This window comes from Streptomyces sp. NPDC053542 (genome assembly GCF_044544685.1).
In the GTDB taxonomy this organism is placed as follows: domain Bacteria; phylum Actinomycetota; class Actinomycetes; order Streptomycetales; family Streptomycetaceae; genus Streptomyces.
Genome location: NZ_JBITXL010000006.1, coordinates 343050 through 454048, shown reverse-complemented (window position 1 = coordinate 454048; position 110999 = coordinate 343050). Strand labels below are relative to the sequence as shown.

The window sequence follows — 110999 nt, the reverse complement described above, 5'->3', positions numbered from 1 at the left end:
GACGAGGAAGGACAGGCCGCCGAGGAGCACGCCGTACGCGATCTTGTGCGAGGCGTGCGGCTGGCGCCGGCCGAGCTTGACCCAGACCGCCGCGACGACCGGCGCGAGCAGTACCTCGGCGCCGCCGAGCACGGAGCCGTACCAGGTCGAGGGGAACTCCCAGCCGAGGATCTCGGTGTCCGCATGGCCCGCGGCCAGCAGCGTCATCGTCGAGTACGACTGGAAGAGGACGAAGTTGAAGACCACCGAGGCGGCGAAGAGCACGAGGTAGGGGCGGAGCCGGCCGCGTTCCTCGGAGCCGACGCGAGGGCTGCGGAACATCACCGCGAAGTAGGCGACGGGGGCGATCACCGAGATCACCGTCAGCACGTCCACGGTGCGGTCCATGGTCAGCCACCCGGCCAGTGCCAGGGCCGTGGCGACGGCGGCGACCAGTACGCAGCCGCCGGCTATCAGCCAGGTCGCGCGGCGCATCGCGGCCCGCGGCAGGGCGAATTCGGCGCTGTGCTTGCGGCCCGCGAGGCCCTTGCGACCCGCGATGTACTGGATCAGGCCCAGCGTCATGCCGAGCGCGGCGGCCGAGAAGCCCCAGTGCCAGCCCTGCTTCTGGCCCAGCCAGCCGATGATCAGCGGGGCGAGGAAGGCACCGGTGTTGATGCCCATGTAGTACAGCGCGAAGCCCGCGTCCCGGCGCTCGTCCTCGGTCGCGTAGAGCTTGCCGACCATGGTCGAGACGTTCGGCTTCAGCAGGCCCGTGCCGGCGATGATCAGGCCCAGGCCCACCCAGGTCATGGCCGCGGTGGGCACCGCCATGGAGTAGTGGCCGCAGGCGATCAGGACGCCGCCCCACAGGACCGCGCGGTAGGAGCCCAGCATCCGGTCCGCGAGCCAGCCGCCGGCGACCGAGACGAGGTAGACCAGGGTGCCGTAGGCGGCGGTGACGGACGCGGCGGTGTTCTCGGCCATGCCGAGGCCCCCGTGCGCGACCGTGTCGGCGAAGTACAGGACCAGGATGGCCTGCATGCCGAGGAAGGAGAACCGCTCCCAGACCTCCAGGCCCGAGAGGGTCAGCAGCCCTCGCGGGTGACCGAGGAAGGAATGAGCGTCGCGAGGGTGCGGGGGTCCGGACACGGGTGTGACTCCTGGGGGTCGGGTGATTGGCTTGTTTCTGCTGTCCGTTCCTCCGGGTGCAAAACCCGCGACGGTGGGTGATCAAGAACATGCCGGACCCCGGTACGGCGGCGCTCTCCCGGCCGCCGGGTGCGGAAGACGGACGGGCGCTCATGGTGATCGAACTGGGACCGGATACGCTGGCCAATGGTGGAGACAGCGACAGATCGACAATCCGTTTGATCGTCAGCAGACAGGAGTAACCCTCGTGACCGTCGTCGGGCCCTTCGGGCTGAGCGTGCGGGACCAGGCTCTTGAGGCCGATGTCCAGGCCGGGTTGGCGGCTGTCGAGGAGGGCCTGCTGGAGGCCACCAAGAGCGACGTGCCGTTCATCACCGACGCCGCGCAGCATCTCGTCCGCGCGGGCGGCAAGCGTTTCCGGCCGCTGCTGGTGATGCTGGCCGCCCAGTTCGGTGACCCCCACGCGCCGGGCATCGTGCCCTCGGCCGTCGTCGTGGAGCTGACGCACCTGGCGACGCTGTACCACGACGACGTCATGGACGAGGCCGAGGTGCGCCGCGGGGTGGAGAGCGCCAACGCCCGCTGGGGCAACTCGCTGGCCGTCCTGACCGGCGACTTCCTCTTCGCGCGTGCCTCGCACACCCTGGCCGACCTGGGTCCGGAGGCGGTCCGCATCCAGGCCGAGGCGTTCGAACGGCTGGTGACCGGCCAGATCCTGGAGACCGCGGGGCCGCGCGACGGCCGCGACCCGGTCGAGCACTACCTCGACGTCATCGCGGGCAAGACCGGCTCGCTGATCGCCGTCGCCGGCCGCTTCGGCGCGATGATGTCCGGCGCCGACGAGGCCACGGTCGACATCCTCACGCAGTACGGCGAGCGCCTGGGCACGGCCTTCCAGCTCGCCGACGACGTCCTGGACATCGCCAGCGACGCAGGCGAGTCCGGCAAGACGCCCGGCACCGACCTGCGGGAGGGCATCCCGACGCTGCCGGTCCTGCACCTCCGCGCGCTGGCCGGCTCCGACGCCGCCACCGAGGAGGACCGCGCGCTGGCCGCCCTTCTGGACCAGGACCTCACCGACGACGCCCGGCACGCCGAGGCGCTGGCCGGGCTGCGTGCCCACGCCGCGCTGCGGCAGGCCCGCCGCGACACCATCCGGTACGCGGAGGAGGCTCGCGCGACGCTGGCGCCGCTGCCGGAGTGCGCGGCGAAGACCGCGCTCCAGGAGCTGTGCGACGCGGTGGTGCACCGGGCGGGCTGACCGTTCCGGTGTACGGCCCCTGGGCCGGGGTCGGCGTAAGGCCCGGGCCGGGGGGCGGCGTACGGCGGGCTTCGCCCGTGGCAGTACGCGGTGCGCTGCCCCCACGGGCGGTCTCATCCTTCAGCAGTACACCGTCCCAGCCCCCGGGCTGACGCTTCTCGTTGGCGGATTTGGTGGCATTGACACCACCACGCCATGGCGGCGCGGGCCACAATGAGCCCGAGGTGTGGACGAGTGCGTTGCGTTGAGACCGCCGCCTACGACGGAGGTAGAGGCACATGCCACGGAACGAAGCGTCACGGGTCACCGGCGAATGGGACGACGGGGGGAAGCGCACGGCACGCCGCAAGGCCATCCGGTACGGCGTCCCCGTCGCTGTGGCGGGGGTGGCGGCGGCAACGATCGGGCTGGTCCCCGCGTTCGCCGGAGCCGGCGATCCCGATCTGCCGGAGATATCCGCGCAGGACCTGATCGCGAAGGTAGCGGCGTCGGACGTGCAGCAGCTGTCCGGCACGGTACGGACCAGCACCGACCTCGGCCTGCCGGAACTGCCCGGCGGCATGGACGCCGGAGCGCTGGGCTCCGGCCAGGGCAAGGGCGGCGCGTCCGCCGACCCGAAGGACAAGCTCATGGAGCTGGCGTCCGGCACGCACACGCTGCGGGTCGCCGCCGACGGACCCGACCGGCAGCGGGTGTCCGTCATCGACAAGGCCGCCGAGTACAGCCTGGTGCGCGACGGCGCCAAGGTGTGGGGGTACGACAGCGGCAGCAACACCGCCTTCCGCGCCACCGGGCCGGATGCGGACACCGCGAAGAAGGGCGACCAGCGCCGGGCCATGCCGAAGGGCCTGGACGACGTCACCCCGCAGCAGCTCGCCGAGCACGTCCTCGACGCGGCCGGTGACACCACGTCCGTCACCGTCGACGGCACCGCAAAGATCGCCGGGCGGGACGCCTACCAGCTGCTGGTCAAGCCCAAGCAGGCCGGCTCGACGGTCGGTTCGGTACGGATCGCGGTGGACGCGCAGAACGGCGTACCGCTGCGCTTCACGCTGACGCCGAAGAGCGGCGGCGCACCGGCCGTCGAAGCCGGGTTCACCTCCGTCGACTTCGCCAAGCCGGCGGCGAGCACGTTCGCCTTCGACCCGCCCAAGGGCGCGAAGATCATCAACGGCGACGAGGTCCGTACGCAGCACGAGGGCGAGGCAGAAGACCTCCCGGACACGCTGCCCGGCGGGCTGCCGCACGGTCTGAACGAGGCGCGGGCCGGGGACGGGGGCGGCCTGGACGTCATCGGCCACGGCTGGACTGCGATCGCCAAGATCGAGGGTGCCGGCGAGGGCCTGGGCGAGAAGGGGGCCGCGGAGGGCAAGGCGGGCGTCCCCGCCGGTGACGCCGCGAAGTTCCTGGACTCGCTGGGCGAGAAGGCGACCGGCAGCTTCGGCTCCGGCCATGTCTTCAGTACGCGCCTGGTCAACGCCCTGGTGACGGACGACGGCACGGTCTACGTCGGTGCCGTCGACCGGCAGACCCTGATCAAGGCGGCGAACGCGGCGAAGTGACCGCGACGGCGGTACGGCGGTGAGCGGCCGCCGTACCGCCGACCGGCCCGGTAACCGGTCCCGGCACACAGTGGGGGAGTGCATGGCGGCACCGTCGTCGGACGGGGAGGGCGGAGCGGGCCCCTGGCCGGGGCCCGGAGCGGCTCCCGGTGCGCCCGTCATCGAGACGCACGGCCTGACCAAGAGGTACGGGAGCGGCCCGCCGGCCGTCGACGGGCTCGGCCTGTCCGTGCCGCCCGGCAGCATCTTCGGCTTCCTCGGCCCCAACGGCTCGGGCAAGACCACCACGATCCGCATGCTGCTGGGCCTGATCGAGCCGACGGCGGGCGGCGCCCGGCTGCTCGGCGAGCCGATGCCCGGCGCCGCGCGGCGGGTGCTGCCCCGGATCGGCGCGCTCATCGAGGGCCCGGCCCTCTACGGCTTCCTCACCGGGCGGGCCAACCTCCTGCGGTACGACGCCGCCGACCCGACCGCCGACCCCCGCACCCGGGCCGCGCGGGTGGCGGCGGCGCTGGACCGCGTCGGTCTGGCGGCCGCGGCCGGCAAGAAGGCACGCGCGTACTCCCTCGGCATGAAGCAGCGGCTCGGACTGGCCGCCGCCCTGCTCCGCCCGCGCGAGCTGCTGGTCCTGGACGAGCCGACCAACGGCCTGGACCCGCAGGGCATGCGCGAGATCCGCGGCCTGGTGCGCGAGCTGGCCGCCGACGGCACGACCGTCTTCCTCTCCTCGCACCTCCTGGACGAGATCGAACAGGTCTGCACGCACGCCGCCGTGATGTCCCGCGGGCGGCTGATCGCCCAGGGCACGGTGGCGGAGCTCGCGGCCGGCGCCCGCGGCCGGCTGGCCGTCACCACCCCGGACACCGCGGACGCGGTCCGGGTGCTCAAGGAGCACGGCCTGTCCGACCTCGTGGTGGGCGAGGACCGGGTGACGGGGGAGCTGCCGCCGGGGCCGGTCGACGCGGGGCCGGATCCGGCCGACCTGAACGCCGCGCTCGTCGCGGCCGGCGTACGCGTCCGCGCCTTCGGGGCCGAACGCGCCTCGCTGGAGGACGTCTTCGTGGCACTGACGGGGGAGGGCTTCGATGTCGCGGGCTGAGACGGTGGCCGGGGCGGCCGGGGCGGCCGATGCGGTGGTCTCCCGGGGGCCGAGTCCGCTGTGGTCGCTGGGGCTGCTGCGCAACGAGATCGGCATGACGTTCCGGCGCCGCCGTACTCTCGTCCTGCTCGCCGTGCTGGCCCTGGTACCGGTACTGGTCGGGATCGCCGTCCGCGTCCAGACCGGGGACGGCGGGGGCCGCGGCGGCCCGGCCTTCCTCTCACTGATCACGAACAACGGGCTCTTCCTGGTCTTCACCTCCCTCGCGGCCACCCTGCCGGTGTTCCTGCCGATGGCGCTCGGGGTGGTCGCCGGGGACGCGATCGCGGGCGAGGCGGGCACCGGAACGCTGCGGTACCTGCTCGTCGCCCCGGCCGGGCGGACCCGGCTGCTGCTCGTCAAGTACGCGAGCACGCTGGTGTTCTGCCTGGTGGCGACCCTGGTCGTGGCGGCGTCCGCGCTGGCCGCCGGCGCGCTGCTGTTCGGGCTGGGCGAGGTCACGCTGCTGTCGGGGACGACCGTGCCGCTCGCCGAGGGGCTGCTGCGGGCGCTCGCCGTCGCGGGCGTGGTCGCCCTCTCGCTGACCGGCGTGGCCGCGCTGGGGCTGTTCGTCTCCACGCTCACCGGAAGCGGGATCGCGGCCATGGCGATGACCGTGGGCGTGGTGATCACCGTCCAGATCCTGAACGCCCTGCCGCAACTGCACGCCGTCCAGCCGTACCTCTTCCCGCACTACTGGCTGAGCTTCGCCGACCTGCTGCGCGACCCGGTCTACTGGGACGACATCCGCCGCAACCTCGGCCTCCAGGCGGTCTACGCGCTGGTCTTCGGCTCGGCGGCCTGGGCCCGGTTCACGACCCGGGACATCACGGCCTGAGCGTCGGGAGCCGTCCGGGCGGCGGCCCGGGACGTCCGCGCCGTGCGCAGCGCGTCCCAGGTCAGGAGGGCGAGCGCCAGCCATACGAGGACGAAGCCCGCCCAGCGCTCGGGCGGCATGGCCTCGTGGAAGACGGTGAGGCCGAGGACGAACTGGAAGGTCGGCGCGAGGTACTGGAGCATGCCGAGCACCGACAGCGGCAGCCGGACGGCGGACGCGCCGAAGGCGATGAGCGGCAGCGCGGTGGCGACGCCGCAGCCCGCGAGCAGCAGCGCCTGCCCCACGCCGTCGCTGAGGAAGCTGGACTCGCCGCGTACTCCGAGGACGACCAGGATGCCCAGCGCGGGCAGGAACTGGATCACCGTCTCCATGCTGAAGCCCTCGATGCCGTCGAGCTTGACGCCCTTCTTGACCAGGCCGTACGTGGCGAAGGACAGGGCGAGGACCAGGGCGATCCAGGGCACCTGGCCGTACGCCACGGCCATCACGAGCACCGCCAGCGTGCCGACGCCCACCGCGGCCCACTGCAGCGGGCGCAGCCGCTCGCGCAGGAAGATCACCCCGAACGCGATGCTGACCAGCGGGTTGATGAAGTAGCCGAGCGACGCCTCCAGCACATGGCCGGCGTTGACCGCCCAGATGTACAGGTACCAGTTGACCGAGATGACGGCGGCCGCCGCGACGACCAGGCCGAGCCGCTTCGGCTGCCGCAGCAGCGGGCGTATCCAGGACCAGCGGCGCAGCACGACCAGGAAGACCAGGGCCACCGGCAGCGACCAGGCCATGCGGCTGGCCAGGATCTCGAGGGGCGAGGCGGCGGACAGCAGCTGCCAGTAGAGGGGGAGGACGCCCCACAGGCCGTACGCCATGAAGCCGTAGGCCAGGCCGGTGCGCTGGTCGGACGGTGACGGCAAGGGGTCCTCCTGGGGCCGGCGGGGACGTGGGGGGGGGAGGCGGCGCGCAGCGGCGAGCTCTCCGAAGGTAACGCCGTCGGCCTCGCGTGTCATGCCCGTATCTCCATACGGTGGTTACATATCCGGAACCGGGCAGGCCGCGGCGGGTGGCGGGTGGCGGGTGGTGGGCGGCGCGGTGGACGGCGCGGCGCGGCGCGCGGGAGCGTGGGGTGGCGGCCGTACACGCGCGACTGCCCGGGACCGTGCCCGCAGGCCGGTCCCGGGCAGCCGGGAGGAAAAGCGGCGGCCGGGGCCGCCCGGTGTGTCAGCCGACGACCGTCCAGGTGTCGTTGCCGGCGAGCAGGGTGGCGAGGTCGCCCTTGCCCTTCTGCTCGATGGCGGTGTCCAGCTGGTCGGACATCAGGGTGTCGTACACCGGCCGGTCCACGCTGCGCAGCACACCGATGGGCGTGTGGTGCAGCGTGTCGGGGTCGGCGAGCCGGGAGAGCGCGAAGGCCGTGGTGGGCGAGGGGTTGTGCGCGTCGTGCACCAGCACGCCGGCGCTCCCCTCCTGCGTGACGTCGATGATCCGCAGATCGCCGGTGGCCGGGTCGCGGACGACGCCCTTGGAGCCGAGACCGTCCTCGGCGGGCGCGCCGAACCGGATCGGCTGCCCGTGCTCCAGGCGGATGACGGCCTCCTGGGCCTTCTCCTTGTCCTTGAGCGCCTCGAACGCGCCGTCGTTGAAGATGTTGCAGTTCTGGTAGATCTCCACCAGCGCCGTGCCCGGGTGCGCCGCGGCCTGCCGCAGCACGCTCGTCAGGTGCTTGCGGTCGGAGTCGACGGTGCGGGCCACGAAGGACGCCTCGGCACCGATCGCCAGCGAGACCGGGTTGAAGGGCGCGTCCAGCGAGCCCATCGGCGTCGACTTGGTGATCTTGCCGACCTCGGAGGTGGGCGAGTACTGGCCCTTGGTCAGCCCGTAGATCCGGTTGTTGAACAGCAGGATCTTGAGGTTGACGTTGCGGCGCAGGGCGTGGATGAGGTGGTTGCCGCCGATGGAGAGCGCGTCGCCGTCACCGGTGACCACCCACACGCTCAGGTCGCGCCGCGAGGAGGCCAGGCCCGTGGCGATGGCCGGGGCGCGGCCGTGGATGGAGTGCATCCCGTAGGTGTTCATGTAGTACGGGAAACGCGAGGAACAGCCGATGCCGGAGACGAAGACGATGTTCTCCTTCGCCAGACCGAGCTCGGGCATGAAGCCCTGCACGGCGGCGAGGACGGCGTAGTCGCCGCAGCCGGGGCACCAGCGCACTTCCTGATCGGACTTGAAGTCCTTCATGGACTGCTTGGCCTCGGCCTTGGGCACCAGGGAAAGCGCCTCGATCTGCGCCGCACCCTCCGCGATCGTCTCAGTCATTGATGGCCTCCTTCGGGCCCTGCTTCATTACCTCTTCGAGGTGGGCGGCGAGCTGCTCTGCCTTGAAGGGCATCCCGCTGACCTGGGTGTGCGACTGGGCGTCCACGAGGAACTTCGCCCGCAGCAGCGTCGCGAGCTGGCCGAGGTTCATCTCGGGGACGACCACCTTGTCGTAACGCCCCAGCACCTCCCCGAGATTCCGCGGGAAGGGGTTGAGGTGGCGCAGATGCGCCTGCGCGATGGTGCCCCCGGCGCGGCGGACCCGGCGCACGGCCGCGGTGATCGGGCCGTAGGTCGAACCCCAGCCGATGACCAGGGTGTCGGCGTCCGCGGTGGGGTCGTCGACCTCCAGGTCCGGCACCTCGATGCCGTCGACCTTCGCCTGCCGGGTGCGCACCATGAAGTCGTGGTTGGCCGGGTCGTAGGAGATGTTGCCCGTGCCGTCCTGCTTCTCGATGCCGCCGATGCGGTGCTCCAGGCCCGGCGTGCCGGGCACCGCCCAGGGGCGGGCCAGGGTCTGCGCATCGCGCTTGTACGGCCAGAAGACCTCGGTGCCGTCGGCCAGCTCATGGTTGGCCGAGGTGGCGAACTGCACGCGCAGGTCCGGCAGTTCGTCGACCTCCGGGATGCGCCAGGGCTCGGAGCCGTTGGCCAGGTAGCCGTCGGAGAGCAGGAAGACCGGGGTGCGGTACGTCAGCGCGATACGGGCCGCGTCCAGCGCCGCGTCGAAGCAGTCCGCCGGGGTCTTCGGCGCGACGATCGGCACCGGCGCCTCGCCGTTGCGCCCGTACATCGCCTGCAGCAGGTCGGCCTGCTCGGTCTTGGTCGGCAGGCCCGTGGAGGGGCCGCCGCGCTGGATGTCCACGATCAGCAGCGGCAGTTCGAGGGAGACCGCCAGGCCGATCGTCTCCGACTTCAGCGCCACACCGGGACCGGAGGTGGTGGTCACCGCGAGCGCGCCGCCGAACGCCGCGCCCAGCGCCGCGCCGATGCCCGCGATCTCGTCCTCCGCCTGGAAGGTCCGCACGCCGAAGTTCTTGTGCTTGGAAAGCTCGTGCAGGATGTCGGAGGCCGGGGTGATCGGGTACGAGCCGAGGTAGAGCGGCAGGTCCGCCTGGCGGCCCGCGGCCACCAGGCCGTAGGACAGCGCCAAATTGCCCGAGATGTTCCGGTACGTACCCGTCGGGAACGCCTTCGTCGCCGGCGCCACCTCGTAGGAGACCGCGAAGTCCTCGGTGGTCTCACCGAAGTTCCAGCCCGCCCGGAAGGCGGCCACATTCGCCTCGGCGATGTCCGGCTTCTTGGCGAACTTCTGCCGCAGGAACGCCTCGGTGGACTCCGTCGGACGGTGGTACATCCACGACAGCAGGCCCAGCGCGAACATGTTCTTGGACCGCTCGGCCTCCTTCCGGGACAGGCCGAAGTCCTTCAGCGCCTCGATCGTCAGCGTCGTCAGCGGCACCGGATGGACGTTGTACGCCTCCAGCGAGCCGTCCTCCAGCGGGCTGGTGGCGTAACCGACCTTCGCCATCGGGCGCTTGGTGAACTCGTCGGTGTTCACGATGATGTCCGCGCCGCGCGGCACGTCCGCGAGGTTGGCCTTCAGCGCCGCCGGGTTCATCGCGACCAGGACGTTGGGCGCGTCACCGGGCGTGAGGATGTCGTGGTCGGCGAAGTGCAGCTGGAAGCTGGACACGCCGGGCAGCGTGCCGGCGGGGGCCCGGATCTCGGCGGGGAAGTTCGGCAGGGTCGACAGGTCGTTGCCGAACGAGGCCGTCTCGGAAGTGAAGCGGTCACCCGTGAGCTGCATACCGTCACCGGAGTCGCCCGCGAACCGGATGATCACCCGGTCCAGCCGGCGGACCTCCTTGACGGCAGCGCCGTTCTCCGTCGCGGGGGTACTGGATCGTTCCCCTGCGAGCGCACCGTCGGTCTTGTCGGCTGGGCTACTGACCTGGCTGGTCACTGCTTCGGACCTCCCTCGGGGCCTGGGGTGTCCCCGCCGTGGGCAGGGAATCCGGGACGCAACGTGCGGACCTGTCGTCCCATGGCCATCGTACGTGGGTAAGGGTCGCCTTCCTTGAGGCGATCACATGCTGGACGTAAACGTGAGACGCCGTGCTCACATGCTGGACGCGCGAGCGAGGTGCCGCTCTGTCGTATTTCGCCATGAATCATCCGCCCCCCGCGGCTTCTTCTGTAGGACGCTCCGTGCTTCAACGCTGGTTCAGCGCTCCGTACTCCGCGCCGGAGTGACGCCCCGCACTGCGTCCTCGGCTGAAAGGGTGTCAGGTGATCAGGAGTTGAGGTAGGTGAGCACCGCAAGCACACGTCGGTGATCCCCGTCACTCGGGGCCAGGCCGAGCTTCAGAAAGATGTTGCTGACGTGCTTCTCCACCGCACCGTCGCTCACCACCAGCTGCCGGGCTATCGCGGAGTTCGTCCGTCCCTCGGCCATCAGTCCCAGTACCTCGCGCTCCCGCGGGGTGAGGCCGGCCAGTACGTCCTGCTTACGGCTGCGGCCCAGCAACTGGGCGACGACCTCCGGGTCGAGCGCCGTCCCGCCTTCCGCGACCCGCACCACCGCGTCGACGAACTCACGGACTTCGGCTACCCGGTCCTTGAGCAGATAGCCGACGCCCCGGCTCGAACCGGCCAGCAGCTCCGTCGCGTATTCCTCCTCGACGTACTGCGACAGCACCAGTACGCCCAGGTCGGGGTGGTCCCGGCGCAACCGCACCGCGGCGCGCACCCCCTCGTCCGTGTGCGTCGGCGGCATGCGGACGTCCGCGACGACCACATCCGGCAACGCCCCCTCCTCGGCCAGCTCCCCGATGGCCTTGATCAGCGCCTCCGCGTCGCCCACTCCGGCGACGACTTCATGCCCCCGATCGGTCAGCAGCCGGGTCAGGCCCTCTCTCAGCAGCACTGAATCCTCGGCGATGACCACCCGCACGCTGTTCTCCACGATCTTCGGCTCCCCCACCCGTTCTCGGTTCGACGCTCTTCAGCATCCCAGGATTCGGACGCGCGCGTCGGATCACCGTGCGGGTTGTGGATAACTCGGAATGGCCGATTGCGAACGGCCGCGGGAGCGCCGCGCGGACCTGCGGGGTCTCCGCGCGGTAGGCGCGCTACGACGATCGGCGGAGATGCCCGCGACATCGCCCCCGGCCGCCTCCGCGACGCCGCCTCCGGCCGCCTCCGCGGCGCCCCGCTCGCCGTCTCCGCCGCGGTCTGTCCGCCGTCTCCGCCGCGGTCTGTCCGCCGCCTCCGCCGCGTCGCGCCGGCCGGCCCTCAGCGTGCCCCGCCGGCGCGACGCGGCGGCCGTCAGTCGCGCCAGGGCAGTTCCGCCGTGATCGCCGTCGGGCCGCCCGCCGGGGAGTCGATGACCAGCAGTCCGTCCACCGCGTCCAGCCGCTCGGCCAGGCCGGCCAGTCCGCTGCCGGGCCCGGTGTGCGCGCCGCCCCGGCCGTTGTCGGAGACCAGCACCATCAGCCGGTCCCCGGACCGCCACACATCCACCGACGCGCTGCTCGCGCCCGCGTGCTCGGAGACGTTCCGCAGCAGCTCGGAGACCGTGAAGTACGCGATGCCCTCGATCGCGGCGGCGGGCCGCGCCGCCAGGTCCACGCTGACCCGCACCGGCACCGTGCAGCGCGCGGCGAGCGCGGAGAGCGCCGGGTCCAGGCCGCGGTCGGTGAGGATTGCCGGGTGGATGCCCCGGGCCAGGTCGCGCAGCTCCTGGAGCGCGATCTTCACCTCGCCGTGCGCCTCGTCCACCATGCGGGCGGCGGCCTCCGGGTCCTCCCGCAGCTTCTCCTTGGCCAGCCCCAGGTCCATGGCGAGCGCGACGAGCCGGGCCTGCGCCCCGTCGTGCAGGTCGCGCTCTATCCGCCGCAGATCGGCGGCCGCGGTCTCGGACACCGCCGTACGGTCCGACTCCAGCTCCGTCACCCGGCCGGCCAGCCGGGACGGGCCCAGCAGCCCGCGCACCAGCAGCCGGTCCACCTGGCCGAGGCCGCGCACGGCCCCGCCCCACACCAGCACGAACAGCAGCCCGACGACGCAGGTCACGGCGATCTCGAAGGGGGTGTCCAAGGAGAAGCTGTGCGTCTCGTCCCCGTACAGCTGGATGCCGTCCTGGCCGAGGTACATCGGGAAGGTCCAGCGCCACAGGGGGTACGTGAGCAGGCCCCAGCCGAGCGACCACAGCGTCACCGAGACGGTGAACGCGAAGACCGCCCACGGGAAGTGCAGCAGGCAGTACAGGAGGTGCCGCCAGGACGCGCCGCTCTTCAGGACCCCGCCGACCCTGCCCATCAGGGTCGGCTTGGCGGCGCCGACCGGTTCGGGGGCGCGCACGTCCAGGCCGAGCAGGCCGCGCGCCCGTACGCGCTCCAGCGCGCCGAGACCGCGGCAGCCGAGGAGACCGGCGGCCAGCACGGGAATGCCGAGGAACGTGATCAGCAGGCCGGCGCCGAGCGACGTCATCGTGACGGCGTACGTGAACATCACGATGGCGATCGGCAGGCCGATCAGCAGGTGGAGGAACTCCCGCCAGGTCCGGCCGGAGAACGGGGCGCGCAGCACGAAGGGGACGCGGCGCGGGCCGGGGTCTTCGGAGGCGCGCGGCGTGGGGGACGGCGAACCGTATGCGGTGTCCATGGCGTCCAGCCTCTCGGCTCCGGGCCGTACCGGACATGGCGCCGGTCGGCGTCTTGGCCTTCGGGTTTTCCCCACCTCTTTCGAGTGACCGCCCCCCGTCGGGCGGCGCGGCCCTTCAGGCTGCGCGCCCGCCTCCGGAGGCAGCGCCCGCTACGGCGCGCTGCGCCACGGCAGCTCGGCCGTGATCTGCGTCGGCCCGCCCGCAGGGGAGTCGAGGACGAACAGCCCGTCGACCGAGCCGAGCCGTTCGGAGAGCCCGGCCAGTCCGCTGCCCGGGGCCGGCCGCGCGCCGCCGCACCCGTCGTCGCGCACCTGTATGAGCAGCCGGTCCTCGGCCCGCCACACGTCCACCGACGCGCTGCGCGCCCGCGCGTGCTTGGAGATGTTCTGCAGCAGCTCGGAGACGGTGAAGTACGCGATGCCCTCGATGGCCGGCGCGGGCCGGCTGCCGAGGTCCGCGGTCACGGTGACCGGCACCGTGCAGCGCGCGGCCAGCGCGGAGAGCGCCGGGCCCAGCCCGCGGTCGGTGAGGATCGCCGGATGGATGCCGCGGGCCAGATCGCGCAGCTCCTGGAGAGCCAGCTTCACCTCACCGTGCGCCTCGTCCACCATCCGCGCCGCCGCGTCCGGGTCCTCCAGCAGCTTCTCCTTGGCCAGCCCCAGCCCCATGGCGAGCGCCACGAGCCGGGCCTGCGCGCCGTCGTGCAGGTCCCGCTCGATGCGCCGCAGGTCGGCCGCCGCGGTGTCCACGACCGCGCCGCGCCCCGACTCCAGCTCGGCGATCCGCCGCTCCAGCTCGTCCGAGGGCGACAGCAGCCCCCGTACCAGCGCGCGGTCCACGTTGGTCAGCCCGCGCGCCACCCAGGGCAGCACCGGCCAGGCCACGAAGAGCGACACGAAGGTGAGCGTGAAGGTGAGGATGCCCCAGGGCAGCCGTACGAAGACGTAGAGCGCGTGCCGCCAGCCGACCGGGTCCTTCAGGCGCGCCCACAGCCAGGGGAAGAAGCCGCGTTCGAGGGCGCGCGGCGGACTGGGCTCGTCGACGCGCACCCCGAGGAGCGCGCGGGCCCTGGCCCGCTCCAGCCGCCCGTACTGCCGGCAGCCCGCCAGGACCAGCGCGAGCAGCGGCAGCCCGATCACCGTGACCGACAGGCCCAGGCTCGCCGCCAGCAAGCTCACCAGCAGCGCGAAGGCCGCCACGGCCAGCGGGAAGTTGCACAGCAGGTGCGTGATCTCGCGCCACGTCCAGGCGCTCAGAGCCGGGCGGGGCGGGGGAGGAACCAGGACGAAACCGTCGTCATGGCCGTCGTGGGCGCGCCTGCCCGGGGCGGAGGTCACCGTCATGAGGGCCAGCTTGCCGGGCCGTGCGGCCCGCGGCCATGGGGTGGATAGGTGGGGCGAAGTGGGGATATCCCCACCTCCCCGCCGGTGGGACTGCTCGGCCCCGCCCCCGCAGGGCCTAGACTCCCGTCCGTACAGATCGTCGAAAAATTTCGGCGAAAGCGGTTGCAGAGGGGTGGCCCTGCGCGTACGGCGCGTACGAGGCGGCCCGCTGCACACGAGCAGTCAGGGAGCGAGGGGCGGACGTGCCGGACGCGACCGTACGCACCATCAGCGCCGCGGACTACTTCCAGGGCTATTCGGCCGTCGGGCTCATCGCCGTGATCGGCGTGCTCTTCGTGGCCGTCGCCTTCGGGTCCGCACGCCTGATGCGGCCAGTGGTGCCCACACCCGAGAAACTGCTCACGTACGAATGCGGCGTGGACCCCGTAGGGGAGGGCTGGGCGCACACCCAGGTCCGCTACTACGTATACGCGTTCCTGTACGTCATCTTCGCCGTCGACTCGATTTTCCTGTTCCCTTGGGCGACGGTCTTCGCCGCACCCGGTTTCGGCGGCATCACGCTGGTGGAGATGTTCATCTTCCTCGGCTTCCTCGCTGTCGGCCTGCTCTACGCATGGAAGAAGGGCGTCCTGGAATGGACGTGACCCCCGCCTCCGCGGCCAACGGAGCCTCGCCGGGCCCCGAGCTCCTGCCCGAGCCGCGCCGCCTCGGCCCGCTGGCCCGCCTCGCCCCCGAACCGATGAAGGTGGTCCTGAACTGGGGCCGCCGCTACAGCCTGTGGGTCTTCAACTTCGGGCTCGCCTGCTGCGCCATCGAGTTCATCGCCGCGTCCATGGCGCGGCACGACTTCATCCGGCTCGGTGTGATCCCCTTCGCGCCCGGCCCGCGCCAGGCCGACCTGATGGTCGTGTCCGGCACGGTCACGGACAAGATGGCGCCCGCGGTGAAGCGGCTCTACGAGCAGATGCCCGAGCCGAAGTACGTGATCTCCTTCGGGGCCTGCTCCAACTGCGGCGGCCCCTACTGGGACTCGTACTCGGTCACGAAGGGCGTCGACCAGATCATCCCGGTGGACGTGTACGTACCGGGCTGCCCGCCGCGCCCAGAAGCGCTGCTGCAGGGCATCCTCAAGCTCCAGGAGAAGATCGCCCAGGAGTCGCTGGCGGAGCGGTACGGCCGCGGCGGCGCGTCCGGCAAGGGCGCGGGCCGGCCGTCGGCCAAGGCGCTGCGGAGCGGGCTGGTGACCCCGCCGGCGCCGCCCGCCGCCGGGACCGGGCAGCCGTCCGCCGAGCAGCCGCCGTCCGAGCAGACCGGGGAGGACACCCGATGACGGCCCAGCCGCCCGAGCCGGGTACGCCCGAGGAGGCGACGCCCGCAACAGAGGCGACGCCCGCAGTGTCTGAAGGCGCGCCCGCGACACCTGACGCGGCGTCCGCAGCACCCGAAGGCAAGCCCGCAGCACCTGACGCGGCGTCCGCAGCATCCGAAGGGGCGGCCGCGGCTCCTGAGACCGCGTCCGAGCCCGCTCCCGAGGCCGAGCCCGCGGCGCCCGTGGGATGGCTGCCGGAGCCGGCCGAGCGGATCTTCGGTGCCGGGGCCACGGCCGAGGAGGCGTACGGCCTGCTCACCGTGGACGTACCGGCCACCGCCTGGACCGACGCGCTGACCGCCGCCCGGGACGTCCTGGGCTGCACGTACTTCGACTGGCTGAGCGCCGTCGACGAGCCCGGCACCGGGTTCCGCATCTGCGCGCACGTCGCCGACGTGGCCCGTACCGGTGACATCCGGCGGCTCCTCGTACGGACCACCGTGCCGCACGAGGCGGCCGCGCTGCCCACGGCCGTCGGCGTGTACGCGGGCGCGGGCTGGCACGAGCGCGAGACGCACGAGATGTTCGGCGTGGACTTCACGGGCCACCCGGGCCTCGAGCCGCTGCTGCTGCCCGAGGGCTTCGAAGGGCACCCGCTGCGCAAGGACTTCGTGCTCGCCGCGCGGGTCGCCAAGGCGTGGCCGGGCGCGAAGGAGCCGGGCGAGTCCGAGCACGGCGGCCCCAAGCGCCGCCAGATGCTGCCGCCGGGCGTCCCCGACCCGAACGAGTGGGGCCCGCTCAAGGGCCAGCTGCCGCCCGTACCGGCTCGTCCGGCGCGCGGGGCCGCCCGGGGCGCCGGTGCGGCGGGGCGCGCTGCCGGGGCCGGGCGTGCGGCCGGAGCGGGCCGTGCGGCCGCGGCAGGCGCGGCGGATTCCGCCGGCGAGCGCCCGGCCCGCCGGACGCGCAGCGTGAGCGCCGGCTCGGCGAGCCAGCAGGCCGCGGCGGCCGCCGAGAAGCCCGAGTCCAAGGGCGTCGAACCGCCGAAGGACACGGAGGCCCCGAAGGCCGCCGAGGCCGCCAAGGAGGCGGCCACGGACCCGGCCGGTACGCCGGGGGCACCGGAGGCCGGTACGCCGGCGTCCGCCCCGCGGACCGCTCCGCGTTCCTCGGACGCGCCGTGGCACCATGCGCGTCCCGCGTTCGAGGAGGACTCCGCCAAGACGGACTCCTCGAAGGCGGAGCCCCCCGAGGCACAACACGCCAAGGAGGGGGCACCCAAGACGGACGCTCCCGAGGACGAGGGCGGTGCTTCTGAGGACGCGCCGACCGACGCACCCGAAGGCAACGCCCGGCCCGAAGGCGCCGAAGGCACCACCCGCACCGACGACGAGACAGGAGGCGGCACCGCATGAGTGACACGCTCGCGATCGTCCTCCGCGTCCTCGCCGTCTTCGTGATCTTCCTGGTCTTCCCGCTGGTCATCGGCCAGACCGAGCACAAGGTCATGGCGCACATGCAGGGCCGCCTCGGCCCGATGTACGCGGGCGGCTTCCACGGCTGGGCGCAGCTGGTCGCCGACGGCGTGAAGTTCGCGCAGAAGGAGGACATCGTCCCGGCGGGCGCCGACCGGCGGATCTTCCAGCTCGCGCCGGCCGTCGCCCTGCTGCCGTACCTGCTCGTCCTGATCGCCATCCCGGTCGGCCCGGGCAACGCGGTCGGGCAGGCGCTCGACGCGGGCGTCTTCTTCGTGCTCGCCGTGATGGGCGTCGGCGTGCTCGGCTCCCTGATGGCGGGCTGGGCCTCGGCGAACAAGTTCTCCCTGCTCGGCGGTCTCCGTACGGCCGCGCAGCTGCTGGCGTACGAGCTGCCGATGCTGCTCGCCGCCGCGTCCGTCGCGATGGCCGCCGGCACGCTCTCGCTGCCCGGCATCCTCGACGCCTTCCACTGGTGGTGGGTGCCGTGGCAGATCGTCGGCGGGCTGGTGTTCTTCACGGCGGGCCTCGCCGAGCTGCAGCGGCCGCCGTTCGACATGCCGGTGGCCGACTCGGAGATCATCTTCGGCGCGTACACCGAGTACACCGGGCTGCGCTTCGCGCTCTTCCTGCTGGCCGAGTACGCCGGCATCGTCGTCCTCTGCGCGCTGACCGCAGTCCTCTTCCTGGGCGGCTGGCACGGCCCCTTCGGCGCCGACGGGCTCGGCTGGCTCTGGATGCTTCTGAAGACCGTCGTACTGGCCTTCGGCGTCATCTGGCTCCGGGTCAGCTACCCGCGGCTGCGCGAGGACCAGCTGCAGAAGCTCGCCTGGACCTGCCTCATCCCGCTCGCTCTCGCCCAGATCGCCCTCACCGGCGTCATCAAGGTGGTGATCTCCTAAATGGGCATCCCCGGATCCGGCCTGGCCAAGGGCCTGGCCGTGACGCTCCGCACGATGACCAAGCGCACGGTCACCGAGCAGTACCCGGACGTCCAGCCCGAGCTGCCGGCCCGCACCCGTGGCGTCATCGGGCTGTTCGAGGAGAACTGCACGGTCTGCATGCTGTGCGCCCGCGAGTGCCCGGACTGGTGCATCTACATCGACTCGCACAAGGAGACGGTGCCGCCGGCCGCCCCCGGTGGCCGCGAGCGCAGCCGTAACGTGCTCGACCGCTTCGCCATCGACTTCTCGCTGTGCATGTACTGCGGCATCTGCATCGAGGTGTGTCCGTTCGACGCCCTCTTCTGGTCGCCGGAGTTCGAGTACGCCGAGACCGACATCCATGAACTGACCCACGAGCGCGACAAGCTGCGCGAGTGGATGTGGACGGTGCCGGAGCCGCCCCCGCTCGACCCGGGCGCGGAGCAGCCCAAGGAGATCGCCGCCGCGCAGAAGGCCGCCGACAAGCTGGCGGCCCAGCAGGCCAAGGAGGCCGAAGAGGCCGCCGCGGCCCGTGCGGCCGAGCAGGCCGGACCGGAACAGCAGAGCCCGCCGAAGGGAGAGGAAGCGTGACGCTCGCCGCCGCAAGCCACGGCTTCCTGACGCCCAGCGGCGTGGAGATCGCGTTCCTCCTCGTCGGCCTGGTCACCCTCGGCGCGGCCGTGGTCACCGTCACCACCAAGCAGCTGGTGCACGCCGCGCTGTGGCTGGTGGTCGCCCTCGGCGGGATCGCCGTGGAGTACCTCCTGCTCACCGCGGAGTTCATCGCCTGGGTGCAGGTGCTCATCTATGTCGGTTCCGTGGTCGTCCTCCTCCTCTTCGGACTGATGCTGACCAAGGCGCCCATCGGCCGCTCGCCGGACGCCGACTCGGGCAACCGCTGGGCCGCGCTCGTGGTCGCCGTGGCCTCCGCCGCGGTCCTCGTCTGGGTCGTCGTCGACGCCTTCCGCGCGTCCTGGATCGACCTCGACGGCGCCGCCCAGGGCTCCACCGAGGTCTCCGGGCGCAGCCTCTTCCAGCACTGGGTGCTGCCCTTCGAGGCGCTGTCCGTCCTCCTGCTGGCCGCGCTGGTCGGCGCGATCGTGCTGTCCCGCAGGAACGGGGAGGGCCCCCAGGAGACCGGCCGCGCCGCGGCCCCCGCACGCCGAGAGGGACAGCGCTGATGCATCTCGCCTACCCCGCCGTCCTCGCCGTCCTCCTCTTCTGCGTCGGCCTCTACGGCGTCCTCGCCCGGCGCAACGCGATCCTGGTCCTGATGTCCGTCGAGCTGATGCTCAACGCCGTCAACCTCAACCTCGTCGCCTTCGACGTCTGGCTGCGCGACACGCTCCACGCCGGCCAGGCGCTCACCCTCTTCACGATCGCCATCGCCGCCGCCGAGATCGGCATCGGCCTCGCGATCGTCCTGCTCGTCTACCGCAACCGCGGCAGCTCCGACGTCGACAAGCTCACCGACCTCGCCGAGCGGCCCGCCGGAGACGGTACGGACGAGCCCGCTCGACCGCAGTCCGACCAGCAGGCGGAGGCCGCCGCGTGACGACCACGACCACCGCCGTCCTCGTCCCCCTCCTGCCGTTCCTCGGCGCGGCCTTCGGCCTCCTCCTCGGCCGCCGCGCACCCGGCTTCGTCCGGCCGCTCGCCGTCCTGCCGACCCTCGCCGCGGCCGTGCTGGCCGTCGTCGTGGCCGCACGGCAGGGCGGGGGAGCGGCGCTGGACGCCGCGACGCAGCTGACCCCGACCGGCTCGGTCCCCATCGAGCTGGCCCTGCACATCGACGGCTTCGCCGCCCTGGTGGCGGTGCTCGTCGGGGTCGTCGCGACCTGCGTGCAGCTCTACTCCACCGGCTATCTGCGCGACGACCCGCGCTACGCCTCGTACGCCGCGCTGGTCTCCCTCTTCACCTCCGCGATGCTGCTCGTCGTCTACTCCGGCGACCTGATGGTGCTGCTGGTCGGCTGGGAGATCATGGGCATCTGCTCGTACTTCCTGGTCGGCCACTACTGGGAGACCGAGGCCGCCCGGTCCGCCTCCCTCAAGGCGTTCCTGGTCACCAAGCTCGGCGACGTCCCCTTCCTGTTCGGTCTCTTCGCGCTCGCCGCGGACGCCGGCACCTTCCGCATCACCGGCGTACTGAACGCCGTCACCAGCGGCGACCTGCACCACCCGACGCTGATCGCGCTGCTCCTGCTCGCCGGTGTGGCGGGCAAGTCCGCGCAGTTCCCGCTGCACACGTGGCTGCCCGACGCGATGGCCGGCCCCACGCCGGTCTCCGCGCTGATCCACGCCGCCACGATGGTCGCGGCCGGTGTCTACTTCATCGCCCGGCTCCTCCCGGTCTTCGCGGCCTCGGCCGCGGCCCTGGTCGTACTCGCCGTCATGGCCGCCGTGACCATGGTCGGCTCGGCGCTCGCGGCGCTCGCCCAGGACGACATCAAGCGCGTCCTGGCGTACTCGACCGTCGGCCAGCTCGGCTACATGACCGGCGCGCTGGCCGTCGGCGACCGCGGCGCGGCCGTCTTCCACCTCCTCTCGCACGGCGCCTTCAAGGCGCTGCTCTTCCTCGGCGCCGGCGTGATCATCCACGCCGCCGGCACCAACTCGCTCGCCGCCATGTCGCGGATGCGCGGCCTGTCCAAGCGCATCCCCGACGCCTTCTGGACGGTGACCGTGGCGCTGCTCGCGCTCGCCGCGATCCCGCCGTTCGCCGGCTTCTTCTCCAAGGAAGCCGTCCTCGGCGCGGCCGAGCACGCCGCCGTCGGCGAGGCCCACCTCGCACTCGGCGGAGCCCACGGCCACCTCGGCTCCGTACCGTCCGCCGCCGGCTGGACCGTACTGATCGCCGGCCTGCTCACCGCCCTCCTCACGGCCGCCTACGCGACCCGCCTGTGGCTGCTCGCCTTCTTCGGCAGCGGCCCCGAGGAGGCCCCCGACCACGGCAAGCAGCCGTTCGCCATGAACGCCGTGCTGTGGGTGCTCTTCCTCCCCACCGCCGCGTTCGGCATCGCCGCGCCCGTCCTCCCGGACTGGTTCGACGGCAACGAACTGACGCCGACCCTGGTCACCTCCGTCCTCGGCACCGGCCTCGCGCTGGCCGGCGCGCTGATCATGTACGGCGCCTGGCGGCACACCACCGCCCTCGCCGCCCGCGCCCCCCTCGGCGCGGTCGCGGTGGACCCGGACGCGGCCCCCGCGGTCTCCGAGGAGGAGGCCATCGCCACGCACGCCGCGGCCTACGGCGACAACGCCGGAGCGCCGGACCCCGCCGACCCGGGCCGGCTCCTCCTCGGCCCGCTGCACGCCCCGGCGACCTGCGGCTTCCACCTCGACGCCGTCTACACCGCGCTCTTCGTCCGGCCCGTACGCGCCGCCGCCCGGCTCGTCCGCTTCCTCGACCGCGAGGTCGTCGACACCTACGTGCACGGCGCCGGTACCGGAGCCCGCTGGCTGGGCTCGGCCGTCCGCCGGGCACAGACCGGCAACGTGCAGACCTACCTCGGCGCGCTGCTCGCGGGCTCACTCGTGCTGGCCGTCGCCGCCGTCCTCGTCGCTACGGGCACGGGAGCCTGAGACCGATGAATCACACCGCCATGCAGATCCTCCTCGCGGGCGTCGTCGTGCTCCCGCTGATCGGCGCGCTCGCCGTGCTGCTCCCGGCGCCGCCGGGCCTGAAGGGCCGCAACCCGGACCAGGCCGTGCTCCGCCACGGCGTGACCGTCACCGGCGTCGTCCTGGCCGCGTCCATCGCGCTCGCGGCCGGCTTCGACCACGCCAAGCCCGCGGAGATGCAGGCTCAGACGGATATCAGCTGGATCCCGGCGCTGGGCATCCGTATCCACCTCGGCATCGACGGCATCTCGCTCCCCCTCCTGGTCCTGACCGCGCTGCTGACCTTCCTCTGCGCGCTCTACAGCTACTTCAAGATGCCTGCGGGCCCGTCCCCCAAGGCATTCGTCGCGCTGATCCTCGTGCTCGAGTCCGGCACCCTCGCCACCTTCGCCGTCCTCGACCTGATGCTCTTCTTCCTCGCCTTCGAGATGGTCCTCATCCCGATGTACTTCCTGATCAACCGCTGGGGCGGCGAGAACAGGCAGTACGCGGCCTGGAAGTTCATCCTCTACACGCTGCTCGGCTCCGTCGTGATGCTGCTCGGCCTCCTCCTCATCGGCCTGAAGTCCGGCACTTTCGACATGGTGGCACTCGCCACTGACAACGGCCCGAAATCCCAGCTCAGCCACACGGTTCAGCTCGTGGCGGTGCTCGCGATCGGCATCGGCCTGGCGGTCAAGGCGCCGATGTGGCCGCTGCACAGCTGGCTGCCCGACGCCCACACCGCGGCCCCCACCGTCGGCTCGGTCCTGCTGGCCGGCGTACTGCTGAAGATGGGCACGTACGGCTTCGTCCGCATCGCGCTGCCGATCGCGCCGGACGGCATGCACACCTTCGCGCCGTACCTCGCCGCCTTCGCCGCGGTCGGGATCGTCTACGGCTCGCTCGCCTGCCTCGCGCTCGCGCGCCGCGGCGCCAAGGGCGACCTCAAGCGCCTGATCGCGTACAGCTCGGTCGGCCACATGGGCTTCGTGCTGCTCGGCATCGCGTCCATGACGCCCACCGGCATCAACGGCGCGCTCTTCGCCAACATCGCCCACGGCCTCATCACCGGCCTGCTCTTCTTCCTGGTCGGCGCGCTCAAGGACCGGTACGGCACCACCGACCTGGACCGGCTCGCGGGCCGGACGGGCGCCGCGCTCTACGGCCGCGCGCCCCGCTTCGGCGGCCTGCTCGCCTTCGGCGCCATCGCCTCGCTGGGCCTGCCCGGCCTGGCCGGCTTCTGGGGCGAGATGCTCGCGATGTTCGGCGCGTTCAAGCCCGCCGACGGCCTCAGCCGCCCCGCCTTCCTGACCTTCATGGCGCTGGCGGGCCTCGGCACGCTGCTGACCGCCGCGTACCTCCTCGTCGTCGTCCGCCGGGTCTGCATGGGCAGCAAGGAGACCGCCGAGCAGGACGCGCTGGCCGCCGGCGCCGGCGAGGGCGCGACCGCCGGGGTCACCCCCGGCCCGGCCGCCGCGACCACCGTTGCCACGGCCCCCACCGCGGTCAAGGAGAAGGCCCCCGCCATCCCCGACATCGCCCCCTACGAGTACGTGGCCTGGACCCCGCTGGCCGCCCTCACCGTCCTCGCCGGTCTCTGGCCCGCGGCCCTGCTGGGCCTCACCGACCCGGCCGTGCAGAACCTCCTCGGAGGCGGTAGCTGATGATGACTGTCCTCGCAGCGAGCGCCGGGAGCGCAGCGGCCGGCGGGACCGCCACGCACGCCGCGGGCGGCGTCACGAACCTGGTCCAGTCCGTGGACTGGCTCGCCATCGCCCCGCCCACGATCGCCGCCGTCTTCGCGCTGATCGTTCTGGTCACGGATCTCTTCGTCTCCGAGCGCCGCAAGCCGCTCCTCGGGTGGCTGAGCGTCCTGGGACTGGTCCTGGCCGGCCTGTCGCTGCTGCCGCTCCTGAAGGGCGACCGCAGCACCTTCTGCCTCACCGCGCACCCCGAGGTGTGCAGCTACGAGGCCGACCACTTCGCGATCGTCATCCAGCTGCTCGTCCTCGGTGGCGCGCTGCTCACCGCCCTGCTGTCGATCAATCCGATCAAGGACCAGAAGCTGCCCGGCGGCGAGTTCTGGTTCCTGCTGCTGTCCTCCGCGGCCGGTGCGGCCCTCCTCCCGGCCTCCCGGGACCTGGCCACCCTCGTGATCGCCCTCGAAGTGGCCTCGCTCCCCGCGTTCGCCCTCGTGGGCATCAAGCGGGACGACCGGCTCTCCTCGGAGGCGGCGCTCAAGTTCTTCCTCTCCTCGGTGGCGGCGACCGCCGTGATGCTGCTCGGCGTCAGCTTCGTCTACGCGAGCACCGGCAGCCTCCATCTCGCCCAGGTCGCCGACGCCCTCACGCACACCGACCCGCGCCTCGACGTGCTGGCCAAGGCGGGTGTCGCGCTCACCCTCGTGGGCTTCGCCTTCAAGACGGCCGCCGCGCCGTTCCACTTCTGGGTGCCCGACACGTATGTGGGCGCGCCGCTCCCGGTGGCCGCGTACCTCTCCGTGGTCGGCAAGGCCGTCGGCTTCTCCGGCCTGATCGTCGTCACCGTCAAGGCGTTCCCCTCGTACAGCGACGTCTGGGGCCCGGTCCTCGCCGTACTGGCCGCGCTCACCATGACGGTCGGCAACGTCGCCGCGCTGCGCCAGCGCCCCGACCGTGCGCACAGCGCCGTACGCCTGCTGGCCTGGTCCTCCGTCGGCCAGGCGGGGTACCTCCTGGTGCCGATCGCGTCCGCCGCGTACGCCGACGACGCCGCACACGCCATCGGATCGACGGTGGCCTACGCCCTCATGTACGCGGCGGTGAACCTCGGGGCCTTCGCGGTGGCCGCCCTCGTGGCCCGCACGCACCCGGGGAACCGCATCGCCGACTACCGGGGCCTGTACGCCGCGCACCCCGTGTACGCGCTCGCCCTCGGCTTCTTCCTGCTGTGCCTGGCCGGCCTGCCGCCGGGCATCATCGGGCTGTTCGCCAAGGTCACGGTCTTCTCCGCGGCGGTGGACGCGGGCCTGGCCTGGCTGGCCGTCGTGATGGCCGTCAACGTCGTGATCGCGCTGTATTACTACCTGCAGTGGACGGCGGTCCTCTTCCGGGCTCCGGAGGGCGCCCCCGAGGGCGCGGCCCGGCCCGCCCGGCCGCGCATCCCGGCCCCGCTCGCCACCGCGGTCGGCCTCACCGCGCTCGCCGGCATCGCGCTCTCCGGCGCCCCGCAGCTCGTGCTGCGCTTCGCCTCGGGCGCGCTGCTCTAGGAGCCCCGGGACAGCCCCACCCGAACGGACGAACGCCCCCCTCCAGGGGCTGAGGGAACCACGCTCCGCCGTCTGGCGTTGACCAGAAACGGAGGGTCCACTGAAAAGTGGACACGTAAGCGCAAAGGGTTCCCCTGCCGCATCACCTGGAGGAGGGCGTACCGTGCACCGCCGGCACAACGGGCTCAGGACCGCAGTTCTCCTCGGGGGGCTGTCGGCGCTCATCATCGTCATCGGCAGCCTGTTCGGCCGTACGGGCCTGATCGTCGCGGTTCTCGTCGCGCTGGGCACCAACGCGTACGCGTACTGGAACAGCGACAAGCTCGCCCTGCGCGCCATGCGGGCGCGCCCCGTCAGCGAGTTCCAGGCGCCCGGGCTCTACCGCATGGTCCGCGAGCTCTCGACGACAGCGCGCCAGCCCATGCCCCGCCTGTACATCTCGCCGACCCAGGCCCCGAACGCCTTCGCCACCGGCCGCAATCCGCGCAACGCCGCGGTCTGCTGCACCGAGGGCATCCTGCAGCTGCTGGACGAGCGCGAGCTGCGCGGCGTGATCGGGCACGAGCTCAGCCATGTCTACAACCGCGACATCCTGATCTCCTCCGTCGCGGGCGCGCTCGCCTCCGTGGTGATGTTCCTGGTGAACTTCGCCTGGCTGATCCCCATCGGCAGATCGGACGACGACGAGGGACCCGGGCTGTTCGGCATGCTGCTGATCATGATCCTCGGGCCGGTCGCCGCGTCCCTCATCCAGCTCGCCGTCAGCCGCTCCCGGGAGTACGAGGCGGACGCCTCCGGCGCCCGGCTCACGGGTGACCCGCTGGCCCTCGCCTCGGCCCTGCGGAAGCTGGAGTACGGCACACAGCAGGCTCCGCTGCCGCCCGAGCCGCGCCTGGAGACGGCGAGCCACATGATGATCGCGAACCCGTTCCGGGCCGGTGAGGGCCTCTCCAGGCTCTTCTCGACCCACCCGCCGATGCGCGAGCGCATCAGCCGCCTGGAGGAACTGGCAGGGTACAAACCGTGAAGACCATCCTGAACATCATCTGGCTCGTGCTGTCCGGCTTCTGGCTGTTCCTTGGCTACGCCCTGGCCGGCGTGATCATGTGCATCCTGATCGTCACGATCCCCTGGGGCATCGCGTCCTTCAGGATCGGTGTGTACGCCCTCTGGCCGTTCGGCTACACCGCGGCCGAGCGGCGCGACGCGGGCGCCGCGTCCTGCCTGGGCAACGGCATCTGGCTGGTGCTCGCGGGCTGGTGGCTGGCGCTCGGGCACATCGTCACGGGCATCGCCCTGTGCGTGACGATCATCGGTATCCCCTTCGGCATCGCGAACTTCAAGCTGATCCCGGTGTCGCTGCTCCCGCTGGGCCGCGAGATCGTCCGTACGGACCAGCCGTTCGCGGCGCGCTGAAACCGCCGGCGCCGAAACCGCCGGCGCCGAAACCGCCGGCGCCGAAACCGCCGGCGCTGATACCGCTCGGTCGGCAGCCGGACGCCGGCCCGGCCGTAGGCACGTACGTACGCCGACGGGGCGGCGCGCCGTGTGCGTGCCGCCCCGTCCGGTGTGTCCGTCGCCCCGTAGGCGCAGCGCCTACCGGTAGTTCACGAACTGCAGGGCGAAGTCCAGGTCCTTGCCCTTCAGGAGCTGCTGGACGGCCTGCAGGTCGTCGCGGCTCTTCGAGGAGACGCGCAGCTCGTCGCCCTGCACCTGCGCCTTGACGCCCTTGGGGCCCTCATCGCGGATGATCTTGGCGACCTTCTTCGCGTTCTCCTGGGAGATGCCCTCCTGGAGCGAGGCGAAGATCTTGTACTCCTTGCCGGATGCCTGCGGCTCGCCGGCGTCCAGCGCCTTGAGCGAGATACCGCGCTTGACCAGCTTGGACTGGAAGATGTCGAGGACGGCCTTCACACGCTCCTCGGCGTTGGCGCGCATCTCGATCTTCTCGCCGGACCAGGCGATCGAGGCGTCGACGCCCTTGAAGTCGTACCGCTGCGAGATCTCCTTGGCGGCCTGGTTGAGGGCGTTGTCGACCTCCTGCCGCTCGACCTTCGAGACGATGTCGAAACTGGAGTCGGCCATGTTGAGTTGGCTCCTCGTACGTAGATCGTCAGGGACGCGGCCCGTCCCGGACCGCCCCGCAAGCCTAGCCACCCGGGCAGCGGCCCCGGCCATGATCGGGGCGCGCGGAACCGAGTGGCGGACCACCCCCCGCCATCGGGTATGGTTTACGTCGTTGCCACGGAGCACCGCCGCAAAGCGGGGCGCCGAGGCGGCAATCCCAGGCGGTGTGCCCGAGCGGCCAAAGGGAGCAGACTGTAAATCTGCCGGCTCAGCCTTCCCAGGTTCGAATCCTGGCGCCGCCACAGGAGAGCGAAAGGCCCCCACGGAAGTGGGGGCCTTTGCGTGTTTGCCGGACGGTTGCCCGCGCGTTCAGCTGCTTGCCGCGTCGCGAACCGCGTCCGCGACCGGTACGTCGCCGCCGATCAGCTCCAGCGTCCGGCCGGCCGTCTTCGGCTCGTCGAGCAGGGCCACCAGTACCGCCGCCACGTCGTCCCGGGTGACGTCGCCCCGGCCGGTCGACTCTTCCAGGCGCACCCGCTCCGTCCCCGGCTCGTTCGTCAGCCGCCCCGGGCGCAGGATCGTCCAGTCCAGGCCCGCCCTGGCCCGTACGTCCGCGTCCGCCGCGCCCTTGGCGCGCAGATAGGCGGCGAAGACCGGGTCCGTGCCCGCCGGCGGCTCGCGGTCCGCTCCCATGGCGGAGATCACCAGGAACCGCCGTACGCCCGCGGCCTCGGCGGCGTCGGCGAAGAGCGTGGCGGCGCCCCGGTCGACGGTCTCCTTGCGTTCGGCGCCGCTGCCGGGGCCCGCGCCCGCGGCGAAGACCGCGGCGTCCGCGCCCTCCAGATGCCGCGCGACCTCCCCGACCGTGGCCGACTCCAGGTCGCACACGACCGGCTCGGCGCCGGCGGCCAGGAGATCCCCGGCCTGCTCGGGCCGCCGGACGATGCCCGCGACCTCGTCCCCGCGCGCGTGGAGCAGCCGCTCCAGCCGCAGCGCGATCTGACCATGTCCTCCTGCGATGACAATGCGCATGATCCCGACCGTACGCCCGCCCGTCGCGGGCCGGGCGCCGAAGCCACGCACACGCCGCCGGGCGAGGGCGTTCCACGCCATCCGGCGCACAGCGCGCACTCGGAGAGGGGGCCGAAAACCAGGCACTTGGAGCGCGGCAGGAGGGCGTCCGAAGCGCCCGCCCCCGGAGCACGCCCACAGCGCCCCGAAGGCCCGCGCCGCGCCCTCAGCGCTGCGACTGCCGCGGCAGCTCCAGCGCCACCGTCGCCTCCGAGTCGCAGTACTCGCGGACCGCGCTCGTACGGGCGACCACCCGCCCCCGGTGGACCACGATCCGGCTGTACGCCAGGGACAGCGCGGCCGCGACGCTGTCGCCGCGCACGGCCAGCAGCTCGGCCGGGAAGCCCGCCTCCACGCGGACCTCCGGGAGGCCCAGCGTCTCCCGTGCCGCCGCGCTCACCGCGTCGTACGCGCCCTCCGGGCTCGCCTCGCCGCGCGCCGCCAGCAGGTAGGCGGCCTCCAGCGGATCGCCCCGGCCGACCGGATTCGCCGCGTCCCGGAGCGCGCCGCTGCCCGCTGTGACGCGTACCCCGGCCGCCCGCAGCAGCCGCACCGGGGCCGGGCCCGTCACCTGCGAGGACGGCCGTTCCAGGCCCGCGCAGTCGCCCTGCGGCAGGCAGACGACCGTGACCCCGGCCGCCGCCAGCTGCTCCGCGGCGCGCGCGGCGACCCGCCACGGCATCCGGGCCAGCCCCGCGCACGGCCCGATGGCCACGCCGGGCCGCAGCCCGCCGGCCATCGCCGCCAGCCGCCCCAGCCGGGCCGGATCGTCCCCGTCGGTGTGCAGATCGACCGCGCAGCCGAACTCGGCGGCCAGTTCCAGGACCGTTTCCGCATAGCCCGCCGGGTCCGGGTCCAGGTCGGGGCAGCCGCCGAGCACCGTGGCGCCCATCTTCACGGCGTCCCGGAGCATCGCCCGCCCGTCCGCGCCCGCCGCGCCGGTCAGCAGCCGCGGCACGGCCACCGCGGTGAGGTCGGCGAGCCCGTGCAGGGTCCGCCGGGCCTGTAGTACGGCCCCCAGGGAGCGCAGACCGGAGACGTCCCCGATCCGTACGTGTGTACGCAGCGCCGTCGCGCCGTGCCCGAGGTGCAGCAGCGCCGACTCCGTAGTGCGGCGCTGCACGTCGTCCGGGTCGTCGGAGGCGGGACCGCCGCAGTCGGCGGTCAGCGCCGTGTCGCAGTGCGCGTGCGGTTCGGCGGGGGCCGGCAGCAGCAGATAGCCGTGCAGGTCGATACGGGGCCCTTGGGTGTCGAGGCTGCCGGCCGTGCCCACCGCCTCGATGTGCCCGCCGCCGAGCCGTACGTCCACCGTCCGGCCGTCGGCCAGCCGGGCGCCGCACAGCACCAGGGAGCCCGCGTCGGGCCGCTCGGCACGGCCCCCGTGCGGCTGCCCCGGCTTCGGCTGCTGCTGACTGCTGTCGGCCATCGCGCTCCTAGGGGGTGCAAGATCACGCAGCGTGGTCCGAGCCTAGGGCGCGGTACGGGCGCCTTCGAGCAGGCGCGGAATAGTCGTACCGGTGTGGTGTACGTGGCAGTTGTGGCGACGGGCCGATACGGATTTCACGTTTGGCTGTCGGCCGTGTAATGTCTTCATCGCTCGCCCCAATAGCTCAGTCGGCAGAGCGTCTCCATGGTAAGGAGAAGGTCTACGGTTCGATTCCGTATTGGGGCTCTGGTGTGTGAGGTACCCGTCTTCGGGCGGGTCCCGCTCGCATCACAGCGGTGTAGCTCAGTCGGTAGAGCAAGCGGCTCATAATCGCTGTGTCACCGGTTCAAGTCCGGTCACCGCTACATACAGTAGCCGATTGTGGGGTCGGTCCTCCGATCGGCTACTATTCATGCGTTAATCCGTCCAACTTGTTCGTCAAGGAGCACTCACGTGGCTGCCACCGACGTCCGCCCGAAGATCACGCTGGCCTGCGTGGAGTGCAAGGAGCGGAACTACATCACCAAGAAGAACCGGCGCAACGACCCGGACCGTCTTGAGATGAAGAAGCACTGCCCCCGTTGCAACTCGCACACCGCGCACCGCGAGACGCGATAACAACAAAGGCACTGCTCAGATAAGCAGTTACTACGAGGCCGCCCCCACATTCGGGGGCGGCCTCGTAGCGTTGGAGCCCGCGTGACACCCCTGGAGGTTGCGAGCCATGGCGCTCGACCAGTCCTTTGTCGGACGGACCTACCCGCCCACCGACCCCTATGAAGTGGGCCGCGAGAAGATCCGGGAATTCGCCGAGGCGATCGGTGACACGAACCCGGCGTACACGGACACCGAAGCCGCCAAGGCGCTCGGTCACCCCGATGTGATCGCCCCGCCGACTTTCGTCTTCGCGATCACCTTCAAGGCCGCGGGGCAGGTGATCCAGGACCCGCAGCTGGGGCTGGACTACAGCCGGGTGGTGCACGGCGACCAGAAGTTCGCCTACAGCCGTCCGGTGCGTGCCGGCGACCGGCTGACCGTGACGTCCACCATCGAGTCGATCAAGTCCCTCGCGGGCAACGACGTCCTGGACATCCGGGGCGAGGTGCACGACGAGGCCGGTGAGCACGTGGTGACCACGGTCACCAAGCTGGTGGCCCGCGCGGCCGACGAGGAGGGCCGATAACGATGACGGCGAAGATCTCTTACGACGACGTCGAGGTCGGCACGGAGCTGCCCGCACAGTCGTTCCCCGTGACACGCGCCACTCTCGTCCAGTACGCGGGCGCCTCCGGCGACTTCAACCCGATCCACTGGAACGAGAAGTTCGCCAAGGAGGTGGGCCTCCCGGACGTCATCGCGCACGGCATGTTCACGATGGCCGAGGCGGCCCGCGTGGTGACGGACTGGACCGGCGACCCGGCGGCGGTGGCCGAGTACGGCGTGCGCTTCACCAAGCCGGTGGTCGTGCCCAACGACGACCAGGGCGCGGTGATCGAGGTGTCCGGGAAGGTCGCGGCGAAGCTGGACGACGACGCGCGGACGGTGCGGGTCGACCTTACGGCCGTGAGTGCCGGGCAGAAGGTGCTGGGAATGTCTCGGGCCGTGGTTCGGCTCGCCTGAGGCCATCTGTGGTGCGGGTGGGTGGTAGCGGCGTCCCCGCCGTGGGGTTCCGCTGTGCCCACCCGTTCCGCCCCAGCGGAACGACTGCCCACAGCGGCGTGGGCGTGCGCCCGTACTCTTGAGGGGTGCAGGAACTTCACGACGCCCCCCTCGCCCCCCTGACCACCTTCCGGCTCGGCGGGAACGCCGCGCGGCTCGTCACGGCCACGACCGACGACGAGGTGATCGCCGCCGTCCGTGCGGCCGACGCGAGCGGTACCCCGCTGCTGATCATCGGCGGCGGCTCCAACCTCGTCATCGGCGACAAGGGCTTCGAGGGCACCGCGCTGCGCCTCGCGACCCGCGGCTTCGACCTGGACGGCACGGAGCTGACGCTGGCCGCCGGCGAGAACTGGTCCGAGGCCGTGGCCCGTACGGTCGAGGCGGGCCTGGCGGGCGTCGAGTGCCTGGCCGGCATCCCCGGTTCCGCGGGTGCCACGCCGATCCAGAACGTGGGCGCGTACGGCCAGGAAGTGTCGGCCACCATCACCGAAGTGATCGCTTTCGATCGCCAGGCGGACGAGACGGTGACGCTGACGAACGCCGAGTGCGACTTCTCGTACCGGCACAGCCGCTTCAAGGAGCACCCCGACCGGTACGTCGTGCTGCGCGTCCGCTTCGCCTTGGAGGACGCGGGCGGGCTGTCGGCGCCCATCAAGTACCCCGAGACGGCCCGCGTGCTCGGCGTCGAGGCCGGGGACCGGGTGCCCGCCGCGACCGCCCGCGAGACGGTGCTCAAGCTGCGCGCCGGCAAGGGCATGGTCCTGGACCCGGAGGACCACGACACCTGGTCGGCGGGGTCCTTTTTCACCAATCCGATCCTCACGGCCGAGGAGTACCGGGAGTTCCTCGACCGGGTGCACGAGCGGCTCGGCGCCGATGTCATGCCGCCCGCGTTCCCCACGGGGGACGGGCGTACGAAGACGTCCGCCGCCTGGGTGATCGACAAGGCCGGCTTCACCAAGGGGTACGGCGACGGTCCGGCCCGCATCTCCACGAAGCACACGCTCGCGCTCACCAACCGGGGCGCGGCGACCACGGAGGATCTGCTCGCGCTGGCCCGTGAGGTGCGCGACGGGGTGCGCGCGGCCTTCGGGGTGACGCTCGTGAACGAGCCCGTGATGGTGGGCGTCGGCCTCTGAGAGCGCCCGGCCGCGACGCGCCGCCCCGGGGGCGGCGCCGCGCGCGCCAGTAGGGCTGCCGCGTGGTCCTGGTAGGCCCGTCGTGCGCGCCAGTAGGCCCGCCGCGCGCCTAGTAGGCCACGCCCACGCCCTGCTTCACCGTTGCCGGGTCGCCGGCCATCGCCAGCATCGCGTGGGCCACGTCGGCGCGGGAGATCGTGCGGCCGCTGCGCGGAGTGCCGCCGACGACCGTGCGGTACGTGCCGGTCATGGGCCCGTCGGTCAGCTTCGGCGGGCGGACGGCGGTCCAGTCCGTCGCGGAGCGGGCCAGCTCGGCCTCCATGGCGGTGAGGTCGGTGTAGATGTCCTTCAGGAGCGTGCCGATCACCGCCCGTATGGCGCGGTCGAGAGCCGGCTCGCCCTCGGGGACGGGGCCGACCGGCGCGGCGCTCACCACCAGGAGCCGCCGCACGTCCGCCGCCTCCAGGGCGCGCAGTACGGGCACGGTCACCCGGGTGGCGGTCCCCGCGTCCTTACGGGAGCGCGCGCCCAGCCCGGAGAAGACCACGTCCCGCCCCGCCACCGCCGGGCGCAGCGCCTCGGGGTCCGCGAGGTCCGCGCGGAACACCTCCAGGCCCGTCCCCGAGACCGTCAGCCGGGCCGGGTCGCGGACCACGGCCGTCACCTCGTGGCCCGCCGCCAGCCCCTGCCTGACGATCTCCTGACCGATGCCGCCGGTCGCCCCGAAGACCGTGAGTTTCAGCGTCATGATGTCCGCACCTCCTGGGGTGGGTAAGTATTCACTCACCCTTAGAGTGAGTGAATGCCCACCCCGAAGTCAACGCCCGCCAGGATCCTCGACGCCGCTCACGGACTGCTGCGCACGACCGGTCTCGCGCGCACCACCACCAAGGAGATCGCGCGCGCCGCCGGCTGCTCCGAGGCGGCGCTCTACAAGCACTTCGCGAACAAGGAAGAGATCTTCGTACGCGTACTGAAGGAGCGGCTGCCCGGCGTCGGCCCGCTCCTGGAGGAGCTCACCGCCGACCCGGGGGAGCGCACCGTCGAGGAGTGCCTGACTGCCGTCGCCCGCCGGGCCATGGACCTCTACGCGCAGACGCTGCCGATCGCCGGCTCGCTCTTCGCCGAGCCCGCGCTGCTGCGGCGGCACCGGGAGGGCCTGGCGGAGCTGGGCACGGGGCCCCACGAACCGCGCGACCAGCTCGCCCGCTACCTGCGCCGGGAGCGCGACCGCGGCCGCATCCGCGCCGACGCCGACCCCGAGGCCGCCGCCGCGCTGCTGCTCGGCGCCTGCTTCCAGCGCGCCTTCTTCACCGCCTTTGCGGAGGGCACGGAGACGGAAGGCACGGAGACGGAAGGTACGGAGGCGGAAGGCGCGGGGACGGACGGCACAGGGACGGATCGCACGGGCGACTTCGCGGCGGAGGTCGCCCGGACGGTCCTCACAGGCATCGGCTGAGGCGCTACAGGGGCCTGTAAGGCCGGCAGCGGTCTTGCAGGGCCGCGCGGGCCCTCAGCCCCGGCCGGTCACGCGCGGGCCCTCAGGCCCCGGCCGGCCACGCGTCGGGCCCTCACTCCGCCAGCCACGCGTCGATGTCCGCCAGCATGCGCCGCTGCTCCTCCAGGGGCGCGCGCGAGCCGCGTACCGACTGCCGGGCCAGCTCGGCCAGTTCGGCGTCCGAGAAGCCGTGGTGCTCGCGCGCGATCTCGTACTGCGCGGCCAGCCGGGCCCCGAAGAGCAGCGGGTCGTCGGCGCCGAGCGCCATCGGCACCCCGGCGTCGAACAGCGCCCGCAGGGGCACGTCCTCGGGCTTCTCGTACACGCCCAGCGCCACGTTCGAGGCCGGGCATACCTCGCACGTCACCCCGGAGTCCGCGAGCCGCTTCACCAAGTACGGGTCCTCCGCCGCCCGTACACCGTGCCCGACCCGGCCCGCGTGCAGGTCGTCCAGGCAGTCCCGGACGCTGGCGGGGCCCGACAGCTCGCCGCCGTGCGGCGCGGCCAGCAGCCCGCCGTCCCGGGCGATCGCGAACGCCCGGTCGAAGTCGCGGGCGAAACCGCGCCGTTCGTCGTTGGAGAGGCCGAAACCCACCACCCCGTGGTCGGCGTAGCGCACGGCGAGCCGGGCCAGCGTGCGGGCGTCCAGGGGGTGTTTCATGCGGTTCGCGGCGACCAGGACGCGCATCCCGAGACCGGTCTCGCGGGAGGCGGTCGCCACCGCGTCGAGGATGATCTCCAGCGCCGGGATCAGCCCGCCCAGCCGGGGCGCGTACGAGGTGGGGTCCACCTGGATCTCCAGCCAGCGGGAGCCGTCCCTGACGTCCTCCTCGGCCGTCTCGCGCACCAGCCGCTGGATGTCCTCGGGCGATCTCAGACAGGACCGCGCGATGTCGTACAGCCGCTGGAATCTGAACCAGCCCCGCTCGTCGGTCGCCCGGAGCTTCGGCGGCTCGCCGCTGCTCAGCGCCTCCGGCAGGTGGACGCCGTACTTCTCGGCGAGCTCCAGCAGGGTCGCTGACCGCATGGACCCGGTGAAGTGCAGATGGAGATGGGCCTTGGGCAGCAGACGGAGATCTCGGACACGCACCATTCCAGGATCTTGCCGCAAGCAACCGCCGATCCGGTAGGCCCAGCCTCGAACGAAGGATTGTGTGAACATGCGAACGGCGGATCCCGGACAACTTCCGGGATCCGCCGTTTCAGCCGCCCCTACTGTGGCGCCTGCACCTCCGAAAATCCGGAGGTATTACTTCGCTTCGGCGAGCAGCCGCTGGATGCGGGACACGCCCTCGATGAGGTCCTCGTCGCCCAGCGCGTACGAAAGGCGCAGGTAGCCAGGGGTGCCGAACGCCTCGCCCGGAACGACCGCGACCTCGGCCTCCTCCAGGATGACCTCGGCCAGCTCGACGCTGGTCCGCGGCGTCCTGCCGCGGATCTCCTTGCCGAGCAGGCCCTTGACCGAGGGGTACGCGTAGAACGCGCCCTCGGGCTCGGGGCAGACGACGCCGTCGATCTCGTTGAGCATCTCGACGATCTTCCGGCGGCGGCGGTCGAAGGCGACCTTCATCTCGTCGACGGCCTTCAGGTCGCCGGAGACGGCCGCGATGGCGGCGGCCTGCGCGACGTTGGAGACGTTCGACGTGGCGTGCGACTGCAGGTTCGTCGCGGCCTTGATGACGTCCTTGGGGGCGATGACCCAGCCCACCCGCCAGCCCGTCATGGCGTACGTCTTGGCCACGCCGTTGACGACGATGCACTTGTCGCGCAGCTCGGGCACCACGACCGGCAGCGAGGAGAACTCGGCGTCGCCGTAGACCAGGTGCTCGTAGATCTCGTCCGTCATGACCCACAGGCCGTGCTCGGCGGCCCAGCGGCCGACCGCCTCGACCTGCTCGCGGCTGTAGACCGCGCCGGTCGGGTTGGACGGCGAGACGAAGAGCACCACCTTGGTGTTCTCCGTACGGGCCGCCTCCAGCTGCTCCACGCTCACGCGGTAACCGGTGGTCTCGTCGGCCACGACCGGGACCGGGACACCGCCCGCGAGCTGGATCGACTCGGGGTAGGTGGTCCAGTACGGGGCCGGGACGATGACCTCGTCGCCCGGGTCGAGGATCGCCGCGAACGCCTCGTAGATGGCCTGCTTGCCACCGTTGGTCACCAGGATGTTGGCGGCCTCGACCTCGTAGCCGGAGTCGCGCAGCGTCTTCGCGGCGATCGCGGACTTGAGCTCGGGCAGGCCGCCGGCCGGGGTGTACCGGTGGAACTTGGGGTTGCGGCAAGCCTCGACGGCGGCCTCGACGATGTAGTCCGGCGTCGGGAAGTCGGGCTCACCGGCGCCGAAGCCGATCACCGGGCGCCCGGCGGCCTTGAGGGCCTTCGCCTTGGCGTCCACGGCCAGCGTGGCGGACTCGGAGATCGCGCCGACGCGGGCCGACACACGACGCTCGGTAGGGGACTGTGCGGGAGGAGTAGCAGCGCTCATACCTGCATCGTCGCAGACCGCCCGGGCACCCGGCACGGCGGTTTGTCCCGGCGGCCCGGGGGGTTTCCGTTCGACGCCCGGCCGCTGAGCACGTACACTCGACCACCGTTGGCTCCCCGACGGGTCGTCGGCGGCCGCGCACACAGTGCACCGGTCGCATGCTGTAGGTTGGGGAAACCACAAAGGGTCGTAGCTCAATTGGTAGAGCACTGGTCTCCAAAACCAGCGGTTGGGGGTTCAAGTCCCTCCGGCCCTGCTACACGCACTTGATTCACCAGGGTGCGTGCACGCGTACGTAAGGCAATGCACCGCCGTGCGGGCTCTACCGGGCGCGGCACGGCCACGACCCGGATTCAGGTGAGGACGAGTGACGGACGCCCTGGGCTCCATCGACATGCCTGAGCGTGGCCGTTCCGATGACGACGCGACCGAGTCCAAGAAGCCCCGCCGTGGCGGAAAGCGCGGCAAGAAGGGCCCCCTCGCGCGGCTCGCACTGTTCTACCGCCAGATCATCGCGGAGCTCCGCAAGGTCGTCTGGCCGACGCGAAATCAGCTTTCGACGTACACCACCGTGGTGATCGTCTTCGTAGTCATCGTCATCGGTCTCGTAACCGTGATTGACTTGGGAATCAAGGAAGTCGTCGATTACGTCTTCGCCTGATCCCGCGATGGGCGCCTGAAGCGGGCGCCCGTTCGCATGTTCAACCCCTTGAAGCCAGGAAGAAGCAGCCACAGTGTCTGACCCGAACCTGAACGAGCCCGCCGAGCCCGTCGCGGCGGCAGCGGCCGACGTCGACGCGGCGGCTACGGCCGAGGTCGAGGGCGACGACACCCCGCAGGAGATCGTCGAGGCGGCCGACGCCACCGACGAGCTCGACGCGGAGGACGCTGCCGCCGGCGAGCCCGCCGAGGAAGCCGCGGTGCGTACCGAGTCCGACGAGGAGGCCGAGGAGGCCGCCGAGGACGAGGAGCCCGTCGACCCGATCGCGGCGCTGCGCGAGGAACTGCGCGGCCTGCCCGGCGAGTGGTACGTCATCCACACCTACGCGGGCTACGAGAAGCGCGTGAAGGCGAACCTGGAGCAGCGCGCCGTCTCGCTCAACGTCGAGGACTTCATCTACCAGGCCGAGGTGCCCGAGGAAGAGATCGTCCAGATCAAGAACGGCGAGCGGAAGAACGTCCGTCAGAACAAGCTCCCGGGCTACGTGCTCGTGCGCATGGACCTGACGAACGAGTCCTGGGGCGTCGTCCGCAACACCCCGGGCGTCACCGGCTTCGTGGGCAACGCCTACGACCCGTACCCGCTCACGCTGGACGAGATCGTCAAGATGCTCGCCCCGGAGGCCGAGGAGAAGGCCGCCAAGGAGGCCGCCGAGGCCGAGGGCAAGCCGGCGCCGCAGCGCAAGGTCGAGGTCCAGGTGCTGGACTTCGAGGTGGGCGACTCGGTCACCGTCACCGACGGCCCGTTCGCCACGCTGCAGGCCACGATCAACGAGATCAACGCCGACTCGAAGAAGGTCAAGGGCCTCGTCGAGATCTTCGGTCGCGAGACCCCGGTCGAGCTGAGCTTCGACCAGATCCAGAAGAACTGACCTCGTCAGGACACCCTGGAACAACCGCTTCCGAGCAGGTCAGGCAGGCCCTCACGGGCCGCCTGACCTGCTCGGTTTTTGGCCGCACCTCTATACCCGTTATCGTTGTGCGGTATGCCTCCATCCGGATGACCGGATGACATGGCGAAACACCTCTCACTAGGACCCGGAGAGAGCATGCCTCCCAAGAAGAAGAAGGTCACGGGGCTCATCAAGCTCCAGATCCAGGCCGGTGCCGCGAACCCGGCTCCGCCGGTCGGCCCCGCGCTGGGTCAGCACGGCGTCAACATCATGGAGTTCTGCAAGGCCTACAACGCCGCGACCGAGTCGCAGCGCGGTTGGGTCATCCCGGTGGAGATCACGGTCTACGAGGACCGCTCCTTCACCTTCATCACGAAGACCCCGCCGGCCTCCAAGATGATCCTGAAGGCCGCAGGCGTGGACAAGGGCTCCGGCGAGCCGCACAAGACCAAGGTCGCCAAGATCACGGCCGACCAGGTGCGCGAGATCGCCACCACCAAGATGCCCGACCTGAACGCCAACGACCTGGACGCCGCGTCGAAGATCATCGCCGGCACCGCCCGTTCCATGGGCATCACGGTCGAGGGCTGATCGAGCCTCGTCGCACCAACGTGGCAGGGCCAGGCGCTGGCCCGGACCACGACTCCACCTGCCAGGCGGCACGAGCCGCATGGCGTAACTGCATTCAGGAGCAGCAGTGAAGCGCAGCAAGACTCTTCGCAACGCGGACGCGAAGATCGACCGGGAGCGTCTGTACGCCCCCCTCGAGGCCGTCCGTCTCGCCAAGGAGACCTCCTCGACCAAGTTCGACGCGACCGTCGAGGTTGCCATGCGTCTGGGCGTCGACCCGCGCAAGGCCGACCAGATGGTCCGTGGCACCGTGAACCTCCCGCACGGCACCGGTAAGACCGCCCGGGTCCTGGTCTTCGCGACCGGCGACCGTGCTGCGGCCGCGGAAGCCGCCGGCGCCGACATCGTCGGCGCGGACGAGCTCATCGACGAGGTCTCCAAGGGCCGCCTGGACTTCGACGCCGTCGTCGCCACCCCGGACCTCATGGGCAAGGTCGGCCGCCTCGGCCGCGTGCTCGGTCCCCGTGGTCTGATGCCGAACCCGAAGACCGGCACCGTCACCCCGGATGTCGCCAAGGCTGTCAACGACATCAAGGGCGGCAAGATCGAGTTCCGCGTGGACAAGCACGCGAACCTCCACTTCATCATCGGCAAGGTGTCCTTCGACGACGCCAAGCTGGTGGAGAACTACGCCGCGGCGCTCGAGGAGATCAACCGCCTCAAGCCGTCCGCCGCCAAGGGCCGGTACATCAAGAAGGCCACCATCACCACCACGATGGGCCCCGGTGTTCCGCTGGACGCCAACCGCACCCGCAACCTCCTCGTCGAGGAGGACCCGGCCGCGGTCTGAGCCTGACGGCTCGCGCGTACGCGTGGGGCCGGGCCTCGCACCTTCCGGTGCGGGGCCCGGCCCTTTTGCGTGCCCCGTACGGCCCTGAACGGCCCGTTCCGGCTCTCCGGGGCCGGGACCGGGTCGGAGGAGCGGCGCGCGGCCGTACGGCCGTCCTGCGGCGATTTGCCTGCGCGCTCCTGGTTCGCGTACCGTATCGGAGAAGCCAAAGACCGCTGGTTGTCTCTGTGCGCCCACCTGGGTGTGCGGTGGCCGAAGGATCCGCTAGCTGCGGACGGCCTGCGCAGGTGATCGAGGAAGTTCTCCCGGAGATGTATGTCTTCGGTCGAGTCCGCCCCGTGCGCCTGCGCCGGGGCGTTTGTTTTGCCCAGCCCCTTCTGCGCGGTCCTCATCACCCGGAAGGAGGCCGAGGCTCATGGCAAGTCCTGACAAGGTCGCAGCTGTCGAGGAGATCACGGACAAGTTCCGTAACTCCAACGCCGCTGTCGTCACCGCGTACACCGGACTTACTGTCGCGCAGATCAAGGATCTGCGTCGTTCGCTCGGTGACAACGCTCAGTACCGTGTGGTGAAGAACACGCTGACCAAGATCGCGGCCCAGGAGGCCGGGATCTCCGTGCTGGACGAGCACCTCGTGGGCTCGACGGCCGTCGCCTTCGTTACCGGTGACCCGGTCGAGGCGGCGAAGGGTCTTCGTGACTTCGCCAAGGAGAACCAGAACCTCGTCATCAAGGGCGGTGTCTTCGAAGGGAAGGCACTCTCCGCTGACGACATCAAGAAGCTTGCGGACCTCGAGTCCCGCGAGGTTCTGCTCGCCAAGCTGGCGGGTGGCATGAAGGCGTCCATGGCCAAGGCCGCGGCGACCTTCCAGGCCCCGCTCACGAAGTTCGCCCGCACCGCGGACGCGCTTCGCAGCAAGGCCGAGCAGGGCGGTGCCGAGTAATTCGGCTCGCACATTGACCGCTGCCTGAGGCAGTGGTCACAGCGGGCCAAACGTACGCCCGCCGACATGTACATCCGGCACCAGCCGATTTAGTGGAAGGACCGCCACCATGGCGAAGCTCAGCCAGGAAGACCTGCTCGCGCAGTTCGAGGAGATGACCCTCATCGAGCTCTCCGAGTTCGTGAAGGCGTTCGAGGAGAAGTTCGACGTCGAGGCTGCCGCCCCGGTCGCCGTTGCCGCCGCCGGCGCCCCGGGTGCCCCGGCCGCCGAGGCCGCTGAGGAGCAGGACGAGTTCGACGTCATCCTCACCGGTGCGGGCGACAAGAAGATCCAGGTCATCAAGGTCGTGCGTGAGCTGACCTCCCTGGGCCTGAAGGAGGCCAAGGACCTCGTGGACGGCACCCCGAAGCCGGTCCTCGAGAAGGTCGCCAAGGACGCCGCTGACAAGGCCAAGGAGGCCCTCGAGGGCGCCGGCGCCTCCGTCGAGGTCAAGTGACCTCTGTCAGTCGCTGACTGAACACCTCCGGGACCCCGGGCTCCGCCCGGTCCCGTGCCTAGGGCGATCACCCATGCGGGTGGTCGCCCTTCGGCGTTCCGAGGCGTTCCGATGTCCTTGCCGGGTTGCCGCGCACTCCCGTGCGAGTATGGTGATCTTCGTTGTCCGGCCGTGCGCCTCGTGACGATCTCCCTGGGGTGGGGGGCCTTGACGAACAGCACGCGGCGCGCAATTCTCGGGACGCGACGTCAGAAGCGATCCGGAGTCCGAGGCATGGATCGCTGACGAAGAGGGCAGTATCGATGTGCGCCCAGGGGCGCACGGCATGCAGCAGGCGCTGAGCGTGAAGAACTACAACGAGGGGTACCCCTGCTAGAGGGAGCCTTCCGGAGGAGAGATTGGGTGCAGAGCCGGTCTCCGAAAACCCGGTCTGGACATCAGTGTGCCGAGTGGCTACACTGACCCTTTGCGCTGCCTGTTAGCTGCTCCCTGCCCGTCACCAGGGGCATACCCACATCTCAGCACTGCGGACGTCACCTCCCTGACCAGGGATTTCTTCCTTTGTGTGCGGACGTGGGACCGGTACGCGCGTAGTGAGTCCGAGCCCTCGGAAGGACCCCCTCTTGGCCGCCTCGCGCAACGCCTCGACTGCCAATACGAACAACGGCGACAGCACCGCCCCGCTGCGCATCTCTTTTGCGAAGATCAAGGAGCCCCTCGGGGTTCCGAACCTCCTTGCGCTGCAGACCGAAAGCTTCGACTGGCTGCTCGGCAACGCCGCATGGAAGGGTCGCGTCGAGGCTGCGCTGGAGTCCGGTCAGGACGTCCCCACCAAGTCCGGTCTGGAGGAGATCTTCGAAGAGATCTCCCCGATCGAGGACTTCTCCGGGTCGATGTCGCTGACGTTCCGCGACCACCGCTTCGAGCCCCCGAAGAACAGCATCGAAGAGTGCAAGGAGCGCGACTTCACGTACGCGGCTCCGCTCTTCGTCACCGCCGAATTCACCAACAACGAGACCGGCGAGATCAAGTCCCAGACGGTCTTCATGGGCGACTTCCCGCTCATGACCAACAAGGGCACCTTCTGCATCAACGGCACCGAGCGTGTCGTCGTCTCGCAGCTGGTCCGCTCGCCGGGCGTCTACTTCGACAGCCAGATCGACAAGACGTCCGACAAGGACATCTTCTCCGCCAAGATCATCCCGTCCCGGGGTGCCTGGCTGGAGATGGAGATCGACAAGCGTGACATGGTCGGTGTCCGCATCGACCGCAAGCGCAAGCAGTCGGTCACCGTGCTGCTCAAGGCCCTCGGTTGGACGACCGAGCAGATCCTCGAGGAGTTCGGCGAGTACGAGTCCATGCGCGCCACCCTGGAGAAGGACCACACCCAGGGCCAGGACGACGCGCTGCTCGACATCTACCGCAAGCTGCGCCCGGGCGAGCCGCCGACGCGCGAGGCCGCGCAGACGCTGCTGGAGAACCTGTACTTCAACCCGAAGCGCTACGACCTCGCCAAGGTCGGCCGCTACAAGGTCAACAAGAAGCTCGGCGGCGACGAGCCGCTGGACGCCGGCGTTCTCACCACCGACGACATCATCGCCACGATCAAGTACCTGGTGAAGCTGCACGCCGGTGAGACCGAGACGATCGGTGAGAACGGCACGGAGATCGTCGTCGAGACCGACGACATCGACCACTTCGGCAACCGCCGCCTGCGCAACGTCGGCGAGCTGATCCAGAACCAGGTCCGTACGGGTCTCGCCCGTATGGAGCGCGTCGTGCGTGAGCGCATGACCACCCAGGACGTCGAGGCGATCACGCCGCAGACCCTGATCAACATCCGGCCGGTCGTCGCCTCCATCAAGGAGTTCTTCGGCACCAGCCAGCTGTCCCAGTTCATGGACCAGACCAACCCGCTGTCGGGTCTGACCCACAAGCGCCGTCTCTCGGCGCTGGGCCCGGGTGGTCTCTCCCGTGAGCGGGCCGGCCTGGACGTCCGTGACGTGCACCCCTCGCACTACGGCCGCATGTGCCCGATCGAGACCCCTGAAGGCCCGAACATTGGTCTGATCGGCTCGCTCGCGTCGTACGGCCGGGTCAACGTCTTCGGCTTCATCGAGACCCCGTACCGCAAGGTCGTCGACGGCCAGGTCACCGAAGAGGTCAAGTACCTCACGGCCGATGAGGAAGACCGCTTCATCATCGCCCAGGCGAACGCGCCGCTGACGGAGGACATGCGCTTCGCCGAGCAGCGTGTCCTGGTCCGCCGGCGTGGCGGCGAGGCGGACCTCGTCACCGTCGACGAGGTGGACTTCATGGACGTCTCGCCGCGCCAGATGGTGTCGGCCGCGACCGCCATGATTCCGTTCCTCGAGCACGACGACGCGAACCGCGCGCTCATGGGCTCGAACATGATGCGCCAGGCCGTACCGCTGATCAAGGCCGAGGCGCCGCTGGTCGGTACCGGCATGGAGTACCGCTGCGCGGTCGACGCCGGCGACGTCATCAAGGCCGAGAAGGACGGTGTGGTCCAGGAGGTCTCCGCGGACTACATCACCGTCGCCAACGACGACGGCACGTACACCACGTACCGCGTCGCCAAGTTCACCCGCTCCAACCAGGGCACCTCCTTCAACCAGAAGGTCGTCGTGGACGAGGGCGCGCGGGTCATCGAGGGCCAGGTCCTCGCCGACGGTCCGTCCACGGACGAAGGCGAGATGGCGCTCGGCAAGAACCTGCTCGTGGCGTTCATGCCGTGGGAGGGTCACAACTACGAGGACGCGATCATCCTGTCGCAGCGCCTCGTGCAGGACGACGTCCTCTCCTCGATCCACATCGAGGAGCACGAGGTCGACGCCCGTGACACCAAGCTGGGCCCCGAGGAGATCACCCGGGACATCCCGAACGTCTCCGAGGAGGTCCTCGCCGACCTCGACGAGCGCGGCATCATCCGCATCGGTGCCGAGGTCGTCGCCGGCGACATCCTGGTCGGCAAGGTCACGCCCAAGGGTGAGACCGAGCTGACCCCGGAGGAGCGCCTGCTCCGCGCGATCTTCGGTGAGAAGGCCCGTGAGGTCCGTGACACCTCGCTGAAGGTGCCGCACGGCGAGACCGGCAAGGTCATCGGCGTCCGCGTCTTCGACCGCGAGGAGGGCGACGAGCTGCCCCCGGGCGTGAACCAGCTGGTTCGCGTGTACGTGGCGCAGAAGCGCAAGATCACCGACGGTGACAAGCTCGCCGGCCGCCACGGCAACAAGGGCGTCATCTCGAAGATCCTGCCGGTCGAGGACATGCCGTTCCTGGAGGACGGCACCCCGGTCGACATCATCCTCAACCCGCTGGGTGTCCCGTCCCGAATGAACCCGGGACAGGTCCTGGAGATCCACCTCGGCTGGCTGGCCAGCCAGGGCTGGAAGGTCGAGGGCAACGAGGAGTGGCAGCAGCGGCTGCAGGCCATCGGCGCCGACGACGTCGCGCCGCGGACCAACGTCGCCACGCCGGTCTTCGACGGTGCGCGCCAGGACGAGCTGCAGGGTCTGTTCAACTCCACGCTGCCGAACCGCGACGGTGACCGGATGGTCAAGGACACCGGCAAGGCCCGGCTGTTCGACGGCCGCTCCGGCGAGCCGTTCCCGGACCCGATCTCGATCGGGTACATGTACATCCTCAAGCTGCACCACCTGGTCGACGACAAGCTCCACGCCCGCTCGACCGGTCCGTACTCGATGATCACTCAGCAGCCGCTGGGTGGTAAGGCCCAGTTCGGTGGCCAGCGCTTCGGTGAGATGGAGGTGTGGGCGCTGGAGGCATACGGCGCCGCGTACGCCCTCCAGGAGCTGCTGACGATCAAGTCCGACGACGTGACCGGCCGCGTGAAGGTCTACGAGGCCATCGTCAAGGGCGAGAACATCCCCGAGCCCGGCATTCCCGAGTCCTTCAAGGTGCTCATCAAGGAAATGCAGTCGCTGTGCCTGAACGTGGAGGTGCTGTCCTCGGACGGCATGTCCATCGAGATGCGCGACACCGACGAGGACGTCTTCCGCGCGGCGGAGGAGCTCGGTATCGACCTGTCCCGGCGCGAGCCGAGCAGCGTCGAAGAGGTCTGACGGGTCTGGCCGGGACCTCCCTGTGAGGTCCCGGCCCCACCCCGGACCCCCTCAGACCATGATTGAGACTCGACCCTGAAAGAGGGATTGACGACAGTGCTCGACGTCAACTTCTTCGACGAGCTGCGGATCGGCCTTGCCACCGCTGACGACATCCGTCAGTGGTCCCACGGCGAGGTCAAGAAGCCGGAGACCATCAACTACCGCACCCTCAAGCCCGAGAAGGACGGCCTCTTCTGCGAGAAGATCTTCGGCCCCACTCGGGACTGGGAGTGCTACTGCGGTAAGTACAAGCGCGTCCGCTTCAAGGGCATCATCTGCGAGCGCTGCGGCGTCGAGGTCACTCGCGCCAAGGTGCGCCGTGAGCGGATGGGCCACATCGAGCTGGCCGCGCCCGTCACGCACATCTGGTACTTCAAGGGCGTTCCGAGCCGGCTGGGCTACCTGCTCGACCTGGCCCCGAAGGACCTCGAGAAGGTCATTTACTTCGCCGCCTACATGATCACGTGGGTGGACGAGGAGCGCCGTACGCGCGACCTGCCCTCGCTGGAGGCGCACGTCTCCGTCGAGCGCCAGCAGATCGAGCAGCGCCGCGACGCGGACCTCGAGGCCCGCGCCAAGAAGCTCGAGACCGACCTGGCCGAGCTGGAGGCCGAGGGTGCCAAGGCCGACGTGCGCCGCAAGGTGCGCGAGGGTGCCGAGCGTGAGATGAAGCAGCTGCGCGACCGTGCGCAGCGCGAGATCGACCGCCTGGACGAGGTCTGGAACCGCTTCAAGAACCTCAAGGTCCAGGACCTCGAGGGCGACGAGCTGCTCTACCGCGAGCTGCGTGACCGCTTCGGCACGTACTTCATGGGCGGCATGGGCGCGGCTGCCCTGCAGAAGCGCCTGGAGTCCTTCGACCTCGACGAAGAGGCCGAGAAGCTCCGCGAGATCATCCGTACCGGCAAGGGCCAGAAGAAGACCCGTGCGCTCAAGCGCCTCAAGGTCGTCTCCGCGTTCCTGCAGACCCGCAACAGCCCCAACGGCATGGTGCTGGACTGCATCCCGGTCATCCCGCCGGACCTGCGTCCGATGGTGCAGCTGGACGGTGGCCGCTTCGCGACCTCCGACCTGAACGACCTGTACCGCCGTGTGATCAACCGCAACAACCGCCTCAAGCGTCTCCTTGACCTCGGTGCCCCCGAGATCATCGTGAACAACGAGAAGCGGATGCTGCAGGAGGCCGTCGACGCGCTGTTCGACAACGGCCGCCGCGGTCGCCCGGTCACCGGTCCCGGTAACCGCCCGCTGAAGTCCCTCAGCGACATGCTGAAGGGTAAGCAGGGCCGGTTCCGTCAGAACCTGCTCGGTAAGCGTGTGGACTACTCCGCGCGTTCCGTCATCGTCGTCGGCCCGCAGCTCAAGCTGCACCAGTGCGGTCTGCCGAAGGCCATGGCGCTGGAGCTCTTCAAGCCGTTCGTGATGAAGCGCCTGGTGGACCTGAACCACGCGCAGAACATCAAGTCGGCGAAGCGGATGGTCGAGCGCGGCCGCACGGTCGTGTACGACGTCCTCGAAGAGGTCATCGCCGAGCACCCGGTTCTGCTGAACCGTGCGCCCACGCTGCACCGCCTCGGTATCCAGGCGTTCGAGCCGCAGCTGGTCGAGGGCAAGGCCATTCAGATTCACCCGCTCGTCTGCACCGCGTTCAACGCGGACTTCGACGGTGACCAGATGGCCGTCCACCTGCCGCTCTCCGCTGAGGCGCAGGCCGAGGCCCGCATCCTGATGCTGTCCTCGAACAACATCCTCAAGCCGGCCGACGGCCGTCCGGTCACCATGCCGACCCAGGACATGGTGCTGGGTCTGTTCTTCCTCACCACCGACGAGGAAGAGCGCAAGGTCATCGGTGAGGGCCGCGCGTTCGGCTCGGTCGCCGAGGCGATCATGGCGTTCGACGCCAAGGAGCTCTCGCTCCAGGCGAAGGTCGACATCCGCTTCCCGATCGGCACGGTGCCGCCCCGCGGCTGGACCCCGCCGGTTCCGGAGGAGGGCGAGCCCGAGTGGCAGCAGGGTGACAGCTTCCGGCTGCGCACCACCCTGGGCCGCGCGCTCTTCAACGAGCTGCTGCCCGAGGACTACCCGTTCGTCGACTACTCGGTGGGCAAGAAGCAGCTCTCCGCGATCGTCAACGACCTGGCCGAGCGCTACCCGAAGGTCATCGTCGCGCAGACGCTGGACAACCTGAAGGCGGCCGGCTTCCACTGGGCCACCCGCTCCGGCGTCACCGTCGCCGTCTCCGACATCGTCGTGCCGGAGGCCAAGAAGGAGATCGTCGCGGGCTACGAGGCCCAGGACGAGAAGGTCCAGAAGCAGTACGAGCGCGGTCTGATCACCAAGGACGAGCGCACGCAGGAACTGATCAACATCTGGACCAAGGCGACCAACGAGGTCGCCGAGGCGATGAACGAGAACTTCCCCAAGACGAACCCCATCTTCATGATGGTTGACTCGGGTGCCCGAGGAAACATGATGCAGATGCGGCAGATCGCCGGTATGCGTGGTCTGGTGTCGAACGCGAAGAACGAGACCATCCCGCGACCCATTAAGGCGTCGTTCCGTGAGGGTCTCTCCGTGCTGGAGTACTTCATCTCCACCCACGGTGCCCGTAAGGGTCTCGCGGACACCGCCCTCCGTACCGCCGACTCGGGTTACCTGACCCGTCGTCTCGTGGACGTCTCGCAGGACGTCATCATCCGCGAGGAGGACTGCGGCACCGAGCGCGGTCTGAAGCTGCGGATCGCCAGCAAGGGCGCCGACGGCGTGCTGCGCAAGGCGGACGACGTCGAGTCCAGCGTGTACGCCCGGATGCTCGCCGAGGACGTCGTCGTCGACGGCAAGGTCATCGCCTCGGCGAACGTGGACCTCGGTGACGTGCTCATCGACCAGCTGGTCGCGCACGGCGTCGAGGAGGTCAAGACCCGCTCGGTCCTGACCTGTGAGTCCGCGGTCGGCACCTGTGCCTTCTGCTACGGCCGTTCGCTGGCCACCGGCAAGCTGGTCGACATCGGTGAGGCCGTCGGCATCATCGCGGCCCAGTCCATCGGTGAGCCCGGTACCCAGCTGACGATGCGTACCTTCCACACCGGTGGTGTGGCGGGTGACGACATCACCCTGGGTCTGCCGCGAGTCGTCGAGCTCTTCGAGGCCCGTACGCCCAAGGGTGTCGCCCCGATCTCCGAGGCCGCCGGCCGCGTGCGGATCGAGGAGACCGAGAAGACCAAGAAGGTCATCGTCACGCCGGACGACGGCAGCGACGAGACGTCCTACGGCGTCTCCAAGCGTGCCCGTCTGCTGGTGAGCGAGGGCGACCACGTCACGGTCGGCCAGCCGCTGACCGTCGGTGCGATCAACCCGCACGACGTGCTGCGCATCCTCGGCCAGCGTGCGGTCCAGGTCCACCTGGTCGGCGAGGTCCAGAAGGTCTACAACAGCCAGGGCGTGGCGATCCACGACAAGCACATCGAGATCATCATCCGGCAGATGCTGCGCCGCGTGACGATCATCGAGTCCGGCGACGCGGAGCTGCTGCCGGGCGAGCTCGTGGAGCGCTCGAAGTTCGAGGGCGAGAACCGTCGTGTCGTGGCGGAGGGTGGCCACCCGGCCTCCGGCCGTCCGCAGCTGATGGGTATCACCAAGGCTTCGCTGGCCACCGAGTCGTGGCTGTCGGCGGCGTCCTTCCAGGAGACGACCAGGGTCCTGACCGACGCGGCGATCAACGCCAAGTCGGACTCCCTGATCGGCCTCAAGGAGAACGTCATCATCGGTAAGCTCATCCCGGCCGGTACGGGCCTGTCCCGCTACCGCAACATCCGGGTCGAGCCGACCGAGGAGGCCAAGGCCGCGATGTACTCGGCCGTCGGCTACGACGACATCGACTACTCGCCGTTCGGCACCGGCTCCGGCCAGGCCGTTCCGCTGGAGGACTACGACTACGGTCCGTACAACCAGTAAGCGGTAGCCGGCGGCGGCCGGCCCCGTCAGGGCGAAACGCGAAACGCAGGGCGGTCATCCCCATGTTGGATGACCGCCCTGCGGTGTGTGGGGGATGATGGGGCCATCAGCGCTCCGGCCGGGGGGAGGTCTCACAGGTGGCGTTCGAACCGTGGCAAGGGGGCCGGCCGGCCCGTCCGCCTCAGCAGATGCCCGCCATGCCCGCCATGCGCGCCGCGCACGCGGACCGGGAGCGGGCGGTCGATGTACTGAAGGCGGGGTTCGCCGAGGGGCGGCTCTCCCAGAGCGAGTACGAGGAGCGGGTGGCGCGCGCCTATCAGGCGCTGACCTACGCCGACCTGCAGTTACTGGTGGGGGACCTGCCGCAGGGGCCGGTACCGCAGCCGCCGGTGATGCTGCCGCAGCCGATGGTCCCGCCGACGTTCCTGCCGATGCCTCAGCCGCGGACCAACCCGTCCGCGACCGGCTCCATGATCTGCGGCCTGCTCACCCCGCTGACCTGGGGAGTGAGCGCGATCCCGGCGGTGATCCTGGGGCACAAGGCGCGGACGGAGATCCGCCGGAGCGGCGAGCGGGGCGACGGCATGGCGCTGACCGGCGTGGTGCTGGGCTGGCTGGCCATCGGGGGCTGGTGCCTGGTCATGCTGGTGACGCTGCTGGCACTGCTGCCGAAGACCTGACAGCGGGGCGGCGGTCACCGCGGTCGGTGGGGCATGCCGTGGGGCGCGGCCGGAACGGGGCCGGAGACCTTCTTCCGTCCGCGCGATCAGCCCACTACGGTGGCGGCAGCGCCGAAGGAGTCCGGCGTGTCCTACGCGTGTGCATTTGTTTTGACCGCAGCCCATGCGGTAGGTACGCTCTGACCTTGTGCCTGGGGTGTCCCTGGCCTGCCGTGCGCGCATCTCCCTCAGCCTTAGGGCGGGCGGTGCCGGTGCGCACGAAGCCGGGTCTCGACACCGTAATCCGCTGCTCCTCGTTCCAGCGAGGGTTCTGCGGTATTCGACACACCCGACCTCGTGGGTCGGCGAAGTTCCAGGTTAGCTTTACCGAGACTGGCACACAGAAACCGGAGAAACGGTGCCTACGATCCAGCAGCTGGTCCGCAAGGGCCGGCAGGACAAGGTCGAGAAGAACAAGACGCCCGCACTTGAGGGTTCTCCTCAGCGCCGCGGCGTCTGCACGCGTGTTTTCACCACCACCCCGAAGAAGCCGAACTCGGCCCTGCGTAAGGTCGCGCGTGTGCGTCTGACCAGCGGCATCGAGGTCACCGCTTACATTCCGGGTGAGGGCCACAACCTCCAGGAGCACTCGATCGTGCTCGTGCGTGGCGGTCGTGTGAAGGACCTGCCGGGTGTTCGGTACAAGATCATCCGCGGCTCCCTCGACACGCAGGGCGTCAAGAACCGCAAGCAGGCTCGCAGCCGCTACGGCGCCAAGAAGGAGAAGTAAGAATGCCTCGTAAGGGCCCCGCCCCGAAGCGCCCGGTCATCATCGACCCGGTCTACAACTCTCCTCTGGTGACCTCCCTCATCAACAAGGTGCTGCTGAACGGAAAGCGCTCCACCGCCGAGCGCATCGTTTACGGCGCCATGGAGGGCCTGCGTGAGAAGACCGGCAACGACCCGGTCATCACGCTGAAGCGCGCGCTGGAGAACATCAAGCCGACCCTCGAGGTCAAGTCCCGCCGTGTCGGTGGCGCGACCTACCAGGTTCCGGTCGAGGTCAAGCCGGGTCGCGCGTCGACCCTGGCGCTGCGCTGGCTCGTGGGTTACTCGCGCGCCCGCCGCGAGAAGACCATGACCGAGCGCCTCATGAACGAGCTGCTGGACGCCTCCAACGGCCTCGGCGCTTCGGTCAAGAAGCGCGAGGACACGCACAAGATGGCCGAGTCCAACAAGGCCTTCGCGCACTACCGCTGGTAGTCGCTACCCACATCGAGACCGAGAGAAGACGAAAGCCTTATGGCTACCACTTCACTTGACCTGGCCAAGGTCCGCAATATCGGGATCATGGCCCACATCGACGCGGGCAAGACGACGACCACCGAGCGGATCCTGTTCTACACCGGTGTTTCGTACAAGATCGGTGAGGTCCACGACGGCGCCGCCACGATGGACTGGATGGAGCAGGAGCAGGAGCGTGGCATCACGATCACCTCTGCTGCCACCACCTGTCACTGGCCGCTGGAAAACGTCGACCACACCATCAACATCATCGACACCCCGGGGCACGTCGACTTCACCGTTGAGGTGGAGCGCTCCCTGCGCGTGCTCGACGGTGCCGTGACGGTGTTCGACGGCGTTGCCGGCGTTGAGCCCCAGTCCGAGACGGTGTGGCGTCAGGCGGACCGCTACGGCGTGCCGCGTATCTGCTTCGTCAACAAGCTCGACCGCACCGGCGCCGAGTTCCACCGCTGCGTCGACATGATCGTGGACCGCCTCGGCGCGACCCCGATCGTCATGCAGCTGCCGATCGGCACCGAGGCGGACTTCAAGGGCGTCGTCGACCTCGTCAGCATGAAGGCCCTGGTCTGGTCGGCCGAGGCCGCCAAGGGCGAGATGTACGACACCGTCGACATCCCGGACACCCACATCGAGGCTGCCGAGGAATGGCGCGGCAAGCTCCTCGAGACGGTCGCCGAGAACGACGAAGAGCTGATGGAGCTGTACCTGGAGGGCCAGGAGCCCACCGTGGAGCAGCTGTACGCGGCGATCCGCCGCATCACCATCAACTCGGGCAAGGCGGAGAACAGCACCGTCACGCCCGTCTTCTGCGGTACCGCCTTCAAGAACAAGGGTGTCCAGCCGCTGCTGGACGCGGTCGTGCGCTACCTCCCGTCGCCGCTGGACGTCGAGGCCATCGAGGGCCACGCCGTCAACGACGCCGAGCAGATCATCAAGCGCAAGCCGTCCGAGGACGAGCCGCTCGCCGCTCTTGCCTTCAAGATCGCGAGCGACCCGCACCTGGGCAAGCTCACCTTCATCCGGGTCTACTCGGGTCGCCTGGAGTCCGGCACGCAGGTGCTGAACTCCGTCAAGGGCAAGAAGGAGCGCATCGGCAAGATCTACCGGATGCACGCGAACAAGCGTGAGGAGATCGAGTCGGTGGGTGCCGGTGACATCGTCGCCGTCATGGGTCTGAAGCAGACCACCACCGGTGAGACCCTCTGTGACTCCGCCAACCAGGTGATCCTGGAGTCGATGGAGTTCCCGGCCCCGGTCATCCAGGTCGCCATTGAGCCCAAGTCCAAGGGCGACCAGGAGAAGCTGGGTGTCGCCATCCAGCGCCTCGCCGAGGAGGACCCGAGCTTCCAGGTCCACACCGACGAGGAGACCGGCCAGACCATCATCGCGGGTATGGGCGAGCTGCACCTCGACGTGCTGGTCGACCGTATGAAGCGTGAGTTCCGGGTCGAGGCCAACGTCGGTAAGCCGCAGGTCGCGTACCGCGAGACGCTGCGCAAGACCGTCGAGAAGATCGACTACACGCACAAGAAGCAGACTGGTGGTTCCGGCCAGTTCGCGAAGGTGCAGATCTCGGTCGAGCCTCTCGAGGGCGATGGCTACGAGTTCGAGAACAAGGTCACGGGTGGCCGCATCCCGCGGGAGTACATCCCGTCCGTGGACGCCGGCTGCCAGGAGGCCATGGAGTTCGGTGTTCTCGCCGGCTACCCGCTGACCGGTGTGCGCGTCACGCTCCACGACGGTGCCTTCCACGAGGTCGACTCCTCCGAGATGGCGTTCAAGATCGCCGGTTCGATGGCCTTCAAGGAGGCCGCGCGCAAGGCTTCCCCGGCCCTGCTCGAGCCGATGATGAAGGTCGAGGTCACCACGCCCGAGGACTACATGGGCGACGTGATCGGCGACATCAACTCCCGCCGTGGACAGATCCAGTCCATGGAGGACCGCCACGGTGCCAAGCTCGTCACGGGCCTGGTTCCGCTCTCGGAGATGTTCGGCTACGTCGGAGACCTCCGCAGCAAGACGTCGGGTCGCGCGAGCTACTCGATGCAGTTCGACTCCTACGCCGAGGTTCCGCGGAACGTCGCCGAGGAGATCATCGCGAAGGCCAAGGGCGAGTAAGACCCGTCTCGTCAGAGTCGGACCCCGACACGCTTTAGGCTTGACACCGACCGGTGGGGCAAACCGCGTTTATCGCGTGGAACGCCCCGCCGGCCGGCACCCCAGCAAAGATCACCTGGCGCCGATGAGTAAGGCGTACAGAACCACTCCACAGGAGGACCCCAGTGGCGAAGGCGAAGTTCGAGCGGACTAAGCCGCACGTCAACATCGGCACCATCGGTCACATCGACCACGGTAAGACGACCCTTACCGCGGCGATCACCAAGGTGCTGCATGACGCGTTCCCGGACCTGAACGAGGCCTCGGCCTTCGACATGATCGACAAGGCGCCGGAAGAGCGCCAGCGTGGTATCACCATCTCCATCGCGCACGTCGAGTACCAGACGGAGAACCGTCACTACGCCCACGTTGACTGCCCCGGTCACGCGGACTACATCAAGAACATGATCACGGGTGCGGCGCAGATGGACGGCGCCATCCTCGTGGTCGCCGCCACCGACGGCCCGATGCCGCAGACCAAGGAGCACGTGCTCCTGGCCCGCCAGGTCGGCGTTCCCTACATCGTTGTCGCCCTGAACAAGGCCGACATGGTGGACGACGAGGAGATCCTGGAGCTCGTCGAGCTCGAGGTCCGTGAGCTCCTCTCCGAGTACGAGTTCCCGGGCGACGACGTCCCGGTCGTCAAGGTCTCGGCGCTGAAGGCGCTCGAGGGCGACGCCGAGTGGGGCAAGTCGGTCCTGGACCTGATGAAGGCCGTCGACGAGGCCATCCCGGCCCCGGAGCGCGACACCGACAAGCCGTTCCTGATGCCGATCGAGGACGTCTTCACCATCACCGGTCGCGGTACGGTCGTCACCGGCCGTATCGAGCGCGGTGTGCTGAAGGTCAACGAGAACGTCGACATCATCGGCATCAAGACCGAGAAGACCTCCACCACGGTCACCGGCATCGAGATGTTCCGGAAGCTGCTGGACGAGGGCCAGGCCGGTGAGAACGTCGGTCTGCTGCTTCGCGGTATCAAGCGCGAGGACGTCGAGCGCGGCCAGGTCATCATCAAGCCCGGTTCGGTCACCCCGCACACCGAGTTCGAGGCCCAGGCGTACATCCTGTCGAAGGACGAGGGTGGCCGTCACACCCCGTTCTTCAACAACTACCGCCCGCAGTTCTACTTCCGTACCACGGACGTGACCGGCGTCGTGACCCTCCCCGAGGGCACCGAGATGGTCATGCCGGGCGACAACACCTCCATGTCCGTCCAGCTGATCCAGCCGGTCGCCATGGAGGAGGGCCTGAAGTTCGCCATCCGTGAGGGTGGCCGGACCGTCGGCGCCGGCCAGGTCACCAAGATCGTCAAGTAAGACCTCTTACTGACGGTCGGGGAGACCCGGCGCTCCCAGGAGCACCGAGCCTCGGCTCATGAGCAGGGCCCGTACGACTTCGGTCGTACGGGCCCTGCTTGCTTTACGCCGCGCGTTCACGGGCTGTCGGGGGGCGCAACGTCGTCAGGAGGCGGCGGGCGGCCGGAAGGGACGCGCCGGTGTCCAGCGAGGCGACGGCGTCCACGGCTCCGTGGCGGACGTACAGCTCGCGGGTGCGGGCCTTGCGGTCGGTGACCAGGGTGCGGCCGCCGCCGTCGTCCGCGCAGGTGACGGACGGGCTCAGGGACGGGTCGCAGGCGGCGTCGTAGGGACGGCTGCCGTCCTTGGGGGCGTGGTTGATGCGCAGGACGATCGCCTCGCCCGTGGGCTCGGCGTAGCGGGTGACGAAGGCGGTCCGGTTGCTGAGTACCAGGGAGGGGCCGTCGTACCCCGGTGGGCGGTCGCCGACCAGGGTGAGGCGGGTGAGGGGGAGCGGCGGGGGAGGAGTGGGGTGCGCGATCGCCGCTTCGGTGGCGGCGGTGTCGGCGTACGCCAGCAGGGCGGCGGCGAGCCCCACGACCGCCGCGGCGGCCAGTGCCCCGATGCGGAGGGTGAGGCGGGGTACGAGGAGGGCGGCGGCGATGGCGTAGGGCGGGCCGGTGAGGAGCAGCAGCTGCCACGTCGTGGTGCCCGCCATGCCGTACGGCGTCATGAGCAGGTACCCGAACGCCGCCGCGCCGGCCGTGCCGAGGAGGAAGACGGCCGTGGACCAGAGCAGGTGGCCCCGCAGGGAGCCGCTCGCCCAGGGGACCAGGCGTCGGCCGCGGCGGCCCACGACGGCGAGCGCGGCCGTGCCCAGTAACGCCTCCACGGCCAGCGCGGCGGCGCCCAGCACGCCGACACCGCTGTCCCAGGCGGCCATCAGCACCGTGAACCCGAGAAGCATCGCCACGGACGCCCCGACGGCGGCAACGCCCAGAAGATGCCACGCGAGGAATGTCCCCCTGAATGTGCCCTTTTCCCGCCCCACGGCGGGGATCATGCCAGAGGGGAGGGAGACCCTCATCACCCTTTGCCGCGGTGGCGGCGGCGCTTAGCATGGCCGCGTCGGCGCGCACCTCGTCGGAGGGCGCGACCTTGTCTTCGCGGGAGTGACGGCATGCTGCGCACCATGTTCAAGTCCAAGATCCACCGGGCCACCGTGACGCAGGCCGATCTGCATTACGTGGGATCGGTGACGGTTGATGCCGAGTTGATGGACGCCGCCGATCTGCTGCCGGGCGAGCTGGTCCACATTGTCGACATCAGCAATGGGGCCCGGCTGGAGACGTACGTCATCGAGGGGGAGCAGGGATCCGGGGTCATCGGGATCAACGGGGCGGCCGCGCATCTTGTGCACCCCGGTGACCTGGTGATTCTCATCAGTTACGCGCAGGTGGACGATGCCGAGGCGCGGGTGATGAAGCCGAGCGTGGTGCATGTGGACGCGGCGAACCGGATCGTGGAGCTGGGGAGTGACGCCTCGGCTCCGGTGCCGGGGAGCGCGCAGGAGCGGAGTCCGCAGGCGGTCGTTCCGGCCGGCTGAAGATCAGCTGTCGGCGGACCCGGGGATTCGCACGGTGTGGCGTGGGGTACTCTCTCCCCTTCGGTTGGCCAGCTGTGTGCCCCATATGGCACACTAGCCAAGTTGCTCGGTTGAGTGCCGATGCTGCGCGCCTCCCGCCGGGAGGACTGGAAGCGAGTCCTAGGTATTCGTCGTCTCTTATCAGGGGCGGAAGTACGGGAATCTTCCGGGAAGCGTCAGCGGGGTGCCTCAGCCAGGCGCCCGGTGGGTGTCCATGACCCCACGTTCTCCTTCTCGAAGGATCTCCCCTGCGGAGATATGCGGGAAGGGATGCGACACGCCCGACCGCGTGGGTCGGCGAAGAGCGAGAGCGTGACGGATGTGGGCCGTGTCTCGGAAAGGCACAAGCACACCGGGTCCCAGAGCGTTACGAGACAAAGGACTACACAGTAGCCATGGCGGGACAGAAGATCCGCATCCGGCTCAAGGCCTACGACCACGAGGTCATCGACAGCTCGGCGAAGAAGATCGTCGAGACGGTGACCCGCACTGGTGCGTCGGTCGCGGGCCCGGTGCCGCTGCCCACTGAAAAGAACGTGTACTGCGTCATCAAGTCGCCGCACAAGTACAAGGACGCGCGCGAGCACTTCGAGATGCGGACGCACAAGCGCCTGATCGACATTCTCGACCCGACGCCGAAGACCGTTGACTCCCTGATGCGACTCGACCTGCCGGCCGGTGTCGACATCGAGATCAAGCTCTGAGGCGGGTGATCTGAGAATGGCTAAGCAGATCAAGGGCCTCCTGGGCGAGAAGCTCGGCATGACCCAGGTGTGGGACGAGAACAACCGCGTTGTTCCGGTCACCGTGGTCAAGGCCGGCCCCTGTGTCGTTACCCAGGTGCGCACCGCAGACCAGGACGGTTACGACTCCGTCCAGATCGCCTTCGGCGAGATCGACCCGCGCAAGGTGAACAAGCCCCTCAAGGGCCACTTCGCCAAGGCCGACGTCACCCCCCGTCGTCACCTCGTCGAGGTCCGTACCGCCGACGCCGGCGAGTACACCCTCGGCCAGGAGATCAATGCCGAGGTCTTCGACTCCGGCATCAAGGTGGACGTGACCGGCAAGACCAAGGGCAAGGGCACCGCCGGTGTCATGAAGCGTCACGGCTTCCACGGCGGCAAGGCTTCCCACGGTGCGCACCGCGTGCACCGTAAGCCGGGCTCCATCGGTGGCTGCGCCACCCCGGGCCGTGTCTTCAAGGGCATGCGCATGTCCGGCCGTATGGGCAACGAGCGGGTCACCACCCAGAACCTGACCGTCCACGCCGTTGACGCGGAGAAGGGACTGCTGCTCATCAAGGGCGCCGTCCCCGGTCCGAACGGCGGCCTCGTCCTGGTCCGTACCGCGGCCAAGGGGGCCTGAGGTAACCGATGAGCACCATTGACATCCTTTCGCCGGCAGGCGACAAGGCCGGGACCGTCGAGCTCCCCGCGGAGATCTTCGACGCGAAGGTCAGCGTTCCGCTGATCCACCAGGTCGTCGTCGCACAGCTGGCCGCTGCCCGTCAGGGCACGCACAAGACCAAGACCCGTGGCGAGGTCCGCGGCGGTGGCAAGAAGCCGTACCGCCAGAAGGGCACCGGCCGCGCGCGTCAGGGTTCGACCCGTGCGCCGCAGTTCGCCGGCGGTGGCGTCGTCCACGGCCCCGTGCCGCGTGACTACTCGCAGCGGACCCCGAAGAAGATGAAGGCCGCCGCCCTGCGCGGTGCCCTCACCGACCGGGCCCGCAACTCCCGTGTCCACGTCGTTTCCGGCGTGGTCGAGGGCGCGATCTCCACGAAGGCCGCCAAGGCTCTTCTCGGCAAGATCAGCGAGCGCAAGAACGTGCTCCTGGTCGCCGAGCGCAGCGACGAGGCCGCGTGGCTGTCCGCCCGCAACCTGCCCCAGGTTCACATCCTGGAGCCGGGCCAGCTGAACACGTACGACGTGCTCGTCTCGGACGACGTGGTCTTCACCCAGACCGCTTTCGAGTCCTTCGTGTCTGGCCCCAAGGCCGTTGAGACCGAAGGGAGCGACGCCTGATGAGTGAGGCCGTCGTCACCAGCAAGACCTTCACGGACCACCGTGACGTGCTGAAGAAGCCCGTCGTGTCCGAGAAGAGCTACGCGCTGCTGGACGAGAACAAGTACACGTTCATCGTCGACCCGCGTGCCAACAAGACCCAGATCAAGCAGGCCGTCGAGGCGGTCTTCTCGGTCAAGGTCACCGGGGTGAACACGATCAACCGGCAGGGCAAGCGCAAGCGCACCCGCACCGGTTTCGGCAAGCGCGCTGACACCAAGCGCGCCATCGTGACCCTCGCCGAGGGCGACCGCATCGACATCTTCGGCGGTCCGACCGCCTAACGGCGGTCTGGATCGTCCGGAATCGGACGAGGACTGAGAAATGGGTATCCGCAAGTACAAGCCGACGACCCCGGGCCGTCGTGGCTCCAGCGTCGCCGACTTTGTCGAGATCACGCGGTCCACGCCGGAGAAGTCGCTGGTTCGCCCGCTGCACAGCAAGGGCGGCCGTAACAACGCCGGTCGTGTGACCGTTCGCCACCAGGGCGGTGGCCACAAGCGCGCCTACCGCGTGATCGACTTCCGTCGTCACGACAAGGACGGCGTGCCGGCCAAGGTCGCGCACATCGAGTACGACCCGAACCGCACCGCGCGCATCGCGCTCCTGCACTACGCGGACGGCGAGAAGCGCTACATCATCGCCCCCCGCGGCCTGTCGCAGGGTGACCGGATTGAGAACGGCCCCGGTGCCGACATCAAGCCCGGCAACAACCTGGCGCTGCGCAACATCCCGGTCGGTACGACCATCCACGCCATCGAGCTGCGGCCCGGCGGCGGCGCGAAGTTCGCCCGTTCCGCGGGTGCCTCCGTGCAGCTGCTGGCGAAGGAGGGCACCATGGCCCACCTTCGTATGCCGTCGGGTGAGATCCGCCTGGTCGACGTCCGCTGCCGCGCCACTGTCGGCGAGGTCGGCAACGCCGAGCAGTCGAACATCAACTGGGGCAAGGCCGGCCGCATGCGCTGGAAGGGCGTCCGCCCGACCGTGCGTGGTGTCGTGATGAACCCCGTCGACCACCCGCACGGTGGTGGTGAGGGCAAGACCTCCGGTGGTCGCCACCCGGTCTCGCCGTGGGGTCAGAAGGAGGGTCGTACGCGTTCGCCTAAGAAGGCTTCGAACAAGTACATCGTCCGCCGCCGCAAGACGAACAAGAAGCGCTAGGAGCGGGTTTAGATGCCGCGCAGTCTCAAGAAGGGGCCCTTCGTCGACGACCACCTGATCAAGAAGGTGGATGTCCAGAACGAAGCCGGCACCAAGAACGTCATCAAGACCTGGTCCCGTCGCTCCATGATCGTGCCGGCCATGCTCGGCCACACGCTGGCGGTGCACAACGGCAAGACCCACGTCCCGGTGTTCGTCACCGAGTCGATGGTCGGCCACAAGCTCGGCGAGTTTGCGCCGACCCGCACCTTCCGAGGCCACGAGAAGGACGACCGCAAGTCGCGTCGTCGCTGATCAGCGGAAGAGCGAAGACTATGACTGACACCGAAGGGACAACCATGGAAGCCAGGGCCCAGGCGCGCTACGTGCGTGTCACGCCCATGAAGGCCCGCCGCGTGGTGGACCTTGTCCGTGGCATGGATGCCACGGAGGCTCAGGCGGTCCTGCGTTTCGCCCCGCAGGCCGCGAGCGTGCCGGTGGGCAAGGTGCTGGACAGCGCCATTGCCAACGCCGCGCACAACTACGACCACACGGACGCCTCTCAGCTGTTCATCAGCGAGGCGTACGTCGACGAGGGCCCGACCCTGAAGCGGTTCCGTCCGCGCGCTCAGGGCCGTGCCTACCGGATCCGCAAGCGGACCAGCCACATCACCGTGGTCGTCAGCAGCAAGGAAGGAACCCGGTAATGGGCCAGAAGGTAAACCCGCACGGGTTCCGGCTCGGCATCACCACCGACTTCAAGTCGCGCTGGTACGCCGACAAGCTGTACAAGGACTACGTCAAGGAAGACGTCGCCATTCGTCGCATGATGACGAAGGGCATGGAGCGCGCCGGTATCTCCAAGGTGGAGATCGAGCGCACCCGTGAGCGCGTCCGCGTTGACATCCACACCGCCCGTCCGGGCATCGTCATCGGCCGCCGCGGCGCCGAGGCCGACCGCATCCGCGGTGAGCTGGAGAAGCTCACCGGCAAGCAGGTCCAGCTGAACATCCTCGAGGTCAAGAACCCCGAGACGGATGCCCAGCTGGTCGCGCAGGCCGTCGCGGAGCAGCTGTCCTCGCGCGTCTCCTTCCGTCGCGCCATGCGTAAGAGCATGCAGTCGACGATGAAGGCCGGCGCCAAGGGCATCAAGATCCAGTGCGGCGGTCGTCTCGGCGGCGCCGAGATGTCCCGCTCGGAGTTCTACCGCGAGGGCCGCGTGCCCCTGCACACGCTCCGTGCGAACGTCGACTACGGCTTCTTCGAGGCCCGCACGACCTTCGGCCGCATCGGCGTGAAGGTCTGGATCTACAAGGGCGACGTCAAGAACATCGCCGAGGTTCGCGCCGAGAACGCCGCTGCCCGTGCGGGTAACCGCCCGGCCCGCGGTGGCAACGACCGCCCGCGCCGTGGTGGCGAGCGTGGCGGCCGCGGCCGCAAGCCGCAGCAGCAGAACGCCGCTGCCGAGGCCCCCAAGGCCGAGGCCGCTGCCGCTGCTCCGGCTGAGAGCACCGGACAGGAGGCCTGACCGACATGCTGATCCCTCGCAGGGTCAAGCACCGCAAGCAGCACCACCCGAAGCGCAACGGCATGGCCAAGGGTGGCACCGAGCTGGCCTTCGGTGAGTACGGCATCCAGGCCGTCACCCCGGCTTACGTGACGAACCGGCAGATCGAGTCCGCTCGTATCGCCATGACCCGTCACATCAAGCGTGGCGGCAAGGTCTGGATCAACATTTACCCGGACCGCCCGCTGACGAAGAAGCCGGCCGAGACCCGCATGGGTTCCGGTAAGGGTTCTCCGGAGTGGTGGGTCGCGAACGTCAAGCCCGGTCGGGTGATGTTCGAGCTGTCCTTCCCGAACGAAAAGGTTGCGAAGGAGGCGCTGACCCGCGCCGCCCACAAGCTTCCGATGAAGTGCCGCATCGTGCGGCGCGAGGCAGGTGAGTCGTGATGGCGGCCGGTACCAAGGCGACCGAGCTGCGCGAGCTGAACAACGAGGACCTCGTTGCCAAGCTTCGTGAGGCCAAGGAGGAGCTGTTCAACCTCCGCTTCCAGGCGGCGACCGGACAGCTCGAAAACCACGGCCGGCTGAAGGCCGTCCGCAAGGACATCGCCCGGATCTACACCCTGATGCGGGAGCGCGAGCTCGGCATCGAGACGGTGGAGAGCGCCTGATGAGCGAGACGAATGTGACTGAGAAGAACGAGCGCGGCTTCCGCAAGACCCGTGAGGGTCTGGTCGTCAGCGACAAGATGGACAAGACCGTCGTCGTCGCCGTCGAGGACCGCGTCAAGCACGCGCTGTACGGCAAGGTCATCCGTCGTACGAACAAGCTCAAGGCGCACGACGAGCAGAACGCCGCGGGCGTGGGCGACCGTGTCCTCCTCATGGAGACCCGGCCGACCTCCGCGACGAAGCGCTGGCGCGTCGTCGAGATCCTCGAGAAGGCCAAGTAATTCCCGTTAGGGAATTGCGGCAAGCACATCCCCCCGAGGGGGATTCCCTCGGAAAAGTTCCGCCAGGCTCGGCAGGGGTTTCACGTGAAACCCCTGCCGGGAACCGGCAGACGATCAGGAGATAGACGTGATCCAGCAGGAGTCTCGGCTGCGCGTCGCCGACAACACGGGTGCGAAGGAAATTCTCACCATCCGTGTTCTCGGTGGCTCGGGCCGACGCTACGCGGGCATCGGTGACGTCATCGTCGCCACCGTGAAGGATGCGATCCCCGGTGGCAACGTGAAGAAGGGTGACGTCGTCAAGGCGGTCATCGTGCGCACCGTGAAGGAGCGCCGCCGTCCCGACGGTTCGTACATCCGCTTCGACGAGAACGCGGCCGTCATCCTCAAGAACGATGGCGACCCCCGCGGCACCCGTATCTTCGGCCCCGTGGGCCGTGAGCTGCGCGAGAAGAAGTTCATGAAGATCATCTCGCTCGCGCCGGAGGTGCTGTAACCGATGAAGATCAAGAAGGGCGACCTGGTCCAGGTCATCACCGGTAAGGACAAGGGCAAGCAGGGCAAGGTCATCGCGGCCTTCCCCCGCGAGGACCGTGTCCTGGTCGAGGGTGTCAACCGGGTCAAGAAGCACACCAAGGCCGGCCAGACCGCTCGTGGTTCGAAGACCGGCGGCATCGTGACGACCGAGGCCCCGATCCACGTGAGCAACGTTCAGCTCGTGGTGGAGAAGGACGGCAACAAGGTCGTCACCCGCGTCGGGTACCGCTTCGACGACGAGGGCAACAAGATCCGCGTTGCCAAGCGGACCGGTGAGGACATCTGATGACTGCCACCACCAACGCACCGCGCCTCAAGCAGCGCTACCGCGAAGAGATCGCCGGGAAGCTGAAGGACGAGTTCTCGTACGAGAACGTCATGCAGATCCCCGGCCTGACCAAGATCGTGGTCAACATGGGTGTGGGCGACGCCGCCCGCGACTCCAAGCTGATCGAGGGCGCCATCCGCGACCTCACCACGATCACCGGCCAGAAGCCGGCCGTGACCAAGGCCCGCAAGTCCATCGCGCAGTTCAAGCTGCGTGAGGGCCAGCCGATCGGTGCCCACGTCACCCTCCGCGGTGACCGCATGTGGGAGTTCCTGGACCGCCTGCTGTCGCTCGCGCTGCCGCGCATCCGCGACTTCCGTGGTCTGTCGCCGAAGCAGTTCGACGGCCGGGGCAACTACACCTTCGGTCTCACGGAGCAGGTCATGTTCCACGAGATCGACCAGGACAAGATCGACCGTACCCGGGGTATGGACATCACCGTGGTCACCACGGCGACCAACGACGACGAGGGCCGTGCCCTCCTCCGTCACCTCGGCTTCCCGTTCAAGGAGGCGTGAGCGAGATGGCGAAGAAGGCTCTCATCGCGAAGGCTGCCCGCAAGCCCAAGTTCGGCGTGCGCGCGTACACCCGCTGCCAGCGCTGCGGTCGTCCGCACTCCGTCTACCGCAAGTTCGGCCTGTGCCGCGTGTGCCTTCGTGAGATGGCTCACCGTGGCGAGCTGCCGGGCGTGACCAAGAGCTCCTGGTAAGTCCCCACTTGGGATTTACCGGAGGCTCTCGGTAAGCATTCGGATGGCGTGGTGTCCCACCCCTATCACCTAGAGTGGAAGGGTTGGGCGCCCGCCGCCCGAGACCGACCGCGGACCTCGTGTCCGCTCAAAGTCGCTTACTACGCCGTAGGTCCCCGTGCCGCACCCGTCCCGCCCGTGAGTGGGGAGAGGGATGGCGCATATAGGAAACCCCGGCGAGAGAGGCCGAAGGCCAATTCATGACCATGACTGACCCCATCGCAGACATGCTGACCCGTCTGCGTAACGCGAACTCGGCATACCACGACACCGTGTCGATGCCGCACAGCAAGATCAAGTCGCACATCGCGGAAATCCTCCAGCAGGAGGGTTACATCACCGGCTGGAAGGTCGAGGACGCCGAGGTCGGCAAGAACCTCGTTCTCGAGCTGAAGTTCGGTCCGAACCGCGAGCGCTCGATCGCCGGCATCAAGCGGATTTCGAAGCCGGGCCTGCGGGTCTACGCAAAGTCCACCAACCTGCCGAAGGTCCTCGGCGGCCTGGGCGTGGCGATCATCTCCACGTCCCACGGTCTCCTGACCGGTCAGCAGGCCAGCAAGAAGGGTGTAGGCGGAGAAGTTCTCGCCTACGTCTGGTAACCAGGGAACGGAGGAATAGCTAATGTCGCGTATTGGCAAGCTGCCCATCCAGGTTCCCGCTGGTGTGGACGTCACCATCGATGGCCGGACGGTCTCCGTGAAGGGCCCCAAGGGTTCCCTTCAGCACACGGTCGCCGCGCCCATCGAGGTCGCCAAGGGTGAGGACGGCGCCATCGCCGTCACCCGCCCGAACGACGAGCGTCAGAACAAGGCCCTACACGGCCTGTCCCGCACGCTGGTGGCGAACATGATCACCGGCGTGACCCAGGGCTACAGCAAGGCGCTCGAGATCAGCGGTGTGGGTTACCGCGTCCAGGCGAAGGGCTCCAACCTGGAGTTCTCGCTGGGCTACAGCCACCCGATCCTGATCGAGGCCCCCGAGGGCATCTCGTTCAAGGTCGAGTCCCCGACCAAGCTCAGCGTCGAGGGCATCGACAAGCAGAAGGTCGGCGAGGTCGCCGCGAACATCCGCAAGCTGCGTAAGCCCGACCCGTACAAGGCCAAGGGCGTCAAGTACGCCGGCGAGGTCATCCGCCGCAAGGTCGGAAAGGCTGGTAAGTAAGCCATGGCATACGGTGTGAAGATCGCGAAGGGCGACGCCTACAAGCGCGCCGCCGCTAAGCGTCGCCACATCCGCATCCGTAAGCGGATTTCGGGTACCCAGGAGCGCCCGCGTCTCGTCGTGACGCGTTCCAACCGTGGCATCACCGCCCAGGTCATCGACGACATCAAGGGCCACACGCTGGCCTCTGCGTCGACCCTGGACGCGTCGATCCGCGGTGGCGAGGGCGACAAGAGCGCGCAGGCCAAGCAGGTCGGCGCCCTGGTCGCCGAGCGTGCCAAGGCCGCCGGTGTCGAGGCCGTCGTGTTCGACCGTGGTGGCAAGCAGTACGCCGGGCGGATTGCCGCTCTGGCCGACGCCGCCCGCGAAGCCGGGCTGAAGTTCTGAGCCCCGGTTCCGTAGCTAGCGGACAAAGCAGAGAGAGGTAATTCCAATGGCTGGACCCCAGCGCCGCGGTGGCGGCGCCGGTGGCGGCGAGCGGCGGGACCGTAAGGACCGGCGGGACGGCGGCGCAGCTGCCGAGAAGACCGCCTACGTCGAGCGTGTTGTCGCCATCAACCGTGTCGCCAAGGTTGTGAAGGGTGGTCGTCGCTTCAGCTTCACCGCGCTGGTCGTGGTGGGCGACGGTGACGGCACCGTGGGTGTCGGTTACGGCAAGGCCAAGGAGGTGCCGGCCGCCATCGCCAAGGGCGTTGAGGAGGCCAAGAAGCACTTCTTCAAGGTCCCCCGTATCGCCGGCACCATCCCGCACCCCATCCAGGGTGAGAAGGCCGCGGGCGTCGTCCTGCTCAAGCCTGCTTCCCCCGGTACCGGTGTGATCGCCGGTGGCCCGGTGCGCGCCGTGCTCGAGTGCGCCGGCATCCACGACGTGCTGAGCAAGTCGCTCGGTTCGTCGAACCCGATCAACATCGTGCACGCCACGGTGACCGCGCTTCAGGGCCTTCAGCGCCCCGAGGAGATCGCGGCCCGTCGTGGCCTGCCGCTGGAGGACGTTGCTCCCGCCGCTCTGCTGCGGGCGCGTGCCGGGGTGAACGCGTGATGCGCATCAAGATCACCCAGACGAAGTCCTACATCGGTAGCAAGCAGAACCACCGTGACACGCTCCGTTCGCTCGGCCTCAAGCGCCTGAACGACAGCGTCGTCCGGGAGGCCCGTCCCGAGGTTGTCGGCATGGTGCACACCGTGCGTCACCTGGTGACGGTCGAGGAGGTCGACTGACATGGCGGAGAACAACCCGCTGAAGGTCCACAACCTCCGTCCTGCCCCGGGCGCCAAGACCGCCAAGACCCGTGTGGGTCGTGGTGAGGCGTCCAAGGGTAAGACCGCTGGTCGTGGTACCAAGGGCACGAAGGCCCGTTACCAGGTTCCGGAGCGCTTCGAGGGTGGCCAGATGCCCCTCCACATGCGTCTCCCGAAGCTGAAGGGCTTCAAGAACCCCGCTCACAAGCAGTTCCAGGTCGTGAACCTGGAGAAGCTGGCCGCGCTCTACCCGCAGGGTGGCGAGGTCACGGTGGCCGACCTGGTCGCCAAGGGCGCGGTGCGCAACAACGAGCTCGTCAAGGTCCTGGGCCAGGGCGAGATCTCCGTGGCGCTGACGGTGACGGTTGACGCCGTTTCCGGCTCCGCCAAGGAGAAGATCGCCGCTGCCGGCGGCAGCGTCACCGAGCTGCTCTGACACCTCTCTGACGCCGCTCCGACGCGAGTGAATCAACTGACCGGGGATGCCCACGAATTGGGGCATCCCCGGTTGGTCGTTCCAAGGGGGGCATGGTCGCCGGTAAGGTGGCGTGCACTATTGCTGTACTTTCGCCGGGGGCTGTCGCATCGGGGGACTGATGTGACGGACCGCGGAGAATACGCCGCGTGGCCGGGGGCCGCGCGGTTTTCGGCCGCTCAGTATTCGTAGATCCTCAAGACCGTCACCTCTCGCCCACGAGGCGGGGGGCGCAGGAGGCACCGTGCTCACCGCGTTCGCCCGAGCGTTCAAGACGCCCGACCTGCGCAAGAAGCTGCTGTTCACGCTGGGCATCGTGCTGGTCTATCGGCTCGGGGCGCACGTACCGGTTCCAGGAGTGAACTACTCCAACGTCGAAACCTGCATGAAGCAGGCCGGCTCCGGTAGTGGGCTTTTCGGCCTGGTGAACATGTTCAGCGGCGGTGCGCTGCTCAAGATCACACTCTTCGCGCTCGGGATCATGCCGTACATCACGGCGAGCATCATCCTTCAGCTGCTCACCGTGGTGATCCCACGGCTGGAAGCCCTGAAGAAGGAGGGGCAGTCCGGGCAGGCGAAGATCACGCAGTACACCCGGTACCTCACCGTGGCGCTCGCGATCCTGCAGGGCACCGGCCTGGTGGCCACGGCCCGCAGTGGCTCGCTGTTCAGCACCTGCACCCTGCGCAACGAAATCATTCCCGACCCGGCCATCTTCACGACCATCACGATGGTCATCTGCATGACCGCCGGCACCGGCGTCGTCATGTGGCTGGGTGAGCTCATCACGGACCGCGGCATCGGCAACGGAATGTCGATCCTGATGTTCATCTCGATCGCCTCCGGCTTCCCGGCCGCGCTGTGGCAGATCAAGGTCTCCGGCAAGCTCGCCGACGGCTGGATCGAATTCGGCTCCGTGATCGCCATCGGACTCGTGATGATCGCGCTGGTGGTCTTCGTCGAGCAGGCCCAGCGCCGTATCCCCGTGCAGTACGCCAAGCGGATGATCGGGCGTCGTTCGTACGGCGGAACGTCCACCTATATCCCGCTCAAGGTGAATCAGGCAGGTGTGATTCCTGTCATTTTCGCGTCGTCGCTGCTCTACATCCCTGCGCTCATCGCGCAGTTCAGCGGCTCGAAGGCAGGCTGGGCCACGTGGCTTCAGACACACTTCCAGCGCGGAGATGGGCCGGTTTACATCGTTACGTACTTCCTGCTGATCGTGTTCTTCGCCTTCTTCTACGTCGCCATCTCCTTCAACCCCGAAGAAGTTGCCGACAACATGAAGAAGTATGGTGGCTTCATCCCGGGTATCCGGGCTGGTCGCCCGACGGCCGAGTACCTCAGCTACGTGCTCAACCGGATCACGTGGCCGGGCTCGCTGTATCTGGGTCTCATCGCGCTGGTGCCGACGGTGGCGCTGGTGCTGTTCAACGCGGACCAGAATTTCCCGTTCGGCGGGACGAGCATCCTGATCATCGTGGGTGTGGGTCTGGAGACCGTTAAGCAGATCGAGAGCCAGCTTCAGCAGCGTAACTACGAAGGGTTCCTCCGCTGATGCGAATCGTCCTCGTCGGTCCTCCTGGGGCAGGCAAGGGTACGCAGGCTGCGTACCTCGCCGAGAACCTCGCTATCCCGCACATCTCCACGGGTGACCTGTTCCGCGCCAACATCAGCCAGGGCACGCCCCTCGGTCTCAAGGCGAAGTCCTACATGGACGCGGGAAACCTGGTGCCGGACGAGGTCACCATCGGGATGGCACGCGACCGGATGAACCAGGCCGACGCCGCGAACGGCTTCCTGCTGGACGGCTTCCCGCGGAACGTCTCGCAGGCGGAGGCGCTGGACGAGGCCCTCAAGGACGACAGCGTGCAGCTGGACGCGGTCCTGGACCTGGAGGTCCCCGAGGACGAGGTGGTCAAGCGCATCGCCGGCCGCCGCATCTGCCGCAAGGACTCGGGCCATGTCTTCCACGTGGCCTACAACCCGCCGAAGCAGGAGGGCGTCTGCGACGTCTGCGGTGGCGAGCTGTACCAGCGCGACGACGACCGTGAGGACACCGTCCGCAACCGGCTCGAGGTCTACCACACGCAGACCGAGCCGATCATCGACTACTACCGTGCGCAGGGCCTGGTGACCACCATCTCGGCGATGGGCAAGGTCCAGGACGTCACCGCGCGGGCGATGGCGGCGCTGGACCGCCAGGCCGCGTAGCGGCTCACGCACTCTCCGGTACGGCCGTGGTCCCCTGCGGGGGCACCACGGCCGTATCGTGTATATGGCGGCCTGCGGGCCGCCATACATACGAACGTCGTCGGTTCAGGAAGGCCGTGTCATCCTCATGGTGGAGATCAAGACCCCGGAGCAGATCGCGAAGATGCGCGAAGCGGGGCTGGTCGTCGCCGCGATTCACGCCGCGACGCGCGAGGCGGCGGTGCCCGGTGCCACCACGAAGGACCTGGACGACGCCGCGCGCAAGGTGCTGGCCGAGCACGGCGCCAAGTCGAACTTCCTCGGGTACGGCGGCTTCCCCGCGACGATCTGCACGTCGGTGAACGACGTGGTCGTGCACGGCATCCCCTCCGCGGACACCGTCCTGCAGGACGGCGACATCATCTCCATCGACTGCGGCGCGATCGTGGACGGCTGGCACGGTGACGCCGCGTACACGGCCTTCGTGGGCTCCGGTCACTCCGCGGAGCTGATCGAGCTCAGCCGGGTGACCGAGGAGTCGATGTGGGCCGGCATCGCCGCGGTCCGCAAGGGCAACCGCCTGGTCGACATCTCCAAGGCGATCGAGGGCTACATCAAGCGCCAGCCGCGCCCCGCCTCCGGCAAGTACGGCATCGTCGAGGACTACGGCGGCCACGGCATCGGATCGCAGATGCACATGGACCCGCACCTGCTGAACTACGTCGACCGCAAGCGCGGCCGCGGCCCGAAGCTGGTCCCCGGCTTCTGCATCGCCATCGAGCCGATGGTCAACCTCGGCACGGCCAAGACCCACGTCCTCGAGGACGACTGGACCGTGAAGTCCAACGACGGCGGCTGGTCCTCGCACTGGGAGCACTCGGTCGCGCTGACCGAGCAGGGCCCCCTGGTCCTGACCGCCCCGGACGGCGGCAAGGCCAAGCTCGCCGAATACGGTATCGAGACTGCTCCCGATCCCCTGGCGTAACGATCTACGCGGCTGGGCAATAATCGTGGATTCGTCTTTTCGTGTGCACTGACGTAGACTGACGCGTCGGATCTCGTGCATCCGTATGCCTGCGTCCCCGGACGTGGGAGTCGGGTGAATTATACGAGAGCTGATCAAGGTAGCCGATTCGAAGGGCGAAGCGTGGCCAAGAAGCAAGGTGCCATCGAGATCGAGGGCACCGTGATCGAGTCCCTCCCGAACGCGATGTTCAAGGTGGAGCTTCAGAACGGTCACCAGGTCCTCGCGCACATCAGTGGCAAGATGCGGATGCACTACATCCGTATCCTCCCGGATGACCGGGTCGTGGTGGAGCTCTCTCCGTACGACCTGACGCGTGGACGGATCGTCTACCGCTACAAGTAGATCTTGCCGCTGCCCCTCCCGTGGGGCGTACGGCACTGACCCGGAGAACCTCACCCCATGAAGGTCAAGCCGAGCGTCAAGAAGATCTGCGACAAGTGCAAGGTGATCCGCCGCCACGGCCGGGTCATGGTCATCTGCGACAACCTGCGCCACAAGCAGCGCCAGGGCTGAAGCACGACCTGCACTTCGCAGTTCTTCGCGCGACGCAAGCACAAACGTACATACGCAGAGCCCGTCGGGCCGTAAAGGCTGACGACACCTCCGGCGGGGGCCGGGGACCCAGGACGTACCACTGCTCTTCATCCAAGAGCGGTCGGCGACTGGGAGCGGCTCTGTGGCAGACCCCCGAATCAACACAGGAGCCATTCGATGGCACGCGTTTCAGGTGTTGACATCCCGCGCGAAAAGCGCGTGGAGGTCGCCCTCACCTACGTCTTCGGCATCGGCCGCACGCTGGCGAAGCAGACCCTCGCCGCTGCCGGTGTCGACCCGAACACCCGCGTTCGTGACCTTCCCGAAGAGGACCTGGTCAAGATCCGCGAGTACGTGGACGCCAATCTCCAGACCGAGGGTGACCTCCGTCGCGAGATCCAGGCCGACATCCGCCGCAAGGTCGAGATCGGCTGCTACCAGGGCCTGCGCCACCGTCGTGGCCTGCCCGTCCACGGCCAGCGCACCAGCACGAACGCTCGTACCCGCAAGGGCCCGCGTCGCGCGATCGCCGGCAAGAAGAAGCCGGGCAAGAAGTAGTCCTCAGCGGACGCTTATCAGCGGTCTTCGCTGTAGGACCGACCACCTCCACGGGAGTAATGAATGCCTCCGAAGGGCCGTACGGCCGGCGCCAAGAAGGTGCGCCGCAAGGAGAAGAAGAACGTCGCCCACGGGCACGCTCACATCAAGAGCACGTTCAACAACACGATCGTTTCGATCACCGACCCCACCGGCAACGTGATTTCCTGGGCTTCGGCCGGTCACGTGGGCTTCAAGGGTTCGCGGAAGTCGACTCCGTTCGCCGCGCAGATGGCTGCCGAGTCGGCCGCCCGCCGCGCGCAGGAGCACGGCATGCGCAAGGTCGACGTCTTCGTCAAGGGTCCCGGCTCCGGCCGTGAGACCGCGATCCGCTCCCTCCAGGCCACCGGCCTCGAGGTCGGCTCGATCCAGGACGTCACCCCGACCCCGCACAACGGCTGCCGCCCGCCCAAGCGCCGCCGCGTCTGACCAGCTGAAGTAGGAGACACAAGAATATGGCGCGTTACACCGGGGCCGACTGCAAGCGTTGCCGTCGGGAGAAGCAGAAGCTCTTCCTCAAGGGGAGCAAGTGCGAGAGCGCGAAGTGCCCGATCGAGATCCGTCCTTACCCCCCGGGTGAGCACGGTCGCGGGCGCACCAAGGACAGCGAGTACCTGCTGCAGCTGCGCGAGAAGCAGAAGTGCAGCCGTATCTACGGTGTCCTTGAGAAGCAGTTCCTTGGGTACTACAAGGAGGCGAACCAGAAGTCCGGCAAGACCGGTGAGAACCTGCTTCGCATCCTCGAGTCCCGTCTGGACAACGTGGTCTACCGTGCGGGCTTCGCGAAGTCCCGCGACCACGCCCGTCAGCTGGTCCGTCACGGCCACATCAACGTGAACGGCCGCAAGACCGACATCCCGTCGGCCCGCGTGTCCGTGAACGACATCATCGAGGTCCGCGAGAAGTCTCGGAACATGACCCCCTTCCAGGTGGCTCAGGCCGAGGCCGGCGAGAAGACCGTTCCCGCGTGGCTCGAGGCCATCCCCTCGAAGCTGCGGGTCCTCGTGCACTCGCTGCCCGAGCGCCAGGTGATCGACACCCAGGTGCAGGAGCAGCTGATCGTTGAGCTCTACTCCAAGTAAGAGCTGAGCGCCCGCCGGCGGAGCCGGCAAATGGGTTCTGTGGGCGGTGCGGCACTTTTGGGCCGTACCGCCCGTACCCTTGTAGTACAGCGGGCGTCAAATAGCGGGCGTCCTCGACTGAAGGATCAAAAACATGCTGATCGCTCAGCGTCCCTCGTTGACCGAAGAGGTCGTCGACGAGTACCGCTCCCGGTTCGTGATCGAGCCGCTGGAGCCGGGCTTCGGTTACACCCTCGGCAACTCCCTGCGTCGTACGCTCCTCTCCTCGATCCCCGGTGCTGCTGTCACCAGCATCCGGATCGACGGTGTCCTGCACGAGTTCACCACCGTGCCGGGCGTCAAGGAGGACGTCACCGACCTCATCCTGAACATCAAGCAGCTGGTCGTCTCCTCGGAGCACGACGAGCCGGTCGTGATGTACCTGCGCAAGCAGGGCCCCGGCCTGGTCACCGCCGCGGACATCGCCCCGCCGGCCGGTGTCGAGGTGCACAACCCCGACCTGGTCCTCGCCACGCTGAACGGCAAGGGCAAGCTGGAGATGGAGCTGACCGTCGAGCGCGGTCGCGGCTACGTCTCCGCGGTGCAGAACAAGCAGGTGGGCCAGGAGATCGGCCGTATCCCGGTCGACTCCATCTACAGCCCCGTGCTCAAGGTCACCTACAAGGTCGAGGCGACCCGTGTCGAGCAGCGCACCGACTTCGACAAGCTGATCGTCGACGTCGAGACCAAGCAGGCCATGCGCCCGCGTGACGCCATGGCGTCCGCCGGTAAGACCCTGGTCGAGCTGTTCGGTCTGGCGCGCGAGCTCAACATCGACGCCGAGGGCATCGACATGGGCCCGTCCCCCACGGACGCCGCCCTGGCCGCCGACCTGGCGCTGCCGATCGAGGAGCTGGAGCTCACCGTTCGGTCGTACAACTGCCTCAAGCGCGAGGGCATCCACTCCGTGGGTGAGCTCGTCGCCCGCTCCGAGGCGGACCTGCTCGACATCCGCAACTTCGGTGCGAAGTCGATCGACGAGGTCAAGGCGAAGCTGGCCGGCATGGGCCTGGCCCTGAAGGACTCGCCTCCCGGCTTCGACCCGACCGCTGCGGCTGACGCCTTCGGCGCCGACGACGACGCGGATGCGGGATTCGTCGAGACCGAGCAGTACTGAGCTCGGGTCTGACGGCCTGATTTTTGCTGCGGACCGGCTCTGGCTGGTCGCGCAGTTCCCCGCGCCCCTGACCGGGCGCGGGGTCTCCGACGGGCGACCGCCCGCTCGGATACTGACCCCGGTACCTGATACGGCTGGGGCAGACACAGAGGAGAAACACCATGCCGCGTCCCGCCAAGGGTGCCCGTCTGGGCGGCAGCGCCGCGCACGAGCGTCTGCTGCTCGCGAACCTCGCGAAGTCGCTGTTCGAGCACGGCCGCATCACCACGACCGAGGCCAAGGCCCGCCGCCTGCGCCCCGTCGCGGAGAAGCTGATCACCAAGGCGAAGAAGGGCGACATCCACAACCGTCGCCTGGTGCTGGCCACGATCACGGACAAGAGCATCGTGCACACGCTGTTCACCGAGATCGCGCCGCGCTACGCCGAGCGTCCGGGTGGCTACACCCGTATCACCAAGATCGGCAACCGTCGTGGCGACAACGCCCCGATGGCCGTCATCGAGCTGGTCGAGGGCGAGATCGCCAAGAAGGCCACCGTCGACGAGGCCGAGGCCGCGACGAAGCGCGCGGTGAAGGAGGCCGACGAGGCCGCCGCCGCCGAGTCGGCCGAGGAGTCCAAGGACGCCTGAGCCTGATCGAGGCTGTTGGACGGGCCCGTTCCCCTGTGGGGGAGCGGGCCCGTTCCGCTTGAGAGGATGGTCGCGTGAGCGAGGACAACGACGGGCCGGCGCCCGGGCATGTACGGGTGCGGCTGGATCTTTCCTATGACGGGAAGGACTTCTCGGGGTGGGCCAAGCAGCGGGAGCGGCGGACGGTCCAGCGGGAGATCGAGGACGCGCTGCGGACCGTGACGCGGTCGCAGCGGACGTACGAGCTGACCGTGGCGGGGCGCACGGACGCGGGCGTGCACGCGCGCGGCCAGGTGGCCCACGTCGACCTGCCGCAGGAGCTGTGGGCCGAGCACGGTGACAAGCTGCGGCGGCGGCTCGCCGGGCGGCTGCCGAAGGACGTACGGATCTGGCGGGTGGCCGAGGCCCCGGCCGGGTTCAACGCCCGGTTCTCGGCGATCTGGCGCCGGTACGCGTACCGGGTCACCGATCACCCCGGCGGCGTCGACCCGCTGCTGCGCGGGCACGTGCTGTGGCACGACTGGGACCTGGACGTCGCGGCGATGAATGAGGCGTCGCAGCCGCTGCTGGGCGAGCACGACTTCGCGGCGTACTGCAAGCGCCGCGAGGGCGCGACGACCATCCGTACGCTCCAGGAGCTGCGCTGGGAGCGGGACGCGGACGGGATCATCACCGCGACCGTGAAGGCGGACGCGTTCTGCCACAACATGGTGCGGTCGCTGGTCGGCGCGCTGCTGTTCGTCGGCGACGGGCACCGGCCCGTGGAGTGGCCGGGCAAGGTGCTCGCGGCGGGCGTGCGGGACTCGGCGGTGCACGTCGTACGGCCGCACGGGCTGACCCTGGAGGAGGTCGGCTACCCGGCCGACGAGCTGCTCGCGGCCCGCAACAAGGAGGCGCGCAACAAGCGGACCCTGCCGGGCGCGGGCTGCTGCTGAGCGCAGGAGCGGGGCCGAGCGCGGGGGCGGGGCAGGTGCCCCGCCCGCGGCGGCTCAGTTCTTCTGCTGCTCCAGCTGCTTCTGCTGCTTCTTCGCCACCGCGTCGGCCTGGTCCCGCCCGTGCTGCATGATGCGGTTCCAGGCGTACGCGGCGCCGTCCCGGCTCGCCTGGAGGGCCTGGGTCTCGCTGGTGGTGACGGCCTTGCCGTTGAGGTAGCCGGCGATCGTGAAGTACGCGTACCGGCCGGCCGCGTTCGCGGAGGTCCGGCAGGCGGTGGCCTGGCAGAACGGGGCGACCTTGCCGCCGGCGAGGGCGGCGAGGTTGGGCTTGTACTCGTTCTTGACCGCGGTGGCCGCCGCCTTCGTCTCGAAGCGGGCGACGCCGACCGTGACCGCGACGCCGTCCTTGGAGAAGGTGGCGCGCAGCAGCTTCTGGCAGCCGTGCTTGTTCAGTACCGCGCCGAGGCCGCCCTGCGCGACGCTCGCGCAGCTGCCGGTGGCGCCGGTGGTGGCCTTCGGGTACACGCGGCCGCCGGCCGTCAGCTGCTTCTCGGGGAAGAGCGAGGCGGTGGTGAGCGGCGCGGTGTCCTTCTTGGGGTCGGTGATGTAGTCCACCGGGTCCGGCGGCGGCGGGACGTTCACGTCGGAGAAGGTCGGCTTGGGCTCGGCCTTCTCGTCGGGGAGCTTCTCGGGTGAGGGCAGCGCCGAGGGTTTGTTGCTGCCGCCATTGCTGCTGATCACCGCCGTGGCGACGATGCCGGCCACCGCGAGGGTGGCCAGGGCGCCGCCGCCGATCATCAGCAGCCGCTTGCGCTTTCCGCTTGCCTCGCTCTGCTCCGCCAGCGCGTTCCAGTCCGGCGTGGACGAAGCGGACGGACCCTCACCCCCGGGGCCGTACGGCCCCCCTTGCCCAAAGCTCATGGCGCGCATCCTAGTGCTCACGCGTGACATGGCGGGGGCCGGTGCCGGGCGGCCCGGGAAACCCGTTTGGCCCATGAGCGGTACGGGCCCGACAATTCCCCGCATGGGACATGTGGAAGCGGGACACCTGGAGTACTACCTGCCCGATGGGCGGGTCCTGCTGGGGGACGTGTCCTTCCGCGTGGGGGAGGGCGCCACGGTCGCGCTGGTCGGGGCGAACGGCGCGGGCAAGACGACGCTGCTGAAGCTGATCGCGGGAGAGCTGCAGCCGCACGGCGGGGCGGTGACGGTCAGCGGCGGGCTCGGGGTGATGCCGCAGTTCGTGGGCTCGGTGCGCGATGACCGGACGGTGCGGGACCTGCTGGTGTCGGTGGCCCAGCCGCGGCTGCGGGCGGCGGCGAAGGCGGTGGACGAAGCGGAGCACGCCGTCATGACCGTCGACGACGAGGCCGCGCAGATGGCGTACGCACAGGCCCTGAGCGACTGGGCCGAGGCGCGCGGCTACGAGGCCGAGACGGTCTGGGACATGTGCACGATGGCCGCGCTGGGCGTCCCGTACGAGAAGGCGCAGTGGCGGCAGGTGCGCACGCTCTCCGGCGGCGAGCAGAAGCGGCTGGTCCTGGAGTCGCTGCTGCGCGGCACGGACGAGGTGCTGCTGCTGGACGAGCCGGACAACTATCTGGACGTGCCGGGCAAGCGCTGGCTGGAGGAGCGGCTGCGCGAGACCAAGAAGACGGTCCTCTTCGTCAGCCACGACCGGGAGCTGCTGGCCCGCTCCGCGGAGAAGATCGTCAGCGTCGAGCCGGGGCCGGCGGGCAGCGACGTGTGGGTGCACGGCGGCGGCTTCGGCACGTACCACGAGGCGCGCAAGGAGCGGTTCGCGCGCTTCGAGGAGCTGCGGCGGCGCTGGGACGAGAAGCACGAGCAGCTGAAGAAGCTGGTACGCAATCTCCGGCAGGCCGCGGAGAACAGCCACGAGATGGCCTCGCGCTACCACGCGGCGCAGACCAGGCTGAAGAAGTTCGAGGAGGCCGGGCCGCCGCCGGAGCCGCCGCGCGAGCAGGACATCACGATGCGGCTGCACGGCGGCCGGACCGGCGTACGGGCCGTGACCTGCGAGAACCTTGAGCTGACGGGCCTCATGAAGCCCTTCTCGCTGGAGATCTTCTACGGCGAGCGGGTCGCGGTCCTCGGCTCGAACGGCTCGGGCAAGTCGCACTTCCTGCGGCTGCTGGCGGGGGACGACGTCGCGCACACGGGCACGTGGAAGCTGGGCGCCCGCGTCGTACCGGGCCACTTCGCGCAGACCCACGCCCACCCGGAGCTGGAGGGCCGCACCCTCCTCGACATCCTGTGGACGGAGCACGCCAAGGACCGCGGCAAGGCGATGAGCGCCCTGCGCCGGTACGAACTCAGCCGCCAGGCCGAGCAGCGCTTCGACCGGCTGTCGGGCGGACAGCAGGCCCGCTTCCAGATCCTCCTCCTGGAGCTGGCGGGCACCACCGCGCTGCTCCTGGACGAGCCGACCGACAACCTCGACCTGGAGTCGGCGGAGGCGCTGCAGGAGGGGCTGGAGGCGTACGACGGGACGGTGCTGGCCGTGACGCACGACCGCTGGTTCGCGCGCTCCTTCGACCGGTACCTGGTCTTCGGGGCGGACGGCCGGGTACGGGAGACGTCCGAGCCCGTCTGGGACGAACGCCGTGTCGAGCGGGAGCGGTAGCGGCGTCCGCTTCTAGCCTGGGCGGATGACGCAATGGCTGCTGCGGCCCGCTTCCTGGCCGCTGCGGGCCGTGGCCGCCGGACTGATGGCCGTGGTGGTGTGGGCGACCGTGCGGCGCGGCGGGCACCTCGGAATGGACAACGCGTTCGCCGTGCGGGCCGCGCGTGCCCTGCTGGACGGCGGGGCGCCCTACGCCGACAAGCGGTTCCTGTATCTGCCGGGAGCGGTCCTCGCGGCCGTCCCCGAGGCGCTGCTCCCGCAGGGCTGGACGACATGGCTCGTACCGGCCGCCGGCGTCGGGCTCGTCCTGGCGGGCTGGTGGCTGAGCCTGCGGATCTTCGGGGTCGCGGCGGGCAGCAGGCTCGCCGTGCTGGCGGTGGCCGCGCTGCCGTTCTTCCAGCCGTTCCGCAACCTCGTCACGCTCGGGAACTGGACGCTGGCCTCGGTGGTGGCCCTGCCTCTGGCGCTGCTGCTGGCCAGCCGGGAGCGGTGGGTGGCGGCCGGTGCGGTCATCGGGGCGGCGCTGGCGGTGAAGCCGATGCTCGTGCCCGTCCTGCTGCTCTTCGTGTTCGCGCGGCGGTGGCGGGCGCTGGCCGTGGCGATCGGCGTGCCCCTCCTGGTGTCCCTCCTCGCCGCGCTCGTGATGCCGCGCCCCGGGATGTTCCTCACCCGCACGCTGCCCTTCCTGCTGCGCGGGCAGGACGTCTTCGCGCGGCCGTACGACGCCTCGCTCGGCGCGGTCCTGGCCCGGCTCGGGCTGCCGGAGCCGGTGGCCCTCGGGGTGGCCGTGCTCGCGGCCGCCGCCGGGGTGGCCTGCGCTTATCTGCGCTGGCGGCGCGGGGACGCGGGGCCGCTGCGGCTCGTCGAGACGGCCGCGATGCTGCTGCTCGCCGCCTTCCTCGTCTCCCGCCCCTCCTTCGACCACTACCTGCTGGTCGTGCTCGGCCCGCTGCTGGCCTCCGTCGCCGTACCGGGCGCCGCGCCCCGTACCGTGTGGTTCTGGATCGCTCTCGTACCCCAGGTCGCCGGTCTCGACTGGCCGCACCTGGAGGACATCAGGCGGCGGGCCTTCAAGGACGCGGCGATGCTGTGGACGCTGGCCGCCGTGCTGGCGTGCGGCTGCCTGAGCCGGGGGAACGCCCGGTCGGGCGGCCGGAGCAGCGATGGCGAGGATCGCACCCCCGTACGGGGCGCGTTTTGACCCGCCTGGGGGAGGCCCGGTATTCTGCCGGTTCGTTATGCGTATTGGCTTGCTCTATCTCACGTGAGGGGCCCTTACGCCGGTCCACCGGACCGATGACCGACGGCAGGCAATGGGTTGCGTCGCCCGGAGCCGCCATTCTCGGATTGTCGTTCGAAGCGACCAGTACAGGTCCCAATCACTCAGAAGCGAAGGCTAAAACGTGCGTACGTTCAGCCCCAAGCCCGGCGATGTCCAGCGCCAGTGGCACATCATTGACGCGCAGGACGTTGTCCTGGGCCGTCTGGCATCTCAGGCCGCGTCCCTCCTGCGGGGCAAGCACAAGCCGGTCTACGCCCCTCACGTCGACACCGGTGACTTCGTCATCATCATCAACGCCGACAAGGTGCACCTGTCCGGCAACAAGCGGTCGCAGAAGATGGCGTACCGCCACTCCGGCTTCCCGGGTGGTCTGCGCTCCGTCCGCTACGACGAGCTGCTCGACAAGAACCCCGAGAAGGCTGTCGAGAAGGCCATCAAGGGCATGCTCCCCAAGAACACCCTGGGCCGTCAGATGCTCTCGAAGCTGAAGGTCTACGCGGGCGCCGAGCACCCGCACGCTGCTCAGCAGCCGGTCCCGTTCGAGATCACCCAGGTCGCGCAGTAAGTCCGGCCACCCCCTAAGACGAAGAGAATCTGAGGAGCATCGTGGCTGAGACCACCGCCGAGACCCCGCTCGAGGTCGAGGAGTACACCACCGAGACCGAGGCGCCGCTGGAGGGTGAGTACACCTCCGAGTCCCTCGCCTCCCGCTTCGGTGACCCGCAGCCGGCCGCCGGCCTGGGCCGCCGCAAGAACGCCATCGCCCGCGTCCGGATCATCCCGGGCACCGGCCAGTGGAAGATCAACGGTCGCACCCTCGAGGGTTACTTCCCGAACAAGGTGCACCAGCAGGAAGTCAACGAGCCCTTCAAGGTGCTCGAGCTCGACAACCGCTACGACGTTGTCGCCCGCATCTCCGGCGGCGGCATCTCCGGCCAGGCCGGCGCGCTGCGCCTGGGCGTGGCCCGTGCGCTGAACGAGGCGGACGTCGAGAACAACCGCGGCCCGCTGAAGAAGGCCGGCTTCCTGAAGCGCGACGACCGTGCGGTCGAGCGCAAGAAGTCGGGTCTGAAGAAGGCCCGCAAGGCGCCGCAGTACAGCAAGCGCTAATCACGCTCGCTGCCTCGTGTGCAGCTTTCGCGCTTCGTGCGCAGCTTGGCGAACGCCCCGGGGGCACTTTCCGTGCCGCCGGGGCGTTCGGCTATCCGGGACCAGATAGGCGTATACCTGGACATAGCGGTCTGGTCCAAGCTCATGAACTCGGAGGACACCAGTGGGACGACTCTTCGGCACGGACGGGGTGCGCGGCGTCGCCAATGCGGATCTGACGGCAGAGCTCGCGCTCGGCCTGTCGGTCGCTGCGGCGCATGTGCTTGCGGAAGCGGGCACTTTTGAAGACCACCGGCCGGTGGCCGTGGTCGGGCGCGACCCCCGGGCGTCGGGGGAGTTCCTGGAGTCCGCCGTGGTGGCGGGGCTGGCCAGCGCGGGCGTGGACGTGCTGCGGGTGGGCGTGCTGCCGACCCCGGCGGTGGCGTACCTCACCGGCGCGCTCGGCGCCGACCTGGGCGTGATGCTCTCCGCGAGCCACAACCCGATGCCCGACAACGGCATCAAGTTCTTCGCGCGCGGCGGGCACAAACTCGCCGACGAGCTGGAGGACCGGATCGAGAGCATGTACCGCGGGCACGTCGCCGGCGAGCCGTGGGAGCGGCCGACCGGCGCGGGCGTGGGCCGGGTCAGGGACTACGCCGAGGGCTTCGACAACTACGTCGCGCACCTGGTCGGCGTGCTGCCGAACCGCCTGGACGGCCTGAAGGTCGTCATCGACGGCGCGCACGGCGCGGCCGCGCGGGTCTCCCCGGAGGCGTTCGCGCGGGCCGGCGCCGAGGTCGTCACGATCGGCACCGACCCCGACGGGCTGAACATCAACGACGGCTGCGGCTCCACGCACCTGGAGAAGCTGCGCGCCGCGGTCGTCGAGCACCGCGCCGACCTGGGTGTCGCGCACGACGGCGACGCGGACCGCTGCCTGGCCGTGGACGCGGCGGGCAACGAGGTCGACGGCGACCAGATCCTCGCCGTCCTCGCCCTCGGCATGCGCGACGCGGGCACGCTGCGGCAGAACACCGTCGTCGCCACGGTCATGTCCAACCTGGGCTTCAAGCTGGCGCTGGAGCGCGAGGGCATCGAGCTGGTGCGCACCGCGGTCGGCGACCGGTACGTCCTGGAGGAGATGAAGGCCCAGGGCTTCGCGCTGGGCGGCGAGCAGTCCGGGCACGTCATCGTGCTGGACCACGCCACGACCGGCGACGGCACGCTGACCGGCCTGATGCTGGCGGCGCGGGTCGCGGCGACGGGCCGCTCGCTGGCCGAGCTGGCGGGCGTCATGGAGCGGCTGCCGCAGGTCCTGATCAACGTCCCCGACGTGGACAAGTCCCGGGTCGCCACCTCCGCCGAGCTGTCGGCCGCGGTGACCGACGCGGAGCGCGAGCTGGGCGCGACGGGCCGTGTCCTGCTGCGCTCCTCCGGCACGGAGCCGCTGGTCCGCGTCATGGTGGAGGCCGCGGACCTGGAACAGGCGAAGGCGGTGGCCGGCCAGCTGGCCGATGTCGTGAAGTCCGCGCTGGGCTGAGCCTCAGCTCTCGCGTACGGCGGCACGCTCGCGCGCACGATGACGCGCCCACAGGGACTTCTGGGCGACCAGCGTGAGCGTGCCGGCGACGATGATGCCCGCCAGGTTCAGCAGGAGCTGGCCGGTGGAGCCCACCGTCTGCGAGTAGTCGCCGTAGAGGAAGGCGACGGCGGCGTTCGAGGCGGCCGGGACGGTCGTCACGGAGATCGCGACGCCGACCAGGGCGCCGGACTTGGCCGAGGTCAGGGACAGGGTGCCCGCGATGCCGGCGAGCAGCGCCACCACGAAGGACATCAGGTCCGGCTGCCAGATGAAGGACGTGTTGGGCCGGTCCGCCTCGAACTTGCCGTAGGTGAAGAGGTCCATCGCGTCCATCAGGTAGCTGAAGCCCACGGTCAGGATCATCGCCACCGCGAACCCGGCGACCAGTGCCACCAGCGACCGCCACGCGAGCCGCGGCGCGCGCTGGACCACCGCCGTGCAGATCCCGGCCAGCGGCCCGAACTCCGGGCCGACCGCCATCGCGCCCACGATGAGGATCGCGTTGTCCAGCACGACACCGCACGCCGCGATCATCGTCGCGAGGGTCAGGAACGCGATGTAGGTGACGGTGAGCGTCGACTCCTCGTGCGTGGCGTCGCTCAGCTGCTCCCACAGGACCGCGTCCGCGCCCTCGCCCGGCGCGTCCTCCTCGGCCTGGACCGCGCGCGTGGACAGCGAGAGATCGATGTCCTCGACGGCGATCGACCCGCAGTCGGCGATGCCGCGTTCCCGCAGCTCGCGCAGCAGCCCGTCGCCGGCCTCGCGCGCCACATCGCAGGTGATCACGTCCCCGGCGGGGCTGCGGGCCGCGCCGGCCAGTACCACCAGGTGGGCGGTGCCGACCGTCTTCTCCAGCAGCGCCACCACCTCGTCCGTACGGTCCGCCGGGACGATCAGTCGCAGATGCAGCACAGCAGAGTCCTCGAAGTTGTCGTTCAGAGTTTGCGCAGCGACAGCCGCTGCACCTTGTGGTCCGGTCCCTTGCGGAGCACGAGGTTCGCGCGGCCGCGGGTGGGGGCCACATTCTGCTGCAGATTGGGCTTGTTGATGGTGCGCCAGTTCATCCGGGCGTACTCCAGCGCCTCCTCCTCCGAGACCTGCGCGTACTTGCGGAAGTACGAGAAGGGGTTCTGGAACGCGGTCTCGCGCAGCTTGCGGAACCGGCCGAGGTACCACTGCTCGATGTCCTCGGTGCGGGCGTCCACGTACACCGAGAAATCGAAGAAGTCGGCGAGGCCGAGCCGGGTGCGGCCGTCCTTGCCGGGCAGCGCGGGCTGCAGCACGTTCAGGCCCTCGACGATGAGGATGTCGGGGCGGTGCACGGTCAGCCGCTCGCCGGGCACGATGTCGTAGATCAGGTGCGAGTAGACCGGCGCGGTGACCTCGGCCTTGCCGGACTTCACGTCCGCGACGAAGCGGGTCAGGGCGCGCCGGTCGTAGGACTCGGGGAAGCCCTTGCGGGACATCAGGCCGCGCCGGTGCAGCTCGGCGTTGGGCAGCAGGAAGCCGTCGGTGGTCACCAGCTCGACGCGGGGGTGGTCGGGCCAGCGGGCGAGCAGCGCCTGGAGGAGGCGCGCGGTGGTGGACTTGCCGACCGCGACGCTGCCCGCCACGCCGATCACGAACGGCGTGCCCTCCTGGGCGCCGTGCCCCTTCTGGTCGCCGAGGAAGGTGTTCAGCGCGCCGCGGAGGTTGCTGGTGGCGCCGAAGTAGAGGTTCAGCAGCCGGGAGAGCGGCAGGTAGACGTCGCGCACCTCGTCCAGGTCGATGACGTCGCCCAGACCGCGCAGCCGCTCGACCTCCTCGGCGGTGAGCGGGAGCGGCGTCTTCTCGCGCAGGGCGCTCCACTCCGCGCGGGTCATGTCGACGTACGGCGTGGCGTCGGCGCGGCGTCGTTGCTGCGGCTGCTCTGTCGTCATGGGCACGCCGCCCATTGTCCGCAGCCGGCCGCCGCCGCTCATCCCGGGGTGGCGTTGCGGGGGCGTGGCGGTGGCGTTGCGGGGCAACCCGAACGGCGTCGCGGCCATCCTCCTGGGTGGCGCAATACCGCATGTCTATACCAATCAGGTTTTCCTCGGTAGCGTCCGGCGTTGGGGGAGCGCGTCATTTTCTGCGTCGCGAGAAATGGGGGGTGGGCACGGTGACACGCCTGCTCGATTACGTACGGCAGCGGCAGAAGAGAGCCGGTGCGGAAGAGGCCAGGGTTCCGGAGCAGGGCGGGCACGCCGGCCTCGTCCAGAGCGAACTGGCCGCCGAACTGCCCGACGAGGACCTGGGGGAGGAGCTGGACGACTGCCTGGTCCTCTACGAGATGGGCAGCAAGCCGCGCTGTGAGGAGGTGGAATTCCTCGAACTGGTCCAGGAGGCCATCGACCGGATCGAGCGCGGGCATTGACCCGTACGGTACCCAGGCATTGATCTCCGCGCGCCGTAGGCTGCCTCCATGTGCGGAATCGTGGGATACGTGGGCGGGCAGTCGGCCCTGGACGTCGTACTGGCTGGACTGAAGCGGCTGGAGTACCGCGGCTACGACTCGGCGGGGGTCGCGGTGCTGGCCGACGGCGGTCTGGCGGCGGCGAAGAAGGCCGGCAAGCTCGCCAATCTGGACAAGGAGCTGGCGGCGCGCCCGCTGCCGGCCGGCGGCACGGGCATCGGGCACACCCGGTGGGCCACGCACGGCGGCCCCACCGACGCCAACGCCCATCCTCATCTGGACAACGCCGGGCGGGTCTCGGTCGTGCACAACGGCATCATCGAGAACTTCGCCGCGCTGCGTGCCGAACTGACCGACCGCGGCCACGAGCTGGCCTCCGAGACGGACACCGAGGTGGTCGCGCACCTGCTGGCCGAGTCCTTCTCCTCGTGCGGCGACCTCGCCGAGGCGATGCGGCAGGTCTGCCGCCGGCTGGAGGGCGCCTTCACCCTCGTCGCGGTGCACGCCGACGCGCCGGACGTGGTGGTCGGCGCGCGCCGGAACTCCCCGCTGGTCGTCGGCCTCGGCGACGACGAGGCGTTCCTCGCCTCCGACGTGGCCGCCTTCATCGCGCACACCCGCGAGGCCGTCGAGCTGGGCCAGGACCAGGTCGTCGAGGTGCGCCGGAACGGCGTGCAGGTCACCGACTTCGAGGGCCGCCCGGCGGACGTGCGCCCGTACCACGTCGACTGGGACGCCTCGGCCGCCGAGAAGGGCGGCTACGACTACTTCATGCTCAAGGAGATCGCCGAGCAGCCGAAGGCCGTCGCGGACACCCTCCTGGGGCGGATCGGCGCGGACGGGCGGCTGTCGCTGGACGAGGTGCGCATCCCGGACGCGGTGCTGCGGGAGGCGCAGAAGGTCGTCATCGTGGCGTGCGGCACGGCCTTCCACGCCGGGCTGATCGCCAAGTACGCCATCGAGCACTGGACGCGCATCCCGTGCGAGGTCGAGCTGGCGAGCGAGTTCCGCTACCGCGACCCGATCCTGGACCACCGCACGCTGGTCATCGCGATCTCCCAGTCCGGCGAGACCATGGACACCCTGATGGCGCTGCGGCACGCCCGCGAACAGGGCGCGAAGGTGCTCGCCATCTGCAACACCAACGGCTCGACGATCCCGCGCGAGTCCGACGCGGTGCTCTACACGCACGCCGGGCCCGAGGTCGCCGTCGCCTCCACGAAGGCGTTCCTCACCCAGCTCGTCGCCTGCTACCTGGTCGCGCTGTACCTGGGACAGGTGCGTGGCACGAAGTGGGGCGACGAGATCCAGGCCGTGGTGAAGGAGCTGGCCGAGATCGGCACCCAGGTGGACGAGGTGCTGGGCACGATGGAGCCGGTGCGGGAGCTGGCCCGCGGCCTGGCGGACAAGAACACCGTGCTCTTCCTCGGGCGCCACGTGGGCCATCCGGTGGCCCTGGAGGGCGCGCTGAAGCTCAAGGAGCTGGCGTACATGCACGCCGAGGGGTTCGCGGCGGGCGAGCTGAAGCACGGGCCGATCGCGCTGATCGAAGAGGACCTGCCGGTGGTGGTGATCGTGCCGTCGCCCCGCGGGCGCTCCGTCCTGCACGACAAGATCGTCTCCAATATCCAGGAGATCCGGGCCCGCGGCGCCCGCACCATCGTCATCGCCGAGGAGGGCGACGAGACGGTCGTGCCGTACGCGGACCACCTGGTCCGTATCCCTGTGACGCCCACCCTGCTCCAGCCGCTGGTCGCCACCGTCCCCCTCCAGGTCTTCGCCTGCGAGCTGGCCACGGCGCGCGGCAACGAGGTCGACCAGCCGCGCAACCTCGCCAAGTCGGTGACCGTCGAATGATCATCGGGGTCGGCATCGACGTCGCCGAGATCGACCGGTTCGCCGCCGCGCTGGAGCGTACGCCCCAGATGCTGGACCGGCTCTTCGTCGACAGCGAGCGGTACCTGCCCGGCGGCGAGCCGCGCGGCGTCGCCTCCCTCGCGGCCCGGTTCGCCGCGAAGGAGGCGCTGGCCAAGGCGCTGGGCGCGCCGCGCGGCCTGCACTGGACGGACGCCGAGGTGTACCTCGAGGAGAGCGGACAGCCCCGGCTCCGGGTGTCCGGCACGGTTGCCGCCGTGGCGGCGGAGCGCGGGGTACAGACCTGGCACGTCTCGCTCAGTCACGACGCGGGCGTGGCGTCGGCGGTGGTGATTGCCGAGGGATAGCCGAAACGCGCCGTAGGGGTACGCCCCGGTGGCCTTCCGCGGGCGCGTCGTGGCTGGTCGCGCAGTTCCCCGCGCCCCTGAGGGGGCGCGCCTAGGTGGTCACCGACAGCCACGTGCCCGGCAGGGCCGCCGCCACGTCGCAGGCCGTCAGCGGGACGGTGTCGGCGGCGGCCTGACGGGCCGCCAGGCCATGCAGGTACGCGCCCGCCGACGCCGCGTCCAGCGGCGTCAGACCCGTGGCCAGCAGGGAACCGGCCAGGCCCGAGAGGACGTCGCCGCTGCCCGCCGTGGCCAGCCAGCCCGTACCGGTCGGATTGACCCGTGCGGTGCCGCCCTCGGGACCGGCGATCAGTGTCGAGGAGCCCTTGAGCAGCACCGTCGCGCCGTACCGGGAGGCCAGCTCCCGAACGGCGTGCAGCCGGGCGGACTCCACCTCCTCGCGCGCCGCACCCAGCAGGGCCGCGGCCTCGCCCGCGTGCGGGGTGAGCAGCGTCGGTGCCGTACGGGCGCGCAGCCGCGCCGGGTCCAGGTTGTGCAGCCCGTCGGCGTCCACGAGTACGGGCACGTCGGAGGCCAGGACGTCCGCCATGGCCGCCTCGTTGTCGCCGAGCCCCGGGCCGATCACCCACGCCTGCACGCGCCCGGCCTTCGAGGGCGGGCCCGCGTGCACCAGCGTCTCCGGGTGCGCGGCGATCACCGCGTCGCCGCCGGGGCCCACGTACCGGACCGCGCCCGCGCCGCCGCGCAACGCGCCCGACACCGCCAGTACCGCGGCGCCCGGATAGCGTGCCGAGCCCGCCACCACGCCGACCACGCCGCGCCGGTACTTGTCGCTGTCCGCCGCCGGTACGGGGAGCAGCGCCGCCACATCGGCGTGCTGCAGGGCCGCCACGTCCGCCTCGTCCGGCAGCTCCAGCCCGATGTCCACCAGCCGCAGCGCGCCCACGTACTCGCGCGCCGGGTCGATCAGCAGCCCCGGCTTGTACGCGCCGAACGTCACCGTCGCGTCCGCCCGGACGGCCGTCCCGTCCACCTCCCCGGTGTCCGCGTTCACCCCGCTCGGCAGGTCCACCGCCAGGACGGTTCGGGCGCGCGCCGCCTCGGCCAGCTCCGCCGCCTCCGGGCGCAGCCCGCCCTTGCCGCCGATGCCCACGATGCCGTCCACGACGAGGTCCGCGCGGCCGATGTCGGCCCGCGGGTCGGCCGACACCCGGCCGCCCGCGGCGCGGAGGGCCGCCAGACCGCCCTGGTGGGCCCGCTCCGGGGACAGCAGCACCGCCCGTACCCCGGCGCCCCGGCGGGCCAGCCGGGCGCCCGCGTACAGGGCGTCACCGCCGTTGTCGCCGCTGCCCACCAGCAGCACCACCCGGGCCCCGTACACCCGCCCCAGGAGGTCCGCGCAGGCCACCGCGAGGCCCGCGGCGGCCCGCTGCATCAGGGCGCCGTCCGGCAGCCGCGCCATCAGGTCCCGCTCCGCCGCCCGCACCTTCTCCACGCTGTAAGCAGTCCTCATGCCCCCCAGTCTCACCCGATGGGGTGCGGCACGGCCCGGCGCCACCGCCGCGGCGCCGCCCGGACGCCCCCGCCGCCGCGCGCCAGGGGCACCGTCCGCCCGGCCGAAGAATCCGACCCACCAGGGCGAACCTGGCCCCGCCCGAGTGGCCCGCCGCCACCCGCGCGGGACAGATGAACGTATGAACCGCTATCTCGCGGGCCTGCTGGCCGCGGCCACCGGCACCGCCACGCTGCTGACGCTCGCCGCCGCTCCCGGGACCGCCGCCGGCGGCCCGGCGCCGCCGAGCCCGCAACGCCCCGCACCGGTCGCCGAGTCCGACCTCGTACCGGGCATCGCCGACACGCCCGGCGGCGGACCGCCGAAGGACACGCCCGACCAGGCACAGCCGCCGGACATGACGGGCCGCGCGGAGGACAAGCCGCCTCCCGGCCGCGCGCCGGACCCCGAGGACGACCCGCTGGTGGAGTACGTACCGCCCGCCGAGGTCCTCCAGCGCGCCCCGGGCGGCGCGGTCGCCCCCGCGGCGGCCCCCGTGGCGCCGCAGGCGTGCTCCACCTCCACCGGCCCCTACCAGCGGCAGGTGGAGCGGTACCTGAAGCTCACGGTGGACGGCAAGCAGTCACCGGCGGACTGCAAGGTCATCCGGGCCTTCCAGGAGAAGAACGGCATCATCCCGGCCAACGGGTTCACCGGCCCGGTGACCGGGGGCGTCGTCCGGCTCGCCGAGGCGAGGGCGAACCCGAACGCCGACAAGCGCTGCCCCGTGCCGCGGATGCGCAAGAAGGGCGAGCACTGGGCGCCGCGCGTGGCCTGCGTCGACCTGACCCGCCAGATCATGTGGGTACAGAACCACGACGAGGTCATCTTCGGCCCGGCGCCCGTCCGCACCGGCCGCAAGGGCTACCCGACCCGCACCGGCACCCACCACGTCTACTGGAAGAACCGGAACCACTTCTCCACGATCTACCACTCGCCCATGCCGTTCAGCCAGTTCTTCGACGGCGGGCAGGCGTTCCACGGCATCACCGCCAACATCTACAGCCCGCCCGGCTCGTACGGCTGCGTGAACCTGCGGAAGCGGCACGCGGAGAAGCTGTGGGGCATGCTCAGAACCGACGACAGCGTCTTCGTCTGGGGCAAGAAACCGGGCACGTGACGCTCCCGGGAGGCGGTCGACAGCTGCGCCGCAGCGGCGCCTGAGACACTGATGGCGATGACTGAGAGAGCAACGCGCGCCCGGGCCGCCATCGACCTCACCGCCCTGAGGTCCAATGTCCGTGCCCTCAAGGCGCGTGCTTCAGGTGCGCAGCTGATGGCCGTGGTGAAGTCCGACGGCTACGGCCACGGCGCGCTCCAGTGCGCCGCCGCGGCCCGCGAGGCCGGCGCCGAGTGGCTGGGCACCGCGCTCCCCGAGGAGGCGTTCCAGCTGCGCGAGGCGGGCGACACCGGCCGCCTCATGGCGTGGCTGTGGACGCCGGGCGGCCCGTGGCGGAAGGCCGTCATGCTGGACATCGACGTGTCCGTGAGCGGCATGTGGGCGCTGCACGAGGTGTCCCACGCCGCGCACTCCACCGGCCGCACCGCCCGGGTCCAGCTCAAGATCGACACGGGGCTGGGGCGCAACGGCTGCCCGCCGGCCGAATGGGCCGAGCTCACCGCGGCCGCCCGGGACGCCGAGCGGGACGGCCTGATCAAGGTCACCGGCGTCTGGTCGCACTTCGCGTGCGCCGACGAGCCCGGCCACCCCTCGATCGCCGCCCAGCTCGCCGTCTTCCACGACGCGCTGGCCACGGCGGAGGCGGCGGGGCTCGCGCCCGAGGTCCGGCACATCTGCAACACCCCGGGCCTGCTCACCCTCCCCGAGGCGCACTTCGACCTGGTGCGCGCCGGTATCGGTATCTACGGCATCTCGCCGAGCCCCGAGGTCGGCACGCCCGCCGACTTCGGGCTGCGGCCGGTCATGACGCTCTCCGCCTCGCTGGCGTCGGTCAAGCACGTGCCGGGCGGCCACGGCGTCTCGTACGGGCACCACTACACGACGCCCGGCGACACCACCCTCGCGCTGGTCCCGCTGGGCTACGCCGACGGCGTCCCGCGGCACGCCTCCGGGGTCGGCCCCGTGCTGGTGGCCGGAAAGTGGCGGACGATCGCCGGCCGGGTCGCCATGGACCAGTTCGTGGTGGACCTGGGCGGGGAATCAGCCACGGTGGGGGACGAGGCGGTGCTCTTCGGACCGGGCGACCGGGGCGAGCCGACGGCCGAGGACTGGGCGCAGGCCACGGGAACGATCGCGTACGAGATCGTCACGCGGATCGGCAGCCGGGTGCCTCGCGTCTACGTCGACGAGCACGGAAATGTCCCTGAGCACGACAGAACGGGGGACGGGACATGAGTGACGGCACACAGGGGGCGGCGGACGTGGCCGGGGCCGCCGCCGAGGCGGCGGAGACCGTGAGCAGCTGGGCCCGGGCGGGCCGGCACGCGAGCATCGCGGGCACCGCGATCGGCGTGGTCGCCGCGGGCGCGGCCGCCGGAGTGGCACTGGAGCGGCTGACGGTCGGCCGCGGCGTGCGCCGCAAGGCGCGGATGGCGCTGGACTCGGCGGGCCCGTACGGGTCGCTGCGCGGCACACCGGGCACGGCGTACGCGGAGGACGGCACCGCGCTGTACTACGAGATCGACGAGGCCGACGACCGGCCGGACGGCGAGGCCCAGGGGGCCCGCCGCAAGCGCCTGCTGGGGGCCCTGGGGCGACGCTCCGCGGCCCCCACCGTCGTCTTCTGCCACGGGTACTGCCTCACCCAGGACGCCTGGCACTTCCAGCGGGCCGCGCTGCGCGGCAGAGTCCGCAGCGTCCACTGGGACCAGCGCAGCCACGGCCGCTCGGCGCGCGGCCACGCACAGATCGACGGCACCGACCCGGTCACCATCGACATGCTGGGCCGGGACCTGAAGGCGGTGCTGGACGCCGCGGTCCCGGAGGGGCCGATCGTGCTGGTCGGGCACTCCATGGGCGGCATGACGGTGATGGCGCTCGCCGACCAGTTCCCGGAGTTCGTCGCCGATCGCGTGGTGGGCGTCGGCCTGATCGGCACGTCGGCCGGGCGGCTGAGCGAGGTCGCCTTCGGGCTGCCGTCGCTGGGCGTGAAGGCGTTCCACCGCTTCGCGCCCGGGGTGCTCAAGGCGCTGGGCGCGCAGAGCGAGCTGGTCGAGAAGGGCCGCCGGGCGACCGCCGACCTCTTCGCGGGCCTGGTGAAGCGGTACTCCTTCGGCGCGCCGAAGGACGTCGACCCGGGCGTCGCCCGCTTTGCCGAACGCCTCATCGAATCGACGCCCATCGACGTCGTCGCGGAGTTCTTCCCGGCGTTCGCCGTGCACGACAAGACGGCGGCGCTGGCGGCGTACGACGGCGTCCCGGCGCTCGTCCTGGCCGGCGACCGCGACCTGATCACGCCTGCCGACCACAGCCGCACGATCGGCGACCTCCTCCCGGCCGCGGACCTGGTCTGCGTACCGGACGCCGGCCACCTGGTCATGCTCGAACACCCGGAACTGGTCAACGACCACCTGACGGCCCTGGTGGAACGCGCGGCAACGGAGGCCCGCAACTGGCGCCCGGCGCGGGCGTAACGGGGTACGCGGCGCTGGCGTAACGGGGGTGCGCGGCGCTTACTGGCGCAGCTCTGCATCCGCCCACCTCGGGGGTTACCCAGGGGCGGGTGGGCGTGCACGTCGCCGGCGGCCGGCCCACCCGAAAGTGCAACGGCCCGGGCCCGGCGCCCAGGCAGGGGCGGCCCGCGCTGCGCTTACTGGCGCAGCTCTGCATCCCCCCACCTCGGGGGTTACCCAGGGGTGGGGCGGGGCGATGCGCGGGTGCCGGGTGGTGCACCCGAAAGAGGGGGCGGGCCACGGTGGCGCACGGTGGGGGCGGGGGCTCGTACCATCGGCGGCATGAGCACCGCCGACGCCATCACGCAGGTAACCGTCAAGACTCCGGACCGGATGCAGGAGCTGGGCCGCAGGCTCGCGGGTCTGCTGCGCCCGGGTGACCTGGTGCTGCTGAGCGGCGAGCTCGGCGCGGGCAAGACGACGCTGACCCGGGGCCTGGGCGAGGGCCTGGGCGTACGCGGCGCCGTCACCTCGCCGACCTTCGTCATCGCTCGCGTGCACCCCTCCCTGCACGTCGGCCCGCCGCTGGTGCACGTCGACGCGTACCGGCTCGGCGGCGGCCTGGACGAGATGGAGGACCTCGACCTCGACGTCTCGCTGCCGGAGTCGGTGGTGGTCGTGGAGTGGGGCGAGGGCAAGGTCGAGGAGCTGTCCGAGGACCGGCTGCACGTGGTCATCGCGCGCACCGTGGGCGCAGCGGCGGCCGCGGGCGACGCCGAGGACGACGTCCGCGAGGTCACCGTCACCGGCGTGGGCGAGCGCTGGGCGGGCTGCGACCTGAGCCTGCTGCAGGAGGTCTGAGCGGAGTCCGTAGTTTCCGACAAGCCGTCGGCAAGATGTTGCGCCGGTGGTGCCGGGCGTGGTCACATGGAGGGAGAGAGCCGGTTAGGTCTACCTAACCATGCCCGCTCGCCCCAGGATTCCCGGGAGGCATCCATGTCGGCCCACCAGTCCCTCGCCGCGGCGGCCCGCCGCGACGACAGCGAACCGTCTCCGTTCCGGCGCGAGGACGGCCCCGGGCCGACGATGAACGAGCTCCTGGCGTCCTGCGCGGCCGCCACCGCGGTCTCCACGCCGCCGGCGGACGCCCCCGAGGCGCCGGCCGCCGACGAGGACCGCACCGAGGAGTCCGGGGCCGAGCCCGTGATCGAGGACACCCGCCCGGACACCCGCCTGCCGAACAGCGGCCGCGACGCCGCGTAACGCGGCACGCGCTCCGGGAGCCGTCCACCGGCGGCCGCGACGGCCCGTAGTCCGTACGAGTGATTCGTCAGCCCGCGTCCGTGCGCTGCGCCGTACGGGTGCGGGCGAGCCGCGTGCGGGCTACGGAACGACGACGACCTTCTTGCCGATCGTCGCGAACTTCCACATCGCCGCGCCGTCGGCCCGCTTCTCGCGGATGCCGCCCGTCTTCTGCTTCTGCGGCGTGCCCGGCCGCGGCATCGAGCCGTCGACCGCCGCGCTGAAGCCGACCACGACGTTGTCGACCGTCGCGAACCGCACGACGTTCTCGATCGGAATGCCGTCGGAGCCGGTCACGCTCGCGGAGCGCGTGGTCACCGTGTACGCCCCCGGCGCCGGGCTGACCGTGCTCGGCACGACCTCGTACGTGCGCAGGACCTGGTCCTTCGGGCCGACCAGCCACACCCGCCGGGCGTCCAGCGCGTACACCACCCGCTGGCCCGTACCGGAGTGCGCCGGTACCGCGGTCTCCCGCCGCTGCTTCTCCGCCGCCGACTCCTTGGGCGCCCGGTGTCCCGACGGCGCGGGCGAGGCCACGGCGCCGCCCTTGGCCGACCGGACCGGCTCCAGCGTGCCGCCGGCTTCCGCCGACGCCTGGAAGGCCAGGAAGCCGACCGCGGCCAGCGCGGCCACAGTGAGAGCCGTCACGATCGAGCTGCTCCTAGCGGCCACCGCCGTGCCACCTTTCCGTACGGTCCGTACGCGTCAGAAGTCCGAAGTCCCCGCGCGCAGCCTACCGGCGAGTGCGGTACCCGGCAGGGCGGTGCCCGCCGCGCCGTAGTCTTGAGGGCGTGCTGCTGCTTGCCCTTGACACCGCGACCCCCGCCGTTTCCGCCGCCCTGCTCAGCTGCGACCCCGCCCCGGAGGGCGGCGCGGCCGCTCCCCGCGTGCTCGCCGAGGCGCGCGAGGTGGACGCGCGCCGCCACGGCGAACTGCTGCTGCCCGCCGTCGACCGGGTGCTCGGCGAGGCCGGCCTGAAGCTCGACGCGGTGACGGACATCGTCGTCGGCGTCGGCCCCGGCCCGTACACGGGCCTGCGCGTCGGCCTGGTCACCGCCGCCACCTTCGGCGCCGCCCTGGACGTGCCCGTGCACGGCCTGTGCACGCTGGACGGCCTCGCGTACGCCTCCGGGATCGAGGAGCCGTTCGTGGTCGCCACGGACGCGCGCCGCAAGGAGGTCTACTGGGCCCGGTACGCGGACTTCCGTACCCGGCTGACCGACCCCGCCGTCGACCGCCCGGCCGACATCGCCGAGCAGGTCGCCGGGGTACCGGCCGTGGGCGCGGGCGCCCTCCTGTACGCCGACACGTTCGACGGCGTACGGACGGACGGGCCCGAGTACCAGTCCGCCGCGGCCCTCGGCACGCTCGCCGCCGAGAAGCTGGCCCGCGGCGAGGAGCTGCTGCCCCCGCTGCCGCTGTACCTGCGCCGCCCCGACGCCCAGGTGCCGGCCAACTACAAGGTGGTCACTCCCAAGTGACCGCCCACGCTGCCCGGTCCGCCACGGAGCCCGCCGCCACGCTGCGCGAGATGCGCTGGTGGGACATCGAGCCGGTGCTGGCGCTGGAGGAGGAACTGTTCCCCGAGGACGCCTGGTCCCGGGGCATGTTCTGGTCCGAGCTGGCTCACGCGCGCGGGCCCGGCGCCAACCGGCACTACACCGTCGCCGAGCGGGACGGCCGGCTCGTCGGCTACGGCGGCCTCGCCGCCGTGGACGGCACCGGCGACGTCCAGACCATCGCCACCGCGCGTGACCAGTGGGGCTCCGGGCTCGGCGGCCGGCTGCTGACCGACCTGCTCACCGCCGCCCACACCTTCGAGTGCCACGAAGTGCTCCTCGAAGTACGCGTCGACAACCACCGGGCCCAGCGCCTGTACGAACGCTTCGGCTTCGAGCCGATCGGCTTCCGCCGCGGCTACTACCAGCCGGGCAACGTCGACGCGCTGGTCATGCGCTACACCACCGAATCCCTCGTACAAGGAACACCGATCAATGGCTGACGAACCGCTCGTCCTCGGCATCGAGACCTCCTGCGACGAAACCGGTGTCGGCATCGTCCGCGGCCACACCCTCCTGGCCGACGCGGTCGCCTCCAGCGTCGACGAACACGCCCGCTTCGGCGGCGTCGTCCCCGAGGTCGCCTCCCGCGCCCACCTGGAGGCCATGGTCCCCACGATCCAGCGCGCCCTGAAGGAGGCCGGCGTCGCCGCCTCCGACCTGGACGGCATCGCGGTCACGGCCGGTCCCGGCCTCGCCGGCGCCCTGCTCGTCGGCACCTCGGCGGCCAAGGCGTACGCGTACGCCCTCGGCAAGCCGCTGTACGGCGTCAACCACCTCGCCTCGCACATCTGCGTCGACCAGCTCGAACACGGCGCGCTGCCCGAGCCGACCATGGCGCTGCTGGTCTCCGGCGGCCACTCCTCGCTGTTGCTCGCGCCGGACATCACCTCCGACGTGCGGCCGCTGGGCTCGACCATCGACGACGCGGCGGGCGAGGCGTTCGACAAGGTCGCGCGGGTGCTGAACCTCGGCTTCCCCGGCGGCCCGGTCATCGACCGGATGGCCCGCGAGGGCGACCCGGAGGCCATCGCGTTCCCGCGCGGCCTGACCGGCTCCCGCGACCCGAAGTACGACTTCTCCTTCTCCGGCCTGAAGACCGCGGTGGCCCGCTGGATCGAGGCCAAGCGCGCGGCCGGTGAGGAGGTGCCGGTGGCCGACGTCTCCGCGTCCTTCCAGGAGGCGGTCGTGGACGTGCTGACGCGGAAGGCCGTCCGGGCCTGCAAGGACCACGGCGTGGACCACCTGATGATCGGCGGCGGCGTCGCGGCCAACTCGCGGCTGCGCGCGATGGCCGAGCGGCGCTGCGAGGACGCGGGCATCACGCTGCGCGTGCCGCGCCCGAAGCTGTGCACAGACAACGGCGCGATGGTCGCGGCCCTGGGCGCCGAGATGGTCGCCCGGAACCGCCCGCACTCCGCCTGGGAGCTGTCCGCCGACTCCTCCCTCCCGGTCACCGAGCCGCACGTGCCGGCCCCGGGCCACGAGCACCGGCACGGCGTCCCGCACTCCCACCACCACGGTCACGATCACGTGCACGAGGTCAGCAAGGACAACCTGTACTCCTGATCAGCCGGTACTCGTGATCAGCCGCTGACGGGCTTCGCGGGCTGTCCGACGAGCATCGTCGGGGCGCCCGCGACGCGGGTGAGGAGCACCGTGGCCGCGTTCGGGCCGCGGAGCTTCACCTTGCGGCGGATCTCCTCCGGCTCGACCGCGGAGCCGCGCTTCTTGACCGTCAGCACGCCGATCTCGCGTTCCCGGAGGAGTGCCTTGAGCTTCTTCAGGTTGAAGGGCAGCTCGTCGGTGATCTCGTAGGCGGCGGCGTACGGGGTGGGGCGCAGCTCGTCGGCGGTGATGTACGCGATGGTCTCGTCGATCAGGCCGCCGTCCAGCCCGTCCGCGACCTCCGCGACCAGGTGCGCGCGGATGACGGCGCCGTCCGGCTCGTAGAGGTAGCGGCCCACCGGGCGCACGGGCGGGTCGGGGAGCGGCGCCGTGGTGTGCAGCGCGGCGCCGGAGGGGAGCAGGGTCGCCCGTACCGATCCCGGGTCCGTGCCGAACCAGAGCACGGCCTCCTTCACGTCGCCGCCGTCCGAGATCCACTCCGCGGCGGCGTCCTCGGGGATCGCCTCGTGCGGGATGCCGGGCGCGATCTTCAGCGCGGCGCGGGGCGCCTTGCGGGCCGCCTCGATCGCCCAGGAGAGCGGCGGAGAGTACGCCTCGGGGTCGAAGATCCGGCCCCGGCCGCCCCGCCGCGCCGGGTCCACGAAGACCGCGTCGTACGGGCTCGTGTCGATCTCCGTGACGTCGGCGCACCGCACCTCGATGAGGTCCGCGAGCCCCAGCGCCTCGGCGTTCGCCCGCGCCACCTCCGCCGTCAGCGGGTCGTGGTCCACCGCCAGGACACGGATGCCGGCCCGCGCGTAGGCGATCGCGTCGCCGCCGATGCCGCTGCACAGGTCGGCGACGCTGCGTACGCCCAGCTCCGCGAGGCGGGCGGCGCGGTGCACGGCGACGGTGCGGCGGGTGGACTGCTCGACGCCGTTCGGGGTGAAGAACATCCGGTACGCGTCCTCGGCGCCGAACTTCGCGACCGCCCGCTGCCGCAGCCGGGCCTGCCCGAGGGCCGCGGACACCAGCTCGGCCGGGTGCTCGCGGCGCAACCGGGTGGCGGTGGCGAGTTCCTGGGCGGGGTCGTGGTCGCGGAGGCCGGCCAGCAGGGCCCGGCCCTCGTCGGTGAGCAGCGCGGAGAAGGCGTCGAGAGGGTTCACCCGGCCCATTCTGGGGCAGGTCACGGAACTGCCGACCGGACAGGTCATGGATCTCTTTTGGAGCCACGTTGGCACTCCGCTTGACCGAGTGCTAACCGCGTCATAGTCTCGGCGCTGGCACTCCCCGTTGGAGAGTGCCAAACAGCGAGCCGACCGGGCGCATGCCCGGAGAGCGAGCAAAAGCTACGCGCGACGGGCAGGTCCGGCACCCGCGACGACGGATCGACCTGGTCGCCACCTCAGACAGTTAACCCCGTGAGATCTCCGAAGGGGGAGGTCGGATCGTGACGACCGCCAGCTCCAAGGTTGCCATCAAGCCGCTCGAGGACCGCATTGTGGTCCAGCCGCTCGACGCCGAGCAGACCACGGCCTCGGGCCTGGTCATTCCGGACACCGCCAAGGAGAAGCCCCAGGAGGGCGTTGTCCTGGCCGTGGGCCCGGGCCGCTTCGAGGACGGTAACCGTCTTCCGCTCGACGTTTCCGTCGGCGACGTCGTGCTCTACAGCAAGTACGGCGGCACCGAGGTGAAGTACAACGGCGAGGAGTACCTCGTCCTCTCGGCCCGCGACGTTCTCGCGATCGTCGAGAAGTAAGCCGGAACCTGGGTTTTCCCAGGCCGACGCTTCACCCCAGCTGTTCTGATCTGCGCCCCTGGTTCCCGCGTCTCACCACCCGGGGCAGGGGCGCATTTCGTTGAGAGTACGACTAAGGACACGTAACTCATGGCGAAGATTCTGAAGTTCGACGAGGACGCCCGTCGCGCCCTCGAGCGCGGCGTCAACAAGCTTGCCGACACGGTCAAGGTGACGATCGGCCCCAAGGGCCGCAACGTCGTCATCGACAAGAAGTTCGGCGCCCCCACGATCACCAACGACGGTGTCACCATCGCGCGCGAGGTTGAGGTCGACGACCCGTACGAGAACCTCGGCGCCCAGCTGGTGAAGGAGGTGGCGACCAAGACCAACGACATCGCTGGTGACGGCACCACCACCGCCACCGTCCTGGCCCAGGCGCTGGTCCGCGAGGGCCTGCGCAACGTCGCCGCGGGTGCCTCCCCGGCCGCCCTGAAGAAGGGCATCGACGCCGCCGTCAAGGCCGTGTCCGACGACCTCCTCGCGATCGCCAGCCCGATCGACTCCAAGGAGGACATCGCCGCCGTGGCCGGCCTGTCCGCCCAGGACAAGCAGGTCGGTGAGCTCATCGCCGAGGCGATGGACAAGGTCGGCAAGGACGGTGTCATCACCGTCGAGGAGTCCAACACCTTCGGCCTGGAGCTCGACTTCACCGAGGGCATGGCCTTCGACAAGGGCTACCTCTCCCCGTACATGGTCACCGACCAGGAGCGGATGGAGGCCGTCCTCGAGGACCCGTACATCCTGATCCACCAGGGCAAGATCGCCTCGATCCAGGACCTGCTGCCGCTGCTGGAGAAGGTCATCCAGGCCGGTGGCTCCAAGCCGCTGCTGATCATCGCCGAGGACGTCGAGGGCGAGGCCCTGTCGACCCTGGTCGTGAACAAGATCCGCGGCACCTTCAACGCCGTCGCCGTGAAGGCCCCCGGCTTCGGTGACCGCCGCAAGGCGATGCTCGGCGACATGGCCACCCTCACCGGTGCGACCGTCATCGCCGAGGAGGTCGGCCTCAAGCTCGACCAGGCCGGTCTGGACGTGCTGGGCACCGCCCGCCGCGTGACCGTCACCAAGGACGACACCACCATCGTCGACGGCGGCGGCAAGGCCGAGGACGTGCAGGCCCGCGTCGCGCAGATCAAGGCCGAGATCGAGACCACCGACTCGGACTGGGACCGCGAGAAGCTCCAGGAGCGCCTCGCCAAGCTCGCCGGTGGCGTCTGCGTCATCCGCGTGGGTGCGGCCACCGAGGTCGAGCTCAAGGAGAAGAAGCACCGTCTGGAGGACGCCATCTCCGCGACCCGCGCCGCGGTCGAGGAGGGCATCGTCTCCGGTGGTGGCTCCGCTCTGGTCCACGCCGTCAAGGTGCTCGAGGGCAACCTCGGCAAGGAGGGCGACGAGGCCACCGGTGTCGCCGTCGTCCGCCGCGCCGCCGTCGAGCCGCTGCGCTGGATCGCCGAGAACGCGGGCCTCGAGGGCTACGTCATCACCTCGAAGGTCGCCGAGCTCGACAAGGGCAACGGCTTCAACGCCGCGACCGGCGAGTACGGCGACCTGGTGAAGGCCGGCGTCATCGACCCGGTCAAGGTCACCCGCTCCGCCCTGGAGAACGCCGCCTCCATCGCCTCCCTGCTCCTCACGACCGAGACCCTGGTCGTCGAGAAGCCGGCGGAGGAGGAGCCGGAGGCCGGTGGCCACGGCCACGGTCACTCCCACTGAGTGAGTTGACTCCGCACCGAGGCCCGGCCCCCCGATGGGGAGCCGGGCCTCGGGCTTTTCCGTCCGTGCGGGTTACTGCGGCCCGTACTTGCGTCCCGTCCGCGACGTGACGCCGCCCAGGAGGTTGCGCGGGGCGAGCTTCACGACGCCCATCAGGGCCTTGTAGCGCGGGTCGGGGATGGAGAGGGAACGGCCGCGGGCCAGGTCCTTCATCGCGGCGTCCACCAGGTTGTCCGCGTCCAGCCACATCCAGCCGGGGATGTTGTCCGTGCCCATGCCCGCGCGCTCGTGGAACTCGGTACGGACGAAGCCCGGGCACAGGGCCATCAGCCGCACCCCGCTCCCCGCCAGGTCACGCGCCGCGCCCTGGGTGAACTGCACGACCCACGCCTTGCTCGCGCCGTACGTGCCGCGCGGCACGAACGCCGCGACCGAGGCGACGTTGACCACGCCGCCGCGCCGCCGCTCGCGCATCCCCTTCACCGCCGCCGAGGTCAGCCGCAGCACCGCCTCGCAGTGCACCTTCAGCATCGTCAGCTCGTCGGCCATCGGCACTTCGAGGAACTCGCCCTTGTTGCCGAAGCCCGCGTTGTTGACCAGCAGGTCCACCGGGTTCTTGCGGTCCGCGAGCCGTTCCTCGACGGCCGTGATGCCCTCCTCCGTCGCCAGGTCGGCGACCAGCACACCGACCTCGATGCCGTGCCGGTCGTGCAGCTCGGCCGCGTGCTCGCGCAGCCTCTCCTCATTACGGGCCACCAGCACCAGGTTGTGTCCGTCTGCCGCCAGCCGGCGCGCGAACGCCGCCCCGATGCCCGCCGTCGCTCCCGTGACCAATGCAGTCGTCATAAGAGAACGCTATCGGCACGGCGAACCGCTCACATCCGGCCCACTCATGGTGGGGTTCGCGCCGAATGTCCGGCGGCCGGGACCGCCGTACGGCGCAGGTGACGGCAGACGGTTTCGGCGGTAGCGCGGCAAAGGGGTGAGTGAATTATCCGAGCTCGCCCCAAGTAGTGCTTATGCTTAAGACATGATCGAGGCCCGTCATCTCCGCGTGCTGCGCGCCGTCGCGCGGACCGGTTCCTTCTCCGCCGCCGCGCGCGAGCTCGGCTGCACCCAGCCCGCCGTCTCCCAGCAGATGAAGGCGCTCGAACAGTCGGCGGGCACGCCGCTGATCATCCGTACCGGCCGCGAGATGCGGCTCACCGAAGCGGGCCAGGCCCTCGTGCGGCACGCCGCCGGCATCCTCGCCGGGCTCACCGCCGCCGAGGAGGAGGTCGCGGCGATCGCCGGACTGCGCGCCGGACGGGTCCGGCTGGTGTCCTTCCCCTCGGGCAGCTCCACGCTGGTGCCGACCGCGCTGGCCGCGATGCGCGCCGCGCACCCCGGTACGGCGGTCTCGCTGGACGAGGCGGAGCCGCCGCGCTCCATCGAGATGCTGCGCGGCGGCGACTGCGAGATCGCGCTGGCCTTCCGGTACCCGGAGGTGCCGGGCGCCGATCCGGCCGCCGAGTCCGAGTGGGACGACCTGGTCGTGCGCCGGGTGCTCACGGACCGGCTGGTGGGGCTGGTGCCCGAGGAGCACCGGCTCGCCGACGAAGCGAAGGCGGGCTTCGCCGAGCTGGCGGCGGAGCCGTGGATCGCGGGCTGCCCGCGCTGCCGCCGCCACCTGGTCTCGGTGTGCGAGCGCGCCGGTTTCACGCCGCGCATCGACTTCGCCACCGATGACTACCCGGCGGTGATCGGGCTGGTCGGCGCGGGTCTTGGCGTCGCCGCGCTCCCGGAGCTGGCGCTCGCCTCGGTACGGCACAAGGGGGCGCGCACGATCCGGCTGGAGCCGGTCGTGCAGCGCGAGATCGTGGCGCTCACGCTGCCGGACCTGGCGCAGGTCCCGGCCGTGGCGGCCATGCTCGACCAGCTGGCGGCCGCGGGCCGTCGCTGACCTTCACCGGTACCGCTCTCCCCGCGGTACCGGCCGCCGCACAGCGGGCTCGCGGCGGCGCAGAAACGTTACGCCTGTTCGGGTGTACGGCATCAGCCTCTGTACAGCGTCGCCGGATTGGAGCCGCCGGCCGGTACCAGGCGGTGCCGGGCCCGGCCCATCAGCTCTTCCCGCTCGTCCTCGGTCAGTCCGCCCCACACGCCGTACGGCTCGCGTACGGCCAGGGCGTGGGCCGCGCATTCGGCGCGTACAGGGCAGCGCATGCAGACCTCTTTCGCGGACGTCTCACGCGCGCTGCGGGCCGCGCCGCGTTCACCCTCGGGGTGAAAAAAGAGCGAACTGTCCACGCCGCGGCAGGCGGCGAGCAGCTGCCAGTCCCAGAGGTCCGCATTCGGGCCCGGAAGGCGGGAGAAATCTGCCATTGCTAGTCCCCTCGAAGCGTGGCGGTACGGGCTCCTGTTCAAGACCGTACATCTACCGTCTAAGCAGATGTAAATATGACTCATCTCGAATCTTGCCCCAGATAACTAGCAAACGGAAGAAAAGCCACCAAACAGGGCATAGAGCCCTCGCGAGAAGAAGTGGAGCGGCAGGGGGCGCGGGTCTTGCTGCTGCGTGTCCGGCCCCTCACATAGAGTGTCGAAAACGGCTCCTCAGCCCGTAACTCTTTCGGGTGACCGTCGTTGAGAGTGCGGAAGCGGTTGACAGAGGGACTCCCCGGGCAGGTGTCCGAGGCCGTCAATCGCACAGGTGACGATACGTACCAGCCTGGAGGCACAACGTGACGCGCATCAGCTGCGGAGGACGGCCATGACTTCCGTCCTCGTCTGCGACGACTCCCCGCTTGCCCGAGAGGCGCTCCGTCGGGCGGTTGCGACCGTCCCCGGTGTTGAGCGCGTGACGACCGCGGCCAACGGCGAGGAAGTCCTCCGCCGCTGGGGTGCCGATCGCTCGGACCTGATTCTGATGGACGTACGGATGCCCGGCCTCGGCGGCGTCGAGACCGTGCGCCGGCTGCTGTCCGCCGACCCGGGCGCCCGGATCATCATGCTCACCGTCGCGGAGGACCTCGACGGGGTGGCGCTCGCCGTCGCCGCCGGCGCCCGCGGCTATCTGCACAAGGACGCCTCGCGCGCCGAGCTGCGCGCGACGGTCACCCAGGCGCTCGCCGACCCGACCTGGCGCCTCGCCCCGCGCCGGCTGCGGTCCGCCGAGATGGGCGCCGCGCCGACGCTCACCGCGCGTGAGATCCAGGTGCTGGAAGGCATGAGCCACGGCCGGTCGAACGCCGAGATCGGACGCGAGCTCTTCCTCTCCGAGGACACGGTCAAGACGCACGCCCGGCGTCTCTTCAAGAAGCTCGGCGCCTCCGACCGCGCACACGCGGTGGCACTCGGCTTCCGCTGGGGCCTGGTCCGCTGAGCGGTTGGCCCCGAGGGCGCAGCGGGGCCGCGGCGCGCGTAACTCCCGTCGGGGTGGCGCGTGCCACGGCCCCGTTGTGCCGCCGTCCGGCGCCGAAACCTCACGCGATGCCGCATGCTTGAGGTGTGACTCCTCCCCGGCTCCAGGGCCGGGGCTTCTCACTCGGCCAGAAGAGACCTCATGACGGACATGCCCTGCCCGGTGCCCCACGGCGCCGAAGAACGCCATGGGCGACGTCTCGGGTCCGGCATGGGCAACACCCGAAAGGGGGAGGCGTGGGACGTGAGTGCTGGCACACCGACGCATAACACTTCGGTGCACAACTACGGGGGCGATGCCGCGAACCGCGCGGCACCAAGGCACCATGGACCGATGCGCGAGGACGGGACCCAGGAGATCGGCGGGCTCGTCGCACGTGCCGTCGAGGGGGACCGGCAGGCCACGCACGACCTCCTCGCGCACGTGCACCCGCTCGCATTGCGCTATTGCCGTACGCGGCTGTCCAGGCTGCCGGGTGATGCTCGCCACTTCGTCGAGGACCTCGCGCAGGAGGTCTGCGTGGCGGTGCTCTGCGCGCTGCCGCGGTACCGGGACACCGGCAAGCCGTTCGAGGCGTTCGTCTTCGCGATCGCCGGCCACAAGGTCGCCGATCTGCAGCGGGCCGCGATGCGCGGCCCCGGCAGCACGGCCGTGCCCTCGGACGAGATGCCGGAGCAGCCGGACGACTCGCTCGGGCCCGAGGAGCGGGCGCTGCTCAGCAGCGACGCGGAGTGGGCCAAGAAGCTGCTGGCCAGCCTGCCGGAGAACCAACGGGAGCTGGTGCTGCTGCGGGTGGCCGTCGGGCTGACGGCCGAGGAGACGGGGCAGATGCTGGGGATGTCGCCGGGCGCTGTGCGGGTCGCGCAGCACCGCGCGCTCAGCAGGCTGCGGGCGCTCGCCGAGCAGTAGGCGTCGCCCCCTCCCGCAGCGGAGGGGGTGGGCTGCCGCGCCCTGATTCGTGGGGCGCGGCGCCGTCCGTGTGAACGCACAAAGAATGCAGGTGATCTTGCTCGTGGAATGAGCCACCGGCCATTCCCGTTAGCATGGACATCCGCACTGATCAAGGCCATTGGGAAGGTGTCATGACCAACGTCGACGGAGTGCCCGGAAAATTCGCGACACTCGGGCTGACCTACGACGATGTGCTGCTGCTGCCGGGCGCCTCGGACATGGCGCCCGACCAGATCGACACCTCCTCGTACATCTCGAAGAACGTCCGGGTGAACGTGCCGCTGCTGTCCGCGGCGATGGACAAGGTCACCGAGGCCCGGATGGCCATCGCGATGGCCCGCCAGGGCGGCGTCGGCGTGCTGCACCGCAACCTCTCCATCGAGGACCAGGCCAATCAGGTCGACCTCGTGAAGCGCTCCGAGTCCGGCATGGTCACGGACCCGATCACGGTGCACCCCGACGCCACGCTGGCCGAGGCCGACGACCTGTGCGCGCGCTTCCGTATCAGCGGTGTCCCGGTGACCGACGCGGCGGGCAAGCTGCTCGGCATCGTCACCAACCGCGACATGGCCTTCGAGACCGACCGCAGCCGTCAGGTCCGTGCCGTCATGACGCCGATGCCGCTGGTCACGGGCAAGGTCGGGATCTCCGGCGTGGACGCCATGGAGCTGCTGCGCCGCCACAAGATCGAGAAGCTGCCGCTGGTCGACGACTCGGGCATCCTCAAGGGCCTGATCACGGTCAAGGACTTCGTCAAGGCCGAGCAGTACCCGAACGCCGCCAAGGACTCCGAGGGCCGGCTGCTGGTCGGCGCGGCCGTCGGCGTGGCCGGTGACGCGTACGAGCGGGCCCAGGCGCTGATCGAGTCCGGCGTGGACTTCATCGTCGTGGACACCGCGCACGGCCACTCCCGGCTGGTCGGCGAGATGGTCGCCAAGATCAAGTCGAACTCCTCCGTCGACGTCGTCGGCGGCAACGTCGCCACCCGCGACGGCGCCCAGGCGCTCATCGACGCCGGTGTGGACGGCATCAAGGTCGGCGTCGGCCCCGGCTCCATCTGCACCACCCGCGTCGTCGCCGGCATCGGTGTCCCGCAGGTCACCGCGATCTACGAGGCGTCGCTCGCGGCCAAGGCGGCGGGCGTCCCGGTGATCGGCGACGGTGGCCTCCAGTACTCCGGTGACATCGCGAAGGCCCTGGTCGCGGGCGCCGACACGGTCATGCTCGGCTCCCTCCTCGCCGGCTGCGAGGAGTCCCCGGGCGAGCTGATGTTCATCAACGGCAAGCAGTTCAAGTCGTACCGCGGCATGGGTTCGCTCGGCGCGATGCAGACCCGTGGCGACCGCAAGTCCTTCTCCAAGGACCGGTACTTCCAGGAGGGCGTCGCCTCCGACGAGAAGCTGGTGCCCGAGGGCATCGAGGGCCAGGTCCCGTACCGCGGCCCGCTCTCCTCCGTCGTCCACCAGCTCGCCGGCGGTCTGCGCCAGTCGATGTTCTACGTCGGCGGCCGGACGGTCCCGGAGCTGCAGGAGAAGGGCCGGTTCGTCCGGATCACCTCGGCGGGCCTCAAGGAGAGCCACCCGCACGACATCCAGATGACGGTCGAGGCACCGAACTACAACGCCCGCTGAGCGGGTAGGCCCGGTTCCGGAACCACGGCTTGAGGGGGAGCCCGCGGACAGCCGTCCGCGGGCTCCGGCATGTCAGGGATACTGGAACGGCAGACACAGAGGAAAGGCCACACAGTGACTGAGATCGAGATCGGGCGCGGCAAGCGCGGCCGCCGGGCGTACGCCTTCGACGACATCGCCGTCGTACCGAGTCGGCGGACCCGTGACCCGAAGGAGGTCTCGATCGCCTGGCAGATCGACGCCTACCGTTTCGAGCTGCCGTTCCTGGCCGCCCCGATGGACTCCGTCGTCTCGCCGCAGACCGCCATCCGCATCGGCGAGCTGGGCGGCCTGGGCGTGCTCAACCTCGAGGGCCTGTGGACCCGGTACGAGGACCCGGAGCCGCTGCTCGCGGAGATCGCCGAGCTGGACGAGGCCACCGCGACCCGCCGTCTGCAGGAGATCTACGCGGCCCCGATCAAGGAAGAGCTGATCGGCCAGCGCATCAAGGAGGTGCGCGACTCCGGCGTGGTCACCGCCGCCGCGCTCTCCCCGCAGCGCACCGCCCAGTTCTCCAAGGCCGTCGTGGACGCGGGCGTGGACATCTTCGTGATCCGCGGCACCACCGTCTCCGCCGAGCACGTCTCCTCCGCCGCCGAGCCGCTGAACCTCAAGCAGTTCATCTACGAGCTCGACGTCCCGGTCATCGTCGGCGGCTGCGCGACCTACACCGCGGCCCTGCACCTGATGCGTACCGGCGCGGCCGGCGTGCTGGTGGGCTTCGGCGGCGGCGCCGCGCACACCACCCGTAACGTCCTGGGCATCCAGGTCCCGATGGCCACCGCCGTCGCGGACGTCGCGGCCGCACGCCGTGACTACATGGACGAGTCCGGCGGCCGGTACGTCCACGTCATCGCCGACGGCGGCGTGGGCTGGTCCGGCGACCTGCCCAAGGCCATTGCCTGCGGCGCGGACGCCGTGATGATGGGCTCCCCGCTGGCCCGCGCCACCGACGCGCCGGGCCGCGGCCACCACTGGGGCATGGAGGCCGTCCACGAGGACGTGCCGCGCGGCAAGCGCATGGACCTGGGCGCGGTCGGCACGACCGAGGAGGTGCTGCTCGGCCCGTCGCACACCCCGGACGGTTCGATGAACTTCTTCGGCGCGCTGCGCCGCGCGATGGCGACGACCGGCTACTCCGACCTGAAGGAGTTCCAGCGGGTCGAGGTGACCGTCCGCGCGTGATCGCGGTACTTCGTGTGCAAGGGGCCCTGCCGGCGCGGCGGGGCCCCTTCGCGTTACAGGCGGTGGGCCGCGCCCGTCGGGGTCGCGCCGCGCGTGTCCAGCAGCAGCTGGGCTTTCACGGCCAGGCCCTGGAGGTCGTACGTGCGGTGGTGCTGGAGCAGCAGCGTGAGGTCGGCGGCCGAGGCGGCCTCGTACAGCGAGTCCGCGCGCGGGACGGGGCGGCCCAGTACCTGCCACTGGGGGACGTACGGGTCGTGGTACGTGAGATGGGCGCCCAGTTCCAGGAGGCGGGAGGCGATCTCGCGGGCCGGTGAGCCCTCCTCGTCGCCGATGTCCGGCTTGTACGTCACGCCCAGCAGCAGCACGCGTGCGCCGCGCGCCGATTTGCCGTGCTCGTTCAGGAGGGTGGCGCAGCGCTGGATGACGTACCGGGGCATCCGGCCGTTGACCTCCTGGGCGAGCTCGACCATGCGGAGCGGGTAGCCGGGGGAGCGGCGCTTGTGGGCGAGGCAGTTGGGGTCGATGGGCGCGGCGTGGCCGCCGACGCCGGGGCCGGGGCGGAACGCCTGGAAGCCGAAGGGCTTGGTCTCGGCGCAGCGGATGACGTCCCAGAGGTCCACGCCGATGTCGTGGCAGAGGACGGCCATCTCGTTCATCAGGGCGATGTTGACGTGCCGGTAGTTGGTCTCCAGGAGTCCGGCGGTCTCCGCCTCCTTGGGGCCGCGGGCGCGGACGACCTTGTCGGTGAGCCGGCCGTAGAAGGCGGCGGCCGCTTCGGTGCAGGCGGGGGTGAGGCCGCCGATGACCTTGGGCGTATTGGCGTGGCCGTAGCGGCGGTTGCCGGGGTCGTACCGGGCGGGGGAGCAGGCGAGGTGGAAGTCGCGCCCCGCGGTGAGCCCTGAACCCGCTTCCAGGAGCGGACGGAGGAATTCCTCGGTGGTCCCGGGGTACCCCGTGGACTCCAGGATCACCGTGGTGTGGGGGCGCAGATGTGCGGCGAGGGTGCGGGCGGCCTCGGCCACCGCGCGCAGGTCCAGGGCGCGGTCCTCGCCGAGCGGGGTGGGGGCGCAGATGACGGCCGTACGGACCCGGCCGAGCACCGCGGGGTCGGTGGTGGTGCGGAAGCCGGCGGTGAGCAGCCGGCGCACTTCGGTGGGGGAGAGCGGGCCGTCGGCGCCGAGGCCGGCGGCGGTGTGCGGTTCGGGGGCGTAGCCGAGGGTGCCGAGGCCGGCGGCGACGGCGGCCTGGGCGAGGGGGAGGCCGATGTGGCCGAGTCCGATGACGGCGAGGTCTGCGGGCATTCTGGCCGTCCTTCCCGAGCGATTCCAGGTAGCGCATAAGTAGACTAAGCCGACATTTGACCCAGAATGGGGATTGGCGGATCAAGGGTGCGGAGTGGCGTCTTCCCGACCGGTCAGTGTGCGGAGGGTGGCTGGCCCGGCCTGCTCCGGACAGAATCAACAACGGGGTGTGGCACCGATCACAGCACCGACCGAAGCGGGAGGCAGTGGTGAGGACAGCGACACTGGGACCGGCCGAGCGCGCCGGAGCACTGGCACGGATGGCGGAACGCGAGCTGGACGTGCTGGTCATCGGCGGGGGCGTCGTCGGCGCCGGCACCGCACTGGACGCGGTGACGCGCGGACTGTCCACGGGCCTGGTCGAGGCGCGGGACTGGGCCTCGGGCACGTCATCGCGCTCCAGCAAGCTGATCCACGGAGGGCTGCGCTATCTGGAGATGCTGGACTTCGCGCTCGTACGGGAAGCGCTGAAGGAACGCGGGCTGCTGCTGGAGCGGATCGCGCCGCATCTGGTGAAGCCGGTGCCCTTCCTCTATCCCCTGCAGCACAAGGGCTGGGAGCGCTGGTACGCCGGCACGGGCGTGGCGATGTACGACGCGATGTCGCTCTCCTCGGGGCACGGGCGCGGACTCCCGGCGCACCGTCATCTCTCGCGCGGGCGTGCGCTCCGGGTCGCGCCCTGCCTGAAGAAGGACGCGCTTGTCGGCGCGTTGCAGTACTACGACGCCCAGATGGACGACGCGCGGTATGTCGCCACCATCGTGCGCACCGCCGCCGCCTACGGGGCGCACACGGCCAACCGGGCGCGGGTCGTCGGCTTCCTGCGCGAGGGCGAGCGGGTGGTCGGCGCGCGGGTGCAGGACGTGGAGGCCGGCGGCGAGTACGAGGTGCGCGCCCGGCAGATCGTCAACGCCACGGGCGTGTGGACCGACGACACCCAGGCCCTGATCGGCGAGCGCGGCCAGTTCCACGTCCGCGCCTCCAAGGGCATCCATCTGGTCGTACCGAAGGACCGCATCCACTCCACGACCGGGCTGATCCTGCGCACGGAGAAGAGCGTGCTCTTCGTCATCCCCTGGGGACGGCACTGGATCATCGGCACCACCGACACCGACTGGGATCTGGACAAGGCGCACCCGGCCGCCTCCAGCGCCGACATCGACTACCTCCTCGAACACGTCAACTCCGTCCTCTCGACCCCGCTGACCAGGGACGACGTGGAAGGCGTGTACGCGGGTCTGCGGCCGCTGCTGGCGGGCGAGTCGGACGCGACGAGCAAGCTGTCGCGCGAGCACACCGTCGCGCACCCGGTGCCGGGCCTGGTCGTGGTCGCGGGCGGCAAGTACACGACGTACCGGGTCATGGCCAAGGACGCGGTGGACGAGGCGGTGCACGGGCTGGACCAGCGGGTGGCGGACTGCGTGACCGAGGACGTGCCGCTGGTGGGCGCGGAGGGCTACAAGGCGCTGTGGAACGCGCGGGCGCACATCGCGGCGCGCACCGGCCTGCACGTCGCCCGGATAGAGCATCTGCTGAACCGCTACGGCTCGCTGGCGGAGGAAGTACTGGAGCTGATCACCGACGACCCGTCACTCGGCGCTCCGCTGGCGGCCGCCGACGACTATCTCCGCGCCGAGGTCGTCTACGCCTGCACCCACGAGGGCGCCCGCCACCTGGACGACGTGCTGACCCGGCGCACGCGGATCTCCATCGAGACCTTCGACCGGGGCACCCGCAGTGCCCGCGAGGTCGCCGAGCTGATGGCGCCCGCGCTGGGCTGGGAACAGGACCAGATCGACCGGGAGATCGAGCACTACGAGAAGCGCGTCGAGGCCGAGCGGGAGTCCCAGCGGCAGCCGGACGACCTGACGGCGGACGCGGCCCGGCTGGGCGCGCCGGACATCGTGTCGCGGTAGCGGCGCGTCACGCCCCGGGCCGCCCCGGGGCGTGACGCCGGTCCGTCCCGGCCGGGACGGTGTCACGCCCCGGGGGTCCGTGGGCCCCCGGGGCAGAACTCCGCCGTCAGCAGGGCTTCTATCCGCCGGGGCGCGTCCGGCTGGTCCGTGTTCAGCCGCAGCGTCAGCACGTGCCTGCCGTCCTCGGTGGCCGCGGTCCGCGCGTACGAGCCGTTGATGTCGCCGTCGTGGCCCCATACCGTCACACCGCACGGCAGCCGGGTCCCGTAGAGGCCCAGCCCGTACACCCCGTTCGTGTACTTTTCGTCCCGCATCTGGGCGAGCTGACGGGGTGGCAGCAGCCGGCCGCCGAGCAGCGCCGCGAAGAAACGATTCAGGTCACCCAGTGTCGTGACCAGCTCGCCCGCCGCACCCGCCCGGCTGGGATCGAGCGTCGTACTGTCCACGCGCTCCTCGCCCACCTGCGAGTACCCGCGCCCGTACGGCCGCGGCAGCCGCGGGTCGGTCCCGGGGAAGGACGTCCCCGACAGCCCCAGCGGCGCGATGATCCGGCGCCCGGCCTCCTCGGCGTACGAGTGCCCGGTCACCGCCTCGATGATCTGCCCCAGTACGAGGTAGTTGGTGTTGGAGTACGCGTACTGGGCGCCGGGGTCGGACTCCGGGGGATGGGCGAGCGCCGTCCGCACCAGCGCGTCGGGCGTGTAGGTGTCGTAGCGGTGCGCGGTGAAGCCGGCGCCGTGCAGCTCCCGCGACAGCACCGGGTCGGCGGTGTAGTTGTACAGGCCGCTGGTGTGGTCCAGCAGTTCGCGGACGGTGACCGCGCGCGGGTCCGTACGGCCGGGGGCGAGGTCCGGCAGCAGCCGGCCGACGGTGTCGTCCAGGGAGAACCGGCCCTCGGCGGTCAGCTGCAGCACGACCGTGGCGATGAAGGTCTTGGTGAGGCTGCCCGCGCGGAAGTGGTCGGCGGGCGTGATGGGCCGGTCGGTCCGCAGGTCGGCCACGCCCGCCGCGGCGAACCCCGAGGCGTACGTCCGGCCGTCACGGGTCGTCAGTGCTGCGGCGCCCGGTGCCTCCCCGTCCGCCAGCGCGCGGACCGCCCGCGCGGTCGCGGGCTTCGGTGCGTGCGCCGTGTCCTTCGGTGTGCCGGGCTTGCGCGGCGTACTCGGGGTGCGGGGCGGCGCGTGCCGCTCGGACGGCGAGGGGCGCGCATCCGGGCGCGGCGTACGGGGTGCGGGCGGTGGCGTACGTGTACCGGGACGCGGCTTGGCGGAGTGGCGCGCGCCGGGCGCATCCAGCGCAGCCGAGTGCGCCGGAGCGCGGTCACGGGCGGCACACCCGGCCGTGAGCAGCACGCCGAAGGCCGCCGCCAGCGCCGTCGCGCGGCTAAAATTCACGGATCGCAAGGTCAATCGGGACTCCCGGTCGTCGGGCCCATCATGACGGGTGCCCAGCGCGTACTCCTCCTGGCCCCGGGCCTTCCCCACCGCCACGGATGAGGGAGAATGAAGGCTCTGCCAGGGTGGGTTGTCCGAGTTGGGGCAGTTTGGTGTTGCGGTTGCCAACTCGGCTGGATTGCAGAGGGGATTCAGTGGGCGACGAGGACGCCAAGGACGGCGAGACGGGCAGGCTGCTCGCCGGCCGTTACCGGCTGGGCGATGTCCTCGGCCGGGGCGGGATGGGCACGGTCTGGCGGGCACGGGACGAGGTCCTGGGCCGCACGGTCGCGGTCAAGGAACTGCGCTTCCCGGGCGGGGTCGAGGAGGACGAGAAGCGCCGCCTGATCACCCGTACGCTGCGCGAGGCGAAGGCGATCGCCAGGATCCGCAACCACGGCGCGGTCACGGTCTACGACGTGGTCGACGAGGACGACCGCCCGTGGATCGTCATGGAGCTGGTCGAGGGCCGCTCGCTCGCCGAGGTCATCCGCGACGACGGCGCGCTCACGCCGCGCCGCGCCGCCGAGGTCGGCCTCGCCGTCCTGGACGTGCTGCGCGCCGCGCACCGCGAGGGCATCCTGCACCGCGACGTGAAGCCGTCCAACGTCCTGATCGCCGACGACGGCCGGGTGGTGCTCACGGACTTCGGCATCGCCCAGGTCGAGGGCGACCC

Annotated in this window: 116 protein-coding genes and 4 tRNA genes (2 of these 120 cut by a window edge); 96 read left to right on the top strand and 24 right to left on the bottom strand. The window is 70.3% G+C overall.

Annotated elements, in window-relative coordinates:
- A protein-coding gene (locus ACIGXO_RS19915; protein WP_399788152.1) for a peptide MFS transporter crosses the window boundary here: on the bottom strand, nt 1–1131 show its 5' portion. The gene continues 342 nt to the left of window position 1, outside the view; the window shows 1131 of its 1473 coding nt (coding positions 1–1131); it begins with the start codon at nt 1129–1131; its stop codon lies beyond the left edge, outside the window.
- Nucleotides 1132–1378: 247 nt separating this feature from the next.
- Between ACIGXO_RS19915 and ACIGXO_RS19910 the strand changes: the two genes are divergently transcribed.
- The 4 genes from ACIGXO_RS19910 (at nt 1379) to ACIGXO_RS19895 (ending at nt 5930) form a co-directional block, all read left to right on the top strand.
- Complete coding sequence (locus ACIGXO_RS19910) at nt 1379–2392, top strand: polyprenyl synthetase family protein (protein WP_399788149.1); 1014 nt, start codon at nt 1379–1381, stop codon at nt 2390–2392.
- Nucleotides 2393–2670: 278 nt separating this feature from the next.
- The gene (locus tag ACIGXO_RS19905) at nt 2671–3954 is read left to right on the top strand and encodes an outer membrane lipoprotein carrier protein LolA (RefSeq protein ID WP_399788145.1); all 1284 of its coding nucleotides are present in this window, start codon (nt 2671–2673) and stop codon (nt 3952–3954) included.
- Nucleotides 3955–4036: 82 nt separating this feature from the next.
- Nucleotides 4037–5053, top strand: coding sequence for an ATP-binding cassette domain-containing protein (locus ACIGXO_RS19900; protein ID WP_399788142.1), 1017 nt, complete (start codon nt 4037–4039; stop codon nt 5051–5053).
- Complete coding sequence (locus ACIGXO_RS19895) at nt 5040–5930, top strand: ABC transporter permease (RefSeq protein WP_399788138.1); 891 nt, start codon at nt 5040–5042, stop codon at nt 5928–5930. Before ACIGXO_RS19900 ends, ACIGXO_RS19895 begins: the two co-directional genes overlap by 14 nt.
- Here ACIGXO_RS19895 and rarD read toward each other — a convergent pair.
- The 6 genes from rarD to ACIGXO_RS19865 all read right to left on the bottom strand — a co-directional run bounded on the left by rarD (nt 5867) and on the right by ACIGXO_RS19865 (nt 14255).
- A complete protein-coding gene (rarD, locus tag ACIGXO_RS19890; RefSeq protein WP_399788135.1) occupies nt 5867–6844 on the bottom strand; it encodes an EamA family transporter RarD in 978 nt (325 codons plus the stop codon). The two genes, ACIGXO_RS19895 and rarD, sit on opposite strands and share 64 nt — an antisense overlap.
- Nucleotides 6845–7148: 304 nt before the next feature.
- Nucleotides 7149–8243, bottom strand: a complete 1095-nt coding sequence (locus ACIGXO_RS19885; RefSeq protein WP_399788132.1) for a 2-oxoacid:ferredoxin oxidoreductase subunit beta — start codon at nt 8241–8243, stop codon at nt 7149–7151.
- On the bottom strand, nt 8236–10209 hold the full coding sequence (locus ACIGXO_RS19880; RefSeq protein WP_399788129.1) for a 2-oxoacid:acceptor oxidoreductase subunit alpha: 1974 nt from the start codon (nt 10207–10209) through the stop codon (nt 8236–8238). The genes ACIGXO_RS19885 and ACIGXO_RS19880 overlap by 8 nt, the downstream gene beginning before the upstream one ends.
- A gap of 330 nt (nt 10210–10539) precedes the next feature.
- Nucleotides 10540–11199, bottom strand: coding sequence for a LuxR C-terminal-related transcriptional regulator (locus tag ACIGXO_RS19875; protein WP_399788514.1), 660 nt, complete (start codon nt 11197–11199; stop codon nt 10540–10542).
- A gap of 374 nt (nt 11200–11573) precedes the next feature.
- Nucleotides 11574–12911 carry a sensor histidine kinase gene (locus ACIGXO_RS19870; RefSeq protein ID WP_399788126.1) on the bottom strand — a complete coding sequence of 446 codons (1338 nt, stop codon included), beginning with the start codon at nt 12909–12911 and terminating at the stop codon, nt 11574–11576.
- 150 nt (nt 12912–13061) lie between these two features.
- On the bottom strand, nt 13062–14255 hold the full coding sequence (locus tag ACIGXO_RS19865; RefSeq protein ID WP_399788123.1) for a sensor histidine kinase: 1194 nt from the start codon (nt 14253–14255) through the stop codon (nt 13062–13064).
- Nucleotides 14256–14497: 242 nt separating this feature from the next.
- On the opposite strand from ACIGXO_RS19865, the gene ACIGXO_RS19860 reads away from it, so the two are divergent.
- The 12 genes from ACIGXO_RS19860 to ACIGXO_RS19805 all read left to right on the top strand — a co-directional run bounded on the left by ACIGXO_RS19860 (nt 14498) and on the right by ACIGXO_RS19805 (nt 26228).
- On the top strand, nt 14498–14899 hold the full coding sequence (locus tag ACIGXO_RS19860; protein WP_031050865.1) for an NADH-quinone oxidoreductase subunit A: 402 nt from the start codon (nt 14498–14500) through the stop codon (nt 14897–14899).
- The gene (locus ACIGXO_RS19855; RefSeq protein WP_399788120.1) at nt 14890–15585 is read left to right on the top strand and encodes an NADH-quinone oxidoreductase subunit B; all 696 of its coding nucleotides are present in this window, start codon (nt 14890–14892) and stop codon (nt 15583–15585) included. The genes ACIGXO_RS19860 and ACIGXO_RS19855 overlap by 10 nt, the downstream gene beginning before the upstream one ends.
- Complete coding sequence (locus ACIGXO_RS19850; protein ID WP_399788117.1) at nt 15582–16976, top strand: NADH-quinone oxidoreductase subunit C; 1395 nt, start codon at nt 15582–15584, stop codon at nt 16974–16976. Before ACIGXO_RS19855 ends, ACIGXO_RS19850 begins: the two co-directional genes overlap by 4 nt.
- Complete coding sequence (locus ACIGXO_RS19845) at nt 16973–17938, top strand: complex I subunit 1 family protein (RefSeq protein ID WP_031050874.1); 966 nt, start codon at nt 16973–16975, stop codon at nt 17936–17938. The genes ACIGXO_RS19850 and ACIGXO_RS19845 overlap by 4 nt, the downstream gene beginning before the upstream one ends.
- Nucleotides 17939–18550 carry a NuoI/complex I 23 kDa subunit family protein gene (locus ACIGXO_RS19840; RefSeq protein ID WP_399788113.1) on the top strand — a complete coding sequence of 204 codons (612 nt, stop codon included), beginning with the start codon at nt 17939–17941 and terminating at the stop codon, nt 18548–18550. It begins immediately after the preceding gene.
- Nucleotides 18547–19140, top strand: coding sequence for an NADH-quinone oxidoreductase subunit J (locus ACIGXO_RS19835; RefSeq protein WP_399788110.1), 594 nt, complete (start codon nt 18547–18549; stop codon nt 19138–19140). Before ACIGXO_RS19840 ends, ACIGXO_RS19835 begins: the two co-directional genes overlap by 4 nt.
- Complete coding sequence (nuoK, locus tag ACIGXO_RS19830; protein ID WP_399788107.1) at nt 19140–19514, top strand: NADH-quinone oxidoreductase subunit NuoK; 375 nt, start codon at nt 19140–19142, stop codon at nt 19512–19514. The genes ACIGXO_RS19835 and nuoK overlap by 1 nt, the downstream gene beginning before the upstream one ends.
- On the top strand, nt 19511–21544 hold the full coding sequence (locus tag ACIGXO_RS19825) for an NADH-quinone oxidoreductase subunit L (protein ID WP_399788104.1): 2034 nt from the start codon (nt 19511–19513) through the stop codon (nt 21542–21544). The genes nuoK and ACIGXO_RS19825 overlap by 4 nt, the downstream gene beginning before the upstream one ends.
- Nucleotides 21545–21549: 5 nt before the next feature.
- Entirely contained in the window at nt 21550–23229 is a 1680-nt protein-coding gene (locus ACIGXO_RS19820; RefSeq protein WP_399788101.1) for a NuoM family protein, read from the top strand.
- Between the two features lie 2 nt (nt 23230–23231).
- A complete protein-coding gene (locus ACIGXO_RS19815; protein ID WP_399788512.1) occupies nt 23232–24812 on the top strand; it encodes an NADH-quinone oxidoreductase subunit N in 1581 nt (526 codons plus the stop codon).
- A 163-nt stretch (nt 24813–24975) separates the two neighbouring features.
- Nucleotides 24976–25839 (top strand): zinc metalloprotease HtpX, encoded by an 864-nt coding sequence (gene htpX, locus ACIGXO_RS19810; RefSeq protein ID WP_399788098.1) that lies wholly within the window; start codon nt 24976–24978, stop codon nt 25837–25839.
- A complete protein-coding gene (locus ACIGXO_RS19805) occupies nt 25836–26228 on the top strand; it encodes a YccF domain-containing protein (RefSeq protein WP_399788095.1) in 393 nt (130 codons plus the stop codon). The genes htpX and ACIGXO_RS19805 overlap by 4 nt, the downstream gene beginning before the upstream one ends.
- A 180-nt stretch (nt 26229–26408) precedes the next feature.
- Here ACIGXO_RS19805 and ACIGXO_RS19800 read toward each other — a convergent pair whose 3' ends face one another.
- Nucleotides 26409–26897, bottom strand: a complete 489-nt coding sequence (locus ACIGXO_RS19800; RefSeq protein ID WP_399788092.1) for a YajQ family cyclic di-GMP-binding protein — start codon at nt 26895–26897, stop codon at nt 26409–26411.
- 202 nt (nt 26898–27099) lie between these two features.
- On the opposite strand from ACIGXO_RS19800, the gene ACIGXO_RS19795 reads away from it, so the two are divergent.
- Nucleotides 27100–27181 (top strand) — tRNA-Tyr (locus ACIGXO_RS19795).
- Between the two features lie 67 nt (nt 27182–27248).
- Here the strand turns inward: ACIGXO_RS19795 and ACIGXO_RS19790 are convergent.
- Together ACIGXO_RS19790 and ACIGXO_RS19785 are read right to left on the bottom strand one after the other, a co-directional pair.
- Nucleotides 27249–27911 (bottom strand): NAD(P)H-binding protein, encoded by a 663-nt coding sequence (locus tag ACIGXO_RS19790; protein ID WP_399788089.1) that lies wholly within the window; start codon nt 27909–27911, stop codon nt 27249–27251.
- 205 nt (nt 27912–28116) lie between these two features.
- On the bottom strand, nt 28117–29376 hold the full coding sequence (locus tag ACIGXO_RS19785) for an amidohydrolase family protein (RefSeq protein ID WP_399788086.1): 1260 nt from the start codon (nt 29374–29376) through the stop codon (nt 28117–28119).
- A gap of 173 nt (nt 29377–29549) precedes the next feature.
- Between ACIGXO_RS19785 and ACIGXO_RS19780 the strand changes: the two genes are divergently transcribed.
- From ACIGXO_RS19780 to ACIGXO_RS19755, 6 genes are all read left to right on the top strand, one after another.
- Nucleotides 29550–29622: transfer RNA gene (locus ACIGXO_RS19780), tRNA-Thr, on the top strand.
- A 46-nt stretch (nt 29623–29668) separates the two neighbouring features.
- A tRNA-Met gene (locus tag ACIGXO_RS19775) sits at nt 29669–29741 on the top strand.
- 88 nt (nt 29742–29829) lie between these two features.
- A complete protein-coding gene (gene rpmG / locus ACIGXO_RS19770; RefSeq protein ID WP_006604855.1) occupies nt 29830–29994 on the top strand; it encodes a 50S ribosomal protein L33 in 165 nt (54 codons plus the stop codon).
- 106 nt (nt 29995–30100) lie between these two features.
- On the top strand, nt 30101–30559 hold the full coding sequence (locus ACIGXO_RS19765) for a MaoC family dehydratase N-terminal domain-containing protein (protein ID WP_399788081.1): 459 nt from the start codon (nt 30101–30103) through the stop codon (nt 30557–30559).
- A gap of 2 nt (nt 30560–30561) precedes the next feature.
- Nucleotides 30562–30996: a MaoC family dehydratase gene (locus ACIGXO_RS19760; RefSeq protein ID WP_399788078.1), complete on the top strand. Its 435-nt coding sequence runs from the start codon at nt 30562–30564 to the stop codon at nt 30994–30996.
- Between the two features lie 125 nt (nt 30997–31121).
- Nucleotides 31122–32177 (top strand): UDP-N-acetylmuramate dehydrogenase, encoded by a 1056-nt coding sequence (locus ACIGXO_RS19755; protein ID WP_399788075.1) that lies wholly within the window; start codon nt 31122–31124, stop codon nt 32175–32177.
- A 109-nt stretch (nt 32178–32286) separates the two neighbouring features.
- Here ACIGXO_RS19755 and ACIGXO_RS19750 read toward each other — a convergent pair whose 3' ends face one another.
- Complete coding sequence (locus ACIGXO_RS19750; protein WP_399788510.1) at nt 32287–32919, bottom strand: NAD(P)-dependent oxidoreductase; 633 nt, start codon at nt 32917–32919, stop codon at nt 32287–32289.
- Nucleotides 32920–32979: 60 nt separating this feature from the next.
- On the opposite strand from ACIGXO_RS19750, the gene ACIGXO_RS19745 reads away from it, so the two are divergent.
- The gene (locus ACIGXO_RS19745) at nt 32980–33636 is read left to right on the top strand and encodes a TetR/AcrR family transcriptional regulator (RefSeq protein ID WP_399788072.1); all 657 of its coding nucleotides are present in this window, start codon (nt 32980–32982) and stop codon (nt 33634–33636) included.
- A gap of 112 nt (nt 33637–33748) precedes the next feature.
- On the opposite strand, the gene ACIGXO_RS19740 is transcribed toward ACIGXO_RS19745, so the two are convergent.
- On the bottom strand, nt 33749–34768 hold the full coding sequence (locus tag ACIGXO_RS19740; RefSeq protein ID WP_399788068.1) for an adenosine deaminase: 1020 nt from the start codon (nt 34766–34768) through the stop codon (nt 33749–33751).
- A 156-nt stretch (nt 34769–34924) separates the two neighbouring features.
- Complete coding sequence (locus tag ACIGXO_RS19735) at nt 34925–36160, bottom strand: pyridoxal phosphate-dependent aminotransferase (RefSeq protein WP_399788065.1); 1236 nt, start codon at nt 36158–36160, stop codon at nt 34925–34927.
- A gap of 183 nt (nt 36161–36343) precedes the next feature.
- Here ACIGXO_RS19735 and ACIGXO_RS19730 point away from each other — a divergent pair.
- The 14 genes from ACIGXO_RS19730 (at nt 36344) to tuf (ending at nt 54174) form a co-directional block, all read left to right on the top strand.
- A tRNA-Trp gene (locus ACIGXO_RS19730) sits at nt 36344–36416 on the top strand.
- Between the two features lie 111 nt (nt 36417–36527).
- A complete protein-coding gene (secE, locus tag ACIGXO_RS19725; RefSeq protein WP_030262752.1) occupies nt 36528–36821 on the top strand; it encodes a preprotein translocase subunit SecE in 294 nt (97 codons plus the stop codon).
- A gap of 73 nt (nt 36822–36894) precedes the next feature.
- On the top strand, nt 36895–37752 hold the full coding sequence (gene nusG, locus ACIGXO_RS19720) for a transcription termination/antitermination protein NusG (RefSeq protein ID WP_399788060.1): 858 nt from the start codon (nt 36895–36897) through the stop codon (nt 37750–37752).
- A 177-nt stretch (nt 37753–37929) separates the two neighbouring features.
- Complete coding sequence (gene rplK, locus ACIGXO_RS19715) at nt 37930–38364, top strand: 50S ribosomal protein L11 (protein WP_363259758.1); 435 nt, start codon at nt 37930–37932, stop codon at nt 38362–38364.
- A gap of 106 nt (nt 38365–38470) precedes the next feature.
- Nucleotides 38471–39193 carry a 50S ribosomal protein L1 gene (rplA, locus tag ACIGXO_RS19710; protein WP_399788057.1) on the top strand — a complete coding sequence of 241 codons (723 nt, stop codon included), beginning with the start codon at nt 38471–38473 and terminating at the stop codon, nt 39191–39193.
- Nucleotides 39194–39608: 415 nt separating this feature from the next.
- On the top strand, nt 39609–40136 hold the full coding sequence (gene rplJ / locus ACIGXO_RS19705) for a 50S ribosomal protein L10 (protein ID WP_030262771.1): 528 nt from the start codon (nt 39609–39611) through the stop codon (nt 40134–40136).
- A 109-nt stretch (nt 40137–40245) separates the two neighbouring features.
- Entirely contained in the window at nt 40246–40632 is a 387-nt protein-coding gene (rplL, locus tag ACIGXO_RS19700) for a 50S ribosomal protein L7/L12 (protein WP_030262775.1), read from the top strand.
- Nucleotides 40633–41255: 623 nt separating this feature from the next.
- Complete coding sequence (gene rpoB / locus ACIGXO_RS19695) at nt 41256–44738, top strand: DNA-directed RNA polymerase subunit beta (protein WP_399788052.1); 3483 nt, start codon at nt 41256–41258, stop codon at nt 44736–44738.
- Nucleotides 44739–44834: 96 nt separating this feature from the next.
- Nucleotides 44835–48734 carry a DNA-directed RNA polymerase subunit beta' gene (locus tag ACIGXO_RS19690; RefSeq protein WP_399788507.1) on the top strand — a complete coding sequence of 1300 codons (3900 nt, stop codon included), beginning with the start codon at nt 44835–44837 and terminating at the stop codon, nt 48732–48734.
- A gap of 206 nt (nt 48735–48940) precedes the next feature.
- On the top strand, nt 48941–49414 hold the full coding sequence (locus ACIGXO_RS19685) for a DUF1707 and DUF4190 domain-containing protein (protein WP_399788504.1): 474 nt from the start codon (nt 48941–48943) through the stop codon (nt 49412–49414).
- Between the two features lie 397 nt (nt 49415–49811).
- The gene (gene rpsL, locus ACIGXO_RS19680) at nt 49812–50183 is read left to right on the top strand and encodes a 30S ribosomal protein S12 (protein ID WP_003948652.1); all 372 of its coding nucleotides are present in this window, start codon (nt 49812–49814) and stop codon (nt 50181–50183) included.
- Between the two features lie 2 nt (nt 50184–50185).
- On the top strand, nt 50186–50656 hold the full coding sequence (gene rpsG, locus ACIGXO_RS19675) for a 30S ribosomal protein S7 (protein ID WP_030262788.1): 471 nt from the start codon (nt 50186–50188) through the stop codon (nt 50654–50656).
- Between the two features lie 39 nt (nt 50657–50695).
- Nucleotides 50696–52816 carry an elongation factor G gene (fusA, locus tag ACIGXO_RS19670; protein WP_399788049.1) on the top strand — a complete coding sequence of 707 codons (2121 nt, stop codon included), beginning with the start codon at nt 50696–50698 and terminating at the stop codon, nt 52814–52816.
- Between the two features lie 164 nt (nt 52817–52980).
- A complete protein-coding gene (gene tuf, locus ACIGXO_RS19665; protein ID WP_052864773.1) occupies nt 52981–54174 on the top strand; it encodes an elongation factor Tu in 1194 nt (397 codons plus the stop codon).
- Between the two features lie 103 nt (nt 54175–54277).
- Here the strand turns inward: tuf and ACIGXO_RS19660 are convergent, their stop codons facing one another.
- Nucleotides 54278–55126, bottom strand: a complete 849-nt coding sequence (locus tag ACIGXO_RS19660) for a hypothetical protein (protein WP_399788044.1) — start codon at nt 55124–55126, stop codon at nt 54278–54280.
- Between the two features lie 207 nt (nt 55127–55333).
- Between ACIGXO_RS19660 and panD the strand changes: the two genes are divergently transcribed.
- From panD to truA, 33 genes are all read left to right on the top strand, one after another.
- On the top strand, nt 55334–55759 hold the full coding sequence (gene panD / locus ACIGXO_RS19655; RefSeq protein WP_399788041.1) for an aspartate 1-decarboxylase: 426 nt from the start codon (nt 55334–55336) through the stop codon (nt 55757–55759).
- Between the two features lie 434 nt (nt 55760–56193).
- Entirely contained in the window at nt 56194–56502 is a 309-nt protein-coding gene (rpsJ, locus tag ACIGXO_RS19650) for a 30S ribosomal protein S10 (protein WP_014054162.1), read from the top strand.
- A 16-nt stretch (nt 56503–56518) separates the two neighbouring features.
- Complete coding sequence (gene rplC / locus ACIGXO_RS19645; RefSeq protein WP_223735305.1) at nt 56519–57163, top strand: 50S ribosomal protein L3; 645 nt, start codon at nt 56519–56521, stop codon at nt 57161–57163.
- 8 nt (nt 57164–57171) lie between these two features.
- Nucleotides 57172–57822 (top strand): 50S ribosomal protein L4, encoded by a 651-nt coding sequence (gene rplD / locus ACIGXO_RS19640; RefSeq protein WP_399788036.1) that lies wholly within the window; start codon nt 57172–57174, stop codon nt 57820–57822.
- The gene (gene rplW / locus ACIGXO_RS19635) at nt 57822–58145 is read left to right on the top strand and encodes a 50S ribosomal protein L23 (protein ID WP_030262807.1); all 324 of its coding nucleotides are present in this window, start codon (nt 57822–57824) and stop codon (nt 58143–58145) included. Before rplD ends, rplW begins: the two co-directional genes overlap by 1 nt.
- A gap of 40 nt (nt 58146–58185) precedes the next feature.
- Entirely contained in the window at nt 58186–59022 is an 837-nt protein-coding gene (rplB, locus tag ACIGXO_RS19630; RefSeq protein ID WP_030262808.1) for a 50S ribosomal protein L2, read from the top strand.
- A 12-nt stretch (nt 59023–59034) separates the two neighbouring features.
- Complete coding sequence (gene rpsS / locus ACIGXO_RS19625; protein WP_030262810.1) at nt 59035–59316, top strand: 30S ribosomal protein S19; 282 nt, start codon at nt 59035–59037, stop codon at nt 59314–59316.
- A 44-nt stretch (nt 59317–59360) separates the two neighbouring features.
- Complete coding sequence (gene rplV, locus ACIGXO_RS19620) at nt 59361–59708, top strand: 50S ribosomal protein L22 (RefSeq protein WP_037772835.1); 348 nt, start codon at nt 59361–59363, stop codon at nt 59706–59708.
- Nucleotides 59708–60529, top strand: a complete 822-nt coding sequence (rpsC, locus tag ACIGXO_RS19615) for a 30S ribosomal protein S3 (protein WP_030262814.1) — start codon at nt 59708–59710, stop codon at nt 60527–60529. The genes rplV and rpsC overlap by 1 nt, the downstream gene beginning before the upstream one ends.
- A 5-nt stretch (nt 60530–60534) precedes the next feature.
- Nucleotides 60535–60954: a 50S ribosomal protein L16 gene (gene rplP / locus ACIGXO_RS19610; protein WP_004571829.1), complete on the top strand. Its 420-nt coding sequence runs from the start codon at nt 60535–60537 to the stop codon at nt 60952–60954.
- On the top strand, nt 60954–61178 hold the full coding sequence (gene rpmC, locus ACIGXO_RS19605; RefSeq protein WP_004950453.1) for a 50S ribosomal protein L29: 225 nt from the start codon (nt 60954–60956) through the stop codon (nt 61176–61178). The genes rplP and rpmC overlap by 1 nt, the downstream gene beginning before the upstream one ends.
- Nucleotides 61178–61459 carry a 30S ribosomal protein S17 gene (gene rpsQ, locus ACIGXO_RS19600; protein WP_030262818.1) on the top strand — a complete coding sequence of 94 codons (282 nt, stop codon included), beginning with the start codon at nt 61178–61180 and terminating at the stop codon, nt 61457–61459. Before rpmC ends, rpsQ begins: the two co-directional genes overlap by 1 nt.
- Nucleotides 61460–61586: 127 nt before the next feature.
- Nucleotides 61587–61955 (top strand): 50S ribosomal protein L14, encoded by a 369-nt coding sequence (gene rplN / locus ACIGXO_RS19595; RefSeq protein WP_003974257.1) that lies wholly within the window; start codon nt 61587–61589, stop codon nt 61953–61955.
- Nucleotides 61956–61958: 3 nt separating this feature from the next.
- Nucleotides 61959–62282, top strand: a complete 324-nt coding sequence (gene rplX / locus ACIGXO_RS19590; protein ID WP_014054173.1) for a 50S ribosomal protein L24 — start codon at nt 61959–61961, stop codon at nt 62280–62282.
- Entirely contained in the window at nt 62282–62842 is a 561-nt protein-coding gene (gene rplE / locus ACIGXO_RS19585) for a 50S ribosomal protein L5 (protein ID WP_030262823.1), read from the top strand. The genes rplX and rplE overlap by 1 nt, the downstream gene beginning before the upstream one ends.
- Before the next feature lie 5 nt (nt 62843–62847).
- A complete protein-coding gene (locus ACIGXO_RS19580; RefSeq protein WP_003956452.1) occupies nt 62848–63033 on the top strand; it encodes a type Z 30S ribosomal protein S14 in 186 nt (61 codons plus the stop codon).
- Between the two features lie 239 nt (nt 63034–63272).
- Nucleotides 63273–63671, top strand: a complete 399-nt coding sequence (rpsH, locus tag ACIGXO_RS19575; protein ID WP_030262826.1) for a 30S ribosomal protein S8 — start codon at nt 63273–63275, stop codon at nt 63669–63671.
- A gap of 22 nt (nt 63672–63693) precedes the next feature.
- Nucleotides 63694–64233 (top strand): 50S ribosomal protein L6, encoded by a 540-nt coding sequence (gene rplF, locus ACIGXO_RS19570; RefSeq protein WP_031050954.1) that lies wholly within the window; start codon nt 63694–63696, stop codon nt 64231–64233.
- Nucleotides 64234–64236: 3 nt separating this feature from the next.
- Entirely contained in the window at nt 64237–64620 is a 384-nt protein-coding gene (gene rplR / locus ACIGXO_RS19565; protein WP_399788027.1) for a 50S ribosomal protein L18, read from the top strand.
- 46 nt (nt 64621–64666) lie between these two features.
- Nucleotides 64667–65272, top strand: coding sequence for a 30S ribosomal protein S5 (gene rpsE, locus ACIGXO_RS19560; protein ID WP_030262835.1), 606 nt, complete (start codon nt 64667–64669; stop codon nt 65270–65272).
- Nucleotides 65269–65451 (top strand): 50S ribosomal protein L30, encoded by a 183-nt coding sequence (gene rpmD / locus ACIGXO_RS19555; RefSeq protein WP_031050958.1) that lies wholly within the window; start codon nt 65269–65271, stop codon nt 65449–65451. Before rpsE ends, rpmD begins: the two co-directional genes overlap by 4 nt.
- Nucleotide 65452: 1 nt before the next feature.
- Nucleotides 65453–65908: a 50S ribosomal protein L15 gene (gene rplO / locus ACIGXO_RS19550; protein WP_351590560.1), complete on the top strand. Its 456-nt coding sequence runs from the start codon at nt 65453–65455 to the stop codon at nt 65906–65908.
- Between the two features lie 283 nt (nt 65909–66191).
- A complete protein-coding gene (gene secY, locus ACIGXO_RS19545) occupies nt 66192–67505 on the top strand; it encodes a preprotein translocase subunit SecY (RefSeq protein WP_030262844.1) in 1314 nt (437 codons plus the stop codon).
- Nucleotides 67505–68161, top strand: coding sequence for an adenylate kinase (locus tag ACIGXO_RS19540; RefSeq protein ID WP_399788021.1), 657 nt, complete (start codon nt 67505–67507; stop codon nt 68159–68161). The genes secY and ACIGXO_RS19540 overlap by 1 nt, the downstream gene beginning before the upstream one ends.
- Nucleotides 68162–68288: 127 nt before the next feature.
- Entirely contained in the window at nt 68289–69125 is an 837-nt protein-coding gene (gene map, locus ACIGXO_RS19535; protein ID WP_399788017.1) for a type I methionyl aminopeptidase, read from the top strand.
- 162 nt (nt 69126–69287) lie between these two features.
- Complete coding sequence (gene infA, locus ACIGXO_RS19530) at nt 69288–69509, top strand: translation initiation factor IF-1 (RefSeq protein ID WP_030262853.1); 222 nt, start codon at nt 69288–69290, stop codon at nt 69507–69509.
- Between the two features lie 57 nt (nt 69510–69566).
- Nucleotides 69567–69680, top strand: coding sequence for a 50S ribosomal protein L36 (rpmJ, locus tag ACIGXO_RS19525; RefSeq protein WP_003956441.1), 114 nt, complete (start codon nt 69567–69569; stop codon nt 69678–69680).
- A gap of 198 nt (nt 69681–69878) precedes the next feature.
- On the top strand, nt 69879–70259 hold the full coding sequence (rpsM, locus tag ACIGXO_RS19520; protein WP_030262856.1) for a 30S ribosomal protein S13: 381 nt from the start codon (nt 69879–69881) through the stop codon (nt 70257–70259).
- A gap of 63 nt (nt 70260–70322) precedes the next feature.
- Nucleotides 70323–70727 carry a 30S ribosomal protein S11 gene (gene rpsK, locus ACIGXO_RS19515; RefSeq protein WP_004571845.1) on the top strand — a complete coding sequence of 135 codons (405 nt, stop codon included), beginning with the start codon at nt 70323–70325 and terminating at the stop codon, nt 70725–70727.
- A 26-nt stretch (nt 70728–70753) separates the two neighbouring features.
- Nucleotides 70754–71380, top strand: a complete 627-nt coding sequence (gene rpsD / locus ACIGXO_RS19510) for a 30S ribosomal protein S4 (RefSeq protein ID WP_031050966.1) — start codon at nt 70754–70756, stop codon at nt 71378–71380.
- Between the two features lie 133 nt (nt 71381–71513).
- Nucleotides 71514–72536 (top strand): DNA-directed RNA polymerase subunit alpha, encoded by a 1023-nt coding sequence (locus tag ACIGXO_RS19505; protein WP_003956430.1) that lies wholly within the window; start codon nt 71514–71516, stop codon nt 72534–72536.
- A 161-nt stretch (nt 72537–72697) separates the two neighbouring features.
- Nucleotides 72698–73165 (top strand): 50S ribosomal protein L17, encoded by a 468-nt coding sequence (rplQ, locus tag ACIGXO_RS19500; RefSeq protein WP_031050968.1) that lies wholly within the window; start codon nt 72698–72700, stop codon nt 73163–73165.
- A 74-nt stretch (nt 73166–73239) separates the two neighbouring features.
- The gene (gene truA / locus ACIGXO_RS19495; protein ID WP_399788012.1) at nt 73240–74100 is read left to right on the top strand and encodes a tRNA pseudouridine(38-40) synthase TruA; all 861 of its coding nucleotides are present in this window, start codon (nt 73240–73242) and stop codon (nt 74098–74100) included.
- A 54-nt stretch (nt 74101–74154) separates the two neighbouring features.
- Here the strand turns inward: truA and ACIGXO_RS19490 are convergent, their stop codons facing one another.
- Nucleotides 74155–75021, bottom strand: coding sequence for a hypothetical protein (locus ACIGXO_RS19490; RefSeq protein ID WP_399788008.1), 867 nt, complete (start codon nt 75019–75021; stop codon nt 74155–74157).
- 103 nt (nt 75022–75124) lie between these two features.
- On the opposite strand from ACIGXO_RS19490, the gene ACIGXO_RS19485 reads away from it, so the two are divergent.
- The 5 genes from ACIGXO_RS19485 to glmM all read left to right on the top strand — a co-directional run bounded on the left by ACIGXO_RS19485 (nt 75125) and on the right by glmM (nt 80658).
- A complete protein-coding gene (locus ACIGXO_RS19485) occupies nt 75125–76744 on the top strand; it encodes an ABC-F family ATP-binding cassette domain-containing protein (RefSeq protein WP_399788005.1) in 1620 nt (539 codons plus the stop codon).
- A 25-nt stretch (nt 76745–76769) separates the two neighbouring features.
- Complete coding sequence (locus tag ACIGXO_RS19480) at nt 76770–77945, top strand: glycosyltransferase family 87 protein (protein ID WP_399788002.1); 1176 nt, start codon at nt 76770–76772, stop codon at nt 77943–77945.
- Between the two features lie 202 nt (nt 77946–78147).
- Nucleotides 78148–78591, top strand: a complete 444-nt coding sequence (rplM, locus tag ACIGXO_RS19475; protein ID WP_030619882.1) for a 50S ribosomal protein L13 — start codon at nt 78148–78150, stop codon at nt 78589–78591.
- Nucleotides 78592–78632: 41 nt separating this feature from the next.
- Nucleotides 78633–79136, top strand: coding sequence for a 30S ribosomal protein S9 (gene rpsI / locus ACIGXO_RS19470; protein ID WP_030262889.1), 504 nt, complete (start codon nt 78633–78635; stop codon nt 79134–79136).
- 163 nt (nt 79137–79299) lie between these two features.
- Nucleotides 79300–80658 carry a phosphoglucosamine mutase gene (gene glmM, locus ACIGXO_RS19465; protein WP_399787997.1) on the top strand — a complete coding sequence of 453 codons (1359 nt, stop codon included), beginning with the start codon at nt 79300–79302 and terminating at the stop codon, nt 80656–80658.
- Nucleotides 80659–80661: 3 nt separating this feature from the next.
- Here the strand turns inward: glmM and ACIGXO_RS19460 are convergent, their stop codons facing one another.
- Together ACIGXO_RS19460 and coaA are read right to left on the bottom strand one after the other, a co-directional pair.
- The gene (locus tag ACIGXO_RS19460; RefSeq protein WP_399787994.1) at nt 80662–81612 is read right to left on the bottom strand and encodes a DUF389 domain-containing protein; all 951 of its coding nucleotides are present in this window, start codon (nt 81610–81612) and stop codon (nt 80662–80664) included.
- A gap of 23 nt (nt 81613–81635) precedes the next feature.
- Nucleotides 81636–82625 (bottom strand): type I pantothenate kinase, encoded by a 990-nt coding sequence (gene coaA / locus ACIGXO_RS19455; RefSeq protein WP_399787991.1) that lies wholly within the window; start codon nt 82623–82625, stop codon nt 81636–81638.
- Nucleotides 82626–82840: 215 nt separating this feature from the next.
- Here coaA and ACIGXO_RS19450 point away from each other — a divergent pair, with 215 nt between their 5' ends.
- Genes ACIGXO_RS19450 through ACIGXO_RS19440 form a run of 3 tightly spaced genes read left to right on the top strand, consistent with a single transcriptional unit; the run spans nt 82841 to nt 85356 of the window.
- Nucleotides 82841–83095 carry a hypothetical protein gene (locus ACIGXO_RS19450; protein ID WP_399787988.1) on the top strand — a complete coding sequence of 85 codons (255 nt, stop codon included), beginning with the start codon at nt 82841–82843 and terminating at the stop codon, nt 83093–83095.
- A gap of 48 nt (nt 83096–83143) precedes the next feature.
- On the top strand, nt 83144–84991 hold the full coding sequence (gene glmS, locus ACIGXO_RS19445; protein ID WP_399787985.1) for a glutamine--fructose-6-phosphate transaminase (isomerizing): 1848 nt from the start codon (nt 83144–83146) through the stop codon (nt 84989–84991).
- Nucleotides 84988–85356, top strand: a complete 369-nt coding sequence (locus ACIGXO_RS19440; RefSeq protein WP_399787980.1) for a holo-ACP synthase — start codon at nt 84988–84990, stop codon at nt 85354–85356. Before glmS ends, ACIGXO_RS19440 begins: the two co-directional genes overlap by 4 nt.
- Nucleotides 85357–85447: 91 nt before the next feature.
- Here the strand turns inward: ACIGXO_RS19440 and ACIGXO_RS19435 are convergent, their stop codons facing one another.
- Entirely contained in the window at nt 85448–86869 is a 1422-nt protein-coding gene (locus tag ACIGXO_RS19435; protein WP_399787978.1) for an NAD(P)H-hydrate dehydratase, read from the bottom strand.
- Nucleotides 86870–87050: 181 nt separating this feature from the next.
- Here ACIGXO_RS19435 and ACIGXO_RS19430 point away from each other — a divergent pair, with 181 nt between their 5' ends.
- The 5 genes from ACIGXO_RS19430 to ACIGXO_RS19410 all read left to right on the top strand — a co-directional run bounded on the left by ACIGXO_RS19430 (nt 87051) and on the right by ACIGXO_RS19410 (nt 91744).
- A complete protein-coding gene (locus ACIGXO_RS19430) occupies nt 87051–88028 on the top strand; it encodes a L,D-transpeptidase family protein (RefSeq protein WP_399787975.1) in 978 nt (325 codons plus the stop codon).
- A gap of 57 nt (nt 88029–88085) precedes the next feature.
- A complete protein-coding gene (gene alr, locus ACIGXO_RS19425; RefSeq protein WP_399787972.1) occupies nt 88086–89264 on the top strand; it encodes an alanine racemase in 1179 nt (392 codons plus the stop codon).
- Complete coding sequence (locus ACIGXO_RS19420; protein WP_399787969.1) at nt 89261–90502, top strand: alpha/beta fold hydrolase; 1242 nt, start codon at nt 89261–89263, stop codon at nt 90500–90502. The genes alr and ACIGXO_RS19420 overlap by 4 nt, the downstream gene beginning before the upstream one ends.
- 321 nt (nt 90503–90823) lie before the next feature.
- Entirely contained in the window at nt 90824–91342 is a 519-nt protein-coding gene (gene tsaE, locus ACIGXO_RS19415) for a tRNA (adenosine(37)-N6)-threonylcarbamoyltransferase complex ATPase subunit type 1 TsaE (RefSeq protein WP_399787966.1), read from the top strand.
- A 135-nt stretch (nt 91343–91477) separates the two neighbouring features.
- Nucleotides 91478–91744, top strand: a complete 267-nt coding sequence (locus tag ACIGXO_RS19410) for a hypothetical protein (RefSeq protein WP_399787963.1) — start codon at nt 91478–91480, stop codon at nt 91742–91744.
- A gap of 120 nt (nt 91745–91864) precedes the next feature.
- Here the strand turns inward: ACIGXO_RS19410 and ACIGXO_RS19405 are convergent, their stop codons facing one another.
- Nucleotides 91865–92455 (bottom strand): hypothetical protein, encoded by a 591-nt coding sequence (locus ACIGXO_RS19405; RefSeq protein WP_399787960.1) that lies wholly within the window; start codon nt 92453–92455, stop codon nt 91865–91867.
- A 119-nt stretch (nt 92456–92574) separates the two neighbouring features.
- Between ACIGXO_RS19405 and tsaB the strand changes: the two genes are divergently transcribed.
- Genes tsaB through tsaD form a run of 3 tightly spaced genes read left to right on the top strand, consistent with a single transcriptional unit; the run spans nt 92575 to nt 94911 of the window.
- On the top strand, nt 92575–93264 hold the full coding sequence (gene tsaB / locus ACIGXO_RS19400; protein WP_399787957.1) for a tRNA (adenosine(37)-N6)-threonylcarbamoyltransferase complex dimerization subunit type 1 TsaB: 690 nt from the start codon (nt 92575–92577) through the stop codon (nt 93262–93264).
- 50 nt (nt 93265–93314) lie between these two features.
- The gene (rimI, locus tag ACIGXO_RS19395) at nt 93315–93785 is read left to right on the top strand and encodes a ribosomal protein S18-alanine N-acetyltransferase (RefSeq protein WP_037799185.1); all 471 of its coding nucleotides are present in this window, start codon (nt 93315–93317) and stop codon (nt 93783–93785) included.
- Nucleotides 93778–94911, top strand: a complete 1134-nt coding sequence (gene tsaD / locus ACIGXO_RS19390) for a tRNA (adenosine(37)-N6)-threonylcarbamoyltransferase complex transferase subunit TsaD (RefSeq protein ID WP_399787953.1) — start codon at nt 93778–93780, stop codon at nt 94909–94911. The genes rimI and tsaD overlap by 8 nt, the downstream gene beginning before the upstream one ends.
- Before the next feature lie 17 nt (nt 94912–94928).
- On the opposite strand, the gene ACIGXO_RS19385 is transcribed toward tsaD, so the two are convergent.
- Nucleotides 94929–96125, bottom strand: coding sequence for a methyltransferase domain-containing protein (locus ACIGXO_RS19385; RefSeq protein WP_399788501.1), 1197 nt, complete (start codon nt 96123–96125; stop codon nt 94929–94931).
- A 275-nt stretch (nt 96126–96400) separates the two neighbouring features.
- Here ACIGXO_RS19385 and groES point away from each other — a divergent pair, with 275 nt between their 5' ends.
- Both groES and groL read left to right on the top strand, forming a co-directional pair.
- Nucleotides 96401–96709 (top strand): co-chaperone GroES, encoded by a 309-nt coding sequence (groES, locus tag ACIGXO_RS19380; protein WP_019329594.1) that lies wholly within the window; start codon nt 96401–96403, stop codon nt 96707–96709.
- Between the two features lie 129 nt (nt 96710–96838).
- Nucleotides 96839–98464, top strand: coding sequence for a chaperonin GroEL (gene groL, locus ACIGXO_RS19375; protein WP_399787950.1), 1626 nt, complete (start codon nt 96839–96841; stop codon nt 98462–98464).
- A 72-nt stretch (nt 98465–98536) separates the two neighbouring features.
- Here the strand turns inward: groL and ACIGXO_RS19370 are convergent, their stop codons facing one another.
- Complete coding sequence (locus ACIGXO_RS19370) at nt 98537–99310, bottom strand: SDR family NAD(P)-dependent oxidoreductase (RefSeq protein ID WP_399787947.1); 774 nt, start codon at nt 99308–99310, stop codon at nt 98537–98539.
- A 184-nt stretch (nt 99311–99494) separates the two neighbouring features.
- On the opposite strand from ACIGXO_RS19370, the gene ACIGXO_RS19365 reads away from it, so the two are divergent.
- On the top strand, nt 99495–100406 hold the full coding sequence (locus ACIGXO_RS19365) for a LysR family transcriptional regulator (RefSeq protein WP_399787944.1): 912 nt from the start codon (nt 99495–99497) through the stop codon (nt 100404–100406).
- 92 nt (nt 100407–100498) lie between these two features.
- Here ACIGXO_RS19365 and ACIGXO_RS19360 read toward each other — a convergent pair whose 3' ends face one another.
- Nucleotides 100499–100828: a WhiB family transcriptional regulator gene (locus ACIGXO_RS19360; protein ID WP_399787942.1), complete on the bottom strand. Its 330-nt coding sequence runs from the start codon at nt 100826–100828 to the stop codon at nt 100499–100501.
- Nucleotides 100829–101216: 388 nt separating this feature from the next.
- Between ACIGXO_RS19360 and ACIGXO_RS19355 the strand changes: the two genes are divergently transcribed.
- The 4 genes from ACIGXO_RS19355 (at nt 101217) to ACIGXO_RS19340 (ending at nt 105673) form a co-directional block, all read left to right on the top strand.
- Nucleotides 101217–101828 (top strand): response regulator transcription factor, encoded by a 612-nt coding sequence (locus ACIGXO_RS19355; RefSeq protein ID WP_003948568.1) that lies wholly within the window; start codon nt 101217–101219, stop codon nt 101826–101828.
- A 372-nt stretch (nt 101829–102200) separates the two neighbouring features.
- Entirely contained in the window at nt 102201–102776 is a 576-nt protein-coding gene (locus tag ACIGXO_RS19350) for a sigma-70 family RNA polymerase sigma factor (RefSeq protein ID WP_030262963.1), read from the top strand.
- Between the two features lie 173 nt (nt 102777–102949).
- A complete protein-coding gene (guaB, locus tag ACIGXO_RS19345) occupies nt 102950–104449 on the top strand; it encodes an IMP dehydrogenase (RefSeq protein ID WP_399787938.1) in 1500 nt (499 codons plus the stop codon).
- Nucleotides 104450–104563: 114 nt separating this feature from the next.
- Nucleotides 104564–105673, top strand: coding sequence for a GuaB3 family IMP dehydrogenase-related protein (locus ACIGXO_RS19340; protein WP_399787935.1), 1110 nt, complete (start codon nt 104564–104566; stop codon nt 105671–105673).
- A 53-nt stretch (nt 105674–105726) separates the two neighbouring features.
- Here ACIGXO_RS19340 and ACIGXO_RS19335 read toward each other — a convergent pair whose 3' ends face one another.
- Nucleotides 105727–106974, bottom strand: a complete 1248-nt coding sequence (locus tag ACIGXO_RS19335; protein ID WP_399787932.1) for a nucleotide sugar dehydrogenase — start codon at nt 106972–106974, stop codon at nt 105727–105729.
- 209 nt (nt 106975–107183) lie between these two features.
- Here ACIGXO_RS19335 and ACIGXO_RS19330 point away from each other — a divergent pair, with 209 nt between their 5' ends.
- Nucleotides 107184–108890 carry a glycerol-3-phosphate dehydrogenase/oxidase gene (locus ACIGXO_RS19330; RefSeq protein ID WP_399787929.1) on the top strand — a complete coding sequence of 569 codons (1707 nt, stop codon included), beginning with the start codon at nt 107184–107186 and terminating at the stop codon, nt 108888–108890.
- Between the two features lie 62 nt (nt 108891–108952).
- Here ACIGXO_RS19330 and ACIGXO_RS19325 read toward each other — a convergent pair whose 3' ends face one another.
- Nucleotides 108953–110284 (bottom strand): serine hydrolase domain-containing protein, encoded by a 1332-nt coding sequence (locus ACIGXO_RS19325; RefSeq protein ID WP_399787926.1) that lies wholly within the window; start codon nt 110282–110284, stop codon nt 108953–108955.
- Between the two features lie 194 nt (nt 110285–110478).
- On the opposite strand from ACIGXO_RS19325, the gene ACIGXO_RS19320 reads away from it, so the two are divergent.
- Nucleotides 110479–110999, top strand: the beginning of a protein-coding gene (locus tag ACIGXO_RS19320) for a serine/threonine-protein kinase (RefSeq protein WP_399787923.1). 1348 nt of this gene lie beyond the right edge of the window; the window shows 521 of its 1869 coding nt (coding positions 1–521); the start codon lies at nt 110479–110481; its stop codon lies beyond the right edge, outside the window.

What these genes read in the sequence shown, in the direction of transcription:
- guaB (WP_399787938.1), top strand. Translation starts at nt 102,950, where the DNA reads ATGACCAACGTCGACGGAGTGCCCGGAAAATTCGCGACACTCGGGCTG.
- tsaE (WP_399787966.1), top strand. Translation starts at nt 90,824, where the DNA reads ATGAGCACCGCCGACGCCATCACGCAGGTAACCGTCAAGACTCCGGAC.
- rpsJ (WP_014054162.1), top strand. Translation starts at nt 56,194, where the DNA reads ATGGCGGGACAGAAGATCCGCATCCGGCTCAAGGCCTACGACCACGAG.
- alr (WP_399787972.1), top strand. Translation starts at nt 88,086, where the DNA reads ATGACTGAGAGAGCAACGCGCGCCCGGGCCGCCATCGACCTCACCGCC.
- ACIGXO_RS19410 (WP_399787963.1), top strand. Translation starts at nt 91,478, where the DNA reads ATGTCGGCCCACCAGTCCCTCGCCGCGGCGGCCCGCCGCGACGACAGC.
- nuoK (WP_399788107.1), top strand. Translation starts at nt 19,140, where the DNA reads ATGCATCTCGCCTACCCCGCCGTCCTCGCCGTCCTCCTCTTCTGCGTC.
- ACIGXO_RS19865 (WP_399788123.1), bottom strand. Translation starts at nt 14,255, where the DNA reads ATGACGGTGACCTCCGCCCCGGGCAGGCGCGCCCACGACGGCCATGAC.
- ACIGXO_RS19435 (WP_399787978.1), bottom strand. Translation starts at nt 86,869, where the DNA reads ATGAGGACTGCTTACAGCGTGGAGAAGGTGCGGGCGGCGGAGCGGGAC.
- ACIGXO_RS19885 (WP_399788132.1), bottom strand. Translation starts at nt 8,243, where the DNA reads ATGACTGAGACGATCGCGGAGGGTGCGGCGCAGATCGAGGCGCTTTCC.
- ACIGXO_RS19360 (WP_399787942.1), bottom strand. Translation starts at nt 100,828, where the DNA reads ATGGCAGATTTCTCCCGCCTTCCGGGCCCGAATGCGGACCTCTGGGAC.
- ACIGXO_RS19905 (WP_399788145.1), top strand. Translation starts at nt 2,671, where the DNA reads ATGCCACGGAACGAAGCGTCACGGGTCACCGGCGAATGGGACGACGGG.
- rpsS (WP_030262810.1), top strand. Translation starts at nt 59,035, where the DNA reads ATGCCGCGCAGTCTCAAGAAGGGGCCCTTCGTCGACGACCACCTGATC.
- ACIGXO_RS19840 (WP_399788113.1), top strand. Translation starts at nt 17,939, where the DNA reads ATGGGCATCCCCGGATCCGGCCTGGCCAAGGGCCTGGCCGTGACGCTC.
- ACIGXO_RS19335 (WP_399787932.1), bottom strand. Translation starts at nt 106,974, where the DNA reads ATGCCCGCAGACCTCGCCGTCATCGGACTCGGCCACATCGGCCTCCCC.
- ACIGXO_RS19440 (WP_399787980.1), top strand. Translation starts at nt 84,988, where the DNA reads ATGATCATCGGGGTCGGCATCGACGTCGCCGAGATCGACCGGTTCGCC.
- ACIGXO_RS19745 (WP_399788072.1), top strand. Translation starts at nt 32,980, where the DNA reads ATGCCCACCCCGAAGTCAACGCCCGCCAGGATCCTCGACGCCGCTCAC.
- ACIGXO_RS19855 (WP_399788120.1), top strand. Translation starts at nt 14,890, where the DNA reads ATGGACGTGACCCCCGCCTCCGCGGCCAACGGAGCCTCGCCGGGCCCC.
- ACIGXO_RS19505 (WP_003956430.1), top strand. Translation starts at nt 71,514, where the DNA reads ATGCTGATCGCTCAGCGTCCCTCGTTGACCGAAGAGGTCGTCGACGAG.
- map (WP_399788017.1), top strand. Translation starts at nt 68,289, where the DNA reads ATGGTGGAGATCAAGACCCCGGAGCAGATCGCGAAGATGCGCGAAGCG.
- ACIGXO_RS19735 (WP_399788065.1), bottom strand. Translation starts at nt 36,160, where the DNA reads ATGAGCGCTGCTACTCCTCCCGCACAGTCCCCTACCGAGCGTCGTGTG.
- ACIGXO_RS19900 (WP_399788142.1), top strand. Translation starts at nt 4,037, where the DNA reads ATGGCGGCACCGTCGTCGGACGGGGAGGGCGGAGCGGGCCCCTGGCCG.
- ACIGXO_RS19845 (WP_031050874.1), top strand. Translation starts at nt 16,973, where the DNA reads ATGAGTGACACGCTCGCGATCGTCCTCCGCGTCCTCGCCGTCTTCGTG.
- rplP (WP_004571829.1), top strand. Translation starts at nt 60,535, where the DNA reads ATGCTGATCCCTCGCAGGGTCAAGCACCGCAAGCAGCACCACCCGAAG.
- rpmJ (WP_003956441.1), top strand. Translation starts at nt 69,567, where the DNA reads ATGAAGGTCAAGCCGAGCGTCAAGAAGATCTGCGACAAGTGCAAGGTG.
- ACIGXO_RS19820 (WP_399788101.1), top strand. Translation starts at nt 21,550, where the DNA reads ATGAATCACACCGCCATGCAGATCCTCCTCGCGGGCGTCGTCGTGCTC.
- rplD (WP_399788036.1), top strand. Translation starts at nt 57,172, where the DNA reads ATGAGCACCATTGACATCCTTTCGCCGGCAGGCGACAAGGCCGGGACC.
- ACIGXO_RS19765 (WP_399788081.1), top strand. Translation starts at nt 30,101, where the DNA reads ATGGCGCTCGACCAGTCCTTTGTCGGACGGACCTACCCGCCCACCGAC.
- rpsG (WP_030262788.1), top strand. Translation starts at nt 50,186, where the DNA reads ATGCCTCGTAAGGGCCCCGCCCCGAAGCGCCCGGTCATCATCGACCCG.
- ACIGXO_RS19740 (WP_399788068.1), bottom strand. Translation starts at nt 34,768, where the DNA reads ATGGTGCGTGTCCGAGATCTCCGTCTGCTGCCCAAGGCCCATCTCCAT.
- ACIGXO_RS19790 (WP_399788089.1), bottom strand. Translation starts at nt 27,911, where the DNA reads ATGCGCATTGTCATCGCAGGAGGACATGGTCAGATCGCGCTGCGGCTG.
- ACIGXO_RS19485 (WP_399788005.1), top strand. Translation starts at nt 75,125, where the DNA reads ATGGGACATGTGGAAGCGGGACACCTGGAGTACTACCTGCCCGATGGG.
- rimI (WP_037799185.1), top strand. Translation starts at nt 93,315, where the DNA reads ATGCGCTGGTGGGACATCGAGCCGGTGCTGGCGCTGGAGGAGGAACTG.
- ACIGXO_RS19815 (WP_399788512.1), top strand. Translation starts at nt 23,232, where the DNA reads ATGACTGTCCTCGCAGCGAGCGCCGGGAGCGCAGCGGCCGGCGGGACC.
- ACIGXO_RS19580 (WP_003956452.1), top strand. Translation starts at nt 62,848, where the DNA reads ATGGCGAAGAAGGCTCTCATCGCGAAGGCTGCCCGCAAGCCCAAGTTC.
- rpsK (WP_004571845.1), top strand. Translation starts at nt 70,323, where the DNA reads ATGCCTCCGAAGGGCCGTACGGCCGGCGCCAAGAAGGTGCGCCGCAAG.
- ACIGXO_RS19540 (WP_399788021.1), top strand. Translation starts at nt 67,505, where the DNA reads ATGCGAATCGTCCTCGTCGGTCCTCCTGGGGCAGGCAAGGGTACGCAG.
- ACIGXO_RS19785 (WP_399788086.1), bottom strand. Translation starts at nt 29,376, where the DNA reads ATGGCCGACAGCAGTCAGCAGCAGCCGAAGCCGGGGCAGCCGCACGGG.
- rpsD (WP_031050966.1), top strand. Translation starts at nt 70,754, where the DNA reads ATGGCGCGTTACACCGGGGCCGACTGCAAGCGTTGCCGTCGGGAGAAG.
- ACIGXO_RS19385 (WP_399788501.1), bottom strand. Translation starts at nt 96,125, where the DNA reads ATGGGCCGGGTGAACCCTCTCGACGCCTTCTCCGCGCTGCTCACCGAC.
- rplW (WP_030262807.1), top strand. Translation starts at nt 57,822, where the DNA reads ATGAGTGAGGCCGTCGTCACCAGCAAGACCTTCACGGACCACCGTGAC.
- tsaD (WP_399787953.1), top strand. Translation starts at nt 93,778, where the DNA reads ATGGCTGACGAACCGCTCGTCCTCGGCATCGAGACCTCCTGCGACGAA.
- rpsC (WP_030262814.1), top strand. Translation starts at nt 59,708, where the DNA reads ATGGGCCAGAAGGTAAACCCGCACGGGTTCCGGCTCGGCATCACCACC.
- rplB (WP_030262808.1), top strand. Translation starts at nt 58,186, where the DNA reads ATGGGTATCCGCAAGTACAAGCCGACGACCCCGGGCCGTCGTGGCTCC.
- ACIGXO_RS19490 (WP_399788008.1), bottom strand. Translation starts at nt 75,021, where the DNA reads ATGAGCTTTGGGCAAGGGGGGCCGTACGGCCCCGGGGGTGAGGGTCCG.
- rpmC (WP_004950453.1), top strand. Translation starts at nt 60,954, where the DNA reads ATGGCGGCCGGTACCAAGGCGACCGAGCTGCGCGAGCTGAACAACGAG.
- ACIGXO_RS19895 (WP_399788138.1), top strand. Translation starts at nt 5,040, where the DNA reads ATGTCGCGGGCTGAGACGGTGGCCGGGGCGGCCGGGGCGGCCGATGCG.
- ACIGXO_RS19430 (WP_399787975.1), top strand. Translation starts at nt 87,051, where the DNA reads ATGAACCGCTATCTCGCGGGCCTGCTGGCCGCGGCCACCGGCACCGCC.
- rplE (WP_030262823.1), top strand. Translation starts at nt 62,282, where the DNA reads ATGACTGCCACCACCAACGCACCGCGCCTCAAGCAGCGCTACCGCGAA.
- ACIGXO_RS19420 (WP_399787969.1), top strand. Translation starts at nt 89,261, where the DNA reads ATGAGTGACGGCACACAGGGGGCGGCGGACGTGGCCGGGGCCGCCGCC.
- ACIGXO_RS19760 (WP_399788078.1), top strand. Translation starts at nt 30,562, where the DNA reads ATGACGGCGAAGATCTCTTACGACGACGTCGAGGTCGGCACGGAGCTG.
- ACIGXO_RS19355 (WP_003948568.1), top strand. Translation starts at nt 101,217, where the DNA reads ATGACTTCCGTCCTCGTCTGCGACGACTCCCCGCTTGCCCGAGAGGCG.
- rplQ (WP_031050968.1), top strand. Translation starts at nt 72,698, where the DNA reads ATGCCGCGTCCCGCCAAGGGTGCCCGTCTGGGCGGCAGCGCCGCGCAC.
- ACIGXO_RS19480 (WP_399788002.1), top strand. Translation starts at nt 76,770, where the DNA reads ATGACGCAATGGCTGCTGCGGCCCGCTTCCTGGCCGCTGCGGGCCGTG.
- ACIGXO_RS19870 (WP_399788126.1), bottom strand. Translation starts at nt 12,911, where the DNA reads ATGGACACCGCATACGGTTCGCCGTCCCCCACGCCGCGCGCCTCCGAA.
- panD (WP_399788041.1), top strand. Translation starts at nt 55,334, where the DNA reads ATGCTGCGCACCATGTTCAAGTCCAAGATCCACCGGGCCACCGTGACG.
- rpsE (WP_030262835.1), top strand. Translation starts at nt 64,667, where the DNA reads ATGGCTGGACCCCAGCGCCGCGGTGGCGGCGCCGGTGGCGGCGAGCGG.
- rplV (WP_037772835.1), top strand. Translation starts at nt 59,361, where the DNA reads ATGGAAGCCAGGGCCCAGGCGCGCTACGTGCGTGTCACGCCCATGAAG.
- rplJ (WP_030262771.1), top strand. Translation starts at nt 39,609, where the DNA reads ATGGCAAGTCCTGACAAGGTCGCAGCTGTCGAGGAGATCACGGACAAG.
- rpsH (WP_030262826.1), top strand. Translation starts at nt 63,273, where the DNA reads ATGACCATGACTGACCCCATCGCAGACATGCTGACCCGTCTGCGTAAC.
- rplX (WP_014054173.1), top strand. Translation starts at nt 61,959, where the DNA reads ATGAAGATCAAGAAGGGCGACCTGGTCCAGGTCATCACCGGTAAGGAC.
- groL (WP_399787950.1), top strand. Translation starts at nt 96,839, where the DNA reads ATGGCGAAGATTCTGAAGTTCGACGAGGACGCCCGTCGCGCCCTCGAG.
- rpsM (WP_030262856.1), top strand. Translation starts at nt 69,879, where the DNA reads ATGGCACGCGTTTCAGGTGTTGACATCCCGCGCGAAAAGCGCGTGGAG.
- ACIGXO_RS19800 (WP_399788092.1), bottom strand. Translation starts at nt 26,897, where the DNA reads ATGGCCGACTCCAGTTTCGACATCGTCTCGAAGGTCGAGCGGCAGGAG.
- ACIGXO_RS19370 (WP_399787947.1), bottom strand. Translation starts at nt 99,310, where the DNA reads ATGACGACTGCATTGGTCACGGGAGCGACGGCGGGCATCGGGGCGGCG.
- rplK (WP_363259758.1), top strand. Translation starts at nt 37,930, where the DNA reads ATGCCTCCCAAGAAGAAGAAGGTCACGGGGCTCATCAAGCTCCAGATC.
- rplC (WP_223735305.1), top strand. Translation starts at nt 56,519, where the DNA reads ATGGCTAAGCAGATCAAGGGCCTCCTGGGCGAGAAGCTCGGCATGACC.
- rplL (WP_030262775.1), top strand. Translation starts at nt 40,246, where the DNA reads ATGGCGAAGCTCAGCCAGGAAGACCTGCTCGCGCAGTTCGAGGAGATG.
- rpsQ (WP_030262818.1), top strand. Translation starts at nt 61,178, where the DNA reads ATGAGCGAGACGAATGTGACTGAGAAGAACGAGCGCGGCTTCCGCAAG.
- rplF (WP_031050954.1), top strand. Translation starts at nt 63,694, where the DNA reads ATGTCGCGTATTGGCAAGCTGCCCATCCAGGTTCCCGCTGGTGTGGAC.
- ACIGXO_RS19350 (WP_030262963.1), top strand. Translation starts at nt 102,201, where the DNA reads ATGCGCGAGGACGGGACCCAGGAGATCGGCGGGCTCGTCGCACGTGCC.
- rplR (WP_399788027.1), top strand. Translation starts at nt 64,237, where the DNA reads ATGGCATACGGTGTGAAGATCGCGAAGGGCGACGCCTACAAGCGCGCC.
- rplO (WP_351590560.1), top strand. Translation starts at nt 65,453, where the DNA reads ATGGCGGAGAACAACCCGCTGAAGGTCCACAACCTCCGTCCTGCCCCG.
- ACIGXO_RS19365 (WP_399787944.1), top strand. Translation starts at nt 99,495, where the DNA reads ATGATCGAGGCCCGTCATCTCCGCGTGCTGCGCGCCGTCGCGCGGACC.
- fusA (WP_399788049.1), top strand. Translation starts at nt 50,696, where the DNA reads ATGGCTACCACTTCACTTGACCTGGCCAAGGTCCGCAATATCGGGATC.
- ACIGXO_RS19850 (WP_399788117.1), top strand. Translation starts at nt 15,582, where the DNA reads ATGACGGCCCAGCCGCCCGAGCCGGGTACGCCCGAGGAGGCGACGCCC.
- ACIGXO_RS19685 (WP_399788504.1), top strand. Translation starts at nt 48,941, where the DNA reads ATGCGCGCCGCGCACGCGGACCGGGAGCGGGCGGTCGATGTACTGAAG.
- glmS (WP_399787985.1), top strand. Translation starts at nt 83,144, where the DNA reads ATGTGCGGAATCGTGGGATACGTGGGCGGGCAGTCGGCCCTGGACGTC.